At 60.9% G+C, this 104,342-nt stretch carries 89 protein-coding genes; 48 read left to right on the forward strand and 41 right to left on the reverse strand.

Annotated features, from left to right (window positions below; translation table 11 throughout):
• Together AC0L3N_RS24335 and AC0L3N_RS24340 are read right to left on the reverse strand one after the other, a co-directional pair.
• The coding region (locus AC0L3N_RS24335; protein WP_473549910.1) for a glycosyltransferase at positions 1–1,498 on the reverse strand (1,498 nt) is incomplete at its 3' end.
• Between the two features lie 13 nt (positions 1,499–1,511).
• The gene (locus AC0L3N_RS24340) at positions 1,512–2,759 is read right to left on the reverse strand and encodes a glycosyltransferase (RefSeq protein WP_473549911.1); all 1,248 of its coding nucleotides are present in this window, start codon (positions 2,757–2,759) and stop codon (positions 1,512–1,514) included.
• 521 nt (positions 2,760–3,280) lie between these two features.
• Here AC0L3N_RS24340 and AC0L3N_RS24345 point away from each other — a divergent pair.
• From AC0L3N_RS24345 to AC0L3N_RS24365, 5 genes are all read left to right on the forward strand, one after another.
• Positions 3,281–5,866 carry an SGNH/GDSL hydrolase family protein gene (locus AC0L3N_RS24345; protein ID WP_473549913.1) on the forward strand — a complete coding sequence of 862 codons (2,586 nt, stop codon included), beginning with the start codon at positions 3,281–3,283 and terminating at the stop codon, positions 5,864–5,866.
• Entirely contained in the window at positions 5,863–6,123 is a 261-nt protein-coding gene (locus tag AC0L3N_RS24350; protein WP_473549914.1) for an acyl carrier protein, read from the forward strand. Before AC0L3N_RS24345 ends, AC0L3N_RS24350 begins: the two co-directional genes overlap by 4 nt.
• Positions 6,124–6,131: 8 nt before the next feature.
• On the forward strand, positions 6,132–7,694 hold the full coding sequence (locus AC0L3N_RS24355; protein WP_473549915.1) for an amino acid adenylation domain-containing protein: 1,563 nt from the start codon (positions 6,132–6,134) through the stop codon (positions 7,692–7,694).
• The gene (locus AC0L3N_RS24360) at positions 7,694–8,842 is read left to right on the forward strand and encodes an acyl-CoA dehydrogenase family protein (RefSeq protein ID WP_473549917.1); all 1,149 of its coding nucleotides are present in this window, start codon (positions 7,694–7,696) and stop codon (positions 8,840–8,842) included. Before AC0L3N_RS24355 ends, AC0L3N_RS24360 begins: the two co-directional genes overlap by 1 nt.
• A 257-nt stretch (positions 8,843–9,099) precedes the next feature.
• On the forward strand, positions 9,100–10,251 hold the full coding sequence (locus AC0L3N_RS24365) for a glycosyltransferase (RefSeq protein ID WP_473549918.1): 1,152 nt from the start codon (positions 9,100–9,102) through the stop codon (positions 10,249–10,251).
• A gap of 379 nt (positions 10,252–10,630) precedes the next feature.
• Here the strand turns inward: AC0L3N_RS24365 and AC0L3N_RS24370 are convergent, their stop codons facing one another.
• Positions 10,631–12,109, reverse strand: a complete 1,479-nt coding sequence (locus tag AC0L3N_RS24370) for an exopolysaccharide biosynthesis polyprenyl glycosylphosphotransferase (protein ID WP_473549920.1) — start codon at positions 12,107–12,109, stop codon at positions 10,631–10,633.
• A 280-nt stretch (positions 12,110–12,389) separates the two neighbouring features.
• Between AC0L3N_RS24370 and AC0L3N_RS24375 the strand changes: the two genes are divergently transcribed.
• From AC0L3N_RS24375 to AC0L3N_RS24385, 3 genes are all read left to right on the forward strand, one after another.
• Entirely contained in the window at positions 12,390–13,112 is a 723-nt protein-coding gene (locus AC0L3N_RS24375) for a Crp/Fnr family transcriptional regulator (RefSeq protein WP_133254732.1), read from the forward strand.
• A 312-nt stretch (positions 13,113–13,424) separates the two neighbouring features.
• On the forward strand, positions 13,425–13,718 hold the full coding sequence (locus AC0L3N_RS24380; RefSeq protein ID WP_123147295.1) for a hypothetical protein: 294 nt from the start codon (positions 13,425–13,427) through the stop codon (positions 13,716–13,718).
• A gap of 251 nt (positions 13,719–13,969) precedes the next feature.
• Positions 13,970–14,941 carry a Vgb family protein gene (locus AC0L3N_RS24385; protein WP_123147296.1) on the forward strand — a complete coding sequence of 324 codons (972 nt, stop codon included), beginning with the start codon at positions 13,970–13,972 and terminating at the stop codon, positions 14,939–14,941.
• A 94-nt stretch (positions 14,942–15,035) separates the two neighbouring features.
• Here AC0L3N_RS24385 and AC0L3N_RS24390 read toward each other — a convergent pair whose 3' ends face one another.
• Complete coding sequence (locus AC0L3N_RS24390) at positions 15,036–17,186, reverse strand: GDSL-type esterase/lipase family protein (RefSeq protein ID WP_473549922.1); 2,151 nt, start codon at positions 17,184–17,186, stop codon at positions 15,036–15,038.
• A 43-nt stretch (positions 17,187–17,229) separates the two neighbouring features.
• Complete coding sequence (locus AC0L3N_RS24395; protein ID WP_473549923.1) at positions 17,230–17,610, reverse strand: hypothetical protein; 381 nt, start codon at positions 17,608–17,610, stop codon at positions 17,230–17,232.
• A gap of 482 nt (positions 17,611–18,092) precedes the next feature.
• On the opposite strand from AC0L3N_RS24395, the gene AC0L3N_RS24400 reads away from it, so the two are divergent.
• Together AC0L3N_RS24400 and AC0L3N_RS24405 are read left to right on the forward strand one after the other, a co-directional pair.
• On the forward strand, positions 18,093–19,814 hold the full coding sequence (locus AC0L3N_RS24400) for a hypothetical protein (protein WP_473549924.1): 1,722 nt from the start codon (positions 18,093–18,095) through the stop codon (positions 19,812–19,814).
• Positions 19,815–20,005: 191 nt separating this feature from the next.
• Positions 20,006–21,349: an SGNH/GDSL hydrolase family protein gene (locus AC0L3N_RS24405; protein ID WP_473549926.1), complete on the forward strand. Its 1,344-nt coding sequence runs from the start codon at positions 20,006–20,008 to the stop codon at positions 21,347–21,349.
• Between the two features lie 59 nt (positions 21,350–21,408).
• Here the strand turns inward: AC0L3N_RS24405 and AC0L3N_RS24410 are convergent, their stop codons facing one another.
• Complete coding sequence (locus AC0L3N_RS24410; protein WP_473549927.1) at positions 21,409–22,449, reverse strand: EscU/YscU/HrcU family type III secretion system export apparatus switch protein; 1,041 nt, start codon at positions 22,447–22,449, stop codon at positions 21,409–21,411.
• A 120-nt stretch (positions 22,450–22,569) separates the two neighbouring features.
• On the opposite strand from AC0L3N_RS24410, the gene AC0L3N_RS24415 reads away from it, so the two are divergent.
• On the forward strand, positions 22,570–23,337 hold the full coding sequence (locus tag AC0L3N_RS24415) for a tetratricopeptide repeat protein (protein WP_473549928.1): 768 nt from the start codon (positions 22,570–22,572) through the stop codon (positions 23,335–23,337).
• 94 nt (positions 23,338–23,431) lie between these two features.
• Here the strand turns inward: AC0L3N_RS24415 and AC0L3N_RS24420 are convergent, their stop codons facing one another.
• From AC0L3N_RS24420 to AC0L3N_RS24450, 7 genes are all read right to left on the reverse strand, one after another.
• Entirely contained in the window at positions 23,432–23,878 is a 447-nt protein-coding gene (locus tag AC0L3N_RS24420) for a hypothetical protein (RefSeq protein ID WP_473549930.1), read from the reverse strand.
• Positions 23,879–23,891: 13 nt separating this feature from the next.
• A complete protein-coding gene (locus AC0L3N_RS24425; RefSeq protein ID WP_473549931.1) occupies positions 23,892–25,241 on the reverse strand; it encodes a type II and III secretion system protein family protein in 1,350 nt (449 codons plus the stop codon).
• Between the two features lie 57 nt (positions 25,242–25,298).
• Positions 25,299–27,458, reverse strand: coding sequence for a type III secretion system export apparatus subunit SctV (gene sctV, locus AC0L3N_RS24430; RefSeq protein ID WP_473549932.1), 2,160 nt, complete (start codon positions 27,456–27,458; stop codon positions 25,299–25,301).
• Positions 27,455–27,766, reverse strand: coding sequence for a tetratricopeptide repeat protein (locus tag AC0L3N_RS24435; protein WP_473549934.1), 312 nt, complete (start codon positions 27,764–27,766; stop codon positions 27,455–27,457). The genes sctV and AC0L3N_RS24435 overlap by 4 nt, the downstream gene beginning before the upstream one ends.
• Positions 27,767–27,783: 17 nt before the next feature.
• Positions 27,784–28,182, reverse strand: a complete 399-nt coding sequence (locus AC0L3N_RS24440; RefSeq protein WP_473549935.1) for a hypothetical protein — start codon at positions 28,180–28,182, stop codon at positions 27,784–27,786.
• Between the two features lie 38 nt (positions 28,183–28,220).
• A complete protein-coding gene (locus AC0L3N_RS24445; protein ID WP_473549936.1) occupies positions 28,221–29,213 on the reverse strand; it encodes a SctD/MshK family protein in 993 nt (330 codons plus the stop codon).
• Positions 29,214–29,331: 118 nt separating this feature from the next.
• The gene (locus AC0L3N_RS24450) at positions 29,332–29,514 is read right to left on the reverse strand and encodes a hypothetical protein (RefSeq protein ID WP_095491776.1); all 183 of its coding nucleotides are present in this window, start codon (positions 29,512–29,514) and stop codon (positions 29,332–29,334) included.
• A gap of 247 nt (positions 29,515–29,761) precedes the next feature.
• Between AC0L3N_RS24450 and AC0L3N_RS24455 the strand changes: the two genes are divergently transcribed.
• Entirely contained in the window at positions 29,762–30,592 is an 831-nt protein-coding gene (locus AC0L3N_RS24455; RefSeq protein WP_473550014.1) for a MurR/RpiR family transcriptional regulator, read from the forward strand.
• An 87-nt stretch (positions 30,593–30,679) separates the two neighbouring features.
• A complete protein-coding gene (locus AC0L3N_RS24460) occupies positions 30,680–42,340 on the forward strand; it encodes a LysM peptidoglycan-binding domain-containing protein (protein WP_473549937.1) in 11,661 nt (3,886 codons plus the stop codon).
• Here AC0L3N_RS24460 and AC0L3N_RS24465 read toward each other — a convergent pair.
• Both AC0L3N_RS24465 and AC0L3N_RS24470 read right to left on the reverse strand, forming a co-directional pair.
• Entirely contained in the window at positions 42,316–43,275 is a 960-nt protein-coding gene (locus AC0L3N_RS24465; RefSeq protein ID WP_123149000.1) for a LysR family transcriptional regulator, read from the reverse strand. The two genes, AC0L3N_RS24460 and AC0L3N_RS24465, sit on opposite strands and share 25 nt — an antisense overlap.
• Before the next feature lie 39 nt (positions 43,276–43,314).
• Positions 43,315–43,902 carry a L,D-transpeptidase gene (locus tag AC0L3N_RS24470; RefSeq protein WP_473549939.1) on the reverse strand — a complete coding sequence of 196 codons (588 nt, stop codon included), beginning with the start codon at positions 43,900–43,902 and terminating at the stop codon, positions 43,315–43,317.
• A gap of 534 nt (positions 43,903–44,436) precedes the next feature.
• Between AC0L3N_RS24470 and AC0L3N_RS24475 the strand changes: the two genes are divergently transcribed.
• From AC0L3N_RS24475 to AC0L3N_RS24560, 18 genes are all read left to right on the forward strand, one after another.
• Positions 44,437–44,913: a type III secretion protein gene (locus AC0L3N_RS24475; RefSeq protein WP_473549941.1), complete on the forward strand. Its 477-nt coding sequence runs from the start codon at positions 44,437–44,439 to the stop codon at positions 44,911–44,913.
• 20 nt (positions 44,914–44,933) lie between these two features.
• On the forward strand, positions 44,934–45,581 hold the full coding sequence (locus tag AC0L3N_RS24480) for a hypothetical protein (protein WP_473549942.1): 648 nt from the start codon (positions 44,934–44,936) through the stop codon (positions 45,579–45,581).
• Between the two features lie 9 nt (positions 45,582–45,590).
• Positions 45,591–46,430 (forward strand): type III secretion system inner membrane ring lipoprotein SctJ, encoded by an 840-nt coding sequence (gene sctJ, locus AC0L3N_RS24485; RefSeq protein WP_473549943.1) that lies wholly within the window; start codon positions 45,591–45,593, stop codon positions 46,428–46,430.
• Positions 46,427–47,050, forward strand: a complete 624-nt coding sequence (locus AC0L3N_RS24490) for a SctK family type III secretion system sorting platform protein (protein ID WP_473549944.1) — start codon at positions 46,427–46,429, stop codon at positions 47,048–47,050. Before sctJ ends, AC0L3N_RS24490 begins: the two co-directional genes overlap by 4 nt.
• Positions 47,051–47,055: 5 nt before the next feature.
• Complete coding sequence (gene sctL, locus AC0L3N_RS24495; protein WP_473549946.1) at positions 47,056–47,670, forward strand: type III secretion system stator protein SctL; 615 nt, start codon at positions 47,056–47,058, stop codon at positions 47,668–47,670.
• Positions 47,667–49,025 carry a FliI/YscN family ATPase gene (locus tag AC0L3N_RS24500; protein WP_473549947.1) on the forward strand — a complete coding sequence of 453 codons (1,359 nt, stop codon included), beginning with the start codon at positions 47,667–47,669 and terminating at the stop codon, positions 49,023–49,025. Before sctL ends, AC0L3N_RS24500 begins: the two co-directional genes overlap by 4 nt.
• On the forward strand, positions 49,012–49,500 hold the full coding sequence (locus tag AC0L3N_RS24505) for a hypothetical protein (RefSeq protein ID WP_133254788.1): 489 nt from the start codon (positions 49,012–49,014) through the stop codon (positions 49,498–49,500). The genes AC0L3N_RS24500 and AC0L3N_RS24505 overlap by 14 nt, the downstream gene beginning before the upstream one ends.
• A gap of 151 nt (positions 49,501–49,651) precedes the next feature.
• A complete protein-coding gene (gene sctQ / locus AC0L3N_RS24510) occupies positions 49,652–50,626 on the forward strand; it encodes a type III secretion system cytoplasmic ring protein SctQ (protein ID WP_473549949.1) in 975 nt (324 codons plus the stop codon).
• The gene (gene sctR, locus AC0L3N_RS24515) at positions 50,619–51,272 is read left to right on the forward strand and encodes a type III secretion system export apparatus subunit SctR (RefSeq protein ID WP_065006906.1); all 654 of its coding nucleotides are present in this window, start codon (positions 50,619–50,621) and stop codon (positions 51,270–51,272) included. Before sctQ ends, sctR begins: the two co-directional genes overlap by 8 nt.
• A gap of 18 nt (positions 51,273–51,290) precedes the next feature.
• Positions 51,291–51,560, forward strand: coding sequence for an EscS/YscS/HrcS family type III secretion system export apparatus protein (locus tag AC0L3N_RS24520; protein WP_473549951.1), 270 nt, complete (start codon positions 51,291–51,293; stop codon positions 51,558–51,560).
• Positions 51,561–51,568: 8 nt separating this feature from the next.
• The gene (sctT, locus tag AC0L3N_RS24525; RefSeq protein WP_123148992.1) at positions 51,569–52,381 is read left to right on the forward strand and encodes a type III secretion system export apparatus subunit SctT; all 813 of its coding nucleotides are present in this window, start codon (positions 51,569–51,571) and stop codon (positions 52,379–52,381) included.
• Between the two features lie 251 nt (positions 52,382–52,632).
• Positions 52,633–53,376, forward strand: coding sequence for a D-glutamate cyclase family protein (locus AC0L3N_RS24530; RefSeq protein ID WP_473549952.1), 744 nt, complete (start codon positions 52,633–52,635; stop codon positions 53,374–53,376).
• 267 nt (positions 53,377–53,643) lie between these two features.
• Positions 53,644–55,035, forward strand: coding sequence for an endo-1,3-1,4-beta-glycanase EglC (gene eglC, locus AC0L3N_RS24535; protein ID WP_473549953.1), 1,392 nt, complete (start codon positions 53,644–53,646; stop codon positions 55,033–55,035).
• A gap of 91 nt (positions 55,036–55,126) precedes the next feature.
• Positions 55,127–56,881 (forward strand): type I secretion system permease/ATPase, encoded by a 1,755-nt coding sequence (locus AC0L3N_RS24540; RefSeq protein ID WP_473549955.1) that lies wholly within the window; start codon positions 55,127–55,129, stop codon positions 56,879–56,881.
• Positions 56,881–58,191: an HlyD family type I secretion periplasmic adaptor subunit gene (locus tag AC0L3N_RS24545; RefSeq protein ID WP_123148988.1), complete on the forward strand. Its 1,311-nt coding sequence runs from the start codon at positions 56,881–56,883 to the stop codon at positions 58,189–58,191. The genes AC0L3N_RS24540 and AC0L3N_RS24545 overlap by 1 nt, the downstream gene beginning before the upstream one ends.
• Before the next feature lie 52 nt (positions 58,192–58,243).
• Complete coding sequence (locus AC0L3N_RS24550) at positions 58,244–58,573, forward strand: hypothetical protein (protein ID WP_473549956.1); 330 nt, start codon at positions 58,244–58,246, stop codon at positions 58,571–58,573.
• A 325-nt stretch (positions 58,574–58,898) separates the two neighbouring features.
• Positions 58,899–59,564: a dienelactone hydrolase family protein gene (locus AC0L3N_RS24555; RefSeq protein WP_473549958.1), complete on the forward strand. Its 666-nt coding sequence runs from the start codon at positions 58,899–58,901 to the stop codon at positions 59,562–59,564.
• Positions 59,565–59,692: 128 nt separating this feature from the next.
• Positions 59,693–62,236 (forward strand): NAD-dependent epimerase/dehydratase family protein, encoded by a 2,544-nt coding sequence (locus AC0L3N_RS24560; RefSeq protein WP_473549959.1) that lies wholly within the window; start codon positions 59,693–59,695, stop codon positions 62,234–62,236.
• Positions 62,237–62,344: 108 nt separating this feature from the next.
• On the opposite strand, the gene AC0L3N_RS24565 is transcribed toward AC0L3N_RS24560, so the two are convergent.
• Positions 62,345–62,506 (reverse strand): DUF982 domain-containing protein, encoded by a 162-nt coding sequence (locus tag AC0L3N_RS24565; RefSeq protein WP_473550015.1) that lies wholly within the window; start codon positions 62,504–62,506, stop codon positions 62,345–62,347.
• Between the two features lie 309 nt (positions 62,507–62,815).
• The gene (locus AC0L3N_RS24570) at positions 62,816–64,027 is read right to left on the reverse strand and encodes a serine hydrolase domain-containing protein (RefSeq protein WP_473549961.1); all 1,212 of its coding nucleotides are present in this window, start codon (positions 64,025–64,027) and stop codon (positions 62,816–62,818) included.
• Positions 64,028–64,645: 618 nt separating this feature from the next.
• Here AC0L3N_RS24570 and AC0L3N_RS24575 point away from each other — a divergent pair.
• Positions 64,646–65,170 (forward strand): metallophosphoesterase family protein, encoded by a 525-nt coding sequence (locus AC0L3N_RS24575; protein WP_473549962.1) that lies wholly within the window; start codon positions 64,646–64,648, stop codon positions 65,168–65,170.
• A gap of 44 nt (positions 65,171–65,214) precedes the next feature.
• On the opposite strand, the gene AC0L3N_RS24580 is transcribed toward AC0L3N_RS24575, so the two are convergent.
• Positions 65,215–66,228: a ribonuclease Z gene (locus AC0L3N_RS24580; RefSeq protein ID WP_473549964.1), complete on the reverse strand. Its 1,014-nt coding sequence runs from the start codon at positions 66,226–66,228 to the stop codon at positions 65,215–65,217.
• A 267-nt stretch (positions 66,229–66,495) separates the two neighbouring features.
• Between AC0L3N_RS24580 and AC0L3N_RS24585 the strand changes: the two genes are divergently transcribed.
• A complete protein-coding gene (locus AC0L3N_RS24585) occupies positions 66,496–67,650 on the forward strand; it encodes a DUF3182 family protein (protein WP_473549965.1) in 1,155 nt (384 codons plus the stop codon).
• A gap of 504 nt (positions 67,651–68,154) precedes the next feature.
• Here AC0L3N_RS24585 and AC0L3N_RS24590 read toward each other — a convergent pair.
• Positions 68,155–68,493: a hypothetical protein gene (locus AC0L3N_RS24590; protein WP_473549967.1), complete on the reverse strand. Its 339-nt coding sequence runs from the start codon at positions 68,491–68,493 to the stop codon at positions 68,155–68,157.
• A 270-nt stretch (positions 68,494–68,763) separates the two neighbouring features.
• Between AC0L3N_RS24590 and AC0L3N_RS24595 the strand changes: the two genes are divergently transcribed.
• Together AC0L3N_RS24595 and AC0L3N_RS24600 are read left to right on the forward strand one after the other, a co-directional pair.
• Entirely contained in the window at positions 68,764–69,291 is a 528-nt protein-coding gene (locus AC0L3N_RS24595) for a YciE/YciF ferroxidase family protein (protein ID WP_123148981.1), read from the forward strand.
• Positions 69,292–69,639: 348 nt separating this feature from the next.
• On the forward strand, positions 69,640–70,119 hold the full coding sequence (locus AC0L3N_RS24600) for a LysE family translocator (protein ID WP_473550017.1): 480 nt from the start codon (positions 69,640–69,642) through the stop codon (positions 70,117–70,119).
• A 104-nt stretch (positions 70,120–70,223) separates the two neighbouring features.
• On the opposite strand, the gene AC0L3N_RS24605 is transcribed toward AC0L3N_RS24600, so the two are convergent.
• On the reverse strand, positions 70,224–70,535 hold the full coding sequence (locus AC0L3N_RS24605; protein ID WP_473485012.1) for a hypothetical protein: 312 nt from the start codon (positions 70,533–70,535) through the stop codon (positions 70,224–70,226).
• A 323-nt stretch (positions 70,536–70,858) separates the two neighbouring features.
• Between AC0L3N_RS24605 and AC0L3N_RS24610 the strand changes: the two genes are divergently transcribed.
• The 7 genes from AC0L3N_RS24610 (at position 70,859) to AC0L3N_RS24640 (ending at position 75,498) form a co-directional block, all read left to right on the forward strand.
• Positions 70,859–72,157, forward strand: a complete 1,299-nt coding sequence (locus tag AC0L3N_RS24610; RefSeq protein WP_473549968.1) for an Nramp family divalent metal transporter — start codon at positions 70,859–70,861, stop codon at positions 72,155–72,157.
• 229 nt (positions 72,158–72,386) lie between these two features.
• Entirely contained in the window at positions 72,387–72,785 is a 399-nt protein-coding gene (locus AC0L3N_RS24615) for a hypothetical protein (RefSeq protein WP_473549969.1), read from the forward strand.
• Entirely contained in the window at positions 72,782–72,910 is a 129-nt protein-coding gene (locus AC0L3N_RS24620; RefSeq protein ID WP_473549971.1) for a hypothetical protein, read from the forward strand. Before AC0L3N_RS24615 ends, AC0L3N_RS24620 begins: the two co-directional genes overlap by 4 nt.
• A 119-nt stretch (positions 72,911–73,029) precedes the next feature.
• Positions 73,030–73,452: an alpha/beta fold hydrolase gene (locus AC0L3N_RS24625; protein WP_473549973.1), complete on the forward strand. Its 423-nt coding sequence runs from the start codon at positions 73,030–73,032 to the stop codon at positions 73,450–73,452.
• Positions 73,442–73,726, forward strand: a complete 285-nt coding sequence (locus AC0L3N_RS24630; RefSeq protein ID WP_473549974.1) for an alpha/beta fold hydrolase — start codon at positions 73,442–73,444, stop codon at positions 73,724–73,726. The genes AC0L3N_RS24625 and AC0L3N_RS24630 overlap by 11 nt, the downstream gene beginning before the upstream one ends.
• Positions 73,727–73,956: 230 nt before the next feature.
• Entirely contained in the window at positions 73,957–74,457 is a 501-nt protein-coding gene (locus AC0L3N_RS24635; RefSeq protein ID WP_473549976.1) for a hypothetical protein, read from the forward strand.
• 477 nt (positions 74,458–74,934) lie between these two features.
• Positions 74,935–75,498, forward strand: coding sequence for a sigma-70 family RNA polymerase sigma factor (locus AC0L3N_RS24640; protein WP_473549977.1), 564 nt, complete (start codon positions 74,935–74,937; stop codon positions 75,496–75,498).
• Here AC0L3N_RS24640 and AC0L3N_RS24645 read toward each other — a convergent pair whose 3' ends face one another.
• The 20 genes from AC0L3N_RS24645 to AC0L3N_RS24740 form a co-directional block, all read right to left on the reverse strand.
• Positions 75,499–75,741, reverse strand: coding sequence for a hypothetical protein (locus AC0L3N_RS24645; protein WP_473549979.1), 243 nt, complete (start codon positions 75,739–75,741; stop codon positions 75,499–75,501).
• A 431-nt stretch (positions 75,742–76,172) separates the two neighbouring features.
• Entirely contained in the window at positions 76,173–77,144 is a 972-nt protein-coding gene (locus AC0L3N_RS24650; protein WP_473549980.1) for a class I SAM-dependent methyltransferase, read from the reverse strand.
• A complete protein-coding gene (locus tag AC0L3N_RS24655) occupies positions 77,141–78,130 on the reverse strand; it encodes a GNAT family N-acetyltransferase (RefSeq protein ID WP_473549982.1) in 990 nt (329 codons plus the stop codon). The genes AC0L3N_RS24650 and AC0L3N_RS24655 overlap by 4 nt, the downstream gene beginning before the upstream one ends.
• A gap of 9 nt (positions 78,131–78,139) precedes the next feature.
• Positions 78,140–79,204 (reverse strand): glycosyltransferase family 4 protein, encoded by a 1,065-nt coding sequence (locus tag AC0L3N_RS24660; protein ID WP_473549983.1) that lies wholly within the window; start codon positions 79,202–79,204, stop codon positions 78,140–78,142.
• A complete protein-coding gene (locus tag AC0L3N_RS24665) occupies positions 79,201–80,052 on the reverse strand; it encodes a PIG-L deacetylase family protein (protein WP_473549985.1) in 852 nt (283 codons plus the stop codon). Before AC0L3N_RS24665 ends, AC0L3N_RS24660 begins: the two co-directional genes overlap by 4 nt.
• A gap of 7 nt (positions 80,053–80,059) precedes the next feature.
• A complete protein-coding gene (locus AC0L3N_RS24670; protein WP_473549986.1) occupies positions 80,060–80,992 on the reverse strand; it encodes a glycoside hydrolase 5 family protein in 933 nt (310 codons plus the stop codon).
• Positions 80,985–81,746, reverse strand: coding sequence for a TIGR04290 family methyltransferase (locus AC0L3N_RS24675; RefSeq protein ID WP_292205079.1), 762 nt, complete (start codon positions 81,744–81,746; stop codon positions 80,985–80,987). The genes AC0L3N_RS24670 and AC0L3N_RS24675 overlap by 8 nt, the downstream gene beginning before the upstream one ends.
• Before the next feature lie 2 nt (positions 81,747–81,748).
• A complete protein-coding gene (locus AC0L3N_RS24680; RefSeq protein WP_473549988.1) occupies positions 81,749–82,555 on the reverse strand; it encodes a nucleotidyltransferase family protein in 807 nt (268 codons plus the stop codon).
• On the reverse strand, positions 82,555–83,712 hold the full coding sequence (locus tag AC0L3N_RS24685; protein ID WP_473549989.1) for a CgeB family protein: 1,158 nt from the start codon (positions 83,710–83,712) through the stop codon (positions 82,555–82,557). Before AC0L3N_RS24685 ends, AC0L3N_RS24680 begins: the two co-directional genes overlap by 1 nt.
• 13 nt (positions 83,713–83,725) lie before the next feature.
• Positions 83,726–84,322, reverse strand: a complete 597-nt coding sequence (locus tag AC0L3N_RS24690; RefSeq protein WP_473549991.1) for a histidine phosphatase family protein — start codon at positions 84,320–84,322, stop codon at positions 83,726–83,728.
• The gene (locus tag AC0L3N_RS24695; protein WP_473550018.1) at positions 84,319–85,422 is read right to left on the reverse strand and encodes an inositol-3-phosphate synthase; all 1,104 of its coding nucleotides are present in this window, start codon (positions 85,420–85,422) and stop codon (positions 84,319–84,321) included. Before AC0L3N_RS24695 ends, AC0L3N_RS24690 begins: the two co-directional genes overlap by 4 nt.
• Positions 85,423–85,585: 163 nt before the next feature.
• Positions 85,586–85,786 carry a hypothetical protein gene (locus tag AC0L3N_RS24700; protein WP_473549992.1) on the reverse strand — a complete coding sequence of 67 codons (201 nt, stop codon included), beginning with the start codon at positions 85,784–85,786 and terminating at the stop codon, positions 85,586–85,588.
• 124 nt (positions 85,787–85,910) lie between these two features.
• Positions 85,911–86,957, reverse strand: coding sequence for a UDP-glucuronic acid decarboxylase family protein (locus tag AC0L3N_RS24705; protein ID WP_473549994.1), 1,047 nt, complete (start codon positions 86,955–86,957; stop codon positions 85,911–85,913).
• A gap of 23 nt (positions 86,958–86,980) precedes the next feature.
• Positions 86,981–88,090, reverse strand: a complete 1,110-nt coding sequence (locus AC0L3N_RS24710; protein WP_473549995.1) for a CgeB family protein — start codon at positions 88,088–88,090, stop codon at positions 86,981–86,983.
• A complete protein-coding gene (locus AC0L3N_RS24715) occupies positions 88,087–89,181 on the reverse strand; it encodes a CgeB family protein (RefSeq protein WP_473549996.1) in 1,095 nt (364 codons plus the stop codon). The genes AC0L3N_RS24710 and AC0L3N_RS24715 overlap by 4 nt, the downstream gene beginning before the upstream one ends.
• The gene (locus tag AC0L3N_RS24720) at positions 89,178–90,308 is read right to left on the reverse strand and encodes a CgeB family protein (RefSeq protein WP_473549998.1); all 1,131 of its coding nucleotides are present in this window, start codon (positions 90,306–90,308) and stop codon (positions 89,178–89,180) included. Before AC0L3N_RS24720 ends, AC0L3N_RS24715 begins: the two co-directional genes overlap by 4 nt.
• A 2-nt stretch (positions 90,309–90,310) precedes the next feature.
• Positions 90,311–91,411: a glycosyltransferase family 4 protein gene (locus tag AC0L3N_RS24725; protein WP_473549999.1), complete on the reverse strand. Its 1,101-nt coding sequence runs from the start codon at positions 91,409–91,411 to the stop codon at positions 90,311–90,313.
• Positions 91,396–92,688 (reverse strand): TIGR04295 family B12-binding domain-containing radical SAM protein, encoded by a 1,293-nt coding sequence (locus AC0L3N_RS24730; protein ID WP_473550001.1) that lies wholly within the window; start codon positions 92,686–92,688, stop codon positions 91,396–91,398. Before AC0L3N_RS24730 ends, AC0L3N_RS24725 begins: the two co-directional genes overlap by 16 nt.
• Entirely contained in the window at positions 92,685–93,752 is a 1,068-nt protein-coding gene (locus tag AC0L3N_RS24735) for an NAD-dependent epimerase/dehydratase family protein (RefSeq protein ID WP_473550002.1), read from the reverse strand. The genes AC0L3N_RS24730 and AC0L3N_RS24735 overlap by 4 nt, the downstream gene beginning before the upstream one ends.
• Positions 93,749–94,855 (reverse strand): NAD-dependent epimerase/dehydratase family protein, encoded by a 1,107-nt coding sequence (locus AC0L3N_RS24740; protein WP_473550004.1) that lies wholly within the window; start codon positions 94,853–94,855, stop codon positions 93,749–93,751. Before AC0L3N_RS24740 ends, AC0L3N_RS24735 begins: the two co-directional genes overlap by 4 nt.
• A gap of 292 nt (positions 94,856–95,147) precedes the next feature.
• Here AC0L3N_RS24740 and AC0L3N_RS24745 point away from each other — a divergent pair, with 292 nt between their 5' ends.
• A complete protein-coding gene (locus tag AC0L3N_RS24745; protein WP_473550005.1) occupies positions 95,148–95,420 on the forward strand; it encodes a hypothetical protein in 273 nt (90 codons plus the stop codon).
• A 190-nt stretch (positions 95,421–95,610) separates the two neighbouring features.
• On the opposite strand, the gene AC0L3N_RS24750 is transcribed toward AC0L3N_RS24745, so the two are convergent.
• Complete coding sequence (locus AC0L3N_RS24750; protein ID WP_473550007.1) at positions 95,611–96,207, reverse strand: response regulator; 597 nt, start codon at positions 96,205–96,207, stop codon at positions 95,611–95,613.
• A gap of 341 nt (positions 96,208–96,548) precedes the next feature.
• Between AC0L3N_RS24750 and AC0L3N_RS24755 the strand changes: the two genes are divergently transcribed.
• The 5 genes from AC0L3N_RS24755 to AC0L3N_RS24775 all read left to right on the forward strand — a co-directional run.
• Positions 96,549–99,659, forward strand: a complete 3,111-nt coding sequence (locus AC0L3N_RS24755; RefSeq protein WP_473550008.1) for a CheR family methyltransferase — start codon at positions 96,549–96,551, stop codon at positions 99,657–99,659.
• A complete protein-coding gene (locus tag AC0L3N_RS24760; RefSeq protein WP_473550010.1) occupies positions 99,656–100,015 on the forward strand; it encodes a response regulator in 360 nt (119 codons plus the stop codon). Before AC0L3N_RS24755 ends, AC0L3N_RS24760 begins: the two co-directional genes overlap by 4 nt.
• 20 nt (positions 100,016–100,035) lie before the next feature.
• Positions 100,036–100,386 carry a hypothetical protein gene (locus AC0L3N_RS24765; protein WP_473550019.1) on the forward strand — a complete coding sequence of 117 codons (351 nt, stop codon included), beginning with the start codon at positions 100,036–100,038 and terminating at the stop codon, positions 100,384–100,386.
• Positions 100,387–101,521: 1,135 nt separating this feature from the next.
• Positions 101,522–104,041: a caspase family protein gene (locus AC0L3N_RS24770; protein ID WP_473550011.1), complete on the forward strand. Its 2,520-nt coding sequence runs from the start codon at positions 101,522–101,524 to the stop codon at positions 104,039–104,041.
• Positions 104,042–104,055: 14 nt separating this feature from the next.
• A partial coding sequence (locus AC0L3N_RS24775) for a hypothetical protein (RefSeq protein WP_473550013.1) occupies positions 104,056–104,342 on the forward strand: 287 nt, incomplete at its 3' end.

Here is a 104,342-nt window from a genome sequence, read left to right on the forward strand (position 1 = left end):
CCCCCCCCCCCCCCCCCCCCCCCCCCCCCCCCCCCCCCCCCCCCCCCCCCCCCCCCCCCCGCCCCGCCCCCCCCCCCGCCCCCCCCCCCCCCCCCCCCCGGGGGGGGGGCCCGCCGCCCCCCCCCCCCCCCCCCCACCCCACAAAACCCCCCCACCCCCCCCCCCCCCGCCCCAAAAACCCCCCCCCCCCCAAACCCCCCCCGCCGCCCGGGCGCCCCCCCCCCCCCCCCCCCCCGCGAAGAAGGAGTCCGCAATACTCCGCATGCGAGCGAGCCAAAAAGCCGCTGCGCTCATGCTCCACAATGTCGGACGCACCGCTGACATCGGTTACAATCGGGACCACGCCGCAGCTCATGGCCTCGAGCAGGGCGTTTGACATGCCTTCCGACACCGAGGTGGAAAGATAGAAATCAGCCTCACACAGAAAGGGAAAGACATCTTCGACCGCGCCGGCGAATATGACCCTGCCGGAAAGGCCCAACCGGACCGCGTGTTCCTCGAGAGTGGCGCGGCACTGGCCATCGCCCAGGATAGTGAGTTGCGCCTTTGCCTGGGCGGGAAGTGCCGCGAATGCGTCGAGCATGTGCTCGACGCATTTTTCCGGATCGAGACGGCCAAGGCAGATAAAGCGTCGGCTGCCATCGGCGCTCGGCTCGCGGTGCGGCATGCGGGGCAGATCGATCCCATTCGGAATCATATGAATGCGATCCGCGTCGATGCCATGTCTCTTCAGATCACCAGCGATCTGGCGGCTATTGGCGATGAAGGCCGTGACGTGACGTTTGATCAGGGCGGACGCCCAGCGACCGATGATTTTCTTCTCGCGCACAACGTCGAGATCGAAACACCGTCCGCCCCGGCCCAATTTTGCGAGAACCGTTTTGCGCAGGAGGGCTCCTGCCAATGCCGCCGGAACGGCGTGAAGCCGGGCATGGATGATATGTACGACGTCGAATTCGTCGCGACGGCGCAGCATCCAGATCACAACCTGGACACACCACGACAGGAACGACAGCATATGCCGTCCGCCTAAATTCGGCGCCGCGCGCAAACGAAGGCGATGGATAGGCACTCCGTCGATGGCGGACCGTTTCGGCGTCGAGTGCGACAGTCTGGGCGCCAAAATGGTCGCGGAAACGCCGCTTTCAACCAGCACCCGAGCAAATCGCCGCGCCTGTTGTTCGCCGCCGCCATATGACTCAGGAAAATAGGTTGGGAGCACGAGCAGAACACGTAAGCTCGGAAGAGCTTCGGCTTGGGGGGGCTTCATCGGATGAGCAGAAACAATTTCTGTTACTATCATATCAATCCGCCGATAGCGTTCCTGGAGCCACTGGCGGCCACCCCCCGTCCCATGTGCAAGAGAAGATGACTTTTTTGGCATCTCACCACCTTTCAGCGCATCGATCCTCTTATCGTCCAGATCGACGCACCCGAAATCGGTAAAGCATGCATCGCTAACCAATCCGACAACCTGCCCGATCACTGTCAAACGCATAGGTCACACCCGTTCATCGCGGAAGCGCCACATTTCGGACAGGAGGCCTTGTTGACACTCCCCTGCTTGCCCGATGCTGGTCAAGAGCCTCGCGGTAAATGGCATCGATCCGCTTGCCCATCAGCTTGACGTCCCAGTTCGAAAGATCCGTCGCCGCGGCACCTTGGGCGAGGCAAGCCAGTCTTTCACGATCCTCCAGGACGGCGGCAATGGCGTCGGCCATGGCTGCCAAATCGTCCGCGGGTGTAATCACACCGTTGATACCAGGGCGGAGCACTTCGCGAAGACCTGGCAGATCGCAAGCGACGCATGGCTTGCCGCCGGCGAGATATTGCATGACCACGCGGGGCAACCCCTCCCGCATGGAACAGAGCAGGCAGAGATCCGCGAGTGCGATCAGCCGCTCGGGGTCGTCCCGATAACCGGTAAAGACCACTTGGCGCTCGAGCCCAAGCCACTTGGCGCGCGATTCGACGATCGAGTGAAGCGGCCCGTCGCCCGCGAGCACAAGCACCGCGTCGGGTAAGCGGACGGCGACTTTCTTGAAAACGTCCAGAAATTCCGCGTGTCGCTTGCGTGACTCGAATGCCGCGATCATCAAGAGCACAGGCGGGCGCGGCGCGCCCGGCGTCAAGCGCAACAAATCGCGCCAATCGTCGGGCGGACCGGCGTTGCGAAAACGATCGAGATCGAATCCGGAACGGACGACATAATGGTTGTCTGGATGTCCCACTCCTGCGCTCAAGCATAAGTCGCGGATGCCCTCGCTCACGCTGATGAACGCACTGGTGACTGGCGCTGCCAGCTTTTCCAAGGCGAGATAAGCAAACCGCTCGGCGACGCCGACATTGACAAAAGGCACGATATGCACGCCATGAACGATCGCTGGAACTCCCGCCGCCCATGCGGCGAGCCGCCCGAGAATGCCTGCCTTGCTGGTGTGCGTATGCACGATGTCGGCATTCAAGGTGCGGAATCTCCGGGTGAGCGCCAACAATGCCCGTATGTCGGAGACGGGCGAAATGGACCGAGTCAGGCCCGGGACGCCAATGAGTTCCACCCGCGGGTCCACTTTAGCTATGATTTCCGGCTGGACCGTCTCGCCATATAGCAGGACAACTTCATGCCCCCCTTGCGCGGCCCAATTGCAGGAATAGACGGTATTCTCATCAGCACCGCCATTGATGAGACGGGTAATGACATGGGCGATACGCAGTCGATGCCCCAAGTCAATCTTGCCTTCCGCATCCTGTGCTTTCATATCGCCGCACCGATCGCGCCGAATCCATCCGGTGGCTGCGTTCCCACGCCGAGCCGCGCTTTCGGTCTCATGCGTCCCGATATCGGTGCTACTGCATTGGGGTGACATGCCACACCTCGGTGGGTGCCGTATGGAGACGAACCCCGAATCCTGGGATACCTCTTGTCCTTTTGGGTCGTGGCACGTGCCGTCCATAGGAGGGGTTATCCCAACGGCTTCCAGTCGGTCAGATCAGATTTATCTTGTTGGATTTAAACGTCTCAGAGACGTGTCGCTGTTACCCCGGGCACAGCGGAGCGATTATTCTGTGATATGTTATGTGCTAATACTTCTGCCTTAACGCGCGAATCGGACCCGTTGAAAGAAGTAGTCAAGGCAACGCTTTAAGGGACCGGGCAGTTTAACTATCAGGGGGACAAGAGCCATGGCAGAGAGCCCTTCACCAGCAGCTCGCGGAACTTTCGCGTGCCCCAAAGTCGCTTATTGTCGATATGCGCCGGCAGCCGGTTGAGGTGCGGGACGTGCATTCGATCAAGACATTGTCCCTTCCCTGGTCGGCGGGTTCGACGGAGTCAACGGAGACTGAACCGAGAAGCATCCTGGCTTGGTTCGCCATAGCCGGCGAACTGGCCCTCTTCATTGCGCTGGTCTATCTCCTCAGGCTCGAGACTAATGCGCTTCTCCGCGTCCTGCTCGTTGCCCTCGCCGGCTGGTGCGTGCACTACTTCCTGCCACAGCGTTACCGGCTGCCGTTTTTCGTGCTGCTCTCGTTCGCGGCTATCGCCGCAGTCTTCGCGAACCTTGGGCCCAACTGGCACGGCTGGAGATTTGAGGGCCTCATCGATGCCGCCTGGATCGTCGCCATTGGGCTCGTACTGATCGGAATTGTCCACCTACCCATCGCTTTTGGATGGAGAGTGCTGGCGCTGGTTGGCGCCGGCTGCGGGCTCGCCGCCGCACGAATGGACTGGATTGCGACCCCGTGGACGCGCGCCGTCTGGCCCGTGCTCGCTTCCATGTTCATGTTCCGTCTGATCGTCTATGCGTACGAAATGCGGCGTGAACAGAGGATGGCGACGGTTTCGGAACGGCTCGCGTATTTTTTCATGTTGCCGAATGTGTGCTTCCCGCTCTTTCCGGTCGTAGATTTTAGAACTTTCCGTAGCAGCTACTACAATGCTGACCGGCATTATATCTATCAAACGGGTGTTCAGTGGATGTTTCGCGGCGCTATCCATTTAATATGCTACCGTCTCGTGTACCAGCGGTTTGTGATCGATGCTGCGGACGTAAAGAATCAGATTGAGCTTTTGCAATTCATCTTATGGCCATTTTTACTTTATTTGAAGGTTTCAGGAACTTTTCACATAATTACCGGGATTCTGCATTTATTTGGATTCAACCTTCCAGAAACCCACAATCTGTACTTTCTTTCCTCAAGCTTCACAGATTTCTGGCGTCGAATAAATATATACTGGAAGGACTTCATAATGAAAATTGTATACTATCCCCTTTATTTTCGTTTTCGACGCTGGGGAGAGAGCGTAGCGCTCGTCAGCGCGACCCTCCTGGCGTTCCTCGCGACTTGGCTGCTGCACAATTATCAGTGGTTCTGGTTGCGTGGCACCTGGGTATTCACCTGGAACGACTTCCTCTTCTGGATGATCCTGGCCGTGCTTGTGACGATCAACGCCCACTATGAAATGCGGCACGGTCGCACGCGGCGCCTGCGTGGCGGGGCACTCAGCTGGAACGGTGCGCTGCAAACTGCGGGCCGGACCATTGGCGTATTCGTCGTCATCTCGCTCCTTTGGTCATTTTGGAGCGCGAGCTCGGTCCCGCAATGGTTCTCGGTCTTTGACACGGTGGGCGTGGAAGTCCCTGGCAAAATGACGCCCGCCCTCGTACTGGTCGCGGTGGCAGCTGTCATTGGCATTCCTGCCGCTGCGCTCGCGCGTGGCGCCGCCGACCGCCAGTTCAGTTTCCAGCGGTCGGTTGCGTTGGTCGGTGTCTGCGGGTTGGTAGCGGTTTGCATCTCGCTCCCCGGGGTTCGCGATCGCCTCGGCGAGTCGGTCGGTACCGCAATGGCCGACATTAGAATGCCCAACCTCAATAGCCGCGACAACGCGAACCTGGAGCGCGGCTACTACGAGAACCTCGTCAATGTCGGCGCATTTAACCCAGAACTGTGGATTGTCTACGGCCAACAACGACACGAAGGATGGGAGGATTTAGACAAAACGCCGCTGAGTGAATTCACGGGTGCCCTTCCCACGACCTATCTGCGTCCACTTTCCGAAGCAGACTTCAAGGGAGCCCGGGTCCACATCAATCGCTGGGGCATGCGAGATCAGGACTACGAAAAGCTTCCCTCTCCCGACACTTTACGAATTGCAATCGTCGGCTCTTCGCACGTCTTCGGCGCGGGTGTCGCGGATGACGAGACTTTCGAGGGCGTGTTGGAGCGGCGGCTGAATGAGCAGGCGGCCGACAGCGGGTATCGAGATTACGAGGTGCTGAACTTCGCCGTGGGGGGGTATTCTAGTCTGGACATACTGGCCATCATCGAGGATCGGGTGCTTTCATTCCAACCAAATTACATTTTTTACTTTGAGAACAGCGGGCTTGTTCCGCGAATGCTACAGAAGCTGTCGAAAGCAATCCAGAATGGCTCTGCATATCGCTACGATTTCGTGCGCGACATCGTACGCGAGAGCGGGACAGATGACAGGGCCGACCCCGAGGTGCTTACAAGAAAGCTCAAGCCCTACGAAGAGAGACTTCTGCGTGCGATCTATTCTCGAATCATCGAAACCGCGAAGCGAGAAGATGTCCGGGTCTTTTGGATCTATCTTCCTAGGCCAGACGAGAGGACCAGTCCCGAGCTGGAGAGGCGCCTCGCTGCCGAGATTGGATTCAACGTTCTCGATCTTTCCGATGTGTATGACGGGTATGACTGGCGGACCCTTGTTGTGGCGCCTTGGGACAAACACCCAAACGCCGCCGGCCATCGGCTCGTCGCCGACAAGCTTTACGAGGTGCTGCGGCAACACCGGGATCTAATTCCCCTGAACCTTGCGGTTGCTCCGCCAAAGGAGGAACAATGAACGCGATCCAGATCAGGACGATGACCAGGGATTTCATATTGAAGGAGTTCCTGCCTGGCGAAAGGCCGGAGAATCTGACGGATTCAACGGAGCTGATAACTGACGGCATTCTCGACTCGTTGGCGACGCTTAAGCTCGTTGCCTACCTGGAAAAATCCTGCGGTATCGAAATCGCCCCCGACGAACTCGTGCCGGAGAACCTGAACTCCATCGCCCAAATTGCCAATTTCGTCCAGTCGAAGCAGGCGTCCACATAGAGCTCGCCATGACGGTCGCTGCCTTACACGAGTATCTGGAACAGAGCGCGAGGCGGTATCCCCAGACGTGCGCCGCAGTCGAGGCGAGCTCTGGGCGGCAGATCACCTACGGCGAGCTCGACGCGCTGTCGGACCAAGTCCGCGACCATCTGCGTCGGATCGGCGTCCGGCCGGCGGACCGCGTCGGCATTTGCCTTCCAAAATCGATCGCCTCGCTCGCTGTTCTGTTCGGCATCTTAAAGGTGGGCGCGGCCTATGTGCCCGTCGACTCTCTGGCACCGCCTGCGCGTAACGCGTTCATATTTAACGACTGCGGCGTGCGCGCGATTTTCGTGGAGGCTTCCCGAGCCGAAACTTTGCGCTGTGAGTTGGCGCGCTTGGCTGCGGAACCTTGTCTCTTACCGCTCGACTGGTCCGACGGTCCCTCGCCGCTCGCGACGTACCTGGCTCGCGTAGAGGCCGGCAGCTTGGCGGTGGGGGACGAATCGGCGCGGCCGGCGCCGGACAACCTCGCTTACGTGCTTTACACTTCGGGCTCGACCGGCCAGCCGAAGGGCGTGATGCTGACGCATCGTAATGGCTCGAGCTACGTGGATTGGTGCTCCGAGATCCTCGCCCCTGACGAGAATGACCGCTTCTCCTCCCATGCGCCTTTCCACTTCGACCTGTCTATCCTCGACATCTTCGTACCGCTGAAGCACGGCGCGACCGTATTCCTCATCGGTGAGGAGCTCGGCAAGAATCCGACCCGGATGGCGTCGGTCATCGCCGAGCGGCGGTTGACCGTCTGGTATTCCACGCCCTCCGTACTCACGCTTCTGGTCGAGCACGGCGGCCTTGATGCTCGCGACGACCACGCTCTTCGGTTCATTCTATTTGCCGGCGAGGTTTTTCCGGTCAAGCATCTGCGGAGGCTAAAGGCTGTGGTCCCACGCGCACGTTACCTGAATCTCTATGGCCCAACCGAAACTAACGTCTGTACCTACTACGAAATCCCGCAGACGATCGCCGAAGACCGCTCGGCGCCGTTTCCGATCGGGCGCGCCTGCTCGCATGTTAAGGCTCGCGTGATTGATGCGAATGGTCGCAACGTGCCGCGAGGCCAGGAAGGCGAGCTCGCAATCAGCGGTGCTCCCGTGATGCTGGGCTATTGGAACATGCCTGAGCGAACAAGCGCCGCTTTTCATGTCGATTCAAGCGGTCGCTGGTACCGTACCGGCGATGTAGTGATCGAAGGCGATGGCGGAGTCTACACCTTCTGCGGTCGACGCGACCGGATGGTGAAGAAACGGGGATATCGGATCGAACTCGGCGAGATCGAGACGGCGCTCTATCGCCATCCAGCGATCTCCGAGGTGGCGGCGATCGCTCGCTCGGAGGAGTCGGGCGTCTCCATAAAGGTGTTCTATGCCTCGCGCGACGGCCATGCGCTGTCGCTCATCGAGCTGAAGCGGTTCTGCGCCCACAACTTGCCGGCCTACATGGCCCCGGACTGGTTCTCGCATCAGCAGTTACTTCCTAAGACATCGACAGATAAAATCGACTACCAGCATCTGATGAGGATGGAGTAGTGGATTTCGCGCTGAACGAGGAGCAGCGTATCCTGCGTGGCCAGATCCTTCGCTTCGCGCAAGATAAGCTCAATAAAGATGTCAGGCAGCGCGACCGAGACCAAGTATTCCAACGCGAGTTGTGGGGGGCTTGCGCGCAGATGGGCCTGACCGGCCTGCCAGTCCCCGAGGCCTACGGGGGATCCGGTCTCGATTCCCTGTCCACGGCCATTGCGATCGATGCGCTTGGTTACGGCTGCGAGGATTCCGGCTTGGTCTTCTCGATCTGCGCCCACCTTCTGGCCTGCGTGGTGCCGATTTGGAAGTTCGGCACTGAAGACCAGAAGAATCGATATCTTCCGGGGCTCTGTGATGGCACTTTGATCGCAGCCAATGCGATGAGCGAACCGGAGTCGGGCTCCGATGCATTTGCGATGCAAACCAGGGCGGAGCCTCATGGCGACGGCTTTCTAATCAACGGCACGAAGACCTTCGTGAGCAACGGGCCGGTGGCAGATGTTGCCGTCGTCTTTGCTGTCACTGACCGCGCCAAGGGGTATTTCGGCGGCATCACGAGCTTCCTCGTGGACCGCGCGCTGCCCGGCTATCGGGTCGCGCAAAAGTTCGAAAAAATGGGACTGCGGACGTCTCCGATCGGGGAACTTGTCTTCGAGGACGTATTTGTTTCGAAGGACGCTGTTCTCGGTGGAGTGGGCGGCGGCTCCAGGCTGTTCGCTCATAGCATGGACTGGGAGCGGGCGTGCCTATTCGCCAGTCATATAGGCACCATGGAGCGGCTTCTGGAAAAGGCAGTGGCCTATACGCGCACCCGACGTCAGTCCGGCCAGGCCATCTCCAAGCACCAGGCGGTCGCCCATAAGATTGCCGACATGAAGATGCAGATGGAGGCGGCCCGACTGCTCGTCTACAAGGCGGCGTGGGGCCTTGAGCGCTCCCAGTCCGTATCCCTGGACGCCGCCGTTTCGAAGCTCTTTGTGAGCGAATCGCTAGTTCGCACCACGCTCGATGTCGTCCAGGTCTTCGGCGGCTATGGTTTCTTGAGCGAATTCGACGTCGAACGTGCCGTGCGTGATGCCATCGGCAGCAAACTCTATTCCGGAACTTCTGAAATACAGCGCAACATTATTGCTGGCTGGCTGGGGCTTTGATGACGGCTGTGGTCAGAACCTGTCCGTGAAGGGCGGCGTGTGCTGTCGCCGGGCCTGCCCTCAGTTCGCGAAAAGGGCGACGCTCGATTTTTGGTAAGGCAACCGGAGAGTGGTACTATCGCAACCCATGGAGCCACCGGGGCGGAGGGCGCTTTTGTCGTTCGACTTGGGTGCGTCTGCCCAGCCCGTGGTCTCCGAACTTGCGGCTCAGAGGCGAAGAACCAGACAGCCGCGACGCGTGAAAGATAGGCTTGTGGATGCGGCTTCTCTATATACATTCTGCGCACGTCCCGGCGCCGGCCGCCAATGCGGTACAAGTCGCAAAGATGTGCCATGCATTTCGGGTTGCCGGAGCGGAGGTCCTACTAGCGCTTCCACGCGCCTCCATGAATACACGGGATCATTATGAGAAGATCGCGCGCGAATACGGATTCGGTACCGAGTTCCCATTCCGCGTTCTCCCTGTACCCTTTTGGCCTGTGCCCGGCCGGGAGCTTTTTTTTGCTGTGTTGGCGCTTCTTGCTGCGCTCTGGCTGCGGCCGCATGTCGTCTTTACACGCTCGGCTACTGTTGCGCTTGTTTCTGCCGGACTTTTCGGGTTCACGACCGTTTTTGAGCTTCACGACCCGATTGGCAGTTTGAGCAGACGTCAGCGTCAGCGCATTGCCAAACTGATAGGCCTAGAGGCATTCCGTATGCTGGTCGTCACGTCGCAACGTCTGCGGGACGACAGCATCCGCCTCTTTCCTCAACATGCGGGAAAATTTCTCATCGCGCCCAATGGCGCGGATCCCGTTCCGCCGAACGTCGAGCCATGCAGCCTCAGCGGCACGTTCAAGGTTGGTTATGTCGGACATCTGTATAAGGGAAAAGGCATGGAGATAATAAGCGCTATTGCGCCTCGATGCGGCTGGGCGACTTTTCACATCGTCGGGGGAACACCAGGCGATATAGAGTATTGGACATCGAAGCTGGCCAAATGCCCGAACACAGTGTTTCACGGCTACGTTCCTCACGCCGCGACATCTGCCTACTTGGCCGAAATGGACGTTGTACTCGCGCCCTATCTTAGAGATGTAGAGGGCCAGGGCGGCGGTCGAAATATCGCTGAGGGAATGTCGCCGCTCAAGCTCTTCGAATATATGGCGCATGGCAAACCCATAGTGTCCTCCGACCTGTCAGTTATACGAGAAGTTTTGAGGGATAGCGTCAACAGCGTTCTGGTGTCGCCAGACAACCCAACCGACTGGGTCAAAGCCCTTCAGCGCCTGCGCGAAAACAAGGCGCTTCGGGATCAGATTGGTCAGCAGGCGAAGGCAGACTTTCTGGCCAGGTACAGCCGCATCGCACGCGCAACCAACATTCTAGCGGAAATCAAGAGCCGGATGCCGTCGAGCGGAAGCTCATAGGACTGCACAATTTCTCTTGTTGAAGGCGGCTGCGTCGCCAAGCAAGCCTGCTTTCCGTTCGCCGCAAATGAGCCCGTGGTCCGTCCTGAACCGTTGAATGGCAAGATCCGACTGACTGCCCCCGGCTTTTTGCTGAGGTTCCGTCATGCGTTGCTCCGACCATCTCCCCGCGTCGCGTTGATTTTCGCATTTGTGCTAACTTTAGCCTGCGAGATGCGCCACTGTCCGGCGACTGAACCGGCGCGAACCCGATTGTGAGGCTCGATGTACTCGCTGGCGGCGGGATCGCCCGAAGCATCAGAATCAAAATTATCCGTTCAATCGGTCGGAAGATGGACTACATATATCCATTTAGCTTCCTGAGAAGCTGCTATATACATCAATAGACATTACGATCCGAAAAGATCAGTAGAGCAGTTTTCCAAATTATCTTAATGTCGAGAAGCATGCTCCAGGATTTTATATACCAGAGGTCGTGCTCAACGCGTTTTTCCATCCTCCAGAGTTCCTTCGTTTCCCCTCGAAAGCCATTGATCTGAGCCCAGCCTGTCAAACCGGGTTTTACATGATGACGATAAGCATAGCTCGCAATGATCACACTATAGGTATCGTCGTGAGCGATGGCGTGAGGTCGGGGCCCAACCAGGGACATTTCCCCCCGAAGCACGTTGAATAATTGCGGCAGTTCGTCGATGTTTGACCGGCGCAATATTCGGCCAAGTCGGGTAACCCGCGCATCATTACGCTGAGCCTGGCGAATTTGTGTACCGTTCTCCTGCACCGTCATAGATCGGAATTTGTAAATATTGAACGGCTTACCACCAAAACCTCGTCGCATCTGCCGGAACACCACAGGGCGACCGTTCTCGAGCGCTATGGCACATGCGACCAAGGCCATCAACGGACACAGGAACAGCAGGAGCAGGGATGCAACAGCAATGTCGAACAACCGCTTGAGCAGGCGTTCGGCGGGCCTCAAAGGCATACGCTGGACTTCGAAGGCTTGCTGCCAGCCGGTGTGCAGCGGGCTTCCAGCCAGAATTCTATCTATGTAGGCGTCGGCGAAAAGATAGATCGGCAGCGGGAGGCGGGACATTTCCTCCAGGATGCGTTCGATCAACTTCCGCTGGTCCCAAGAGCAAAAGAGATAAACTGCCCCATACGAGCCACTACGGAACCCAGCCTGTGCAGCTGCGACGGCGGCATGCACCGATCGTGCTGCGATCGTGTCATCATGGTTATCGATGTTCGAAACACCACAAACCGCGATACCCTGTTGCCCAAGCTTGGCAATTATCCCCTGTTCCTTTCCAGGAACGCCAGAGTAAAACAGATAAACTGTGCGCAACACGAGTTTCTCAGCCGCCAGAAGCCGTTTCAGCCCACGCGCTAGAACCGCGTGGCCAGGCAGCAGGATTGGGAATCCGACCGCAAACGCCAGCGTCAAGGAGCCGCGCGAGAACGTCGACGTCGTCTTCGTGAGAAAGGCGAGCCAGAGAATTGAAAAGAAAACAAACAGCCAGCCGCTGAAGAGTGTTTTGATCCTGCAGTGATCGTCCAGGATGCCACTAACCGTGTAGGCGCCCCTGGCGGTCATGAATGCGACCAGCAACAGACCGGCGGTAACACTTAGGCAGATCGAATCCCAGATATCTGGCGGCCTCACGCCGAAGGCCCTATGGTAGAGCTCAATTGACGCAAGAAATATTGTCTGTCCAAGGAGGAAATCAGCAGTTGCGAGAAACACGCAAACTGCTCCCACAGGAAGCCGTAGCGGCTCTACGCTTCGCTTCCAGAGCGCACGCGACGCCTCGGTTGGTGCATGCCGCATAGAGACGACCCCCGAATCCTGTTGCATCCCTTCTCCTTCTTGGCTCATGGCAGACGGCCATCCCATAAGGAGGGGGGTTATCCCAACGGCTTCCAGTCGGTTAGATTTGATTTAAATGTCTCAGAGACATGCCGCTGTTACCCCGGGCACAGACGAGTCGCTATTTTATCGTATCCTAATGTGTTAATATTTTCTGCCTTGACGCGTTTGCGCGAGAACGGACTGGAGGTCGTTCGTTCAAAGAGGTGGTCAAGGCAACGCTTGAGGGGACCGGGGCGCTTACCCTATCAGGGAGGGAGAGGGAGCCATGGCAGAAAATGGCGCTGAAGTTCGGGTCAAACAGCTGAACAAAATACGCTTATTTCGGCAATTTGGGCAAGATACTCTTAGTGAAATGGCGAAAGCAGCCATCCTAAGGAGGGTTCCAAAGAATAAAGTCTTAACTCACCTTGGGGACATACCGCGTTATATTTACTACATAATTCACGGAAAAGTTCGTCTTAGTGTTCCCCTCTCAGACGGCCGAGAATTCATCTTTTCCGATCTCGGTCCCGGTGACACTTTCGACTTGACTAGATTGTTCATCGCGCGACACAGTAACATGAACGCTGCGTCAGTCGTGGACAGCGACTTGCTCCAAATCGAAGCGGCTTTCATGGCTAGTGTCTTCGACAAGCACCCAGATCTCGCACTGAAGGTGATCCCGTATTTATGCCAAGCAACGCACGACGCCCAAGAGCGAGTGATCCACAGTGCGTCCAATGCCCTATCCATTCGATTGGCGAGCACGCTCTTGCGATTGACTGAGACCCCGCACAGCACGGCTACCGTGAATGGAGCTCTGAGCATCCACATTTCGCAGACCGACCTCGCGGCAATGATCCCGGCGTCTCGAGCGAAAGTGAATCGTTGCCTGAGAGAATGGGAACGGCGGGATCTGACCCAATACGACCACGGCTCGCTGACAATTCTCAATCGCACCGCATTAGAGTCTGTTGCTCTTGGCTACTCGCGTTTGATCGTTCAATGATGCCTTTCCCGTGTGCTCGGGCATCTCCACGCCATGCTCCGGGAAGATAATGAACCGGAAGTGGTGCCGGTCGTGCTCGGATCGCTCGGTAGAGTCTTTACGCCGGCGTCGTAGGTCGCCGCACCGGACATGTGCGCCTTCGTAGGTAACAAGACACCGCTCACTGCCGTGCAGACTGCGTCGACTGCGCCCGAGATTGGACGATGGCACCAGGGCACCGCCTCTTTGCTGTGCTCGGCGCGACTTTGCTGTTGGAGAATCCGGGACTACACTATCATCGGCTCCGCCCAATTACCTCACGTCGGGGGAAGAATGGATCTGCAAGCCTTCAGAGATTCGATCGCGAAATCACAGCCGCCCGCCGGCTTGAGTCCTGCCCTGGAGGCGCTGTGGTGGGATGCGAAGGGCGATTGGGATAAGGCGCACGAGCGCGCACAGGTGCGCGACGATACGGCGGGTATGCGCGTGCATGCCTACCTGCATCGCAAGGAAGGCGATCAGTCGAATGCGGAATATTGGTATCGTCGCTGCGACGCCGCGCCGTCGACCTTGACGCTTGAAGAGGAATGGCAAGAGTTGGCGCGTTCACTTTTGCGGCAAAGCTGACGCTTTCCGCATGCCAGGTCTGGTTTTGGCCGCGATCCGTCGTCGCATCCACGTTTTCCCACGACGCTACCGCCTATCGACGATTCTGGGTTTGCAGGCCTGGGCGAGGGCAGGGGCTACACTAGCTCCTGACTTTGATCAGCAAGCGGCACGGCGAGCTCGGCATCTGCGGCTCGGCCGCCGCAGCGGCGCGAAAAGGATCGTGGACCGCTCGCTGTGCAAATTGAAACTCGCGATGTGAGGAGTTCGCCATGTTTCGTACGATTGCGTCGGCGCTGTTCGCCGCGCTGCTCTGCTCGGTGGCCTCGCGTGCCGCCCCGGAGGAGGTCCGCTATTATCCCGTTCCGGAGGGCGCCGGCCCGCACGATGTCGCTCCGGCGCCGGATGGGTCCGTATGGTACACCGCCCAGGGACAAGGCGCGCTTGGGCGGCTCGATCCTGATACAGGCGCGGTCAAGCACATCACCCTTGGCGACGGCTCGGCGCCGCACGGGGTGATCGTTGGTCCCGACGGCGCCGCCTGGGTGACCGACAGCGGCCTCAACGCCATCGTGCGCGTCCATCCTGAGACGGAAGCGGTGAAGGCCTTTCCGCTCCCCGAAGGGCACGGCTACGCGAACCTCAATACCGGTTCCTTCGACAAGGACGGGAGGCTCTGGTTCACTGGGCAGGAGGGCATTTACGGCAGGCTCGATCCGGCGAGCGGCAAGGTCGACGTTTGGAACGCCCCGCGCGGTCGTGGCCCCTACGGGATTACGACCACGCCGTCCGGTGAGGTCTACTACGCCTCGCTCGCCGGCAACCATATCGCCAGGATCGATCTTTCGACCAGCGAGGCTTCCCCGATCAACCCGCCGACCGCGGATCAGGGCGCCCGCCGCGTCTGGTCGGATTCCAAAGGCCGCATCTGGGTCAGCGAATGGAATGCCGGCCAGGTCAGCGTCTTCGATCCGGCAGCGAATGATTGGCGCAGCTGGAAGCTGCCCGGAGACGAGCCACAGGCCTATGCCGTCTATGTCGATGAGCGCGACAAGGTCTGGCTCACCGATTTCAGCGCGAACGCCATCGTCCGCTTCGACCCGGAAACGCAGACCTTCGCGAGGTTCCCGTCCGACCGCGACAACGCCAACGTGCGCCAGCTCAACGGGCGCTCCGGCGAGGTATGGGGTGCGGAGTCCGGTACCGACCGCCTTGTCGTGATCGAGACCGAAACGGGCAAATAAAGCAAAAGAGGGTCGAGGCAACGACGAACGGCAATTGCGCGAAGAGACCGCACGTCAGCGACTGTCTTTTGACATCGCGTAGCGAGATGCCGCTCTACACGAAGAGAAAATCGCTGTTCGAGATACTTGCAACGAGGACACCGTTTAGTGAAAGCATGTCACTGGCGGAGAAGACGACCAGCGTGTCGCTCCCGACCTGCCGGAGCTCGCTGTAGTTTTGGTATCCTGAAATCTCCAGGAGATCGTCGCCGGAAAGGTCGAAGTCGGTGACGGTGTCGTGGCCATGGCCGGCGGCGAAGACGAAGCTGTCGTTTCCCGTTCCACCGGTGAGGATATCGGTGCCAAGACCACCGACGAGCCGGTCCGACCCGCCTCGGCCGTCCAGCCGATCTGCGCCGCCGAGGCCTTCGAGCGTGTTCGCTGCGCCGTTGCCCACCATGGTGTTGGCGAGCCCGTTGCCTTTTCCCGCCAGATTGGCAGCCGACCTCAGGAAGAGGTTTTCGACGTTGTCGGCCAGGGTCCAGTTTAGATAGGCGTGCGTCTCGTCGAAGCCGCCATTGGTCTCTTCGATGGTTTTGTCACCGGCGTTGTCGACATAGTAGACGTCATCACCCGCGCCGCCGACATGCGTGTCGGCGCCCGCTTTTCCGTTCAAGATGTCGCTGCCGTCCATTCCATAAATGACGTCCGCACCGGAGCCGCCGGTAAGCGTATTGTTGCCGTCGTCCCCCACGATTGACCCCGGCGGCGGCTCATCGAGTGGATCGATCCAGACGAAATCCGAACTGCTCAAGGAGGCGCTGGTTACGCCTTTCAGGAGAACAGTGTCACTGTCGGAGAAGACGACCAGCGTGTCGCTCCCGACCTGCCGGAGCTCGCTGTAGTTTTGGTATCCTGAAATCTCCAGGAGATCGTCGCCGGAAAGGTCGAAGTCGGTGACGGTGTCGTGGCCATGGCCGGCGGCGAAGACGAAGCTGTCGTTTCCCGTTCCACCGGTGAGGATATCGGTGCCAAGACCACCGACGAGCCGGTCCGACCCGCCTCGGCCGTCCAGCCGATCTGCGCCGCCGAGGCCTTCGAGCGTGTTCGCTGCGCCGTTGCCCACCATGGTGTTGGCGAGCCCGTTGCCTTTTCCCGCCAGATTGGCAGCCGACCTCAGGAAGAGGTTTTCGACGTTGTCGGCCAGGGTCCAGTTTGTATAGGCATGCGTCTCGTCAATGCCGCCATTGATCGCCTCGATGGTTTTGTCACCGGCGTTATCGACGTAGTAGACGTCGTTACCCGTGCCGCCGACAAGCGTGTCGGCGCCGATCCCGCCGATGAGCTGGTCGGAGCCGCCGCGGCCCTCCAGCAAATCATCGCCTGCCAGCCCATCCAGCACGTTGGCTCCCTCGCTTCCGCCGACTTGGTCGGCAAAGGAAGACCCTGTAAGATTTTCAATGCTGGTGAAGGTATCGCGGTCGCTTCCGATGCCGGTCCCGTCCAGACCGAAGTGTTGTTCCAGGGCATCTATCCAGTGCGCGGCGATTTTCGCATAGCCATCGGCAGTCGGATGCAGTCCGCTGTCAAGCGGCGGTGCTGTGATGTCATCTGGCGTCAGATCACGCATGTCGACAAAGATGACCTTATGCCCTTGGGCGGCCAGTTCAGAGATCAGGCCGGGCATTGCATCGTTGTAGGCATCGACACGGTCTGCACGCGCTTGTGACTGTTGGCCGACGCGAACGGGAGGCAAGGATCCGACGAAGACGGTCAAGGCGGGATCGCTGGAGGTCAGGCTGAGCAAAAGCGTGCGCAGATCCTGCAACATCGTTGGCACGCTATCGGTCGAGCTGTCATTTGTTCCGGCGATCAGCAGCACGGCGTCGGGTTTCGTAGCTGCCACAACATCGTTGTCGATGTCGTTCAGTTGATTGAGCGTCCAGTTGCGATGGCCTTCGTGATCCCGATCGCCCATGGTGGCGGGGCCGTTGGACGAGGAACCGACGAAGTCGATCTTCACATTGAGTGCGCCCAACTGTTCCAGCATAAACTTCCGATATCCGCCGCTTTCGGTATCGGAAGAGCTCGCGATCACTCCATATGTAATGGAATCGCCCAGCGGCAGTATCGACAGCAACTTGTAAGCATGACCGGAAGCCAAATCGGCGATGACTCCACTGGACGAAGCGCCGTAAGTGACTGCGTCCGAACCGGCACCGCCGGCGAAAGCGTCTGGACGGCTGCTATCATAGAACACCGTCATAGTATTTTCTCCACCTGGCAAGGCTTCTCGCGGGCATCACCGCCTAGGCCGCGCAGCAGAAAGGCTCGAGATCGTCATAGCTGATCGGCCGGTCGAGACCGATGCCGCAGAGGCCTTTCAGCCTGAAGTCGTTAGTATGGAATGGCGGCGCCTGCCCGAACCCGCAGTTGGTTCCGCCGACCAGGCCGATCGTGTAATTCCACGGTCTGCCGGAGTAGGTGTCCTCGTCTCGGATATTGCTGTTTGCGCCGCGTTCGAGCTGCCAATCATGCGTGTGGTGGCGCCCCCATTCGATGACGGGAACGCGAGCTTTCCTCCGTCCGACGAGCTGCTGCAGGAAAAACGCTGAATCGAAGCCAGCGCCGATCACGACGATATCATAATGCTCGTCGGCGACCTGTTTGCCTCGGATATCGAGTACCATTGTTTATGGCCTCTGCAGCCACTGATACCTGCACCTGACGCCGATTCGATCGGTTTCCTGCAGGTCAGCGAGACAAATTCAAATGTTGCATCGCACTCTTGGGCACTGCAACATAATATTTGCCACTACTTTGGGTAGTTGTGCAACATTTTTTTGAGCCTGCAATACCCTGGCGCGACACCGGGCACGGATGCGGGCTGGACGATCCCTGTTGCTGTTATTGGACCCAAATTAGGAGAGATCGGCAAATTAACGCGGGCATTTATCGATAATTGGTGGAATTGCGCGCGCGCATTGAGCCAGGGCATCTTGAACTTTCGTCGTTGCCTGTGCGTTTAGGTTGTAGTACGCATCCTGTTGCAGTGCAGCAATATCCCGACCGCAATGTGCGGCCGCGTGAGGGCTCATCCCGTCACCGGAAAGGTGAGCACCGAAATCCGAATAGGTGAGGCGAAAATTCCGGAAGACGGGAGAAGCATGGTATGAGCATCGGAGCGGGCAGCGCCCGGCGTTGGCCGTCAGTCGGCATCGAGCGTTCACCCGTTGAGCGTTATGTCCTTGCAGCCTTTCTTTTTTTCCCGTTCCTGTGCGGGGTCGTTCCGATCCTGTTGTACGAGAAGGCAGCATCCCGCGTGGCGTGGCACGATCCTGCCCTCGCCACGGTAAGCGCCATCGGATTGGCTCTACTTTGCTGCCTTTTTGCATTCGTGCGCTATCCCGCCGAGGCGCGGGCTGCGCGAATTATCGTCGTCGGCCTGGCGATAACGCTGGGCCTCTTCAGCTTCGGGCTTGGAGACGAACTCGGCATCGCCGACGCAGCTCGCGCCGACGCGTTGGGCAATGTACTCATCTATTCTCGCCTGATCGCGCTAGCGGCGGCCTGTTTTTCGATCCTGCGGCCATCCTTCGCCATTTTCCCGATGATCTATTTCGCCTTCCACAAGGATGTCACACGGGCAGTTTCCGGTGCTGAGGAACTGGGCCGCAACGACTATGCGCCGTTGATTGAGACCGGTCTCTTCCTGGCCTGTGGCCTGTTGGCCCTTAGCCTGCTGCAGAGTTTGAGCCGGCTGAAGCTCTTCACCAGGAACCTGCCCAGCCTCAACGAACTCGGAACCAGGGATTTCGCGGCCCAAGCTGCCGGCATACTGCTGCTTGCCGGGATCGGCGCCCATTTTGGCAACTACTTCATGTCCGGGATGGCGAAGGTCACGCTTGACGGAGGGCCGATGAGCTGGATCCTGGAGAACCCGACCAGTTCCATCATGCTGGCTGGGTACGGGTTAGGCGCGGCCCCGTTGGGCTTTTCCGAATCCCTGCTCGCTCTTGCTTATGAAGCAGTCAGGGCGGTCCAGATTCCAATGAATGTAGTTATCCTTGCTGCGCAGCTTCTATGCTTTCTCGCGTTTTTGCGCCGGCGATGGCTCATCGGCCTGACCGCGTTCTTCGATCTCATGCATATCGGGATATTCCTTCTGAGCGGCGCTCTTTTTCTGCACTGGATCATCTTGAACGGTCTGATCGTTGCGGCTCTGACGAGAATGAAGGAAAAATCGTTTTCTACAAGTGCCGTCGTAACCGGGATTGTTGTCACCATATTCGGTCACGCGGTCTTTTATAACGCGCGGCTCGGCTGGTACGATTCAAGGCAAATCCGGCAAGCACATTTCGAGGCGCTGACGAAAGAAGGTGACTGGGTGCGGGTCGCACCGAGCTTTTTCCGCGACGCCTCCTATCTGCTCTATGGCCGTCACTTCGGCTATCAGGAATATCGTCATGAATCCGGCCACGTTCCGACCTCAGCTTGGGGCCAGATCGGGATAAGGCAGGTGAAGCCAAAGTCTTCGGAAGTTGCCTCGTCCAACTATGAGGTCATGAAGCTTACCAAAGAGTGCGCCTATCCAGTCGAACTGCCAATCACGCCGCCTGACTACGATGCGACCCGCCCGGCGCCGTTTATTCTTGGCCAGCACAATCGCGCCGCGGACTTGGCGAACTCGGCTATTCCGGTTGATTACAACCTCTATCCCCACCATCATTATTCCATGCCGTTCCTGTACCGCGCTTTTGAGGCGTTGGAGCCTCGCGACATCGTGGCGTATCGATACCTGGTCGATACCGTCTGCCTCGATGTCGCAGACGGCAAGGTTGTGCGGCGGCTCATGGCCCAGACATTGGGGCCCAGAATCGATGTCCGCCAGTGAATCCAGCGAGGGCGCAGCGGACGTTTCAGCACGCGAGTTTTGACCATAAGGCAGCACAGTTTCCACGCTCGCAATCCTTGCCCCTGACGCTGGTCCAAAATTGCCACGGAAGTTGAATTTCATTCCCTAGGCAGCCCGTCATAATAAGGCCGGCGGCGGCATTACCAGCATGTCTCGAGGAGGAGATAAAAATGCGGCTCAACAGGCCTTTTGCTTTTACGGATAAGGTTTCATCAGTGCTTTCTGCCGCAGCAGAGAGGAAACGGCGTCGACGTCAGACTATCCTGATATGTGCAGCTGTGGCGGCCGGTTCCGCCATCGCAGGTTTTTCGGCACAAGGCGCGGAAACGGGAGACTGGATCACCACTTGGGCTGCCACGCCTGCTCCGCGCTGGTCGGATGATCTTCCTGCGCCTTTCGGAGTGCCGGAGGTGCTGGAGAATCAGACCGTCCGCCAGGTCGCCCGCATCAGCGTTGGCGGCAATAGCGTCCGGGTCGTGCTGTCGAATGCCTTTGGCGACAAGCCGCTGACCATCGGCGCCGGCAGCGTAGCAATAGCAGGCAAGGACGGCGACGTCGATCAGGCGACGCTGAAGCCCATCACCTGGGGCGGCAAGAGTTCTGTGGTCATTCCGCCGGGAGCCCCGATCCTCAGCGACCCCGTCGCCCTCCCGGCAGAAGCGCTTTCCGAAATCTCGGTCAGCATCTTCCTGCCGAAGAAGACGGCGCTCTCGTCGGTGCATTGGGATGGTGTGCAGACCGCCTACATCTCCGGCCCGGGCAATTTCACAAACGACGCGGCGTTCAAGGCTGACAGCACGCTCAAATCGCGCCTTTTTCTGAGCGATATATGGGTCGACGCCACACCGGAATCCCAGGCGATCGTGTTTTTCGGGGATTCCATCACGGATGGAAATTGCTCGACCCCCGACGCCAATAACCGCTGGCCAGACCATATCGCCAAGCGATTGCAGGAGGCCAACCGCAAGGTCGCGGTGGTTAACGAAGCCTTTTCGGGCAATCGGGTGTTGACCGACGGTATGGGTGTCAATGCTCTGGCACGTTTCGATTCTGACATCCTGAGCCATCCCAAAGTCTCGACCGTCGTCGTAATGATGGGCATCAACGATATCGGCTGGCCCGGCGAAAATGCAATCACGCCGGACGACAAGGAACCGACCGCCGAAGAGATTATCACCGGATACAAACAGCTCATCGACCGCGCGCATGCCCATGGCGTACGCATTGTCGGCGCGACGTTGACTCCTTTCGCCGACACCTTCAAAGGGCTTCCTACCGAGGGTTACTACACACCCGAGAAGGAAAAGATACGCGTCGCTGTGAACGAATGGATCCGCACCGGCGGTGGCTTCGATGGCGTGATCGACTTCGACAAGGTGATGGAAGACCCGGCCAAGCCTGGATACCTGCGCGACGACTACGACTGCGGCGATAACCTCCATCCCAACGACGCTGGATACAAGGCGATGGCGGACGCGGTCGATCTCGACGTCCTTTTGGGACCAGCCAAATAGACCGCTGCTGACCTTGCCGCCCTGCTCAGGCATTGCGGCAAGGTCGGTTCGCGCATGGCTCAAGTGAGCCCGAGCCGGACAAGATGGCGTACGACCGGTGAGAACATCTCCTGACCGATGTAAGCTCCGGTGTTCGTATTTTCGAAGAGTGGGCCGGCGACTGCCGCATCCTCGATCACGGGAATACCTGCCTGGCGTGCTTGAGCCGTCATCTCGTCAGCCGCTCGGCCCTGGCCCTTGCCGACGACCGTCGGCACCGGCGTTTCACCCTTGACGTAACGCAATGCCACTGCGCGGTCACCAGCCACGAAGACGATGACCGCGTTTTTCACGCCCAGCTTCGCAGGTTGCATCACGGCCTCACGCCGCTGTCGCTGCTGTTCATGCCGAATCAACGGATCGCCTTCGAGGTCCTTGTGTTCGCGCTTGTATTCAGTTGTCGTCATGCGCATGTCGCGCAGGAACAGCCAGCGCTGAATAGGAACATCGATCACGCCGATGACGACAAAGGCCAGGGCGGCGGCAATCCCAAGCGGTGTCAGCACCGCCTTGATGATCGGCTCCAGGCATGACGGAGCGCATCCCGGAGCATCGAAGAGCGGCTGCAGCCATGCGATCAAAAGGAATGCGAAGAGGCCGGCCAGCAACACCACCTTGGCCAGGCCTTTGGTGAACTCGATGACGTTGCGCAACGACAAGATCTTCTGAAGACCCTTCGCCGGGTTTATGTGATCGAATTGCGGCTTGAGCGGCTCAAACGAGAAGACCGGCCCGAACGTTCCCAGCATGCCGAAGGCCACGGCGAGAACGACAACGATTCCGACGAGCGGTAATGTGGCAAGCATCAGCAATGACAACGAATGGCGGATGGCCAGCAGGCTGACTTCAACGAACGAATCGCCCGGGGCGGTCACGGTCTGCACGAGTTCCGAAAGGTGCTCGACGAGCATCGGCCAGGCAAAATAAAGATAGCCAAGCGCTGCGAAAAGCGTGAAGCCGGAGCCCAGGTCGCGGCTTTGCGAAACCTGGCCTTTCCGGCGAGCGTCGCGAAGCTTCTTGTCGGACGCCGGTAGTTTCTTTTCCTCAGCTTCTTCGGCCATGTTGCAATCTTATCGCACTGTTGTGGTTCCAGTCGGCCAAGGCCGTGTGTAAGGTGCGGCGGGCTTGAATACGGAGAGGTGGATATGCGGCTGCACGTCGTGTTCTTGCCCGTCGTCGCCATGCTGGCGGCGGCCGGTTGTCAGACGACCAAAACCGACGCCGAGCAGGCAAAGGCGCAAGGCCCGTCGTCGCAATCGGAGCGTCTGATCAAGCTTGCGGACGATATACATGCGCAGGGAGACAGTGGCACCGCAATCGCGCTCTACCAGCGCGCGGCAGCGATGCCGGATGCCAAGCCGAGCGCCTTCGTCAAGGCGGGCGAGGCCTATATGCGAGCCGGCTATCCCGCCGAGGCGGCCAGAGCCTATCAGGCCGCGCTCGCAAAAGCGCCCAATGACGGAGGGGCAATGCTCGGGCTTGGCTCGGCGATGATGGAAACGGGCGATATCGATGCCGGCATGCGCGCGCTCGCGCAGGCCGCGCCGCTGGTCAATACAAGCAGCGCCTATAATCGGTTGGGCGTGGCGCAGACATTCGCCGGTCAGACGGGGGAGGCGCAGACCACTTTTGCTCAGGCGTTGAAACTTGCGCCGGGGGATCTCGACGTCGAGAGCAACATGGCGTTGGCCGCGGCGCTCGAAGGCAATTCCACCACAGCACTCCCGCTGGTCCAGAAGATCTCCGCCGCACCCAATGCGCAGTTGCATCACAAGCGCAACGTCGTGGTGGTCTACGGACTTCTTGGCCAGGCCGATCAGGTCAGGGCCTCGCCGCCGATCGGCCTGACGACCAAGGAGGTGAATACCTTGCTTGCGCGTGCCAGAACCATCCGGTCGAAGGGCAGCACACAGGCCAGGGCGAAAGCGCTCGGCTCTATCCTCGGCTAGCGCAGCGAACCGGAACGCGCGAAGCCGATTTGGGTCGAGCCCGACGCCAAAACAACCGGATAAAGTAGTGCACCGCGGGCAAGGCCGCATCGGCTCACTCGACCGGGAGCGTTGTTTGCGGCGTCAGCGGCCCGCTATTGGCTCCACCCATGGGAGCCTCTTCGCCATTGAGGTAGCGCCGGGCGGCATTTGCAGTCGGTGCGGCCGCCGCCGCCCCCATGCGCCGGCCCTCGACGAGGTCACGCTGGCTTTCGGCCATGCGTTGAAGGTTGTAGGCGTTGGCGCAACCGGACGGCAGGTGGGAGCCGACGCCGGAGACGATCGTCAGATCGGTCGCAGCGGCAGAACGGTCGTCATCGGCCGGTTCGCTCAGACATGCATTGGGAGCAAGGACGGAGCCGCTGACGCCCTTCTCTGAGCCGCCGGTGTCGGTTGAAACATAGCTGTAGCCGGGAGAATAGTCCTGCGGCTGTTGCGGGTTCGCGCAGCCGGCCAGAAGCAGCACTGGAAGAACACAGCACAAAGCGATGCGAAATGTCATGTTCCGTTCCCCACTACTTGATGATCAGGCCCGTCGCCGATGCGTCATTGGCGCGCTTCCTGTGCCGCTTGGCTGCCGGACGATCGAGCGGCGTGGCGAGACTGTCGCGCACCGGCTCGACCAGATAAGGCGTGATCAGGATCACCAGTTCCGTCTCTTCGCGCTGGAAACGCTGTGACTGGAAAAGCGGGCCAAGGACCGGCACATCGCCGAGAACCGGAAACTTTTCCAGATTACGCGAGGTCCGCTGCTGGAAAAGACCGGCGATCGCAAAGGTCTGGCCGCTCGCCACTTCGACCGTGGTGTCGGCCCTGCGCACGACGAAACTCGGCATGGCGAAGCCATTGGCGCTTACTGAGCCTGCTTCCGACAAGGAACTGACTTCCGGCTGGACATGGAGCGCAATACGATTGCGGCCGATCAGCGTAGGGGTGAACCCAAGGGAAACGCCGAAGGGCTTGTATTGAACGGTCACGACGTCAGTTCCTTGCGGAATCGGAACCGGAATTTCGCCGCCGGCAAGAAAGCTTGCGGTCTGACCGGTCATCGCCGTCAGGTTCGGTTCGGCCAGTATCTTGACGATGCCGTTGCGTTGCAGCGCTTCGATGAGAATGTCGAAGTTGATGCCATGCGTCTGGTCCATGTTCAAACCGAAATTACCGGTGTCGGAGGGCACACCATTGTCCTGGAACATGTTGAATTCGAAACCGCCGCTCCTGTACCCGACAGACCAATCGACGCCGTACGACTGCAGTTCAGTGCGTGAGACTTCGGCGAAGCGGACCCGGATGTTGACCTGCTGCGACCCCTGCACGGTCATGTCGTTCAGCGGCGGCTGATCCGGCGGCGAGAACGTACGGGCGATGTTGTCGACATCCGTTGCCTCTTCGACGCCTCGTGCCTCGCCGGTCGCAACAATGCGGGTTCCGAAAATGGAGAGATTTGTCGCCGAGTTCGGCTGCATTGCGTCTTTCGCTTCGTTGGCAGGCGTGACATCGGGGGTGACGCGGAACTGGGCCGTTGCCTCGACCCGCTCATCGGCTGTGATTGCAATGAGGTTGGTCAGGCCGGGCTTTAGGCCGAAGACATAGACCATTCCCGGCGACACCACCTGAAGGTCCGCGATCGTGGTGTCCGCGATCAGGACGGATTCGACGGGTTCATTGAAGCGCAGCAGGCGTCCTTGCCCGACCGGCAGGTCGACCGTTGGCTTGCTCGGCAATGGCGACATGTCCTGTGCCATCGTGTCGGTAAGTGTGAACAAAAACGCCAGCAAGACGCCAACCGTCGCGATAGCGAGCCAGCGCATCCGCCCGGCGAAACTGGCGGATCGAACGCCTGCTGCGGTATCGTGGATTGTCATGCCGTTCCCCTCTTGAGCATGTAGTTCCCCCAACTGTCCCTATCCGTCCGGCCGGCGTCATGAGGCTGCCTCTTGTCCGGCTTTCGCCGCAGCCGATGGCAGCGACTGCGAGGCATTGCGCGCTATGCCCGAGCCCCCGGCTATCGTGGCCAATGGCTGGACGTTGAATTCCTGTGCGAGTTCCTGGAAGGACAGAACCGGGAGTTCAATGGCATTGTGCGTGAGCAGGCTTCGCATGTGACGGCGTACATCCATCGCCGCAAGGACGATCGGTGAGACATCGGTGGCGTGCTGCGACAAGGCGCGTTCGATTTCGGTGACCAAAGCCTGCGCAGCGTCATCCGAAAGGTTCAGGAACGTGCCGGTCGATGTGCTTTGCACCGCGTTTCGCAGGATATCCTCGGCCGAGCGCTGCAGAACATAGGCTGCTATGATGTTGCTGCGGCCAGCGAAGCGGAAGCTGATCTGGCGTTTCAAGGACGTGCGGATGCATTCCGTAAGCAGGACGACGTCCTGTTCGCGTTGACCCCATTCGATCAGCGCTTCGAGGATCAGGCGCAGGTTGCGGATCGGCACGTTTTCGCCGACGAGTCGCCGAAGCACCTCAGCGATTTTCTGCAGCGGCACGATCTCCTGCGCCTGTCTGACCAGATCCGCATAGTCCGGCTCCATGTCCGACAGGAGCCTGCGGGTCTCCTGGATCCCGACGAAATGGCCGGCATAGAGCCGAAGTGCATTTCCGGTCCATTTGGCCGCTGTATGCGCCGGTGTGGAGAAGACGAAGCCGGCTTCCTTCAATGCCGAAATATGGCGATCATCGACCCACATGAATTTGCGCTGACCGGCAATCGAAGAACCCTTTTCGTAAGTCACATCGAGCAGATCGAGATGCGTTGGGTCGGCTTCGACAAGAACACGGTCGGCGGGGATTTCAGCATCCAGGATCGGTGCCCCCTCCAGATCGATGCGCATGCTCCTCGCTGAAAGCTTCTCGTCGACCTGCAGGCCGATAGCGGGAACGTCGACACCGAGATCACCGAAGAGTTCGCGGCGCACGCCGTCGGCGAGCGCGGCGAATTCGGGTTCCGGGATTGAGCGTCCGAGTTCGGTTCCGAAGCGTACGACGATGCGGTACGAAGAAGGCAGTGTTCCGATGGGGTTTGCTGAAAGCGCCGGACTTCCCGGTTGTTCGGCCATGCCTGCCTGGCCGATGTCTTTGATCTCGGACTCCCGGGCGGTGCGGCGATTGATTGCATAGGCGCCCGCGCCGAAGCAGAAGCCAAGGATCAGGAATACAATGGACGGAAACCCCGGCACTATGGCAAGGCCGACCATGATAACTGCCGCGAGCGCGAGCGCGCGGGAGTCCCGCAGCAGCTGGCTGGTTATTTGCCTGCCTAGATCGCTCGTGCCGTCGGCGCTGCCGACGCGCGTCACCATCGTGCCGGCGGCCACAGCGACGAGCAGCGCCGGTATCTGCGCGACCAGCCCGTCACCCACGGTGAGCAGCGAGTAGGTCGCGGCGGCGTCTCCCAGCGACATATCGTGCTGCAGCGTTCCGATCGCGAAACCACCAATCAGATTGACCAGAATGATGATAATGCCGGCTATGACGTCGCCTTTGACGAATTTCATGGCGCCGTCCATCGCGCCGAACAGCTGGCTCTCGCGCTCAAGCTGCTGGCGCAGACGGCGTGCCTCCGCCTGGTCGATGTCTCCGTTGCGCAACTCCGCATCGATGCTCATCTGCTTGCCCGGAAGCGCATCAAGGGTGAAGCGCGCGGCAACCTCGGCAACGCGTTCCGCACCCCGCGCAACCACGATGAACTGCGCGACGGTGATGATCAGGAAGACGACGAGGCCCACCGCAATACTGCCGCCGACGACGAAAGTACCGAAGGCGGAAACGATCTCGCCTGCGTCGGCCTGAAGCAGGATCAGTCGCGTGGTCGTGATCGTGATCGCCAGCCGAAACAGGGTAGCGATGAGGATGACCGATGGCAGCGACGAGAACTGGAGCGGATGAGAAACGTAAAACGAAGCCAGCAGGATAAGCACGCTGACGGCGATATTGGCAGTGATGAGAATGTCGACGAGGAAGGTCGGCAAGGGGATGAGCATCATCACCACTGCGACGAGCATCAGGACGGCAATGACCAGATCGCTGCGGCGGGACAGCTTGGCAAGGAAGTGCAGAAGTCGCTCCGACACCGTCATTCGGTGGCTCGATGCGATAGGAAGCTTCGCAAGGCATTGTGCGCCTCGGCCCTGCGGCCGGCCACAAGCAACGCGCGGCTCTTCAGCAGCGCTAGCGTCGGGTGGTCCATTCCCTCCAGCGTCTCCAGCCTGGCAATTGTGGCAAGCGCTTTGTCCGCTTCGCCATCGAGTATGAGCAGATGCGCCAGTGTCCGCAGGACGCCGGCATTTCCCGGCGACAGCTGTGCGGCGATAAGCAGGTATGCCGCGCCCCGCTTTGCCTGCCCGTGACAGCCGTAGAGATAGCCCAGGACATGCAGCAGATGCACTGTGTCACGCGGATCGGTCAGGTTTCGATTCCTTCCTGTATCCGGGCAAGCAGATCGCGATGACGCTCGATTTCATCCTCTATCAGCGTTCTGGCAAGTGTCTTGAGTTGCTCGCCACCCTCAAGACCGGGAACCAGATGCGTTACAAAATGCTGGAGAATAGATACGGAGCGACGCAGGATGGCTGGCTCGGGAATACCCGGCATGACGAAATTGATGAGTGCCTCATCGAGCGATTCGCTATTTGTGCCTCGAGAGGGCTGGAATTCGGCGTTTTGTGGCTTTTCCGTACCAGCGGCCGATGTCGTCCCCTGAGCACGGCTTGCGGCTTTGTCGACGCCATTCATCCGCCGCCGGTTGATCGCCTGACCGCGCACACCTTCCGCCTGCCGCACCTCGCGGCCGGCCGTGTCCATTCTTGCCGTATCGAATCGCGGCCCTTCAAGCCGGCGGTTCACGGATATTTCAGCGCGACCGTAGCGCCGCCCTTCGTCAGGAGAAGTTCCGTCTCGCCAATGTGCTTGATGGTCCAGCCGTCATTCGTGAATGCACCTTCATGATAGCGTGCTCCGTCGGCGGCGATGACGTAGGGCCGCTCGCCATACCAGATCGCCTGCAGCCTCAGGCGCGGAGCCTGCTCGGCGTTGCCGATCATAACATTGGAGACGAGGGGAATGTGCGCGCCGAACGTCTGGTCGAACCAGGATTGCGTTTCGGTCCAGGCACCATCCTTGTCATTGGGGATCATACCCGAGACCACGAGCCGTCCAGGTGATCGCTGAACAGCCAATGTGCTGATGCCAGATTGATCGAGGCGCAGCCTGAGTTGGCTTTCCGCTTCGGCGGCACTGGGTATTTGCGTTGGCGATGAATCGTTCAGCCCGGCCTCGCCAGCAAAGGCCACTCTGATCGGTTCACGGTCTTGAGCGGATATGTTTTTGCCAATGTCGGGCTTGGCGAGAGAGAACCCATTCGCAGCGACGGAGACAGCGAACACGGCAAAGAGAACGCTGCCTGCAACCAGGAGGGGGCGATCAGAAACGGACCAGCGATTCGGCGGGCGTTCTGGGTTGATCAGCCGGATATGGGCATCGCCGATACCTATCGTGAGCGGCAGCTTGCAGCGGCTGCCCTGGCCCTCATGGATGATCTCGCCCGTGGCGAGTGTGACGTCGCCGCCGACGGCTTCGATTTCAATTTGGCTGCCCTTGCGCCGCAACCTTGCGTGGACCGGCGCGATGCCGGCATCCCTGAGGACAATGTCGGACTCCGTGCTGGAGCCGACAGTATACAGAGGCTCGACCAGACTAAGTTGGGCGCCCGCGTGAAATCCACGAGTTACGCTGAGCGCAATGGAATGTCCGGATCCCGGGGCGTGGGCGATAATCGAACGGAGCCGGCGCGCGGGCGCTGCATCCCAATATTTGCCGATAGAATTAGCGGTCATGCCACTTCATCTCCCGCCGATGACAACTCAGACGCAGCCTGACAGCGGCGTCGAAATATTCCTGCCGTGCAAAGTACGCCGCCGGTTGCTAGCGGCGGCGCAGGGTTCGAGAATCCCCTTAGGCCTTTTCAGCCGACTGGCCGAGCGTCCTTGCGGTGCTCATCAGCATGTCATGTTGGGATTTTGCGATCTCTTTTGTGATCTCGAGGCTGAACATGCGTTCCTGATGCTTGATCATCTTGTCCAGGTTCTGTTCCGGCGACCCGGCAGAGCCGGATGTAACGGGAGGGGTAGGCGCCATGATTGTCTCCTTGAGGGACCATTCAAGTTACAAACCCCGGAATCACGACGATGCGATCCGGCAGGTTGCGAAAGCAGCTTAAGGCAGCATGATCGAAAATGAAAGTCCACTTGGAATATATGGACCACTTCAGTTCCAACTGTTGCATTGCCGCCATTCGGGGAGTAATCTGCCATAGGGGTGAATGGGGTATTTTAGAATGGAACAAGGTCCTTTGGCGGAGCTGTTGGTCGAACGCTTCGAGAATATGCCGCCGCAGTTGCGGGTCGCCGCGCGTTTCGTGCTGGATCATCCTAAGGATGTCGCGCTGATGTCGATGCGCGAGCAGGCGCACCAGGCCGGCGTTTCGCACAGCACGATGATGCGCTTGGCGCGATGGCTTGGCCTTGAAGGCTACGAGGATATGCGCAGCCTTTATGCGCGCGCGCTGCGTGAGACAGGCGCCGGTGAGCCGGCGCGACAGGGTATGGGGCAGGACGACGGCGATCCGGGATATTCGACTGCAGGGGTCGTCGCCGACACGCTCGCGGCGCAGATTTCAAGTCTGGGTGAGTACGGCAATGCCTCGCAATTCGTCGCCGCCGCCGAGCTCCTTGCACGATCACGCAATCTGTTCGGTCTCGGCTCGCGATCCGGTTATCCGGTTGCGAACCACTTCGTTCACATCATGTCGTTTCTGGCTGGCGGTGACCGCAAGGTGACGCTTGTCGGCGAGATGGGCGGACATGGTCTGGATGCCTTGCAGGGTGCGGGACGGGACGACGTCCTCCTTGCTGTGGGCATGTCGCCTTATGAACGCACGACGATCGACGTGGCGCGCCAGTCGGCCAGGCAGGGTGTCGGCGTGGTGGCAATCACCGATAGCAGCGTGTCGCCGCTGGCCCGGATCGCGCGGGAGACCATCATCGTTACGGCAAATTCGCAGTCGTTCTTCCGCAGCATGGCGCCGGCGTTCGCCGCCGTCGAGATTCTGGCGGCACTGACGGCCGCGCAGTTTGAAGTGAATGCTGCAGAACGAGTAAGACAGTCGGAAGAGCAACTCGCTGCTTTCGGCATTTATTGGAAGCCGCCCCGGTAGGCACAGGGCTTCCACTGTCGGGCGCGGGGGCGTTGACGGCAGGCAGACTGCCTGAACCAGGACTGGACCGGCTCCGGAGGTTGTTTGATGATCCGCCCGATTAATACCGTCAAGCCGCCGCCGCCCAGGGTCGATCCAAAGGCCAATGCCGAGCAGACTACGCGGCTGCAGGCGGAAGCCACGAAATTGCAAAATGAAATCCGGCTCGCCAACAAGATGGGTGAGGCCGACGCGGCCGCGGGCGCCCGCCAGCGGCTGACGCAGGTCAATGCGGAACTGACGACGGCACAGCCGACTGCCCCGGCGGCGCAGCCAGGACCGGTGGCGCCTGCCGCAGTCACCGCAGCAAACGGCAACGGCGGCACCACCGCCGCGCCTGCGCTTTTCACGACGCAGAATTTCGGCGGTACGCCAAACCTCCTGCTGACCAGTGGTGAGCCCGACGGCGGCGGTGTTTCACCGGAAGTCACCACGGCGCAGGACATTCTCAAGGCGATCGAAAGCGGCAAAAGCATCGACAACATCGCCGACGAGCAGGGCATGTCTCCCGAGGAGGTGGTGGCGGCTCTGAATGCCGGCGACATGACGGCGATAGCGAATGAACATGCCAACGGCGACACCCGTACGGTGGTGATCACCGGCGGCAGCGGCCGCACGATCACCGAAAACCAGGATTATCACCACGGCGGCTATTACACCGAAGTGACGGGTCCCAACGGACAGGCGACATCCTCGCCGATCCGTGACGATCTCGGCCGCAAGGAAACCACCAGTGTCGACGCGCAGACAGGCGCGATCACAACCACGTTCGTGGACGACCTCGGCGACGGCTCAGTCACCGAACGCACGACGAATCCCCAAACCCGTATAACCACAACCACCGAAACCAACGGAGACGGTTCCGTCACTGTCACCAAGAGCCTGCCGAATGGGTCGACCGTGGAGACGGTGACGCCCGCCGGCGGCCCCGCATTGCCGGTAACCACGGTCACGGGTCCGGACGGCGAGGAGACCATCCTGGCGCATTCGCAGGCAGCGGACGGCTCTGACGCGCCGTCGATCCAGGAACAGCTTGCCGAAGGCAAGAGCTTCGAAGAAATCGCCGAGGCGAGCGATCTTACGCCCGAGCAGGTGATCGCCGAACTGAATGCCGCCGGCCTCGAGGTGACGCAGGGCGGCGACGAAGGCGAGACCCTGCAGATTGTCGTCACCGATCCGACTACCGGCAAGACGATCACCTACAACAACGACTACCATCACGGTTCGCGCTCGGTGACGACCACCGAGGGGAATACCGAGACGACCGACATGGTCAACGGTAACGGCGTGACCACCCACATCGAGCACAACACCGAAACCGGCGAACAGACCACCACCATCGTCGACCCCAGGAACAACACCGAGACGTCGATCGTCTTCGACAAGGACGGCCGACGCACCGAGACCATCGTCGAGACGCTGGGGGATGGCGAGCCGATCGACTACGAAGTCAAACCAGGCGACAATCTGAGCGACATCGCCGAGGCGCATGGTGTGACACTGGAGGATCTCGCCGAGAGCAATCCGGAACTGTTCACCTCTCCGCGCGACCCCGACCTTATTCACCCGGGAGAGACGGTGGTGATCGAGGGTGCCACCAAGACCACCCTCAATGTGACGTTTAACGGCTACACGCTGACCACGTCGCCAGACGGCAAGATCACGCTGACCAACGATACGACCGGCGCCGTCACGGATATCGCGGCCGGCACCGCGCAGGAAGCGTTGGCCGAGTTGTTGCTGGACATCAACCCAAACAGCAATGACCCGGAACAGGCCAAGGAAGACCAGATACTCAAGACGACGCTGGACGGCATATTCGGCGGAGCGACGCCAGAGCTGACCACGGAGGCGCTTGAAAAGCAGCAGGCCGTGGTCGCTGCAATGGAATTGTATGGTCGGGGACAAGACGCAACCGGCGCGACTCTCGACGGTGGCCCCACGTCGGTTGGTCCCTACGGGAACCCACCATCACCCACGGCTCCTTCGGGCGGGAAGTGGGTGCCATTGCTGGTCGACGGGAGCTGGAAATGGTTCGACCCGGAGGTGGCCAAGGCGATCGCAGCCGAGAACGTGGCGATTGCGAACTTCGGTGAGGCAGAAGCAAAGGCTGCGCAGAGCGCGGCACAGCTCGACGTCTATGCGCTGGACCCTGAATTCAAGAACGCCATGGAGGGTGCCGAGTCGACGCTCGACGAGGCGTTGGCGCCTTATGGACTGGAGTGGAAGCCGCCCGAGCCGAAGGGCACCCTGGCAGATGCGCAAAGCCGGTTGACCCTCGCCAACAACGCGCTTGAAAGCGCCAGCACTGCCCGGGCCGAATACGAGCAGGGCCAGACGTCACTTCTCGAAGCGATCGACAAACAGGTAGACCTGCCGACGCTCAGCGATCCCAACCAGACGGCTGTCAGCAGCCCGGATGGCCCCAGTGCCGAGGAAACCAACCAGCAAGGAAAGGCCGCGCACGCGGAGGTCGCCGAGCTCTTTACAAACGTTTCGCTACACACCGCCAACGGCAACAGGGCCACGATCGATCAAATGATCAGCTCGACCGAGCTGGAGCTGAAGCTTACCGATGCCAAGCCTGGAAGCCCAGAATACACGGCCATCGAAGAGCGGCTTGAAGGTCTGCAAACGCTCCAGGGGGCCGCGGCCAATCAGGTGATCCTGGCCGAGGCATATCAGGAGTATGGGGTTGCACAGGCAGAGGCGGCGGATCTTGCCGTAACCATGGAGCCTCTCAAGCAGCAACTGCTTGCGCATGCGCAGGAAAGAAGCCCGCACCATTTCGATTGGGAAGGGTATACCAATGGACATGGTGACTTTACTGGCAAGATAAAATCGCAGGACATAGTCGAGGAGAACGGTCAGCTCTATGTCGTTACCGTCTATGAGAACGCCACTTTCACCGACGAGAACGGGGATGACACGAACGTACATAAATCTGCCCTGACATACGACCTCAACGACGAGGGTATCAGGGAAGATTTCCGCAACGATCCGCTCAACAAGCAGTGGCAGGAGATGCTGGCCTCGACGCAAGACATATCGTCGGCGCCGGTATGCACAGCCAACGGAATGGGATCGCAATCGGCGCTGGACGCGGCCAAGTCGAAGATTGTCGGCGTGCAGGTCGACCAGCTTGATGCCGGGCTGAGAGATGCGAAGACGGCGCTCGTCGATGCTACGACGGCACGCGACCAGGCGATCACCGACTACGGGCCAGGAACCGTAGAGGCGCCCGCTGGCACGCTCAAGCCGGGCGAGACGGCGGTGAAGATCACGGTGAACGGCCGCGACCTGTGGGTCGCGCCGGAAGTTGCCGCGGCCTACGAAGAGCAGGGGCCGGGCGCGATCGGCGACAGCGGCAAGTGGGTCCAGATCGAGATGGACGGCCAGAAGCTGTGGGTGCACCCCGAAGTTGCGGCCGCGGAAATCGATCGAGGCCAGGCGGAGACCGAAAAGAACCAATTGGAGGACTGGGAAGAAAACGTGCGGCCGGCGATGGTGGCTGGGCGCGACTGGTACGCTTTTTCCGCAAGCCACCCCAAGCTTCTCGAATACGGTTCCGCCGAGCATGAGGCGAAACTCAAGTACGAGTATTTTGAAGAACACAAGGACCAGGCGCTGGCTGGATATCAGGTCCAGTTCGAGAACCTCTACGAGGCCGGCTTCACCGGCGAATACGAGACATATACGCCGGACCAACTCAGCACTGCCGTTGGTCAGACCCTCGGGCTCGACGCGCCGAGTGAAGACGTCCAAAAGGTCACTGAAGAAATCACCGACCGCGCCGGCGACGACGCCGAGGTCAAGATCGTGCCGGTTTTCTCCCTCGACGGCGGGAAGGAATCGACGACGGCTTTGTTCGCGATCAAGAGCGGCGGCGACGAAATCGGCTATGTCGACAGCTCGGGCAAATATTACAGCAGCTTTGACGAATTCCAGCACGAGAACCGCATCTTCAGCGAGAAGGGCAATCTGGTCATGGCCAAGGGCGGCGACATGTCGCTCGGCGAGGATGGTTTTTCGCTCGACGAACTGGAAGTGGCCGACGCGCGCAAGGTGGGTTTCTGGGACAAGGCTACCGACATTGGCCTTGGCATCGTCGCCGGTGTCTCCACCATCGTCTCGTTCGTGCCAGGCGGCCAATGGGCGATTCCCATCGCGATCGGCTCCGGATCAATCCTTGGCGGCAAAGCTCTGATCAAAGAGGGTGATCACCTCCTGCAGGGCGGTGACTTCGACAGCCAGTCGGCCTGGAATGTCGCGACCGGCGTAACTGCATTCCTGCCAGTGGGCGCGGGTGCCCTGCGCACATTCGGCTTGGCAAAGACCAGCTTGTCCAGATCCCAGGCTTTCGCGGGCGGCTTCGGGATGACCCGCATGAAGGATGCCAACTGGGGCATCGGCCGATTCCAGGTGAACGTAGAGGAGGCCTCTTATGCTGGTAGGGTCACCGAATTTATGCAAAACGGCAACAAGCTGACCAACGCTGCGTGGAGCCTCGATGCCGGCGCTGTGGTTACCGGCCTTCCGTTGCTCGGCAAATCGGTGGAAGATCTGGCGGCGCATGGCGGCGAGATGTCCCTGCTCGAGCTCGCGAACGCAGTCATGGGCATAGGCGTCGGCAGTGTCGGCACAGGCCTGGGCGGCCGCTCGCTGTTGTCCAACATGCCTGGAACGGGCGGTACTCGGAGCGGAACTTTTCCGGATTCGGGGCCGCAACCGCGGGCCGTCTACGAGATGGGCCCTGACGGTGTCTACAGGCCCACCGGCGAACAGGTCATGCCGGACCCAGATGAGATCATCATCGATGGCGACGTGGTCGGCGAAACGTCCGGCCAGCAGGGGCCTGGTTTCGGTGCCCGGAACGGTTTTGACAACACGGGAGGGGCTAACCGTCCAACCGGTCCACGGGCGCTGCCGGCCGGCGAGTCCGACGGCCCGAACCCGCCGCCACCCACGGGCGGCAAAGGTGATCCATCAGGCGGCGGACAATCGTCGCGGCCGATGGTCGTGCATGAGCAAGGCACCGACGGCGTCTATCGCCCGACCGACAAGCTGGTCTTCCACGATCCCAGCCACCCGGTGATCGAGGGGACGGTCGTCAACGTCCACGATGAAGGGCCGAGCGCCCCGGGCGAGCGCGACCATCCCGAGAATGTCAGCGACCGAGGCGCCCAGGAAGCGCGCGAGCAGAATGTGCGCCCCCCCGCCGACGGCGATCCGATCGTGGTCCCGCCGGTCCGCGGCGACGGAACGACGCGCCCGGCCGAGAGCGGCTTCCGGCTCGTCTGGGACCCGGCGACCAAGACGTTCACCGGCATGCCGCGGCCCAATCCCGCGGAATACGTCTACACCAGCGGCAAGGATCCGCAGCAGACGGGCTATCTCGACGGCGCACGCCCTTCCGACCCGGCCGTGCTGGCCACCCCGGACGAGGTCCTGCTCCAGTCGGAAACGGAAACACGCGGGGCGGAAGGCACCCGCCCGCTGATGCGCTACACTCTCGGCAACCGCCATACCGGCGAGATGCTCGTCGATTTCAACCTGCCGGAAGGGCAGAGGGTTGTCGCCATACCCGAACCCAAGGCGATCACGGCCGCGTCGGAGCCGGTGCCGGCTGCTGTCGAGCTCGACCCTTCCTTGCCGGTGCTTTATCTCGGCGCCGACGGCCGCTGGACGGCCGATCCGAATGCCCGCACCGAGCCACCGGCCGTGACGGACACCGGGCACCCCAGCCCGGCTCGGCCCGACGGCACGCCGATCATCAATCGTTTCTCGTCAAACCCGTACAGCTTCGGCCAGACGTTCAATGCCGCCAAGGCCGGCCTGCGGCGCATCGGCACGCGTTACGCGAATACCGAACCCCGCTATGACTATCCGAAGCTCGGCGAGCTGGTCGACAGCATCTATCACCGGCCGGTTGCGCAGGACGGCGTCACCGCCGGACAGGACATCTATGTCGAGGCCGGCGGCAAATACCTGCCGGCCAAGGTCGTCGTCGCCGGCCCGCAGGCGAGCATGACCCGCGACATCGTCCCGCCGGGCGAGCATGCGACGGATGCCGGCTACCTGGGTTCGGGCCAGACCGTCGAACGCGCCAAGCGCGGATCGATAACCACGCCGAACGGCCAGAACAGGGTCAACACCCCGGCACGGGAAGTCCATACGTTCGATCCTGCCAAGAATCCGGAAGTCAGCCATCGCTCGGCGCTCGGCGAGACCCTGGCCACCACCTTGCCGGCGCTTCCCGACGATGCGGCGACGCCCGCGCCGACATGGACGCCCGAGCAGCTGCAACTCGTCGGCGACTACCTCAATTCCCTCGAACGTTCCAGCGATCCTGTCGTCCGCGATGCGGTGACCATGACCAGAGTGCAGCTCGGCGGCAGGAGCCTGCCTCAGTCCGGCACGGAGATGACGCCGGCTCAGCATCATGCGCTTGGCGAAATGCTCAACGCCGACCGCAACAGCCCGTTCACCGGCTCCAAGCCGGCCGGCCAGCTTTCGATGAACGGCCTGACGACCCTCCAGGTGTTCAGCGCACAGGGCAAGCTGCCGCATCTGTCGCCGGGAGAAGTGATCGACCAACTCGGCCTGTCGTCCGACGCCAGGCTGTCGCGCGGCGAGCAGTTCCTTACCGCCGGGGCGCTGCCGGGAGAAGCCGGCTGGACCGACGCCGGCCGCGGCATCGTCGGCGATTACCTCAAAACTGCGTCACGCTCCACCGACCCGGACCTTGCCGCCGCGGCAAATGCCGCCTCGCCGTTTTTCAAGGGGCGCGCCACCAAGCCCGGCAAGGCGGTGACCGCCGCGCAGCAGGATGCGCTCATGCAGGTCGTGCAGGCCGACCGTGGCAGCACGTGGGTCTACGGTCCGAAGCTTCAGCCGGGCTCTTCGTTCAAACCCGCCGGCAAGCTTTCGCCGGAGGGCCGCTACAATGAGAAGGTTCTGTCCGGCCACGACACCTGGACACCGTATCTGTGGCGACAGATGCGCGGTTACGCCGCCAACCAGCAGAAATCCGCGGACCCCGCTGTCCAGTCGCTCGCGCACGCGCTGGAGAACGCGCTGCCCGCAAGCAAGCCCAGGGCCGGGACCGAGATCAACAGCGAGGTGCCCGTCCTGCTGGAGCGGTTGCTGGGTGCCGACGAGGCGAGTTCTTGGCGCGCCCCGACATTCTTCACCGACGCACAAGGGGTCTGGCGGTCCGACCGCGCCACCGTTTCCTGGTTCCTGCAGGAACACGAAGCCAATGTCCTGGGCGGCCCCGTGCTGAACGACATGGCGACCAACGGCGCCCTCCTGGCTGCCGGGTGGATCCTCGGCCCCGATGGCCGCACGATCACTCTCGGCGGATCGATGCTCGGCATCGGCCTCAAAGTGCCGCTGCCCAGCCGGCAGGTCTATGGCGAACTCAGCCTGAAGAACAACGGCCCGGACGGCGGCACCGGCTTCCTGCTCCCGGTCCATCCCAACGACGCGAAGGGCCAGAAACTTTTCGTCAACGGATACCGGCCGAATTTCGCTTATGACGAGGCGGCTGCTCCCTCCGCCCAGTGGGTCGCATCGGCGCCGATGCTGTCGAAGAACACGTTCCAGAACGAAAAAGCCGCTGGCGTTTCAGTATCCATCTTTGGCTTCTCTCTGAGCGGGGCCTACGTCAATCGCACGCTGCGCTATCTCGGCGGCGAAGGCGGCCGGCCGGGATATACGCACAGGGAGCCTGGCCCGCTCAGCCAACGGGCAGCCTCTTTCTGGGAGGAGGCCGCGAGAGGTGGCGCCAGCCACTATAGCTCCGAAGGCAAGGTGCCTGGTTTCGAGGATCGTCTCCTCTATCGCAACTACAACGTCATGGCGCCCTTCGGAGGCGGCAAGGAACCCTGGCGCGGCAGCCCCGCCTTCGAGGGCGTTCCGCGCGAGGCGGGCACCGGGCCGCTCAACCGCCTGGACCGCAAGGACCACGGCGCCGGTCTCGCCCTGAACTTTAGCCAATGGCCGATAACGACGGTGGAACTCGGCTCGGTGAGGAAGGACCTTGTCCCGCATGCCCGTACCGCCCGCGCCCATCCGGGATCGTCCGAAGGCGCGCAAAAGGTTTTCTCCGCGCTGGACACCTCGGGGGGGCAACTGACGCCGGACGTTCTGCAGCATCTCGACGCCTATCTCACCGAGGTTGCGGCATCGCCGCACGGCGATTTAAGGTTCGCTGGTCAGCGCGTGTCGGATGTGTTCCCGGAACTGGGCGTGGCGCCATATCCGGACCAACTCGCCTCCGCCGGCGGGCGACCAGACGGCATGAGCCGGCCAGCATGGAAAGCGTTGCGGCAACAGCTGGACCAGCAGGCCCGCAGCGAGCTGACGCCCACGCAGGCGCATTACCTCAACCGGCTGCTCGAGCAGGACGTGCTGCACAATTCGCCGCCGACCCCGCCGGCGCTGGGCTCGGGACCGCCGGATGGCACCCCGCCGCCATTGGGCCCGGGGCCGTCGACCCCGCCGGCACTGGGCTCGGGGCCGTCGGATGGCACCCAGCCGGCATTGGGCTCGGCGCGGTCGGAAAAAACGCTGCAGATCGTCGACGAGAATGGCGAAACGGCCACCGTGAGGTATCTCGGGACGCCGCCCAAGAGCGCGGAGAATGTCTATGTGCCGCCGGCCGATGCGCCGAGCGCGCGCGGCGACGAACCGGAGTTGATGCATAAATCGCATATCCTGTTCCGGGATCCCGAAACCGGAGAGCCCTATGTCCTGCCATGGACGCGTGGTGCTTCCGATGACCATGTGCCGGGCAGCCTTGGGCATCCCGAGGACGGCAATCTGCCCGTCGACGGCGCCGGCGACCCTGCAAGACCCTTGCGCGGCAATGTCGGCCCCTATGTTTTCCGCGCCGATACACGCGCGCCGAGCGAGATCAGGGACGTAGGCGGCTTCTCGCCGCCGCCGCCGACAGGAATCTGGGTGGACAACCCGCAAGGCATCGTCCTGAGCAACTATGTGCTCGGCAATACCCATGGCCGTTTCGTCGGCACCAGCCAGTCGATCTCGGGCGCCAAGGCTTTCGTCTCGGAAGAGTCACGGGCCGCACGGCAGCAAGGCTATACCTATCTCTATACGCTCAGTCCGAGCAGACCGCGCCTCCACGTCCCGACCGAGTTCGAGGCGATGGGCCGGCCCATCGGCGACAGGATGGCCCGCGTCGACGAGACTGCAATCGACGGCAGCATACCATGGAGCGAGGTCCATGGCTGGCGGATGATGGATCCGGACGGCAACTTCGTCGGTGAGTTCACGCGCAATGAGGATGCCGTCGCGCCTGGCGGATCGACGCAGAAACGCCCGCAGGTGATCTTGCGGCCGGCCGACGAGTTCTGGGATGCGCCAGCGCAGGCCGATGCGCCGCCGCCGGTGGTCGAGGTGGTCGTCAACGAAACCCCGGCCGTGACTGGCGAAACGCCGCCGACAGAGAATAGTGCTGCCGAAACGCCGGCCGCGACATGGCCGCCGGCGCCTGACCGGGGCAGGGTGGTCTTTGACCCTGCCAGCGGAAGGATCATCAGCCTTGAGCTTCCGGTGAGTTCCGCCGCGGAGCCGGGATTTGCCGCGCCCGTGCGGGCGCCGACCGGGCCGGAGGTCAGGGCGCTTGCAGCCGATCAGACTTCCGAATTGACCGGCACGCAATTGCACGCCATCAAGCCGGAGCACATCGCCAAGCTGGCGCCTGAGCAGGTGGCAGCACTCAGCCCCGAACAGGTCAGGCAGCTGACGTTCGATCAACTTGCCGCGCTTCGGCCGACGCAGTTGCGGGCGCTGGGTGGCGAACAGCTCCAGGCGATCAGGCCAAGCAAATTGCAGGCTGTTGCCCCTGGCCGGATCACCGGCTTGCGGCCGGATCAGGTCGCGGCCTTCTCGCAAGAGCAACTCGCCGCCTTGACCGTCGAGCAGGTGCGAAAGCTGACGCCCGACCAGATCGCCAAGCTCAGTGATGAGCAGCGCAATGCCCTTACGCCGGAACAAGTCGCCGCCATGCGGCCCGCCCAGTTCGGCCATCTCAACGCCACCCAGTTCGCGGCGCTGGACCCAGGTCTCGTCGCGGCACGCGATCCCGCGACAATGGCAAAGATGTCGCCAGGCCACATCGCAGCACTGACGCGGGAGCAGCTTGGCGCTCTGACCATTCATCAGATCGAGGCGCTGACGAAACAACAGATATCGGCGTTGACGCCGAAGCAGCTTGGCGAATTGAGCCCCGGCCAGTTGCGCAAGTTCACGCCCAAGCAGTTTGCCTGGATGTCGACGGAGCAAACGAATGCGCTTTCCGTGTTGCAGATGACGACTTATCGGGCGACCCACAAGAAGGCCATGACGCCGGATCAGACTGCGGCCGTTGACCAGGCGTTGAGCCATGCCCGCTTCAATGAGAATGCACAGTTGATCGCGACCTTCGGTCCAATGGCCGGCTCCTCCTACACGGTATGGCAGATCTTGCCACCGCATTGGGCCGCGACAGCTGCAGGCGTTGCGTTCGGCGTGCGCGGCGTCGTCTTCAGCGCGCAGTCGGTCTTTCCGAACGCCACGGCAAATCACAAGCCGCTGGGACGCGCCCTCAACGCCGCGAGCGGGGCGTCGTTCATCTTCTCGTCTCCAGGCTCGGCCGCCGGGCTGCTGCGCGGCGACAATGTCTGGGTGAACGGCTCCTTCTCACTGGGCAATGTGGTCTACGGCACGAAATCCGCGCTGCAGTCGATCGCCGGACGGCCGGTGTTGCGGAACGTGGCCGAGCATCTGGCCGGTCCCGGTTATGTGTTTGGTTCCCTTCTCTACACGGCACAGAACCTGCACTCGCCGCTGGCCGCGACGGCGGGCGCCTTGTTCACCGTCGGCAGCGCCGAGTTCTGGGTGTCGGCCGCGCGCACGGATCTGCTCAATCGCCGGGCCGTGCCGAGGACGGCAGAGCAGATCGACGCCCGCGCAAAGTCCGACGCGCGGTGGGGGATCGCCGATCGCATCGCGCTTGGCGTGACCTTCGGCGTCGGCATGCTGCTGTTTGCCTGGGACGCGCTGGACGACCAGCCATGGAACAACACCGGCAAGACGCCGGCAACCGACCCGACCGCGCCGGGCGACACACCTTCCGGCGTCGATGGCGCGCCTCCGGACGAACAGACCGCGCCGGGTAACGATCCTTCCGGCGTCGATGGCGCGCCGCCGGACGAACAGACCGAGCAGCCTGATCCCGGGACGCAAACCCCGCCGCAGGACTTCCCGCAGCTCGCCGTGCTGGCCGATGACGGCCTGAACATGCGGACCCAGCCTGACGGGGATTCGACCGTGGTGACGGTTCTGCAACCCGGCACTTTCGTCGAGCAGACCGCCGGACCCTCGACAGACCAGTCAGGAGACGCCTGGATACCGGTCGAGGGTTTCGGGCCGGATGGCGAAATGCATAGCGGCTGGGTTTCCGGCGATCATGTCGAGGCGCATGCCGACGGCAGCAGCAACCCTGCGGGCCGCACCAATCCAACGCTGGAGAAAGACGGCTACCAGTGGGTCGAGGTCAAGAACGGCGACAGCATTCGCCTGATTGCCAGGACCCATTCTGCGGATGTGGCCGAGACGGTGGTGCTCAACATGGATCATATCCTGAGCCCGGATGTGATCTTCTCAGGCGACCGCATCTACCTGCCGGCCACCTTGGGTTGAGAAACCGCGGGCCTAAGCTTGTCGGTTCTCGCAGCATAGGCATGCGCAACGCAGCCGGCCAGCTTTGCCGCCCGCTCCGCTATCGGATTGGAGGGTTCGGAAGAGTAGGAGGCGGTAAACTGCAGGTCTGACGGGTGCCATTCGCATTCGACGATGCGCAGTTTTCCGCTTGCGAGATAGTCCTGGACGACTCCCTCGGGCAGCGAGGCTATGCCGATTCCGTTGAGTGTCATGGTGATGGAAGCGGCCAGCGAATTGGCCGGAAAGATGCGCGGCGTCTCTTCGAATTCGCCGGTGAGCTTGCGGTAGAGTTCGCTATAGGGTCGCGTGGTGCGCGCGTAGCTGATGATTGGAAACTGCATCAGGTCGTTCAGCGTCACCTTGCGCCGGTGAGGCAATTCCAGCAGCGGCGAGCAGACCCAGACAAGCGGAAAGGACGGCATCTCGATATTCTCGATGCTGTACTCCAGGACAGGGCCCATCAGTACCGCAAGATCGAGCCGGTGTGACATCAGTTCGTTGCGAAGGGTCGTCGTCGCATCGACGACGATGTCGGTATCGACAAGCGGAAAGTTTGCCTTCAGCGCCGTGAGGAAATCCGGCAGCCAAGTGTGCACGATCGTTTCGGCGACCCCAAGCCGCAGCACCCTCGTCGTCTCTGAAGTCTCTGAAAGAGAGCTGGCCATCAGTTGCAGCCGCTCCGCTACCCGCAGAACCCGTTGGGCAGGTGGTAAGAGCCGCTGTCCCTCGGCGGTCAGCCTGACCGTGCTGCTCTGCCGCTCGAACAGCTTGGCGCCAAGCGCTTCCTCCAGCCCAGCAATTCGGGTGGACACCGCCGGCTGTGTGGTGTTCAGGCGTTCCGCCGCCCTGCGAAAGCTTCCGAAGGTCGCCACCAGGAGAAAGGTTTCGAGCTGCTTGATGTTGAAAGGTATCACGATTGGGAATCACTCATTTGCGGCTTTCGGGAACGGCCATCAATGCCGCACAATGATCTGGCTGCCGATCTTCACTCGTTCATAAAGATCGATAACATCCTCGTTGGTCATGCGAATGCAACCGGAGGAATTGGCCTGTCCGACGGTCCATGGCTGGTTGGTGCCGTGGACGCGATAAAGCGTGTCGCCGATATACAATGCGCGCGCGCCCAATGGATTGTTCGGTCCTCCCTCGACATGCGCGGGCAGGAAGCGGCCTTTTGATGCTTCTCTGGATCGCATTTCGGCCGGCGGCCGCCAATCTGGCCAGTTCTTTTTGCTTGAAATCGTGTCGCGGCCGGACCACTCCAATCCCTCCTTTCCAACGCCTACCGCATATCGCAGCGCCCTGCCGCCCCCCAAGATGTAGTAAAGCCGCCGCTCCGGGGTGTTGATGACGATCGATCCCTTCGGTTGAGCCTCGCTGAAATGCACGATCTCCCTAGGAATTGGTGACCACTCGGGCCGGATTTCTTCGTCCGAAGTCTGGTCGGGAGCGGAAGGGGAGACCAGCACATTTCTTGCCGGATCGTAAGTCCAGCTTCGTGGGTCATAACCGCTATTCGATTGGGCCTGCGCCGGCGCCATGGCGGCAACCAGAACTGATGCACACAATCTCCGGATAAGGCGCGGGCTCTGGATAAGAAGCGGGGTGACCCGGACTTTGCGTCCCGCAACCTTGACGGGAACAGGCAAGTTTGCATGCCGGATCAAGATTGCCGCCACCAAGAACGATCCTTCTGCATCCAGGCGTTCAGCCGGCGATCACCTGATTCCAGCGCGCACCATATCGCTTTGCTGGCGGTTCGCAACATTTGGCACCAAATGCTAATGCGCAATCCAATTGGACTTCCAATTCTGCGGTGTGCACGATAGAGTGAATCGGCGGGTAAACCATGAAACAAGCGACGCGGGCCATCGCTCGTGCGTCCCTTTTCGATAGGACCGATGTTGACGGGACGCGATAGCTGCCATGCGGATCGGTGCTCGGGAGCCAGGGCTGCTTTCGTCGCCTGCGGTCTTGCGACGATCCTGGCGTTCGGTCTTGCCTCGTCGCGGGCCAACGCCGCCGAACCGCGCTGGCCTGCCGGCCCGTACAGATACATCACCGTCGATCAGTCGGTGGCCGACGCGCTGGTCGAGCTAGGCCGCAACATGCAGGCGCCCATGCGTGTCAGCAAACTCATAAAGGGACGTTTAAGCGCCGGCATGCCGGTTGGAACGGCCCGCGAGTTTCTGCAAGAGATCTGCAATCGATACGGGTTGGTCTGGCATTTCGACGGCATCGTCATGAACGTCGCGACCGAAGCTGAAGTCCGGACGGAAATGATCCCGCTTGATGCCAATACCGCTGCCAGTGCGGAAGATCGGCTTTCGCGGCTGGGGGTCATCGATCCGAGGTTTCCGACAAAGGTTTCCAAGCAGGACGAGGTTGTCTCGGTATCGGGGCCACCATCCTATGTTGAACTTGTCAGGAAAACACTGGGGGTTCCTGCGGCGCCGAGCACCAAGCCGGATCCTGGCAAAGTCGTTCCGGTCCGCGTTTTCCGCGGAAGGCAGGCGGAGGCGCAGAATGTCCCCTCCGGCAAATCGAACTAAGCAAGCAGGAGGGCAGGTTCATGCAAATCGCGCCGATTGGAGCCCTGGAAGCTACACTGGCAAACTTGACCACCAGCATAGCTTCGCAGCAGCAAATCACCACCGGCACGGCAACGCAGCCGGGTAACCGGATGGTGGGTGCCAATCAGGAAAAACATGATGCCGCGAAGGTTACTATGCCTGAGCGCGGTGATGTCGCCACGCGGGCAGGCCAGCAGGTGGCGCAGGCATCTTCGGAAGCCAATCCGGCAATGGCCGGACAATCCTCCAAACTGGAAAAGACCGCGCCGGTCGCCGAGCACAAGCTCTTCGACTATCTGGCCGAGGTGGAGAAGGCTGGGGGCGGGGCGCTCACGGATCCGTCTGCATTGTTCGGTTCTGCGGTTCAGTCGCTGGAAGGGACCATGCAGCAGGTGCAGAAGGCGCTTGGCCAGGCAAATGCCCCCCAGGCAAATGCCTCTGTGAATGCTGAAACAGCCACCATGCAGGATGGCGCCGGCAAGACCGCCCCGACAGGCAAGGAAGACGAAAACGCCACCGCAAAAAATGCCGAGCAACTGCTCGAACGATCCATTTCGGTGATGTGGGCCGCCGCCAATCTCGAAGTGGTCACGAGCAGCGTAACGGCCGTTACGTCGTCCACCAGCACGCTGATCAAGCAACAGTAAGCCTACGGAGTGTTCGTGCACACGATATCCTTGCCGCGGCGGTCAACGCTATTGAATCGATGCGGCGTCCGGTGCCGCGTCGCGCTCGTCGTGGTGAGCATGCTTGTGCTCCAGGCGTGCTCGGTTGAGTTGTATTCCAACCTCAACCAGCGGCAGGCCAACGAGATCGTGGCCACGCTGATGCGTCACGGCATCCCGGCCCAGCGCGAGGCGGGCAAGGACGGCAAAATGACGGTTTTCGTACAGAAGGACCGTTTCGCCGAAGCCATGGCGATTCTCGACGAAAGCGGGTTGCCCAAACAGGAATTCCAGACGCTCGGCGACGTGTTCAAGCGAGACGGGCTTGTATCCTCGCCGGTCGAAGAGCGTGCGACGATGATTTATGGCCTGAGCCAGGAGCTGTCGCAGACGATTTCGGACATCGACGGCGTGCTTTCTGCGCGCGTTCATCTCGTCCTGCCCGAAAACGATCCGCTGAGACAGCGGCTGGTCCCATCGTCCGCCTCCGTCTTCATCCGGCACCGCGCATCCGTTCCGATGAATGAGCTGATCCCGCAGGTCAAGATGCTGGTGGCCAAAGGCATCGCCGGGCTGACTTATGACAATGTATCCGTCACGCTCATTCCGGTGACCGCGGCAGTTCCCGAGCACCCAACCGGCGAGTCAGGTTTCACAACGTTCCTCGGCCTCTGGCTGCATCCCGACAGCGTCGTCGCCGCGATGTGGCTGTTTTACAGCATGACGGCGGCACTATTGGCGCTGGCTGCCCGCCTGGCTTACGTCCAGTGGTATCGACGACCCGGCGTTTATGCGCTCGACGCGTCGGCCATGCCGGTGAAGAAGACATGATCCAGACCGGCTCGAAGCAAACTGCCAGCCCGGAATGGCAGGCATTCATGGCCAATCCCGCTGGCTATGCGGATGCGGCCCGGCTGGCGCAATGCTTTGACGGCACGATCGGCGAGGCTGCCTGCGAGCGTATGTTGCGGTCGCAGCGCCTGCAGGAGCGATTGTCGGAGCTTCTGCTCGATCGTTACGGCCTCAGCGGCGCCGTCTCCAACGAACCAGCCGATGAGATAGACCGGGCGATTGCTTTGTCGTCGGGAGAGGAGGTGGAGGACCTTGCGCTTCGCGCCGGCGCGATCTACTGGGCCGGCAGTCTGGCCGCCGTCATCGATGGACGCCAGGCCGCCGCGTTGCAGGCAGCACTCGGTGCGGAAATCTGCGCTTTCGCAGTCGCCAACCGCGATCTGGCCGGTCCTATGCAGCCGTTGGAGCCCCTGGACGATATCCAAGGCCGTGTCCATGCCGACGGCCTGCGTTGCCTTGGCGCCTGGTGTCAGGCGATGCCGGGCGAAACGAGCATGCGGGTCCGCCTCAAGCTGATGCCGCATGCGCTTGTTGACCAGCCGACAGCCGAACCATTTGCCGAAGCTGGTCCGGCGATTGTTCGACGGGCGATGGGTTAGGCGAGATGGTCGAACCAGGCAAAGCGACCACTACCGTGCCGAGGCGCCCCGTCGCCCGCATCCTGCGCGCTGCCGAGGCACGCGCCTGGCAGGATGGGCACGCTTTTCTCGACGAAGCCAGGCGTGATGCGCAGCAGTTGCGTGACGCCGCTCGGCGAGCCTATGCGGCCGAATATGCGCAGGGTTATGAAGATGGCAAGGCGCAAGGCGCCGCGGATGCCGCGCGTTTGGTTGGCGAGACCGCGGTCAAGGTCGATCGCTATCTCGGCGGACTGGAAGCCGAAATCGTCAATCTAGCTCTCGATGTCGTCAGGCGCGTGCTGGGAGAATTCGACGCGAGCATGCTGGTCGCCAAGGCGGCCGCGCAGGCCGTCACTGAAATTCGCCGCGCCAAATATCTGAAGGTCCGAGTTCATCCTGTTTCCGTCAACAGGGTTCGCGACGAACTGAACGCGGCCCTGCGCGAGAGTGACTTGGGCATGACGGTCGAGATCGACGCGGACGATACGCTGGCGACGGGCGCCTGCATCCTCTTGACCGACATTGCCGTCATCGACGCCAGCATCGAGGCACAGCTCGACGCCATTGCCGCTGCGATTTCATCAAAGGCGGCGGCATGACAAGTCCAGCCACCAAGCTCGAGAGCCGCCTCGCATCGATCGTTCCGAACCTGCGTTCCGGCCTGCGTGAGGATGCCAGCCGGCCCAGGAAAGGGCGTGTACGGCGGGTCACCGGCACGGTCATTCACGCGACGGTGGAGGAGGTTCGGATCGGCGAGATCTGCGAACTCGTCGATCCCAGGACCGGCACGGCGACCAAGGCGGAAGTCGTCGGGCTCATGGACGAGATGGCGATCCTTGTTCCGCTTGGCGATCTCACCGGCCTTTCAAGCCTCACCGAGGTCATTGCGACCGGAAAGACCCCAACGGTGCCCGTCGGGCCCGGCCTGCTTGGTCGGGTGATCAGCGCGTTCGGCGAGCCATTGGATGGCAAACCGCTTTCGCCGGATGGCATTGCCGGCAGCTATCCGGTCAACGCCTATCCGCCGTCGCCGCTGGAGCGCAGTTTGATTTCCGAGCCTATCCAGCTCGGAATCCGCGCCCTCGATGGGCTTCTCACCTGCGCGCGTGGGCAGCGCGTCGGTATCTTCGGCGAGCCTGGCGTCGGCAAGTCGATCCTGCTTTCGGATATCGTCAGCGGCACCGACGCAGATGTTGCCGTGGTTGCGCTTGTCGGCGAACGCGGACGTGAGGTGCGCGAATTCATCGAGCATCAGCTCGGGCCGGAAGGGCTGGCGCGGGCAATCATCGTCGTCGCGACGTCCGACCGGCCGGCGATCGAGCGCGTCAAGGCCGCTTATGTGGCAACCAGCATTGCCGAATATTTTCGCGACCAGGGCAAGCATGTGTTGCTGGCAATGGACAACATCACGCGGTTTGCCCGTGCGCAGCGCGAGATTGGCCTCGCTTCAGGCGAGCCGCCGACGCGTCGCGGTTTTCCGTCTTCGCTTTTTGCAGTTCTGCCCCGATTGCTCGAGCGCTCAGGGCCTGGCCGCGTCGGCTCCATTACAAGCCTCTACAGCGTTCTTCTGGAGGGCGATGGCACGCTGGATCCGGTTGCCGAAGAAATCCAGGCGCTTCTCGACGGCCACGTCTTTCTGTCGAACGAGCTTGCGCAGCGCAATCATTTCCCGGCCATCGACGTGCTGCGCAGCCGCAGTCGCCTCATGGACACGGTGGTGCCGGCTGAGCATCGGTCGGACGCCGGCCGCTTACGGGAGTTGCTCGCCCGCTACGCCGACGTCGAATTGCTGCTGCGCGTCGGCGAATACGAAAAGGGCAGCGATGCGGTGGCGGACGAGGCGGTGGCGAAGATCGACACCATCAACGCCTTCCTGCGACAGCCGTCCGCCACCCACGAAACAATCGAGCAGACACGCGAACGCATGCGGGGGATCGTCAATGAAAGATCGTGACATGATCGCACGATTGCGCGACCTCAGGCGCCACGGTGAACAGCGCGCAAACGAAGCGGTCTTAAGGAGATACGCCGCTGCGCAGCGGGCCGCCGGGGCGGTTCGGGAGGCAGCCGCCGCGGTCAGCGAACACCTCCAGCACACAGCCGACGCTGAGGATGCAGCATTCGGTTCGCTTGTTGGACAACCGGTGAAGGCCGCCAGCCTTTACCGGCTTCAGGGACAGTTCGAGAACGCCGCCAGGCAAACCGAGCAGCTCCGGGAAAACCAGAAGATGGCCGGCGTCACCGAGCAACGACGCAAAACGGAGTTATCGGCCGCCCGCAACGATCATCGCGCCAGCATGAAGGCGGTGACGAAGCTGGACGGGCTGTTGCAGCATCTGACCAAACGCACTGCGCGTCGCAGCCTGGCGCTTGCCGAGCTTTCCGAGGAAGACGAGCGCAGTCCACTGCGCTTGCCCACAGAACGATAGTCCAATCCGTGATCGTGAATATGGAAGTGTGATGCCTCAGGCCTTGGCGTCGGCAAAAAAGAAAGCGCGCGCAGAACCGGTCAGACGCACACGCTCGAGCGTTGGCGAGCCGCTGACATTGGAATCTGTTGCGGCTGGGGAGGTTGAGGCATTGAACGCCTTCTACCGCCGTCGTGCTCCCGCGCAGATCACGATTGCCGGGAAAACCATGGCGCTCGCGGCCGTCTGGCCGGCGCCGAACCCTGTGGACCAGCCGTTGTGCACGATTGCGTTCACAGTCGCAGACATGGCGGGCAAATTGCGCTTGCCGCTATCTGTTGTCGAACGGGGTCTTGCCAAGGCTGACGAGCTGATCGACGTGAAACGACTGGCACCCGCTCACGCCGCACTGCTGCTGGAGTCCGAATTCGAAAAAGATCTCGAATGGCTCGAGAGCAAGCTGGGCGAGACGGTCACTATTACGTCCGTCGAACAACAAGACAGCGTTCTGGACGAAACCGCGCTGGCTTTCGCCCTGACCGGCAAGGATGAAACCATAGGTTGCGCCTTGCACACCGATAGCGTCGGTCTGGCGGTGCGGGCCGGGGGCTTTCTCGACGCGATCGGCAAAGCGAGAGCCCCGCTTCCTGCGGAATTCCCGTTGCCGGTCTGCCTCTGGCGTCACGCGCTTACAATCAGCCACGGTGATCTCAAAAGCCTGCAACCTGGAGATGTAGTGCTTTTCGATGACGAAGAGGAAGAGGTGGCATTGGTCATTGCCGAGCGCCTTTATGCCCCGGCCGTGCTGACTGACAGCGGGCCGCAACTGCTTGCCGCCCCGACTGCAATCGCTGGATCGAAATGGGAGTGGACCATGAATCAGAACCCGCCGCCGCACGCCGACCAGACACTGGAAGAGGCAACTCTGGACCAACTGCCGGTTGCGCTTGCCTTCGAGCTCGGCCGCACGGCAATGCCTCTCGGCGAGGTAAGGCAGCTTGCGCCCGGTGCTATCGTTCCGCTCGCCAATGTGACGAAGGAGACGGTCGACATCATCGCCAATGGTAAACGCGTCGGCCGTGGCGAGATCGTGCGGATTGGGGAGAGCCTGGGCGTGCGGGTCGCCCGCATGTTCGACAATGCTTGACAATTCGCCCAACCTGCTTGGGATCCTGATTGCCGTCGGCTTCGTCGGTTTGCTGCCGCTGGCAGTCGTCACCATGACCGGGTTCCTGAAAATCTCGGTCGTGCTGTTCCTCATCCGCAATGCGCTCGGCGTCCAGCAGATGCCGCCCAATCTGGTCCTCTACGGCATAGCGCTCGTGCTCACGGTCTATGTCACGACGCCATTGCTGAGCGAAATGACGGGGCGGCTTCAGGAAGGGCAGGTTCAGTTCCAGACTACGGACGACCTCGCCAGGGCGGCGCAACTGGTCAGGGAACCATTGCAGCAGCACCTCATCAAATTCACGCAACCGGAAGAGCGGCAGTTCTTCCTTGACGGGACGAACCGCCTGTGGCCGGAACAGGCACGCCAGAATCTGAAGGACGACGATCTTTCGATACTTGTTCCTGCCTTTGTCGCGTCCGAGCTTACGCGCGCGTTTGAAATCGGCTTTCTGCTTTATCTTCCCTTTCTCATCATCGACATCGTTGTTGCGAACATCCTGATGACGCTCGGCATGATCATGGTCTCGCCGGTCCTCATTTCGATCCCGCTGAAACTGTTCCTTTTCGTCGCCATAGATGGTTGGTCGCGGCTGATGCACGGCCTCATCCTGAGTTACGTCTGACGCCGCTAGGAGGTTTGCATGAGCAATGACTTCATCCTGGCGAAGGTCCAAAGCGCGCTTCTGACAGTGCTGTTCGCGTCGAGCCCAGCGATCATCGCGGCGATGGCCGTCGGCATCCTTGTCGGGCTTGCCCAGGCGCTGACGCAAATTCAGGACCAGTCCCTGCCGCAGACGATTAAGCTCGTCGTGATCCTGCTGGTCGTCATCGTCTTCGGCCCGCTGCTTGGCCAGCAGATCGCCGAGCAGGCCTCAACGGCGCTGGACGAATTCCCCGTCGTCACGCGTTGAGGACGCAGATGCCGGTCGAACCATTCTTCGCGTCGGTCAAAGAGCTTCAGTTCTATCTTTTGGCCGGAGCTTTCGCACTCGCACGCATGACCGGATTCATGCTCCTGATGCCGCTCTTTTCGCGTGTGCCGCTATCGGGCCTTTTGCGCAACGGCGTTGCTCTGGCGCTGGCGGTTCCGGTCTTTCCGATGATCGTGAACAAGCTGACGAACACTGACATCGCGACGACGATGATCGTCGTGTACATGCTCAAGGAGGTCGTGGTCGGGGTAACGCTCGGGCTGGCGATGGGCATACCGTTCTGGGCGGCCGAGGCTGCCGGCGATATCCTGGACCTGCAGCGCGGCTCCACCATGGGGACTCTGATCGATCCGATGATGACCCATGAGACGAGTGCCACCGGCACCTTGCTCGCCGTCATCATGGTCACGATCTACCTGGCTGCCGGCGGCCTCGAACTTTCCTTGACCAGTCTCTACGACAGCTATGGCCTGTGGCCGATCGACCAACTTCTGCCTGTGTTCAGCAAGGATGCAGCCGGCATCTTTCTCGATCTGCTGAACCGCATTCTGATGATGGCATTGACCCTCGTTTTTCCGCTCATCATCAGCATGCTCTTGTCCGACATTGTGCTGGCCTTCTTGGCGCGCGCCTCACCGCACCTGAATGTTTTTGCGCTTTCACTGATCGTGAAGACGCTGGTGTTTAGCCTCGTCTTTGTACTCTATGCCGCTTTCCTGCTCTTCTACATGAACCGAGACCTTGGCTTCCTCCACGAGGCAGGCCGACAGATAGAAGCGATCGGCTGCCGCAGCTGTTAATGACACTAGGAAGATTTGCGCAAGCGTCGGTCCTAAATGAAGCAATCGTTGGCCGGCCAATAAATACAATTTATCGTTGAGGAAAGATTCTGACGATTTGACAAGCAGCCGAGCCGCCAACGATCTTACGCCCTCCCGACTTGTCTCTGAAACGCGCATATCCCTCGGAAGCCATGGCTCGCCTGACCACTTCACCGATCTTCGAGGACCTGCGACTGGTCGATGTGGATAGGCTGCGCAGGCTTGTCAGAATGGGCGCCTATGAGGGGCATACAGGGGGGCTGGCCCGCGGCAAGCTTCAGGCCAATGTCGTGATTGTGCCCCGCAGCTTTGCCGGCGATTTCCACCAGTTTTGCATCCGCAACCCGAAATCCTGTCCATTGGTCGGCGTGAATCGCGCCGGCAGTCCATTGATCCCAGCGCTGGGCGATATCGACATCCGCACCGATGCCCCCCAGTACAACATCTATCACTTCGGGGAGTTGACGCGTCAGAGGACGGACATAATCGACCTGTGGCAGGATGATTTTGCCGCTTTCGCGCTCGGCAGTTCGCTGACCGTCGAAGCTGCACTTGCCGAAAAGAAACTGAGCCGCATCGGCTGCGGCAACACCTCACCCAAGTTCCGAACCAGGATCCAGACGTGTCGCGTCGGACCGTTTGGTGGCGAAATGGTCGTCTCGATGCGTCCGATAAGCCGTTGCGATGTCGACAGGGTTCGCGCCGTCACCGCACGCTTCCCGCATGCCCATGGCTCTCCTATCCATGTCGGAGATCCCGCGGTCATCGGAGTTGCCGACTTGATGGCTCCCGACTGGGGCGATGCGGTCAAAATCATTGACGGGGAGGTCCCTGTATTCTGGGCCAGCAGCATCACCGCGCAGGATGCACTTGCTCGTGCCGAACTCGCGACCTCGATCACGGTATCGCCGGGGCACATGCTGATCACCGATGTGGATGCACGAGCCGATGCGGGCGCTTTCAAAGTCTACTAGCAGTTCTTTATCACCGGTCAGCGGTAATGCTATTCGAGATGCGAAATGCGGTGAGGGTCAGTCTCGATCTGCCTCACCACATCTTCGATCATGTTGCAGTGGCCCAACCTTATGCACTCGAGGCAGTGAAGCTCCCCGGCAAGTGCTCCCACAACGTGATAACCATTTGGTAACCTTCCGAACTGGAAAGTGAAAAAGTACTGGCTCCTTTTGCCCTTGATAGATGTTAGGGCTGCTATCCAGCGAGACAAAGGAGAAAACACCGCGATGGCCACGGTTCTGAACGCCAAGGGCGTTCCACTTCCCTACAGCGGGTCCTCCGTGAAGTGGTACTCGGCGACGAGTTCCAGCTCAACACTTTATGGCAGCACATACAACGACTCGATGTATGGGGACGGCAACGTCACCGTCACAATGCGTGGCGGCAAGGGCGATGACATTTATTATCTGTATTCCTCGAAAAACAAAGCGGTCGAGCTGTCCGGCGAAGGGGTGGACACCATCTCGACCTGGATGAGCTACAAGCTCCCAGCCAATTTCGAGAATCTGACGGTCACCGGCGACAAACGCTATGCTTTCGGAAACGAGCTGAACAACATCGTTAGCGGCGGCTCCGGCCAACAGACGCTCGACGGCTTAAAGGGCGATGACGTGCTCAAGGGCGGATCCGGTGCGGACATTTTCGTCGTCAACCCCGGCAACGGCAGTGATCTGATCCTGGACCTTGGCGCGACGGATACCGTTCGCGTCGGGAGCTACGGCTTCACCTCCTTCGAGGAGGTGCGCGCCAACATGGTCCAGTCGGGAGCCAACGTCCGACTTAATCTGTCCGATAGCGAGTTTCTCGTCTTCGCCAACAAGACCATCGGCGATTTCACCGCAAGCCAGTTCAAGCTGGGCGTGGACAGGTCGGCTCTGGAACTCACCTTTTCGGACGAGTTCGACACGCTGGACCTGTGGAACGGCTCGAGCGGCACCTGGGATTCGAACTACTGGTGGGGGGCCGCGAACGGCAGCACGCTCACGACCACAAACGATCTTCAATGGTACATCGATACCGACTACGCCCCGACACGGTCCGTCAATCCGTTCAGCATTGAGGACGGTGTTCTCACGATTACCGCCGCCCGGGCTCCTGAGGCGATCCGGCCCTATATAAATAATTACCAATACACGTCAGGTTTGCTTACGACCTACGAATCCTTCGCGCAGACCTACGGCTATTTTGAGATTCGGGCCGATATGCCCGAAAAACAAGGTGCATGGCCGGCCTTCTGGCTTCTCCCGGAGGACGGCTCCTGGCCACCGGAACTGGACGTCATAGAGATGTTCGGTCAGGATCCAAACAAGCTCATTCTGACAGGCCACTCGAACGCGACGGGAACTCATACAACAGTGGGCTCGACTGCCTATACCTCGGATACCGGAGGGTTCCACACATACGGCGTGCTTTGGACAGAAGACGAACTCGTCTGGTATTTCGACGACGTCGAAGTCGCTCGTGCCGCAACGCCTGCCGACATGCATGACCCGATGTATATGCTGGTGAATATGGGGATTGGTGGCCAAGCGGGAGCGCCCGCCGACGGGCTTGCGACGCCTGCGGAAATGCAGATCGACTACATCCATGCCTATGCGTTGCAAGATTGGATTATCTAACAATTGACAGATGGGCTCGGCACCGACACGTTCGTCATCAGGCCTGATTTCGGGCGCGGTCATTGCTGCCTGAGACCGAACTGGAACTGATTTGAAGCCGACGTCGCATCCCATTCCACCTGAACCGCCGCGGACGACACTCGCGGCGGTTCTGGCCGCGTTTCGGCGAGCGTTGGCAGGAATTGCATTGATGAGCGGCGTCGTCAATGTTCTGGCGCTGACCGGCTCGTTCTTCATGCTGCAGGTCTACGATCGCGTCATACCCGGCCGCAGCGTGCCGACGCTCGTCGGGCTTGCCGTGTTTGCCGGCACGCTTTTCGTCTTTCAGGGCGTTCTCGAACTCATCCGGTCGCGTTTGCTGGTGCGCATCGGCATGGCGCTGGACGCGCGCTTGAGCGGACAGGTCTATGCCGCCCTCATGCGTTTGCCGCTGCGCACCAAGCTCGCAGGCGACGGCCTTCAATCCTTGCGTGATCTTGACCAGGTGCGATCGTTCATGTCGAGCGCCGGTCCGACCGCGCTTTTCGACCTGCCATGGATGCCGCTCTATCTCGCAATCTGCTTCCTGTTCCATTTCTGGATCGGCATGACGGCGCTGGCCGGCGTGGTCATTCTCTTCAGCCTGGCATTGCTTGCCGAAATTCGCACGAGAGAGCCCGCCAGAAAGGCAAACAGTCAAGCGGCAGCGCGCAATACACTTGCCGAAGCGACGCGCCGCAATGTCGAGGTTCTGCAGGCCATGGGCTTTGGCTCGCGCATCGCCGAGCGCTGGGCAGGGATCAATGCTGACTATCTCGACACCAATGCAACAGCGAGCGACCTTGCCGGGACACTCGGAACGATCTCGAAAATCCTGCGAATGATGCTGCAATCGGGTATCCTGGCGATCGGCGCGTATCTCGTCATCCATCAGGAAGCGACCGGCGGCATCATGATCGCCAGTTCGATCATGATGAGCAGGGCACTCGCACCAATCGAACTGGCTATCGCGCACTGGAGGGGTTTCGTCACCGCCCGCCAGGCCTGGGCCCGCTTGACCCAGCTTTTGGTCCTGCTTCCCGAAACTGCGACAAGTGTCTCGCTGCCTGCGCCGAAATCTGCTCTTTCGGTCGAAAGTATCAGTGTCACGCCGCCGGGGGAGCGTCGTATGGTCGTGCAAGACGCCACCTTTGCATTGGAAAAGGGCGTCGGCCTCGGCATTGTCGGGCCGAGCGCTTCCGGCAAGTCATCGCTCGTGCGCGCGATTGCCGGCATATGGCTCCCAGTTCGTGGAACGGTCAGGCTGGATGGCGCAACGCTCGACCAGTGGTCGCCGGAAGAGCTGGGCAAGCATGTCGGCTATCTCCCGCAGGATGTGCAATTGTTCGACGGCACTATTGCCGAGAATATCGCGCGCTTCGAACCGCAAGCGCCCTCGGACAACATACTGGCGGCCGCGCGCGCGGCCGGCGTTCATGATCTCGTCATCCATCTGCCGGAAGGCTACGAGACGCGGGTCGGCGAGGCCGGGTCGGCACTTTCGGCCGGCCAGAGGCAGCGGGTTGCACTTGCACGGGCGCTCTATGGCGATCCGTTCCTCGTCATTCTCGACGAGCCCAATTCCAATCTCGATTCGGAGGGTGAGGCTGCACTGACGGTGGCGATCCAAGGCGTGCGCGCGCGAGGCGGTGTTGCCATTGTGGTCGCACACCGGCCGAGCGCGCTGGCAAGCCTGGATCAGGTTCTTGTGATGGCGAACGGCCGGATCCAGGCCTTTGGCCCGAAGAATGAGATATTGAACAAGATAACTCGCCCAGCAGGCGTTCCTCTGAAGGTCGTCTCTGGCCCTGAGGAACCTGCATCCTGATGGCAGAACGCACTGCATCCGCGCTTGACCGGACCATTCGGCGCTATCTGCTTGGTGGGGTCGCAGCTTGCATACTTCTGATTGGTGGGGCCGGAAGCTTGGCCGCCGTCACCGAGATTTCCGGGGCCGTGATTGCTTCAGGAAAGCTGGTCGTCGATTCCAGCGTTAAGAAGGTGCAGCATCCGACGGGTGGCGTTGTCGGTCAAATCTTCGTCCGGGAAGGCGATGCCGTGAAGGCGGGCCAGGTTTTGATCCGCCTCGATGAGACGATCACCCGGGCCAATTTGGCGATCGTCACGAAGAGCCTGGACGAATTCGAGGCGCGCCTGGCTCGCCTTGAGGCCGAGCGCGACGGCAAAGGAAGCATCATCTTTCCAGCTTCGCTTGTGTCACGGCAGGATGCCCCTGAGATTGGTCGGGCGATGGCCGGCGAGCAATCTCTGTTCGAATTTCGCCGACAGGCACGCGCTGGTCAGAAGGCTCAGTTGGAAGAGCGTATTGCGCAGCTTGCCGAAGAAGTTTCCGGCTTGACCGAGCAAAGAGATGCCAAGAGCCAGGAAATCAAGTTGATCGGCTTTGAGCTCGAAGGCATGCGCAGCCTTTGGCAACGCAAGCTGGTTTCAATCGACCGCATAACTGCGCTTGAACGCGATGCCGTGCGGCTCAAAGGTGAGCACGGGCAACTGACCGCGGCGATGGCGCAATCGAAGGGGCGTACGTCGGAAATCCGTTTGCAGATCATTCAGATCGACCAGGATTTGCGCAGCGAGGTGGCGACCGAACTGCGTGACGTCCAGGCAAAGATCTCTGAATCAGTCGAGCGCAAGGTCTCGGCCGAAGATCAGCTCAAGCGGATCGATATACGCAGTCCGCAGACCGGCGTCGTTCATCAGCTTGGCGTGCACACGGTCGGTGGCGTTATTTCTCCGGGCGAGCTCATCATGCTGATAGTCCCTGTGACAGACGACCTGACCGTCGAGGCGCGCGTGGCACCCCAAGACATCGATCAATTGACGTCAGGGCAAAGCGCGACGCTGCGGCTGTCGGCATTCAATCAGCAAACAACGCCGGAACTGAATGGTGCCGTCAGCAAGATTTCCGCCGACCTCAATGTCGATGAGAAAACAGGCGCTGGCTTTTACACCGTGCATGTTGTTTTACCGCGCACAGAGCTTACCAGGGTCAAGGGCCTGGCCCTGGCGCCTGGAATGCCTGTCGAGGTGTTCTTTTCGACCGGCAGCCGCACCATGCTGTCCTATCTCGTGAAACCTTTGGCGAACCAAATCCAACGGGCATTCAGGGAAGAATAGGCCGCGTCTCCGGGCGAGCCGACGAGCTGGACTCCGGAACAACGACGCGATTTTGCCGTTTCGCCTGAAACTGGAAGCGATCCACATGTCCCAGTTGCCGAATGAAGAGATCGAGGGGCGGCTGAACGCCCAGCGAGAGACTCTGGCGCTGGTCGTCGCGCTGCTTGCCGGCCGCGACGCGACTTCCGAGCGAATATGGGCCGAACTGGAGGCCCGTTTTCAATTCCAGAATAATCAGGAAGACCCCGGCGCCGTGCCAAGCAGTGCGTTCGCCATTGAGAGTGCGATGATGCGGGAGTTCAAGCTGATCTTCGAGGAAGCGCGGGCACGCAAGGCGGAATGGAACGACACAGACAAGCCACCCACAAGAGGCGCTAGCTGAAAATCGCGAGCCCGGCTATGCGACGCTGCACCAAGTTCGCTTCATAGCGGAGTGGCCAATCGAACGCTGCATCGTGCTTGGCGACAATGGCTCTAGACCAATTGATGCCAAACAAATCTTGAGCCTCGGCCGCGGAGAGCGTTGCAGCGAGGGAGCCCACAATTCTGAATAGGCGGGCGGAACAGATCTGTCGCTCCCGATGGGATAGCCACATTTTTCTGGCCTGACTCGGAAACATTTCCGGCATGCCAGTGTTTAACGCACTGAGTGGGCGCGAGGCGCAGTTCCTCTGCCTGTGAGGCGATCCTCCCTTTGGAGTGTAAAGATGCCGGCAACCGCCATGACAGAGGTCGAGGAGGTCAGGATCGAGCCCGACGGGCTCATTGGGCTGCTGGGCGTTCCGCACGGTGCGCAAGGCATCGTCATCTTCGCTCATGGCAGCGGAAGTGGACGGCTCAGTCCGCGCAACAATCACGTGGCCGCAGCACTTCGGCAGGCTGGACTGGCGACCCTTCTCGTCGACCTTTTGACATCGATCGAGGAACGCGACAGGCGAAACGTCTTCGACATCGACCTGCTTGCATCGCGGCTCGTGCTGGCGACGCATTGGGCTTCTGCGGAAGCACGGACCAGAAGGCTTGTCCCACTTTATTTCGGGGCAAGCACTGGCGCGGCAGCCGCGCTGGTGGCCGCCTCACGCCCGGATGCAGGTATCGCGGCTGTCGTCTCGCGCGGCGGCCGGCCCGATCTGGCGATGGACGCGTTGCCGGCCGTGCGTGCCCCGACACTGCTTCTGGTCGGCGGCCTGGACGGGCCGGTGATCGGGATGAACGAGCGTGCCCTTGCCGCGCTGAAAGGCGAGAAACAGTTGATCATTATCGACGGTGCCGGCCACCTCTTCGAGGAGCCGGGCACAATGGACGAAGTGGTCAGACACGCCACGCGATGGTTCCTCGAGCATCTCGCGCCTCCGGAAGGGCCGAGGCAATGATCCTGGGCAGTCTAAAACTCGATGCATACAAGGAAAACGAATCCAGTTCGAAGGTGCTGAGCGAGCCGAGGAAGGCCGAAGCGCACCACGCCATCGGGCCTCTCTTCCAACGCGAACGGGCCTGACTTATGGCAAATCACGGCGCGCCCCTTCCGACGGTCCTTATCACCGGAAGCAGCGGCTTCCTGGGGCAGGCGATTGCGCGAGGTTTGATTGACCGCTACCGGGTTATCGGCCTCGATGTTGCAAAACCGAAGCATCCCCCCGCCGGCATGGAGACGATCGAGATCGATCTCACCTCCGATGAGAGCGTGAGTAGGGCTGTGAAAACAGCGCGGGAGCGCGGCGGTCGCATCGCCTCGGTCATCCACCTCGCCGCTTATTATGACACGACCGGCGAGGACAACCCAAAATATGACGCCGTCACCGTGCAGGGCACGCGCCGGCTCCTGCATTCGCTGACGGCGATCAAGACCGAGCAGTTCGTGTTCTCCAGCACGCTTCTCGTCCATGCCCCAAGCCCGGGGAGGGGCACGAAAATCAATGAGGACTCGCCGCTCGACCCGGCCTGGGCCTACCCAAGATCGAAAGCCGAAACCGAGGCGCTGATTTCGAGGGAGCGCGGCGAAATCAAGACGGTGATCCTGCGGCTCGCCGGCGTCTATGACGAAGACTGCCGGGCGGCCTTTATTGCCCAGCAGATCGCTCGCATCTTCGAGCGCTTGCCGACCGCCTATTTGTTCGCCGGCGATATCACCGCCGGCCAGCCCTATCTGCACAAGGACGATCTCGTCGACGCGGTGGTGCGCACCGTCGACCGGCGCGCCGAACTTCCGGCCGAGACCGTGCTTCTGATCGGCGAAGAAGACACACCGTCATACGAGGAGATGCAGAAGCGCATCGGCCGGCTCATCCATGGCGAGGACTGGCGTACCTTAGCGCTGCCGAAGCAGCTGACGAAGCTGGGCGCGTGGGTGCAGACGGAGGTACTCGATCAGGACACCGATATCAAACCGTGGATGATCGAGAACTCGGACGATCATTACGAGATCGACATCTCGCGAGCCAAAACTCTGCTGGGTTGGGCGCCTAGCCACAGCCTGCTGGACACATTGCCGGAGATGATCCGCCGGCTGAAACGGGACCCCACAGACTGGTACGCGGCCAACAAGCTTGATCCGCCCGTTGTCGCGGCTTCGGACCCCGAGATCGAACAGGCCGAAAGGCGCCTCAAGGGACCGCTCGAACGAAGCAAGGAAGACGTCGAAGCGGCGATGAAACGGCATCGGTCCAGGACGCTCTGGGCGCCGATGACCAACGCTGCGCTTGGGCTGTGGCTGGTCACCTCGCCGATGACAATTGGCCTGTTCGATCCCGTCACAGCCGCGATGCCACCCGCTCTGGGGCACGCTGTCGCGGAGCCGCAATTGCGCAACGCAAGCCTCGGCGTCAGCGAGATCGTTTCCGGCCTGCTGGTGACAGTCTTTGCGTTGATGGGCATGTCCCGACGTTGGCGCTGGGTGCAGTGGATCACGGCGTCGCTCGGAGTTTGGGTGATGCTGGCGCCGTTGCTGTTTTGGACGACCAGCGCCGCCGCCTATGCCATCGACACGCTCGTCGGCATGCTGATCGTCGCCTTTGCGGTGATGATCCCGCCGACCCCTGGCATCAGCCGCCGCGCGCTGGCGGCCGACGACGACATTCCGCTGGGCTGGACCTATTCGCCATCGACCTTCACGCAGCGGATTCCGATCGTGGCGCTGGCCTTCGTCGGCCTATTCGTGTCGCGCTATCTCGCCGCCTTCCAGATGGGCCACGCGGATGGGCTGTGGGATCCGTTCTTCGGCCCCGGCGGCGCGCCGGTGCGCAACGGCAGCGAGGCGGTGGTGACGTCATGGGTCTCGAAGGGCTTTCCAATCGCCGATGCCGGGCTCGGCGCCTTCGCCTATTGCCTCGATATCCTCGCCGGCGCGATCGGCGACCGCCGGCGCTGGCGCACCATGCCGTGGATGGTGCTCCTCTTCGGCTTGCTGATCATTCCGCTTGGCGTGGTCAGTGTGTCCTTCATCATCATACAGCCACCGCTGATTGGCGCGCTGTGCACGCTCTGCATTCTCCAGGCCGCCGTCACGGTGGCGCTGATCCCTTACTCCGTCGATGAGGTGCTGGCGACGATCCAGTATCTCTGGGGCGCCACGAGGGCGGGTGAGCCGTTCTGGCGTACCTTCTGGATGGGCGGACCGGCGCTGTCGGAGAACCAGACGCCTGGGGCCGACCTCGACCGTCCGGTTTTCGAGGTGCTGAAGGAATTTGTCACCGGCGGCGTGAACTTCCCATGGACGCTGGTAGCGAGCACGCTGCTCGGCGCCTTGCTGATGACGACGCCATTGATCATTGGCACGCAACCACCGCTCTACTTCAGCGATCATGTCGTCGGCTGTCTCATTATCATGGTCGCAGTCACGGCCATGGCCGAAATTGTCCGGCCGGTGCGCTTCCTCAATGTCGTGCTCGGTGCGTGGATCGCGGTCTCACCTTTTGTGCTCGCCGGCGGTGAAACCACGGCGATCGCGGCGGACGTTACGATCGGTCTGGCGCTGATCGTGCTCAGCCTCCCGCGCGGCACGCGCAGCGACCAACATTATGGCGGTTGGGATCGAGCGATTGTCTGAGCAACTCGACGGCATCTGGCGAGGCGAAGCGCGCGCGTGACGATCTGCAACAGCAGGTCAAGGAAGAGATCGAATGGCCTGAACGAGGCTCTGCCTGACGGCGCCGGTCTAGATTTGTTCGCCGAGCAGGATCCTCGCATCCTTGGCCGCGACGATGAACGCTTGGCGCGCGACCTTTGGCGGCTTTTCGCCGCGGATAACAGCAAGGCAGGCTTCAATTGGGGCGAGTCGCGTCTTGGACGCTGGCGTCGGCAAGTCCCTCAGCCGCACTTCAGCCGCGTCGGAGACAGACAAACAACCTGTCGCAATCGATCCGGCCGGGTTGAACGACTATCGGCTTTCTGAAACGCCTCGTACGCACGACACTCTCCAAAGCGAGGATATGCTAGCCGTGTCTGATCGTTTTCGCCACCTCAAATGCACTCGTGCCCGGCTCGAAGCACGTGGTCAACACCGACGGCGGTCACGAGATCCACAAGGATCAACCGCAGCTCGTCCTCGACTCGACCCGCGAAGTCGTCGACGCCATGCGCGCCGGCAAGACAAGTCTGGAGCCCTGACAAACTTCCACCAGGGTCGTTATTTCGCCTTTTGAAGCGGTGACACCGTGTAGATCTGATCCAGTGTCTTCACCATTAGGGTATTTGCGGTTGCCTTGCCATCGGGCGACAGCGTCAGGTTGGTCCATACGATCAGCGTGACATCGTTGGCCGGGTCATGGCCCATGAAGGAGTTGTAGCCGGGCATCTCGCCACCATGGAAATAGATCTTGTTCGGCCCGAAGGTGATCACAGTGATGCCATATCCGTACTTCTGGCCTTCAGGCTTGCTTGGGTCCTCTGGCTCGGGACTGTCCAGCCACTGGCGCTGATAGTCGGCATTGAGAACCTTGCCGCCGACGAGCGAGCGCATCCAGATCGCGAGGTCGTCCGCGGTCGAGACGACGCCGCCGGCCGCAAAATACGGCGAAGGGTTCTGCCACGTGACATCGTTCGGCTTGAGCGTTCCCGCCCTGGCCGCCGCCTGGAGATCGTCCGGATAGGGCGCATCAACCAGAGCGTATGAGGTGCCGCCGTAGAGGTAGCCGTGCGCATAGGGCTCGGGGATGGCCTTCGACGTGCTCACCGGCAGCGCCGTATTCTTCATGCCGAGCGGCCCGAACAAGCGATCCTGGAAGATGCTGGCCAAAGGCTGACCTTCGATCTTCTCGGCGACGAGGCCGAGCAAGTAGTAGTTCGTATTGTTATATTCGAATTGGGCGCCTGGTTCGAAATGCGTCGGCCGATCGAAGGCCAGGGCGAGTACCTCCTCCGTCGTCCACACCTTGTCCGGATCATGGTCTAGGCTTTCGGCAAGTTCCGGCGCATTGGTGAAGTTATAGAGGCCACTCCGCATCTTAATGAGCTGGCGAATGGTGATCTTGTCACCGTTCGGGACGCCCTGAACGTATTTCGAGATCAGATCGTCGAAGCCCAGCTTCCCTTCCTGGACCAGTTGCACGATCACGGCGGCCGTCATCGTCTTGGTGTTCGATGCGGGCCGGAAATGGGTATCGGCGCGCGGCGGGTTCGTGACCCCTAGCTCGGTCGTTCCGTAGCCGAAGACAAAATTGCCCTGCGGAGTCTGCAGAAGAACCATGGCACCTGGCAGCAGGAGTTCCTTAGCCGCACCTTCCACCATTGCCTGAAGCGCGACCGGGTCGATCGGCTTGAGAGCCGGCGTAGACGCGCCCATGGCGCTGCCCGTTGCACACACCGCAATAACCACCGCACCCAGTGTTCTCGCTATCATTGTCTCACTCCCTGGTCAGGTCGACGAGATGAACCCCTGTCGGAAACCCCACGCCTCTGTCTGTGACCGGAAATATCAGCAACGGAGGGATGTCGCCGATGACCGGCTCTTATGAGCTGAAATCGGCGAGGGGATGGCGAACCCATTGCCGGCCGGCGTGATTGCGTGTCAGTTGCCTCTGGACTGCTGATCACCTCGTAGTGAGACCCTATCCGGTCGACGGCGGGATAGCCATGGCGAGGGGCGTTACTCGGCGCACTCGTCACGGACGCTCGGGCGGCGCCTCTCCGGAGTTTCTGCTTCTGGCGCGTTCCGGAGGTGGCTCCGACCCCAAACCGACTTGCGGAGTTCAACCAAAGCGGACTCCGTCAGCCACCGCTCAACGTGTCGATGAGCTCACCGCCTAGGTTCTTGCGATCTCACCCACTCCGCGCAGTTTGGCGTAATGCAAGGTGATGCCGTGAAGGTCCTTGATGGAAGCCACCGACCTCTGCCAACACAAGCAGAGGTGGCCAGAGCGCGATGGCGCGCTATCTCATCCCGCTCGACGGGCTCGACGACTGCATGCCGAGGTTCGGGCTCGTTGGTCTATATCGTCCGCAAAGGCTGTGAACGACCATGATCTATTTCACGGCCGACACACATTTCAGCGATCCCCGCATCCTGCGTATCGATCGTCGCCCGTTCGGCTCGCTGGCAGAACACGATCGAACGCTGATTTCGCTCTGGAACGAAACCGTCAGACCGGACGACGAGATCTGGCATCTCGGCGATTTTGCGAGGGGATCGGCCGAATTCGTTTCATCGCTCCTGTCGTCTCTTCATGGCCAGAAGCATTTGATTATCGGCAACAACGACGGCGCAGTAACTATCGGCGCCGCTGGTTGGGCCAGCAGACAGCATTATAAGGAGCTGACGATAGACGGCAGGTTGCTGATCCTTTGCCACTATCCTTTTCGCACCTGGAATCAGATCGGCAAGAAATCGATCAATCTGCATGGCCATTCCCACGGCAGACTGAGCCCGGTTACGCGCCAGTACGACACGGGCGTCGACAGCTGGGATTTTCGCCCGGTCACCCTTTGCGCCATCCTTGCACGCCGACGTCGACGGACCGCCCGCCGGGATCTTCAACGCAAGTGATCGAAAAGCGCGGGTGATCCCGGCTGTCGCTTACATGTCGGTATTCATTGTCCCGTTTGAGGACCGCATCCCGCGACCAGATGTGCCGCGAACTCTGCATGCAGTTTGTCCTCGTGTCCGAGATAGCGGGGCGAAAAGTGCATCGGCACGGCATGTTCAACATCGGCAAGCCTGGCGATCGTGCCAGCTTCGGCTGCCGTGAGATGGCGCTTCGCGGCGGCCAGCTCGCGATCTTCCTGCAGGAAGCCCGCTTCGATAAACAGCTGGTTAGCGCCGTGCGCAAGCGCAACGACACGCGCAAGATTTGCCTCGCTGAATGCGAGATCGGTCGCATAGACGATCTTCTGTCCGGGGCCGGTTCTCAGGGCTCCGCCACCGAGCAGCTCGCCGACCGAGATATGTCGATCCGCGGTTGGGGCGAGCGTCGTTTCCGGATCAGCTCCGCGCCGGACCGCACGCTTGGCTTCGCTCAACCACGGTCCGACAGGCAAACCCAATGCTTCCAGCTGCGATTTTTGCACGTTGACCCGGATCTTTTCCTGAAACGCGAATGCAAGGCATGGAACGCCGTGGTCGAGCATTGCTGCTTCGATACGGAAATCGGGATCGTCGAGCAGGATATTTCCCTCGGCTGTATTTGATGCCGTATCCTGCCGAGCGAAGCCCGATCGCGCCCGAAAGAGGCGGGAATGACGAAATCCGGCCGGCGTCCAGTCGCAGGCGGCTATCATGAAGTCGTGGGACTGTTCGTCGAGGAGATTCCATGTGTATGGGTTGAGCTTGGCTTGCACGGCCTCGGTCAACCCAGGCGGGCCGAAGAAATGCACTGTTTTATTCCTGTATAGAAATAACCGCAGCAGCCGATCGAAGCCGGCGAAATGGTCCATGTGCATATGTGATACGAATACGTGGCTGACGCGCAGGATTTCGCGCGGCGAAAGTGGCGACAGATCACCAATGTCGAAGAGCACCGCCCGGTTGCCGAATCGGAAATCCAGAAGAAGCCCCGCATCCGAGAAGGGGTCGTTGACCAGGCGCGGCTGAACCAGCAACGTCACCGAATCCACCCGATACTGTTTTCGAATTTCGCCACTATGCGGTCACCTTCAGACACGACCTGGACCTCACGTCTACCCCTCTAATCGCGCGCTCCGGGTACCGGTTCCCGTCGTATATCGTTCGAAAGGACGCAGAAAACGGCGAGCCGGCCAAGCCAGGCTGAACGTTTCTGCCATCTTGCGCGTTCTCTTGGGTCGGAGCGAACCGCCGGCCGAAACATCGGCAACCCGCGGCCATAATGAGGTAGCACCCCAAGAACGAGCAACATGACCGAGCACAGAGGCAGTCAGCCGAGCGAAGCAAAAGGGACCGTGATCGCATTCTCCGCGCCGGGCTGCGAGCCTCTCTACGCACACGAACGGGAAGCTATGGCTGCCGTTGCCCGCACGATTGCGAGCCTCAAGGGATTTGCCTTCCAGCAGGGTCTAGTCAACAGCAGCGGCAACGGCGAGGGCTTGTATTTCGTGCCGGACGACAGCTTGCTTGCCACTGATGCGGCACGGCTGGGTATCAACGGGCCACAAGACCTCTTCGGCGGCGTGGTGCCTTGGCGCTTCGCAATGACCAAGGCCATAACCCATGAACTGGTCGACGGCTTGGCCAAGCGACCGAAAGAATGGTCAACCGGCTTCGGCAGAACTGTCAGCGCAGCAGTATTGCCTGGCTACACCGTATTTTCGCGATCCGATGCGCTGCGAGCAGCGGAACGTCTGCTGAGGCTCGGGCTGGCCCGGCTTAAGCCGCCGCTTTCCTCGCGAGGCCAAGACCAGCACGTCGTTCGCACGGTTGCTGACGTCGAGAGACTGCTCGAGCAATACCGCTCCCCCGACCTGGACGAGTGCGGTCTTGTGCTCGAAGCGGACCTTCGTGACATCGTCACGCTGAGCGTAGGCAGAACGGAGATCGATGAAATCATGATCGCCTACTACGGCACTCAAAGGACGACGACCGATAATGCGGGACAATCCGTTTATGGCGGATCCGATCTCATTGTAATGCGCGGCGGATGGGAAGCTCTCGAAGACCTTCGGCTTCCTCGCGCATTAGCTTTGGCAACGGTGCAGGCGAGGGCCTATGACGCGGCGATGGCTGAGTATCCTGGATTTTTCGCTTCGCGGTGCAATTACGATATCGGCCAGGGCGTCGATTCGTCGGGTATCTGGCGATCCGGTGTGCTCGAAGCCAGCTGGCGCATTGGCGGCAGCAGTACTGCCGAGCTTGCGGCAATAAAAATTATGAAGCAGGACCCCGACATCCAACTCGTCCGTGCGTCCGCAGTTAAGGAGTTCGGCAATGCCAGCCGGCTACCGGTGAACGCGGACGTTCACTTTCAAGGAGAAGACCCCGATGAGGGTCCGATTACGCGCTATACCGTCGTCACGCATGCGACCCGGGAGCCGCCAAAGAAAGCGGCCGATTAACCTCTTAGGCTGATGCGATCGTCTTGCACTGTCGGATTTGTCCCGCGCTATCCTGTGCCATTTGCGCCGGCTCATGAGCGTCAAATTAAGATCGCAAAACGCTTATGACCACGGAACATCCGTGGGCGGCTTTCCGGGCTGGATGAGATCGAAGCCGACGAAGCCATCAGAAAACTCAAGCGGGGAGAGTTGATATCCGACAACATTCCCCCAACGGCTCAGTCTGGTTGGCCTCCGACCAAAGACGGCATATAATGGGTCAAGCTGCCTTGCCCCTTCGTCTTCGAACCGAGAGCGGAGTGGTTCAGTGTTGCAAGATCGGGAACCGCGTAAGCCGTTGTCCAGAACCGCACTGGCAGCAATTGCAATTATCTGCGCGCTAATTCTTGCTGCGTTTTTCATCGGCTTTGAATATTCGGCCCCTGACGAAGGCGCGCTCGTTATTCCCGGATCGCAACAATCGCCGTGATGCCCCCTATCGCTGTACGTTTCTGACCGAGCTCGTCAGACCAGCGCGAGCGAGGTTGCAGGGGCCATATTTCCAGTGCATTCTCGCCATCGTCCATGACCAAGCAGTATCTCAACCACCAGTTGGAGTGCCCTTATTGCCTGACAATAAGGCTGAGGATTCCGGCCGACGCCGGTCCTGACGACCGGATCTTTTGCGACGACTGCGGCGAATTCCTGGGTACATGGGACGATCTGCTTACCGATTTTGAGAAGCAGGGCGGGCAGGATGGAGTGTTCCGTCTCGAAAAGGGCCGTATCAGGCGGATCGATTGAGCCGATGGCTGCGACATCCGAAGCGATGCGAACAGTTCCCTCGTCGGTGATTTTGCTCAAGCGCATGGTCTGCCGAAAAGGAGCTCGCGCTCCTGAGCGCGGGCCGACCGGGCACGGGCCCGAAAGGCGAGCGAGCGAAGCTCGTGCGATATCGACCATTTCCTCGCGCCTCCGCTCACCAGAGTAAGCCTTGCAGCACCTGTGCGACCCAAAGCTTCGGAAAAATTTCCCAGCGGCCCGGATCGTCAGGGAACTTGTTGCCGACCGGCGGGGTTATCGGACGCCTTCATATTTTAAGGAGGCTAGCTCCAACCCCAGCGGGAGACGACCATGGCAACTACGAAGAAAGCCGCAAAAGCGGCAACCAAGGGTCTCGAGGACCTGTTCCTCGACGGACTCAAAGACCTCTACTACGCCGAAAAGAAGATACTGAGGGCGCTGCCGAAAATGGCCAAAAGCGCGGAGTCGGAAAAAGTGACTGCTGCCTTCGAAAAACATCGTATGGAAACGGAAGGTCACGTCGATCGCCTCGAGGAAGTGTTCGAGAAATTCGGCAAGGCAGCACGCGGCAAGACCTGTCCGGCGATCGACGGCATCATTGAAGAGGGCTCTGAGATACTTGAAGACTATGAAGGTGCTCCTGCGCTCGATGCCGGACTGGTAGCAGCGGCGCAAGCCGTCGAGCATTACGAGATCGCCCGGTACGGAACTCTTATCGCCTGGGCAGAGCAGATGGGAAAGGCCGATGTTGCTGCCCTTCTCAAAGAGACGCTCAAGGAAGAGGTCGCGACGGACGAAGCGCTGACGGGTCTAGGCGAGGGTGGTGTCAACCAACGTGCTCTTCAAGCGGCCGCGTAATTCCCTATGCCGCCGGCTTGCGGAGCCCCGGCGAGGGATTGCCAGGGGCTCCGCTCTGAAGATGCAGGTATCGGGCTTGCCATCCGAGAGTCTTGAGCCGGCCTGACTGACCGGCAGTTGCAGGGATTCGCCTGCAACTGCCAAGCTAAGTTAGCTGACAATTCAAGGACACTAATGGGTTCAAGGGCACTGCGCAGATATTAGGTGAAAGAGCAGGATGATGGATCCCGTGTTGTGGATAGCTTTCCTAGGGACAGTTATCTTGATGCAGGCTCCGCCCGGCCCGGACAGCATGACGGCACGCGGGATCTCCCACGGGCGCAGCACGGCGTTTTCACGGTACTGGGCATGACTGTTGGTGCGGGGCTTGTTCAATTGCCTCTCCTCGCGTTAGGTGTGTCTTCATTGGTCGGGGCGTCGCCCCTTGCATTCAGTCTGCTCCGATTGTCTGGCGCCGCTTATCTGTGTTGGCTCGGACTAAGCCTGTTGCGATCGTCATCCACGGAAGTTGCCGTCCAAGAGCATCGAAATCTTCGTCCGCTGGCTGCCGCACGAGAAGGAATGATCGCCAATCTCATAAATCCCTGGCCCATCACGTTCATGGTTGCGTTCCTTCCACAATTCGTTGACCCGGCTCGAGGATCGGTGATCCTGCAATTGCTGTTGCTGGGTGGCACGCAAAAAATCACCGGCGTATTGGTGCTAGGCGCATATGCGCTCGCCCCCGGTGCGGTTGGCGAGTGGATCCTGAAACAACCGAAGATGCGGCTCTGGCAGCAGCGCATCGCCGGCTGTTTATCATTGGCCTGGGCATTCGCATGGCCGTAAGTGGCGGGGCGGCCCGTTAAGATAGCCGATCCACGCGGCTATCCTCCCTCCTGCCTCACCACCGTCGCTAATCAAAAGGCGGGCCGTTGCCCGCCTTCCATGGTTCAGTTACTCCCGCCGCCGAGCTTTTTGACACTGCTGCAGAATTCAGGGTGGGTGTTGGCGGCGTTGGCGTTTGCCGCCTCCTCATCGCAGACTTTTGTCATTGCCATGCGGTCCTCGTCCGTCAGCGCTTTCCAAGCTGCCGTGAACTCGTCGTCGGACCGCAGAGTCGTCATGCTGGAGTCCGTGTAGAACGGCTCCATCTTTGCGGGGTCATCCAAGGCAGACGTGCCTGTTTCGGTGCCTGCCGCAAGAGAAACGCCGCTTACCATAGAAAGCGCCATCGCGCCTAAACAGATCATCTTGTAGCTCATGACAAGACCCTTCCGTTGTTTACTGGTCGCTAATGCAACGACCTACTGGCAAACGGCGTGTTTCAGAAAAGGTTCCTTTCTCACTTGCTGGCAGGCCGCCCGATCGGCGCTTTCTACAATCCGCGTGGCCGTGCATCAGGCTCTACCCGTAGTCATTAGTGCGGCATGGCCTGCCGACGGAACAAAGCGCCTGCTTGGCTGTTCGATTCCAAACACGAGAACTGTCCGATGATCGCCTGCTGCAGCTTGTTGCCATAGAGGATGATTGTTCCGATGCATGTCTCCATTGGCCACCATGTCACGCCAGCGGCAGTGCGTGTTCAATGAGCGAACCGGCTCGCAAGGACCCCGGCCGAAAAAACGCCCGACAGGAGGGTAGCGGCATCGGCCGGGCTCTTGGGCTCGGCCTGATCACCGGCGCGGCCGATGACGACTGCTCGGCCATCGGAACCTACGCCAGCGCCGGGGCCAGGTTCGGCCCCGACCTGCTTTGGACCGCGCCACTTACGCTGCCGATGATGTACACTGTCGTGTATCTCTCATCGAAGCTGGGTCAGGTCTCCGGACGCGGGCTCTTCCAGGTCATTTCCGATTTTTACCCGCGATGGCTTTTGTGGTCGGTGTTGGTGGGCGTGCTGATCGGCAACACCATTGAGGCTGCCGCGGATCTTGGAGCGATGTCCGCGGCTCTCAACTTGTTCGTCCCGCTGCCGGTTCCGTTGATAGTGGTTGGCGTCGCGGCCATTATTTTCGCTCTGCAGGTTTTCGGCTCCTACAAATTGATCCGAAACGCATTCCGATGGCTGGCGCTGACGCTGCTTGCCTATGTGGTTTCCGCCGTCCTCGCAAAACCGGACGCATTGTCTGTTCTGTACGGCACTCTGATCCCAAAAATCGAGTTCAGTCGCGAGTGCCTGTCTATCCTCGTGGCCATCATCGGCACGACGCTCTCGGCATATCTCTATACCTGGCAGTCCAACCAGGAGGTCGAGGAAGAGATTGCAGAGGGCAGGACGACTCTCAAAGAGCGAAAGGGAGCGACGGAAGGCGAACTCCGCCGGTCCCGCCGCGACATCTTGATCGGTATGACGTTTTCCAATTTGATTATGTATTTCATCATTCTTTCGACGGGATCAACCCTCTACGAGGCAGGTCAGACCCAGATTGAGACAGCCGCCCAGGCAGCCGAAGCGCTGCGGCCACTTGCCGGTGATGCGGCAGGAATTGTCTTCGCAGCCGGCGTGATCGGCGTCGGCTTTCTGGCCGTTCCAGTCATGACGACCGGCGCTGCCTTTGATCTTGCGCAGGTGATGGGTTGGAAGCACGGCATGAACGACAAACCTCGCCAGGCTCCCAAATTCTACATCGCGACTGGAGTGATCACATTGGTGGCGGTGGGGCTCAATTTCATGGGGTTCAATCCGATGAAGGCCCTGGTCTGGTCCGGTATTGTACAGGGCTTCTCCACTCCGCCTCTGCTGCTCCTGATCCTCATTATGACTAACAACCGCAAGATCATGGGCGACAAGGTGAACAGCCCCGGCACAAATGTTCTTGGCGGCGTGACGACATTGGCGATCTTTGCTGCGTCAGTCGGCCTAGTGGCGACCTGGTTCATCTAGCGATACGCCGGCATCGCTTGATCCGTTTAAGAAGCGCTCGACCATGTCTCGCGATCGGTAAACGCAACGGCTGAAGCAGATCGGCTGGGCGCAGCGGAACTCGCGCTGATCTCGCCCGTTAGCTTTTTTCAGTCGACATCCTCCGTATAGGAGTCCGCCATGCTTATCGAGCACCAGAGCAAGCGGCCGAACATCGATCCAACCGCCTATGTGGCCCCGACAGCGGTGATTGGCGATCGGTCCACGCACGCACGTCTCGTTCGGGGCGGTGATCGAGGCGCACGGCGCGCCGGTACGGATCGGCGCCCAGTGCGTCGTCCGCGAGAACTTCAACATCCGCAGCACTAGCCGGAACGCCGTCGAGATCGGCGATCATGTCCTGATCGGGCCGCTCTGTTCGCTCAAGGGCTGCATCGTTAAGGACGAGTGCTTCCTGGCAACGGGCGTCAAAATCTATCAGGGCGCGGTCATTGGGCGATGCACAGAGGTTCGTATCGACGGCGTGGTCCACGTGCGCAGCGTCCTGCCGCCGAACTCGCTCGTCCCGATCAAATGGGTGGCGGTTGGCGGTCCCGCTGAGATGTTCCCGACAAGCACGAGGAGATCGACGCCGTCCTCGCCAAGATGAACTTTGCCGAAGAGGTCTACGGGCTGCAGCGCCAGTCCGGCATCGGCGTCGACATGGACATGAAGGAGGTCACCCAGCGCGAGGCGAGTGGGCTCGCCGATCATCGCGACGACCGCCAGCTATAGCCAGGAGCAAGGATCACGACGGAGCTTTCCGCCGTTCCTTCCCCCTCGGCTACGCCGCCCTGGCAGCAACGGCAACAGCCGCGCTAACGCCGACCCAGACGAAGCAAAGGAGTCTGAATATGCGCCCAGCGACCCTGCCGGCGCCCTCGTTTCCCGCCTTTGGCCAGGCCATCTCGGAGCTGCTAGACCGGCTCGCGGTCGGGCCGCGTTACCTCTACCTTCATGATTTCGGCGCGCCGGCGGGGTTTCACATCGCCATGCAGGCGCCGGAACAAGTCTTAGGCCTCATCGTTCAGAACGCCAACGCTCATCGAACCGGGCTCGGGTCGCAATGGGCCCCGGTGATGGCCTACTGGTCGCATCCAAACCCGGAAAACGAGGCGGCTGCGACCGCGCATCTGACATTCGAGGGGCGTGCGCAACGGGTATCTCGGCGGGATGCCACCGGATGTGGCGGCGCGAATTCCAGCCGAAAGCTGGGAGGAGGACTGGCGAGTGATGCAGTTACCGGGCCGGATGGAGACACAGCGGATGCTCGTTAGGGACTATCGGAATTACGTCGCTGGGTTCGACGACATCGCTGCTTATTTCGCGCGCCGGCAGCCGCCTGCCCTGATGGTCTGGGGACGCCACGACCCCTTCTTCGATCTCGCTGAGATCCTGTCATGGATGCAGGCGCTGCCGAGGATGGAAGCCCATGTTCTCGATGCCGGCCACAAGCTGCTCGAGACGCACGCGGCCGCGGCCGCGCCGCTCATGCTTGACTTCATCAGGCATACCCAACGGGAAAGCGAAAGAGCAGGCGAGCGTGAGTGACGCCGCTGCCCTTGATCTTTGTCATGTCGAAGTGAACGGCGTCGTCTCGCCTGCGAAGACCTGGGCGAAGGCCCGGCGATATTGTTCGTCCATGGCTTCATGTTCGACCGCACGATGTGGCTCCGGCGATAGGCGGCGGTTCGCTGAGCGAGAGCGATGGATCGGTGCCGGTGAATGGAACATCTGCCGACAATTGCCGTTGATATGCTCATCAGGCGAAAGGGCTGCATATGTCAAAACTTCAGGCGGCAACTCCAGAGGATTTGCAACGGCTCAAGCTCGAAGCGTCGGCTTACTTTGGCCCGAAAATGCTCAAACAAGCATTATTGCGGCTTTGCCAGGCTTGCGGAGCCGACAGCCTTGACCGGTTCGAGAAAACCATGGTCGATCAGATCGAGGCAATGCATGATGATGATAATAGAGCCAACTTCGAAACACTGAAGGAATTTGCCATCGAACAGCTTTATGCCTGTGTTCGAGAGGTTAGTTCTTCACCTAACATGAAACAGCCGCTGGAGGAAACTGAAGCCCGAAGGACACCTGGTCGGTCGCAGAAGCCGGAAACCTTGGAAGACCAGTTGCAGGCCGGCCTTGAGGATTCCTTCCCCGCAAGCGACCCGCCTGCCGTGGTGTCCACAGCGATCCCCGGCGGGTCGAAAAAGCTGGTCGGGACTGACGAAGTCCTAAAAAAGAAGCGAGAGGAGGAGGCTAAGAATACGAGCCGGTCATAAATAGCCTGTCCGAGCGAAAGGGATGTCCGCCCACTTTGTTGCCGCGGCTCCGGTCACCATGCGAACAGATGGCCAGCATGCACCGGCGTCAGAGCTTGACGGCCGCCTCTCGCGCCCGCAGCCGCAATTTCCGGCAAGCCTGGACAAATTCTTCAGCCGCTTTTTTTGACTGCAGCTTTATCAGTCCTTCATCCGTATCGGCACCTGCCTTGCCCAGAAGTGACTCGGCTTCCGACGTGAAACCGATGAATAGGGCGGGACATTTCCCTTGGCTGCTTCCGATCAAGCGGGCGGGATTCGCCGCAACGGGAACTCAGCCGCAAAACGCACGGCCTGCGCGTATTTCGCCCGATCCGAGATTTTCTAGCGACTTATATCGACGTCCGGAACGATCCAAACCTTCATGCATTTAGCTAGGTCTGCGTTCATCGACTCATTCTTGCTGGAGTTGGACCATTGTCCTCGAGGGGCTACGCCTTGGCCAACCAGGAAACGGATGAAGTTTCCATCGTTGACCTGATACCTGCTTTGCGAGCCTTCGCCCGCAGTTTCTGCCGTGTTCCTGACGATGCCGATGACCTGGTCCAGGAGACCTTGACCAAAGGGCTCGCCAACATCGATAAGTTCGAGCCCGGAACACGTATGAAGTCATGGCTCTTCACCATCATGCGCAACACCTATCATACGCGCATCAAGGCCGCCGACAGGGAAAAACCCGGCCTGCTTGACTGTGCCTCTCTGATCCCGATTTCGGAAGCTACGCAGGAGTGGTCCGTTCAGAGCAAGGAAGTCTATAGCGCGGTCCAGATGCTGCCGGAACATCAGCGCGAGGTCCTGATGCTGATCGGGGTTCTTGGTGTCAGCTACGAAGAAACTGCCGAAGTATGCGGTTGCGCGGTAGGAACGGTAAAAAGCCGGCTTAACCGAGCGCGCGCCAGCGTGCTGGAATACCTCGGCGAAAGTTCGCTGCAGACACTGGTAGAAAGACGCAATCACCTGTCCGAAGCACAGGGAAACTTCGCAGTCGACAGGCGTCGATAGCTAGTCCTCTTTCTTTGCTTTGCATCGACGCTTCTCGACAAGCGCGTCTTGCAATTGAACCGCAAGGTTGGTCAACCGGTCGGGGACCTTTTCCTGCTCGATGGCAATCAGCAGAGATGCAATCTTCCGGTCTATTGCCAGCCGGAGTTGCGGGCTGATGGTATCGTCACTCGAGCGAGACATCGTGTTCTCTTGACGAATTAATCCCTTCACCAGTGTGGTGACAGCAATCCGTGTTTGCAAGGATTCTCGCGCCGTCCTCACGGTCAGCGCCGTCCCATGCACAGCATTGTTCGAAGCCGCTGGTATCGTCGGGGGAGCTTATGCCTTTCCCTCCGCTCCTCCCCGGCAATATTCCGGGCGCGCTCGACAATTCGACTCTCGCGACCTCAGCTGGCCACTGGTCATGATTCGCGTCTGCGGTTGCAGCAGTCACTCTTAAGAGAGCCGATCTGCGGCATGATCCTGGTATTGATCGGAGTTGATCCGATTGCCATCGAGCCTGCGTTACTCGGTGTGCTGCTCCCAGGCTCTGTTGGACAAAGCCGCGTTTCCTCGACCTTGTCCTTGGCCAAATCGGTCATCGCGCCGGTGCCGGAGCCTTTGCCCTGGCGCCGAGGCGATGTGTTTCTTGCCGACGGACGCCATCTAGTCCTCCTTCGGATTGAGGGCACTCACAGGTGCCTTTTCTGTTTGACGCCCGAACGATTATTGGACCGTAATGTTCCGTCGGATGCAGTAAGAAGAAAGGCATTGCCATCCCACAGCCGGAACGGCTTCTCGCCGTCAACCACGACCTGCATGCGGTGGGCTTCGGCGAGGCGGTGAACATCGGCACGATCCAGCGCCGGCGATCCGCGATAGGAGTAATTCAGAAGTGCTGCCATGCCTGACGTCTTCAGAACACGCGCAATTCCCTTGAAATACCGCTCCGCCAGGCCAGCCAGCACCAGGTAGGGGAAGCTGTCGACAGCCAGCACGCAATCGAAGCTTGCGTTGCCGAAATCGGCAAGTTCGAGACCAGAGGTCGGCCGCAGTTCCACATTGTGCAACCCGGTACATCGCTGACGAGCGATCGAAATCATCTTTGAGGATATGTCGATGCCGACGATCCGGTGCGCCGCGCTGGAGAGCGCGCTTTCGAAACGCCCGATGCCGCAACCAATGTCCAGAATGTCACGGTCGGCGCCGGTGAAGCCTTGCCTTTCCAGCCAAGCGACGATCTCGTCGGTGGCGGCGGCGAGTTTCTCCTCGTCTCCCAACGAAGACAGCTGAACGCTCGCCGCCAGGGAAATCGTCGCCGCGGCATCAAAGCCGGCGGCCAGCCGCCTGACGACCGCGGCGTCAGTTTCCCATTCATCGCGTTCGTGGCGAACGGCCGCACCTGTTTCGCGCAGAGTGGCAAATATGTCAGGCCTGTGATGGAGCAGCTCAGCGATCCGCTCCAGCCTGTCTCGTTTTCGAACGTCGGCTGAATGCATATCCAGCGCCACATCGGCCAATTCTGCGGCATCGATCCCCGTCTCGACGCGAAGCGCCAGTCTGGCGATGATGGCTTCGACGCTAGCCCCGTCGGCCATACACTCGTCGAGCACCATTCTTGCTGCCGACGCCTGTGGCGACGGTTTTCGTCCAGTCGTGCTCATTGAGCGATGCTCCGCGTCCAGACCTTTCGCATTGTCCATCGATCGACGGCGCCCCAGCCGTATTTGTAGGTTTCCTGGCCGCGCAGGAAGTCGAACTCCCGCGCCCCTTCACGAGCCGCCTCCGCAATCGCGTGACCGATCAGGATTGCGCCAGGACTTTCCTCGGCATAGGCCGGATCAAAACCGCCAAGGTAAGCATAGGCGCGGAGGCGATGATGAAATCCGTAGTAGGCGCCGACGACCGCATCATCGATAGCGACAAGCCAACATCGGCTAAGGCCCTGTGCGGCAAGCAGCGGAAGCGCCTGCCGATGGAATTCTTCTGCAGCCGGATCGGCCAGCACGCCGTCGCCATGCCCGGCCCAACGCGCGCCGTGAAGGCGGATCAGGTGATCGAAGAATGTTTTGGGATCGGCTTGCGCCGACATAATGGAAACGCAGCCGCGCCTGCATGCGGCTTTATGTGCGCGGCGCAACTGGCGTCTTCGCCGCGCCGGAACGCAGACCGCCAGCGCGTCGTCCCCGGCAATCGAGAGCACGGGACAAGCGGCGTGGTCGGCAAGTTGACCTGTTTCCAACGCAGGGTGCGTAATAGCGAGACCCGCAGCACCCGCCGGTAGGTCCGGTAAAATCCACTGCGACCAATTGATCGCAAGAACCCGGTCGGCGATGACGGCGGCTACAGCCGCTTCGATGCAGGGGAAACACAGGACATCCAGATAGTCGCTCAATGAAATCCCGACCGGAAGCAGTCGCAGACCGGAAGGCGTATCTTCCAGGTAAAGTGGCGCCAACCCCACCAGATCGTCGCCACGCCAGACGGCGATCGTCGCCAGATCTCCGGGCGCGAATGCGCGCCACCACGGCACCAGCCAGGCGGGGCATTGGAACGGCGTCGCTGTTCGGCTGTGCGCCCACAGCTCCCACCAGCGCGGCGTCAGGGCTTCAAGGGCGGCTGGATCGTCGATGATCTCGGAGCGAAGCATGAAAACCGCTCACTGCGCCGCCGCCATGCCCCTGCGGCTGGCACCAAGCCCTGCCAGCGCATGGTAGGCGTCCATGTAAGACGAAATCATCCGGTCGAGCGAAAAGCGGCGCCGCGTCTCGGCCCGGCATATCTCGGGATCCAGGCGGGAGGCTGCGACGATGGCTTCCGCCATCTCGTCGACGTCGTTCACCAGAAAGCCCGTCCTGCCGTGTTCGACCACGTCCGGCAGCGCGCCGTTTGGAAAGGCGACAACCGGCGTGCCGCAGGCGAGGGCCTCCATCGCGACAAGCGAGCTGGTTTCTGCGGCAAGGCTGGGAATGACCAGGCAGCGGGCGGCGTTGAGAAAGCGCCGTTTGGCCGTGAAGCCGAGCGGACCGAGGAAGCGGCGCCGCTTGTCGAGGCGCGGCTTGACTTCGTCACGGAAGTACAGCGTGTGGGTTTGGTAGGGATAGACCTTGCCGCCGATGACCAGCGGCACACCAGCCTGTTTGGCCGCATCCAGCGCCAGATGGATGCCCTTTTCGGGACAGATGCGGCTGAGCACCAGCGCGAAGTTGCGCTTGGACTTCCGACCGCTCAGCGCATCGATATCGACGCCGTTTGGAATGGGTGCCAGCAGCCTGGCACCCGGCGGCGCGGTCCTCTGTTGGGCCATCGAGACGGCGTGAAGCCATAGATCGTCGCGGACCGTGCGCAAGGCATCGGCCGGGTACCAGTCGAGCGGCAGGTGCAGGCTTACAAGGGTCGGGCCATCATCAGGCAGATAGGCATCAAAATCGATGCCGTGCAGATGAACCACGTCGATCGGCCAACGGGCACGTGCGAAGTCTATCGCGACGCGGTGGGAGCGCTGTGCCCGTTTTTTCGCCGCATCGTCCAGCACACCTGGTTCAGCAGGTGTCTCGATGAGGACGCCCGCCGCTTTGGAGCCCTGGCAACCGATCACGATGGAACCGTGTCCGGCGCGCACGAGTGCCTGGTCGAGCATCGACAGCACCTGCTCGGCACCGCCAACCGCATCCGGGCCGACTGGGGCGAGAGGGTAGGCGACGTTCAGGACGGTGAGGGTCATGGCCGGTCGAGCCCAAGCTCCTCATGCGCAGCGGCCGCGGCGTGAAGCCAAACCGCCGCCTCGAAGCCGAGCGGCAGCGCCTCGTAATAAAGCTTGCCGTTGTTCGGCAGCGCCAGGAAATCATAAGCAGGCGCCACCCGGAAACGTTCGACGCGCGCCGCAAACGGCGCCAGCGTCCGTTGCTGTGTCCGGTGGCAGGCCAGCATGCACTGCTTCCGTTCGAAAGCCGCTTCCGTAAGGTGCAGTTCGATGCAGTCACTGCCGGAATGATTGTTGAAGTCCTGGAGGATCGCGCCTTCAGTCCCGACCGAATAGAACGCCATTTCGACGATCGCCGGGGCATGGCGTCCGTCGCGGCGCAGCAAATGGCAAGCCGCATGGACGGCAAAGGCGGTCGCGTCATGATCAGGGTGACCGCCTTCATAAGGATGCGTGCAGACGAAGCTGACGTCGCGATCGGCCAAAAGGCCGGTCAGTTCCCGTGCGAGCGAGCTAAGATTTCCGGCGGCTTGCTTATCTGGATAACCGAGGCTGATCAGGGCCGTCGACGGCAAACCCGCTGCCGCCAGCGCCGTCTCCAACTCCCTATGGCGGGCCTCGGCGTAGTCCTGCCAAGTCTCGAAGCCGTGCGCTCGCGCGTCGTCAAGGTCTCGCGGCGCGCCGTCGGTGACATGCACGATGCGAGATCCGCGCAATCCGGCGAGATGTCCGCCGATGCCGATGGTCTCGTCATCCGGATGCGCGACAACGATCATGATTTCAGCATCGTCAGAGCCGTGCGGGGCAGCGCCTGTCAACAGGGCGGCGAATTCGGCAAGCGTTCCGGACCTGTCGGGTGCGTGTTGCATTGCTCACTCATGCTGCCGAAGCCCGCACCGCTCTGACCGGCGAGGCAGCCATGGCGGGAGCGTAGCGGCGGGTCATTGTCGCGCAAAACTCCGCGAATTCCTCCGGCACTAGCGGCGGACTGGTGTGGTGCGGCATCACTCCGCGGTGCTCAGGAGTGAAGCAGAAGGTGATGGTCACGTCGAATTCGGCGAGCGCTTCCATCTGCCGGTCGTACCAGTCCAGCGCATTCGGCCTGAAACTATCGGCCCAGGAAAGCCCGGTGCGCAGATTAGTGACGCCCAGCCGCTTCATCCAGGCGACGGCATCATCCAGCCGGGGATCTTCGAAGTGGAACCATTGCACCAGTCCCATTTCGGGCGCGTAACGCAGGAATTCCTCGAGCGCCGGTTTGGGCGTACCGTCTTCGCGTAGCAGGCCCATGTAGAAGTGGCGATAGTAGGAGGAGCCTTCCGCCTCGCGATGGCGCGTCGTTGCCCCCCATTCGCGCGGAAGATCGTAGAGGCTGTACCATTGGATGCGCGAGGCATTGCCGAGCAGCAGTTCGGCGGTCCGGCGCAGGCCCCATAGCTGTACCTCCTCGGCACCGAAGCTCGACACACCAACTTCGCTGACCCATACAGGAAGATCGGTGACGGTCGAAATCTCACCGATCTTTTGGGGCCATTCCTGAATCTGCCAGAGGTTCCAGTCGAGCGGGAAGCCATGCACGGCGACGGCATCGATATGATCCAGCGCGCCGTACTGCTTCATGAGTGCCATGAAATCGGCGTCGATCGGTGAAATGCCGCCCAGGATCTTGGTCACGGCGGGGTTTTCCGATGCGATCGCATCGGCGGCCAGTATTGCCATATTGGCGAAGCGGCTCCAGTCGGGGTCGAGTTCGGGATCCCAATGGGACTTGTTGTTCGGCTCGTTCCAGATCATCGCGGCTTCAATCATGAAGTTGTCCTTTCGACGGGTATACGGCGCCGCCGCCGGCCGGTTCGTCGGCGGCGCGGCAGAAATAAACCTCTTGTTCCGGGTGCAGCACGATCTCGAAGCCGGCGCTGCGCAGCATAGCTTCGGTGCAGGCGCTATTGGGAATCCACCAGTTGGTTGGGTCGTCGGCATAACGATGCTCGACGAAATGCAGCTTCGGAAACTCCGGCCGGTCGAACAGATCGTGTGTCCAGAAAGGATAATTCTCATCGAGTGCAGGCAGTTCGGTGCTGCCGCGCTGCATGGACTGGAAGATCATAAGATCGCCGGCGACGTGCTCCCGGATCAGATCGAGAGCGAGCAGCGGGTGGCGCAGGTGATACAGCACACCCATGAACAGGACGATGTCGAATTTCTCCCGCAGCGCGCCGACGTCGTAGACCGACAGTTGCTGGAATTCGATGTCGCAGTCCGCGATCTCGGCGGCGAAGCGCGCCTGCGCCAGATAGGCTTCATCGAAATCGATGCCGAGGACACGGCCGGCGCCGCGTCGTTTCATCTCGATCGAGTAGAAGCCGGCGTTGCAGCCTATGTCGAGCACGGCCTTGCCGGACAGATCGGCAGGAATGGCGTCGGCGAACTTGCGCCATTTGATCAGCGGGTAGTTGCCGAGGAAATGGTCGGGGGCGGTTTCGACGCCTGCCAGCTCCATATTGTGGAACCACGGGCCAAGGGCATCGATGCGGCGACGGATTTCGGCGTTCGAATGCAGCATGGCTAGCCTCCTTCGCCTGGATGGCTTGGTATCTGCGACTGCCCTGGCAGCACGAACATGGGGTTTTTCGAGTCCTCCAACGTAGGGTCGTTGTTCTCAAGCAGCCGAAGTGCCGTGCGGTAGCCGTTGAAAGTGCCGACGTCGACATAGGCGGTGCCTGCCTTGACGCCGTAAGCCTCACCGCCGGCCGCCAGATAGGCGTTGATCAGTGTGCCGACGTATTCGTCGCTTTGATCCCGCTCGCGCCAAAGCGCGGCAAGGTGGTGAAGTATGCGGCCCGGCATCTTGAACGCGCCCCAAATCCAGTTCGATGCGGCGCCTTGTTGCTTGACCTGGATCTCCGTCACCCGGTCATCCCCGTCGAGAACGACGGCATCGAAGAGTTCCGGCTGATCCACCGGGAAGAGCAAAAACGACAGCCGGTCGTCCGGCAGGCAGCAAAAGCCGTCTTCCGGAAACCAGATCGTGTCGGGCAGGCCGACCAGAACCGTCTCGTCCGTCGCGACCAGCGGCGCGGCACGGAAGATCGCGTCGCAAAGACCGACGGGGTTGGGCTGCACGACAAACAATGCGGCGGCGTCGCTGTAGCCGGCGGCGTAGTATTCGAGAATGTCCGATTTTCCCGATCCGATGACGAAGCAGATTTTGTCGACGCCGTTGCGCACCATGCGACGCACCAGATATTCGCTCACCGCGCAAGGACGCTCGGTCTGGCCGTCGATGCGGCTCCCGACCGGCAGGAGCTCCTTCGAGAAGCCGAGCGGTTGAATGCGGCTGCCGCGGCCGGCGGCGGGCACGATGCCCAACATCAGATTGCTTCCTTCAACGGCTCGCCCGCCGTCAAGCCCTGCCCCGCCGTCAAGCCCTGCCCCGCCGTCAAGCCCTGCCCCCTCGTCAAGCCCTGCAATGAATCGGACAGGAGTCGGTCCAGTTCCCTGGCGCGCTGCGCAGAGGTGTGTTCGTCCAACACCCGCTCGCGCGCCCGGCGCCGGATTGCGTCGACTTCGCTGTCGGGCAAGCCGACTGCCGCGACCACGTCGTCGGTGGTGTTCGCCAGGATGATCTCGCTGCCCGGCTGGAAAAAACTGCTCAGCCCGGGCCAGGTGTCGCTCACGATCGCCGCGCCGCAGGCTGCCGCCTCGAAAAGCCTGCCCGAAGGACACCAGCCCCTCTTGGCCATCGCCTCGCGGGTCACGTTCAGCGTCAGACGCGATGAGCAGAAGAAGGCTGGATGATCGGCAGGCGGAAGGTGCCTGACAAAGAAGATGTTTTCGCCCCACGGGAATTCGTGCGGATATTGGGCGCCGCCGATGACGAAGCGGTGGTCCGGCAGGCGCGCTGCCGTGCGGACCAGCAGCTTTTCGACGCCGGCCTGGCGATCGGCCGCATAGGTTCCGAGATAGGATAAATCCCCGGCGAATTCAGCTAGGGCCTCTGCCGGCCGGTGTCGCTCGGGATCGACATGACCGTACAGAGGCAAGACACGTCGGGCGCCCAGCAGCGTTTTCAGCGCATCGATTGCGGTTCCCCCCGTATAACTCAAGGCGAGGTCGAAATCGCGCAGCCCTTCGGGCCCGTAATACGCCGGTCGTAGACCTTGTTCGATCCGGGCGAGTGTGACGGGGGTGTCGAGATCGTAGAAAACCTTCAGCCCGCGACAGACCTGCTGCGCCAGGTGCGATGCTTCCACGGCGTCGGGACAATAGGACGTGACGATCACCACGTCGGATTGCCCGATCGCCTGTTCCGCGACATGGCGAATGTCCTCCCACTCCGGATAGAGAACGACATTGCCGCCATCGAGATGATCAAGGTCGCGTGCGCCGGCATAGTATGGGGTGTTGCGTTCGAAAAAGCTGACCGACCAGCCCAGCCGGCCGAGCGCACGGATCAGCCCGCGCCACAGCGTGGCATGTCCGTTTCCCCACGAGGAGGTGACGGTGAGACCGAAAATGACCATACGCATCCGGCAGTCCTCGTCAGGCGGCTTCGTTTAGTCGGATCAGCTTGGAGCCCCAGTCACCCGACACGACCGTGGTGATCGAAGCGGGGTCGATGTCAAAGCGAAAACAGTCTCCCAGCGGCAAGCCGAGCACCTTGCAGACGGCGGCTTTGATCACGTCGGCATGGCTGACCAGTGCCACGGACCGGTTTTGATAGCGTTTAAGAAGCTGCTGCATCAGCGAGATGACACGTTGCTGGACGTCCAGCATTGTCTCGCCGCCGGGCGTCCTCGCCTGCTGACGTTGACTGTTCCACATCCGCCAGTCGGCGTCCTGGCTCAACGCTTCGAAGGTCTTGCCCGACCACGCGCCGAAGTCGATCTCATCGAGTTCTTGGCAGATTGTGATCTTCTCGGCACTGCAGGCGATTGCGATCGGTTTTGCGGTTTCCATGGTTCGTTCGCGCGGGCTGCAACAGATTGCCGCCAGCGGTCGCGGCGCCATGTGGCTGGCCAGGCGCAAGGCGTGTGCCTTGCCGGTTTCGCCGAGGCAGACTCCAGCCATGCGTCCGGCAAGATAGTCGCCGACATTGTCGTGCGCCGCATGGCGGATCAAAAGGAACGTCGTCGTCATTCCGCGGCATCAAGCATCGGCTCGTCCCTCCCGGCGATGAAAGACAGCGTGCGCAGGCGTGCCTCGGCATCGGTGAACTGCTCGGGCGGCGACTTCATGAAATAGCTGCAAGGGCCGGTCAGCGCTCCTGCGATGCCGCGGTCAAGCGCCAGTTTGGCGCAGCGGACAGCGTCGATCACGACTCCGGCCGAGTTGGGCGAATCCCATACTTCCAGTTTGAGCTCTGCATTCAGCGGCACACCGCCGAACGTCGTGCCTTCGACGCGGATGTAGGCCCATTTTCGGTCGGTAAGCCAAGGCACATGGTCGCTGGGGCCGACATGGATGTTGCCGGCCTCCAGGGGAACGTCGAACTGGCTGGCTACGGATTGTGTCTTGGAGATTTTCTTCGATTCGAGCCGCTCGCGCTCCAGCATGTTGAGGAAATCGGTGTTGCCGCCGAAATTCAGCTGATAGGTGCGGTCGATGCGGACGCCGCGCTCGCGGAACAGATTGGCGAGCAACCGGTGCACGATCGTCGCGCCGACCTGGCTTTTGATATCGTCGCCGACCAGCGGCAGACCGCGCTGTTCAAAGCGCCGGCGCCATTCCGGCCGCGATGCGATAAAGACTGGTATGCAGTTGACGAAGGCGCAACCGGCCTCGAGCGCGCACTCGGCATAAAAACGCGTAGCTTCTTCCGAGCCGACCGGCAGATATGAGACCAGTACGTCTGCGCCGCTTTCCCGAAGCAGCGCACTGACATTCGCGACCGGCTCTTCTGCCTCCTCGATCTCATCGCGCAGATATTTGCCGATGCCGTCAAGTGTCGGTCCGCGCTCGACGCGAACGCCGGTTGCCGCAACATCGGCAAAGCGGAATGTATTGTTGGGCGCATTGTATATGGCTTCGGCCACATCGCGCCCAACTTTGCCCTTGGCGACGTCGAAAGCACAAACCACCTCGATGTCACCGACGTGATAGCCGCCGAGATCAGCGTGCATCAGGCCCGGTATCGGCTCATTGCCTCTGGCATCCCGATAATATGAGAGGCCCTGGACAAGGGAAGATGCGCAATTGCCGACGCCGGCTATTCCAATCCGTACCTTTTTTGATCCCACGAAACTGCCGCCATCGCTGTTGAAGGTAAGTTCCTCGCGCCGAACTGTCATCTGCCGGGAATGTTCCTTGCGACCTGGAAAAATCACGAACCTCTATTCGGATCAAAGCTGCGCCCTGTGTTTTGCGTTGCCTGGGCCGATCGACGCCTGAGCGCCGCGAGCCTCAGTCGAGCGTTCGCAGCATATCCGCTTCTTTTTCCAGGATGGTGGCCACTTCCTCGGGCTCCAGATGCGTCATCATCAGGCTCACACAGCATTCGAGGTAGGTGATCGAGGCGCGTCTCAGAAAGGCAGCCGTCTCCCGTTCGGCCATTTGCTCGATGTCCTTGGCGGATCTTTTTCGATGCACGGGTCCGTTCTCCATGCCGATATCCACGCCCAACGGCGAGCTCGACCGGATGTTCCCACAATGAAAAAAAGTGAAAGCGCCTGTCGGGACGGTCACGGACCTCACCACGACCATGCCGAGGGCGCAGCGATCCCCGACTTCAGGCCGGCAGGTTTTGCAGTCGGCCTGAAGCGGACCTCACGCTTGTCGCAATTGGGGAAATTCGGTCGTCGTCACGGCTGGCCTCGATCTCCGTAAAATAGCTGATCGTCTGCATCAGGCCTTGCTTGAGCGGCACCTTTGGCGACCAGTCGAGAAGGGCTTTTGCACGGGAAATGTCCGGTTGCCGCCGGCGAGGGTCGTCTTGCGGCAGTGGCAGGAATTTGAAGACCGAGTTGCTATGTGTCAAATCTCTCACCAATCCGGCCAGTTGAAGAACGGTGAATTCCCCAGGATTGCCCAAATTGACCGGTTGGCGCGGATTGGGATCGACATCCATGAGGCGGACCAGACCGTCGACCAGATCGGAGACGTAGCAGAACGACCTGGTCTGCAGCCCGTCGCCGAAAATCGTCAGTGGCCTCTTTTCGAGCGCCTGCATCACCAGGTTCGAGACGATCCGGCCGTCGGCGGGATCCATCCTCGGCCCATAGGTGTTGAAGATGCGCGCGACCCGGATGTCGGCCATTTCGGTCCTCAAATAGTCGAAGCACAAGGTTTCGGCGGTTCGCTTGCCCTCGTCATAGCAGGCACGAGGACCGGTGCAGTTCACGTGACCGGCATAGTCTTCCCTTTGCGGGTGCTGTTCCGGATCGCCATACACTTCGCTTGTCGATGCCTGCAGGAAGCGCGCATTGTTTCGGGCGGCGAGCTCAAGCAGATTGAGGGTTCCGATCACGCAGGTTCGCGTGGTGTGGATCGGATCAGCCTGGTAGCGCGGCGGCGATGCGGCGCACGCCAGGTTGAAAATGCGGTCGACCGGCTCAGCAAGGTCCAAAGGTCGACAAATATCCTGCTCGATCAGCCGGAAACGAGGACGGTCCATCATCGAGACGATGTTTTCCATCCGACCGGTAAGAAAATTGTCGACACAGATCACCCGGTACCCGGTCTGAAGCAGCGTTTCGCAAAGATGCGAACCGAGGAAACCCGCGCCGCCGGCGACGAGCGCCGTCTTGGTCCGTTGCGTCCTTCTTGATCGCCGCATCTCTATTTTCTCCTGTCTGCCAGTCATGCTGCACTTTCGATGCCCAGATCGAGAGCTGGACGTGCCGATCTTGGCCGCGCCAGCAGCGAAACCAATTCGCGGGCTCTCGCGGCGCTGGTATGTGCCGCCAGGATCGTTGCACGCGCTCGCTTGGCCATAGCCAGCCTGACGCGGTCGGATTGGCTGGACAGGATATCGATCACGTCTTCGGCATGGCCGGCCGTGTTGATCGTGGTCGTCGGAAAGAAGCTGTCCAGACCGGTCCAGCGATCGCTGATGATTGCCGTGCCACAGGCAGCCGCCTCGAAGAGGCGTACGCTGGGAGACCACCCAGCCGCTATCATGGAGCTGCGCGTGACGTTCAACGTATAGCGCTGGCGGCTGTAGAACGAGGCGTGGTCCGCCGGCGGCAAGTGCTCGATGCGATCGACGTTGCTTGGCCAGACGGTCTCGGACGGGAATTGCGAGCCGGCCACGACGAAGCGACGGTCCGGCATGCGTCTTGCCGGTTCAAGCAGGAGAGCATCCAGTGTCGCCTGCCGGTCCGAGCTGTAGGTGCCGAGGTAGCCAAGGTCCCAGCAGATCGGATCGGCCGTCCGGCGATGCCGCTCGGGGTCGACCGAGCAGTAGAGCGGCTCGGCGCGCCGTGCACCGAAATCCGCCGCCAAACGGGCGAGCGTTGGCCCGCCGGTGAATGAGAAATAGACGTCGAAATACGGAATCTGCCGTCGGCATAGGTAGTCGCAATCATCCGCGGCGAGCTTTGCCAGCGTGACCGGCGTGTCGATGTCGTAGAAGCAGAACTGGCCCGTGCACAGGGAGGCGACGATGTCGGTGACGGCTCGCCCCTCCGGAACGAACGACCCGACCACCACGACATCGGCCTGCTGCAGGCAGCAGGCATAGGTCCGACGAAGATCGTTCGTCGTTTCGTAGTAGCGCAACGTGCAGAAATCCGGGTCACGCAGATCGCGATGGTTCGCGTACCATGGCACGTCGCGCTCCAGGAAGGTGATGCGATGGCCGAGCTGGTGAAGGCCCTTGAGCAACCCACGAAAGGTCGTGGCGTGGCCGTTTCCCCACGAAGAGGACAAAGACAGGCCAAGAAAGACGATATCGAGCCGCTTGGTCATTCGGCTGCCTCCACGGTGGGGCGCTCGAAATGACGCCTGAAGACAGCGTCGGCCACAGCGGCCCTTAACGCGTAGGTATGCTCGGCGAGAACACGCCGAAGCGCAGATGCGCCGATCGCCCTTGCCCGCTGGGGTGTGAGGGTGCGCATGATCTCAGTGACATCGTTGCCATCGCGCGCCACCAGGATCTCTTCCCCGGGGGCCAGGAACAATTCGACGCCGAGCCAGGCATCGGTGATGAGGCATGCGCCGGCACCGGCAGCCTCGAAGACGCGCGTGGCAGGCGAAAAGCCGTTGGCGGCCATGCTGTCGCGGCTGATGTTCAGCACCGCCTTGGGGGTGACATTGAACGCATTGTGGTCCCGCGTCCCGACGTGGCCGAGCCATGCGACATTTGCCGGAAGCTGCTTGTCACCCCAACCCGATCCGCCGAGCAGGAAACGCTGATCGCCCGAACGGCTGGCCGGATCGAGGAAGAAAGCTTCGACGCGTGCTTCACGGTCCGGCAGGCGGTTGCCGAGAAAGGCAAGGTCGCAGGCGAAACGCTTATCCTTCGCGACCGGATGGTGCGTTTCGGGATCGAGCGCATTGTAGATCGGCACGCATTCGGCAGCCCCCAGCGCACGATAGGCCCAGACGACCGGATCGCCGCCGCCATAGGTGAGGACAAGGTCGATCTCCCGCAACGCGCGGTGCAGGGGGTGATCCGGCTCGTCGCGCAATTGGCCCAGAGTGGCCGGTGCGTCGACATCCCAGAACACTGTCAGCGCATCCGCACGGGCGTGGTCGAGCACGGCGCGCAGCAGCGCCTCGTCTTCGAAGCCTACTCCGCTCGCCTTGACGACGATGTCGGCTTCGCCTGCGCTTGCTGCAACCTGCATCAACGCATGCGGGGTCGCCTCGTAGATGACGACGTTGCACCAGTCTGGTGCCTCGATATCGCGGTTCTTCTGCCTGTCGTAGACGTCCGGTTCATAGAAAGTGATCTCGTAGCCGAGCTGAGAAAGAGCCTTGAGCAATCCGCGGTAATAGGTCGCCGCGCCATTCCAATAGGACGACAGCAGGCTCGACCCATAAAATGCAATTTTCATGCGACTGTCTCCTCTATGGCGATAGGATCGATGGCTTGGCGGTTGCCGCATTCGGCGAGCACGTCGAACAACTCGTCGGCCCGGTGCCGGCAAGTGTGTCGCGTCCGGATGGTTTCGAGGCCGGATTTCACCAGCGAGGCGGCCAGGTCAGCATCGTCCAGCACGTCGCCAAGATGACGGCACATCTCGGATCCGTCGCGTGCGAAAAGAAAGTCGATGCCTGGCCTGAAGAGTTGTTCGACATCGGCCCAAGGCGCCGACACGAGCGGGATGCCACAGGCGAGCGCCTCGAACATGCGGATCGTCGGGATGCCGGGTAGGTTCTCCCGATACGGGCGCCGCGGGATGTGGACGGTAACGCGGTGGGCCGAGAATGCCTTGGGCACATCGGCATTGGCAATCCAGCCTTCGTAACCCAGGCCGGCGGCAGCAAGATCGGCGAGCGCTTCGCGTGGATAGCGCACGCCATGAACAGTGCCAGCCAGGGCCAGTTCTTCCACTGGATTGATCAGGAATTCCTTGATTTCGGCACTGCGCTCGTCATCACCCCAGTTGCCGATCCAGATCAGGTCTGCTGTAGGGTCGATCTCCGGGTGCGGCTTGAACAGGCGCTCATCCGCCGCCTCGTGCCAGGTGAAAGCACGTTTGCCCCAGCCGGCGCGAAGATAGCTTTCCCGCAACGCCTCGCCGAAGGCGAGCACGCCGTCATAATACTCCAGCCGCAGAGCCGAGATCGCCTGCGTCGCCGAGACGGCGCGATGGTGGGTGTCATGGAACAGAAGCGTAAAGCCGCCTCCATTCGCCCTGGCCCTGCCGATGCGCTCGACAAGGCCGGGGTCAGTCCATTCGTGGACGATCACCACATCGGCGTCTGCAATCCAGCCTTCATGATCGAAGGAGGCATCGTAGGTCACCGGCATCAGCTCCGGAAAATCCTTTCTGAAGCGCTCGACCGCGTAGGGCCCTTTCTCTGCCAGCAGGTTCGAACGGCTCCAGCCGTCTGCTGGTTCCAGCGCGATCGCCTGGTGCCCGCGTGCAACAAGTTCCCGCATGATGCCGCGCAGGAAATGTGCGTTGCCGTGATTCCAGTCGGAGACGACCGAATGGCTATAGAACAGGAACCGCATTGTCAGCGTTCCGCAACGGCCAGGGCGGCCCGATCGTAGATGTCGTGCATGGCCGCCGCTTGCCCTGCCGGTGAAAACTTGCGCGCGCGGCGTGCGGCGGCTTCGCCGAGCCGGCGCCTATGTTGGGCGTCGTCGAAGAGACAATCGACACATCTGGCGAGATCGCGTGGATCATGGGCGTCGTAGAAAATAGCCGCGCCATTCCACAATTCGCGATAGGTCGGGATGTCGGCAAGCACCAGGGGTGTTGCGGACGTCGCTGCCTCCAGTGCGGCAAGGCCAAAGGGTTCATAGACGGACGGCGATACGAAGATGCCGGCCCGCGCCATCAACCGACGCACCTCATCGTGGCAGACAGAGCCCAGAGGAACGGCGTTGCTGAAACTGGCGCGTTGGCCATCGGCGGCCTCGAGCGGCCCGGCAGCAAAGACGGGCCATTTCGTCAGCGCTGCTGCCTTGTCCAGGGTGGCTGCGTTCTTTCCTTCGTCCCACCAGCGCGCGGCGGCGACAACCACTGGTTCCCGCCTCTCTGGTTTTGGACCCGGCCGTGTGCCGTTGCTGACAACGCTCAGCCGGGCGATCGGCCCGTAGCAGGCCTCGAGCATGTCGGCATGGCTGCGGCTGGGCGCGACTACCGCATTGGCCCAATCGAAACCGCGTCTGTTGCGGTCCTTCTGCCAGGCCCATTCGCCGTCCACAGCCTGTCCCCTGACGGCGTGGAGCCAGGTCACGACGCATGAGTGCGAGACCGTCACGACCGGGCAGGGCAGATCAAGTCCCACGGCCTGCGTCGGCGCATTGAGATGGACGAGGTCGATCGCGTGATCGCCAACGAGCGCGCGCAGTTCCTGCGGCAACATTTCCAGATCGCTCTCGTTGCGGGTCATCCAGTCCGGCGGTGTCTTGAGCCACGTCAAGGCCGCGAAAGCCTGTGCCTCCTTCGCCTGCTCCTCGGACGGGACCGGGCCTAGCCCGGCGAGCACGATGCTGTCGCCGCCATGAGCCAACTCCCGCGCCAGATCGAGCGCGTAGCGCCAGACGCCGCCGACGGCATCGACGGTCATCAGGACTCGCCGCGGGCGACGGATCAGTGTCTGCAACATGTCGCCTCCAACTCGGCCAGCGCTCGCGGGCGCTTCTCCTGGATGTCGCTGAACGTCCGGAACGAGGCCAAGTAATGCTCGTGGGCGCGCTCCCAGGCGAGATCGTCGGGCTCGCCCCAAAGCTCGCGATAGCTGGGCGAACTGGGGTAGGGATAGAGCGGCACCGGCTCGTTGGCCCACACGCCGCGATCAATGAGGTGCTTGCGCCAATGATCGACCAGAGCCGGATCGTCCTCGACGACGCCGATCAGATTGGCCTGGACGAACGGGACGTGACGTCGTGCATTGACCAGCAAAGCGGCCAGTTCCTCGGTGCCCAGCCGGCAGCGCTTTGCCAGCATGGCCCGGCCTTCCACCGTCAGGCTTTCAAGGCCGGCTTCGATCGAAACGCAGCCGGCGGCACCCAGCAGTTCCAAGAGCTCAGGTTTCCAAAGATCGATGCGGGTCTGCACTCCGAACTTGACGTCGCGGTCGACCAGTGCCTCCAGCAGCGCCTTCTGCGGCAGGAAGATCTCGTCGATAAAATAGATGTAGCCGACGCCTTGCCCGATGAGCCGATCGATTTCCGCGATGATCGCATCGTGGTTCCTGCGGCGGTAGGCATCGCGGAAATCGATCTTGGCGCAAAAGCTGCAATTGTAGGGGCAGCCGCGAGACGCCTCGACCTCCGCTCCGAAACCCACTTGATCGTCGTCGAACCGGTGGTGATGGTGCAAATGGGCGGCAATCCAATCGGACGGCCAGTTGAGCGGCGGATGATCGACAAACGAACTGGCGTGAACGCCGCCACTGCCGACAAGTGTTTCCTGGTCGAGATGAGCGGTGTGGGGCACGGCGCTCCAATCGTCACGGCGGGCGAGTTCGGCGACGACCTCTTCGCATTCGCCACGCACGACGACATCGACGCCCAGCTTGCGCAGCGTCGGCGCCGGCGTCGCCGAGCCGTGCGGCCCGACAGCCACTGTGCGGCCGCCGCGCCCGGCGAGGCGGTTGAGGAAGTCGGCAGGCACACGCAGCTCGGGCGGCGCGCAGCGCCAGAACAAATAGGTCGGCGCCGTGCTGACGACGGTCATGGCTGGTGCGAAGGCGGCGACGTGATCGGCAAGTGCTGCGTTGTCCAGCTTCTGGATTTGCCCGTCCAGCATCAGTACCTGATGGCCGTCGGCCTCCAACAAGGCTTTCGAGTAGCCCAGTTCCAGCGGCAGATGTGGCTGGCGACAGCCGAAATAGATGCTGTCCTCGTAAGTCCAGAACGGATTGACCACGGCGACTTTCATGCCACGTTCCTCGCTGGTTCAGGCTCGAGGCGGTGACGCTGCAGCCAGTCGGCGAGGTCGCGGACGCCGTCGCGCCAGCAGACATGCGCTTTCCAGCCGAGCGTTGCTTCTATCTTGCGGGTGTCGGCGACAAAGAAAGGTTGGTCGCCGGTGCGTTCCCGGTCGTAGCGGATCGAGAGGTTTCGCCCGGTCAGCTCGCCGATCTCCTTGAGCAGCATGCGCAGGCTGACGGCGTTGTCCGGTCCGCCACCGAGATTGAATGCTTGGCCCCGGATGTCGTCGATCCTGGCAAGTACCCCGCGATAGGCCGCAACGGCGTCGGAGACATGAAGGATATCGCGCACCTGCTTGCCGTTGCCGTAGATCGTGATCGGCCGACCGGAAAGCGCGCTGAGCAGAAAATGGGCGACCCAGCCCTGGTCCTCCGTGCCGAACTGGCGCGGCCCGTAGATGCAGCTCATGCGCAGGACCGCGGTCGGCAGATCGTACGACTTGGCATAATCGAGCACATATTGGTCGGCGGCGCCTTTGGAGCAGCCATAGGGCGTGCAGAAATCCAGACCGCAGGTCTCGTCTATGCCGTTGGCGCCGATGCCGGTATCGCACGGCACGCACCGATCGTCCTCTTCGCGCACTGTAACGTCGGGCAGGCCGCCATAGACCTTGTTCGTGCTGGCGAAGATGACGGGAATGCGTCGGCCGCTGCGGCGAGCCGCTTCCAGGACGTTGAAGGTTCCGCGAAGATTGATGTCGAAATCTTCGCTTGGCTGGACGAGGCTTGTGGTGACGGCGGTCTGCGCGGCGAGATGGAATATCGCCTTGGCATGCGCCAAAAGCGGCGCCAGCACGCCTTCGTCCCGGACATCCACGGTTTCCACGGCAAGTTGATTGCCGTGCTTCTGCGCCAGCCAGGCCAGGTTCTGATCGACGCCCGGGCGGCTGAGATTGTCGATGACCAGCACCGGCACCCCATCCGACAACAGGCTGTCGGCCAGGTTCGAGCCGATGAAGCCGCTGCCGCCGATGATGGCAACCGGCGCTTCACGAAAACCGTCCGGCCTCATGATACCAGTCCTCGCTCTTCGAGTTCCCGTTTCATGTCGGCGCCGCGGTCGATGACGACCGTGTTGCGCACCCATGCGACGAACTCGTCGAGTGAATCCTCCAGCCGGTGCTGCGGCTCGAAACCGAGCAGTTCGCGCGCCTTCGAGATGTCGGCGAAGCAATTGCGGATATCGCCGGCGCGCGCCTTGCCGAGGATATCAGGCCGATGGTCCGGCACGCCCATAGCGTCGGCGAGCAGCCGGGCGACCTCGCTGATCGCGTAGGCTCGTCCGCTGCCGATGTTGATGACGTGGCCGCGCGCCTGGCGTTGTTCCAGCGCCAGGCGGAAGGCGCGGGCGACGTCGCGCACATGCACAAAGTCGCGTTTCTGCTCGCCATCTTCGAAAATCATCGGCCGCTGTCCATTGGCGAGGCGGGAAGCGAAATTCGCCAGAACGCCGGTGTACGGGTTTGACAGCGCCTGTCCGGCGCCGAAGACGTTGAACAGGCGCAGCGCCACCGCGTCGACGCCATAGGCATCGCCGAAGATCAGCACGGCGCGCTCCTGGGCATATTTCGTCAGCGCATAGATCGAGGCGAGGTCGACCGGCTTTTCCTCGTCTGTCGGCAGCGGCGACAGGCTTTCATCCGCCGCCGACAGCGGATTCCATTGGCCGCTCTTGACGTCGTTGGCCTGCCGCCGTGCATTGTCGACACGCCGGCCGCCGGGCGTGGCATAGAGACCTTCGCCGTAGACGCTCATCGACGAAGCGACGACGATCCGCTCGACCGGATGTTTGATCAGTGCCTCGAGCAGGGTGGCGGTGCCGAGGTCGTTCGCGCCGACATAGCGGGCGATCTCGTACATGGACTGGCCGACGCCCACCTCGGCGGCGAGATGGATGGTGGCGTCGACGCCCTGGAGCGCCTCGGCGACGGCGTCGCGATCGCGAACGTCGCCTTTGATCAGGTCGGCTCCTGCCGGCAGGCTGATCGCCTCGCTGCCGTGCACCTGTTCTAGCAGCGCATCGAGAATGCAGACGGCATAACCATGTTCAACGAGTTCCTGGACGACGTGGCGGCCGATGAAACCGCACCCTCCTGTAACCAGTATGCGTTCCACGACAACTCCTTACGCAGTTGGCCTTGGCGCCCCGAACTGTTTGGCAAAAGGTTTGTTCCCTCTGCTTCAACAAAGATGGTTTTGGCGAGGCTGCAACCTGAGGTGAACGCATGGCGAACGAGCCTTGGGCCATGCGCTGGAACATTGCAGCTTCTTTGGGGTTAGGGCGCTCATCCGGCCCGTGGGCGGAAGAAGTGGACGGCAGCTGTCATCGAAGCGGTATCGCGTAGCAAGCCAGACCTGATCATGAGGTTCACACGCCTGCAAAGCCTGGATCAAAAAGGAGGTTTCAATGTCTGAATCGAAGACAACCACCAATCATGACGAGATCCGCCAATGGGCCGAAGATCGTGGTGGCCGACCTGCGGTTGTACGAACCAAGGGCGAGGGCGGCATTTTGCGGATCGATTTTGGCGAGCCCGAGGATAAGCTCGAACCCATTGAATGGGATGAGTTCTTCCGGATTTTCGACGAGAACGATCTGACCTTCCTTTACCAGGACGAAATCGGCGGCGGGAAAAACAGTCGATTCAACAAATTCATCGACCGCAAACAGAGCGGCTGAGGAGGGTGCTGTGTCTGTCGGGTAGCTCTTGGGGCGCTTTGCATTCTGGTAGAGAACTTCACTCTAGCCTACTATGTTTGCGCGCTTTTCGGAGTCATACAATCTGAAATCAGTCGGTTTCTCAATTACCCAGCTTTGCTGGAACAAATCCCGGGCTTGACGCTTTGGCGGTTGCCGAACGGTCGCAGCCTCAGTGCAACAGGGTCATTCCACTCGATCTGGCAACGTTTCGCATGATGCCGTTCAGCCAATCTTCGGTCGACACGCCGGCCCGCCTCTTGTCGATCTCGCCGATGGCTCGCTCGAGCGTTCGCTCGACCAGCCGGTCGGAAGCACCCACGTCGCCCAAAAGCAGACGCGCCGCGAGCCTGAGCTTGGGCAGAAGTGAAAAAACATTGTCGGACAAGTTCACGGCACGGCCACCCGCCAAGGCCGTTCTTTCCGGAGGGAACAAGGCATCGAAGACGGCATAGCTATCCGACGATTTTCGAAGATTGCTGGCGTGGCGCAGACGTTCGGGAATGACGATGTCCTCGTCACCGCTGAAAAAGACGAAAGGCACGCCGCGGCGCATCAGTTCGTCTGCGATCGGAAACACCCGCCGGCCGTTGAGATTGACGTCGAGGATCGCGGCCTCAGCCGTCTCGGTGTGCGTCGATGCCTGTTCGACTGTCGCCGCAGGGCCGAGGATCACCGCGCCCATATTGCCGAAGTATCTTGCAAGATCGCCGGCCAATACCCAATCGTCTTCCACGATCAGGATGTGCACCCCTCGCAGGTCGCGCACCTCATCGTCCTTCCTTCGAGCGAGATTTCCAATTCTCCGCGCGGGCTGGTTCAGAACGCTGCTGCAAGGCTCCCTGCAATCGTTTCGCCAAAACGAGCATGCGGGGCGGAACGGGTTCGTTTCCCAAAAAGTCCAGCAGATCCGAGGACTGCAACAACGCTTGTTTTGTCAGCTTTATGTCAGGTGTGCGTTTTGACATTGACGTTACCATCAGAGTGTCAAAGTCAAACGCCGGCTGCACTGACTTGTTCCAGCCTTCTTGAGCGTTATATGCTGGAATCGCATTCTACTCGGCGATTTGGCGGGCTTATGTCGTCGAGGCTGTTCAACCGGGGCTTGCGGTGATATCCCAGGTGAAGAGATTTCCCATTGTGGGCGTCGGCGCGTCAGCCGGCGGCATTCCTGCAATGGAGGGTCTGTTCAAAGGCATCACCGGCCAGCCCGGCATGGCGTTCGTCATCGTCACGCATCTCAGTCCCGGGCGCGAAAGCCTGCTTCACGAGGTCGTCGGACGTTATACGCAGATGCCGGTTGTCGTCGCCGAGGACGGCATCACCGTCCTAGCCGACCACGTCTATGTGATGCCGCAGAACGTCGTTATCACCATCGAGAAAGGAGTGCTGAACCTGCGGCAATCCAACGTGCTCAGCCGTGAGCGCAAACCGATCGATATCTTCTTTAGCGCGCTGGCCGAGGATCAGGGCGAATATGCGGTAGGGGTGATTTTGTCGGGCGGCGATTCCGACGGCACGCTGGGCGCAAAGGCAATCAAGGAGCGTGGCGGACTGACGGTCGCCCAGGCCCCCGATGGCTACGGTCCGCGCAATCCGGACATGCCGAAAAGTGCGATCTCCAGCGGGCTGATCGATATTGCGGCTCCGGCGGAGGACATCGGTGCGAAGCTCGAGGGGTTCGCCCGCAGCTTCGATATGCTGAACGGGGTTGCCGGAGGCGGCGAGCACGAGACGGCAGAACTGGGTCGGCTCCGCGACGAGATCTACGGCATTCTGCAGGGCCAATCCGGCCACGATTTCTCCGGCTACAAGACCAAGACATTCCTGCGTCGCATAAGGCGGCGCATGCAGATCGCACAGCTTGATTCCATTGAAGAGTATGTTGAATGGCTGAAGAAGGACCCTCGCGAGGTGGCGAACCTTTTTCGTGACCTTTTGATCAACGTCACCGATTTTTTCCGTGATCCCGACGCGTTCAAGCTGCTCGAGGAGAAGGTCGTACCGCAGCTGTTCGAGGGCAAGACCGCCAGCGACGCCGTCAGGATCTGGGTGCCTGGATGCGCCACCGGCGAGGAGGTGTTCTCCATCGGCATGCTGTTGCGCGAACACATGGAGACGCTTTCGGTTTTGCCACGCGTCCAGATATTTGCGACTGATATCGATGAGCCGGCACTTACGGTGGCGCGCGCGGCGCGTTACCCGGCGGCATTGCTGCAGGGGGTTTCGCCCGAGCGCAGGCAGCGTTTTTTCAGCAGCGACGGCGAGAGTTACGTGCTCACTAACGATGTAAGGGAGCTTTGCGTCTTTTCCCCTCACAGCGTCGTCCGCGACCCGCCTTTTTCACGCATGGACATGGTTTCATGCCGCAACCTGCTGATCTATTTCGGCACGGACATCCAGAACCGGGTCATTCCGATCTTCCACTACGCGTTGAAGCCGGGCGGTTATCTTTTCCTCGGCACGTCCGAAAGCGTTGGCCAGCACGACGAGCTCTTCGCCACCGTCGATAAGAAGCAGCGCATTTTTCAGGCGCGTGAACATGCCTCGCCACACATTAGGCTGCCGATGCTGATCGGCGATGGCCGTTCAGGCGCCTTCATGCCCGAAGGCACGGGGTCGAAGAAAGGGACTTCCAGCTATCCGCTTCGGCAGGCAGTCGAGGCGCAGGTGCTGGAGCGTTTCGCGCCTCCGCATGTTGTGGTGAATGGCGATGGTGACGTCGTCTACTTTTCGGCGCGGACCGGCAGATATCTCGAAGCGCCGCAAGGCATTCCGAGCCGGCAAGTGCTGACCTTGGCCCGGCGCGGGCTGAGGCTCGACCTGCGTGCAGCGTTGCGGGAAGCGGCTGCGACGCGCCGCAGCGTCGTGCGGGAAAATGTCGTTGTCGACGAGGACGACGAACAGGTCCAGTTGATCAAACTCACTGTCGAACCCTTGGCGGAACGCGGCAAGGGCGAACGGCTCTATCTTGTCCTGTTCGATCCATCGGGGCCGGTGCAGGCACGGTCGGATGGGCGTCGCGAAAACCGTGATGGCGAAGGCGCTGCCGACCTCGAACGAGAGCTGCGCGACACCCGCGAGCGGCTGCAATCGACGATTGAGGAGTACGAAACCGCGCTGGAAGAAGTGAAATCGTCGAACGAGGAACTGGTCTCCGTCAATGAGGAGGCGCAGTCGACCAACGAGGAGCTTGAGGCCTCGAAGGAGGAGATGCAGTCGCTCAATGAGGAGCTCAACACGATCAATTCGGAACTGACCAGCAAGATCGAAGAGCTCGATCGCGCCAACAGTGATTTGCGCAATCTGTTCGAGAGCACCCAGATCGCTACCATTTTCCTCGACCGCAATCTGGTGGTGCGGACCTTTACCCCGGCGGCCTCGTCTTTCTTCAGCCTGCGTCCGTCTGACGTCGGCCGGCCGCTGACCGAGCTTTCGGGCCAGCTCGACTATCCCGAGCTGAAACAGCACATCGATGCGGTGTTCGAAACCGGAGAGACCCTGAACCATCATCTGGCGCGCGACGACCAGGGCCGGTTTTATATGGTTCGCATCAATCCGTATCGCGACAAGGACAACAGGATCCAGGGCGTCGTGGTCACACTGGTCGACGTCACCACCTTGGCCGAGGCGGAAGAGCAAAACCAGGTGCTCATTTCGGAACTGAACCACCGCGTCAAGAACATGCTGGCGGTCGTCGCCAGCATCGCCAACCGCACCCGTGAAAGATCGGAATCGAAGGAAGAGTTCGCCGAAGCGCTGATCGGCCGCCTACACGCCATGTCGCGGGCTTACGGTCTGCTGTCGAAGGAACGCTGGAAAGAAGCTTCGATCAACGAACTACTGCATCAGGAATTCGAACCGTTCAGCATTGACCGGTTCGAACTTGACGGCGCTGAAGTGAAGCTTAACCCGCAACAGGGCCTTTCCCTTAGCATGGCCATTCATGAACTGGCGACCAACGCCGCCAAATATGGCGCGCTGTCGAAGCCGCAAGGCAGGGTGGCGCTGAAGTGGTCGGCAGATGGCGACGTTTTCAGGCTTGCCTGGCGCGAGAGAGGTGGGCCGCCGGTCAGAAAGCCCGAAATCAACGGCTTCGGGCTCTCGCTGTTGCAGGGCGAGATCGGCTACCGGCTGGGCGGAAACGTCGAGACCGCCTTCAATCGTGATGGTCTTGAGGTCCAGGTCACATTTCCGATGATGCGCAAGGAGACGCCGTGAGCGACCCGCTGCGCGTTCTGGTGGTCGAGGATGAATGGCTCATCGCCGAGGACATCGCTGCTTGTCTGCGCGCTTCGGGACATCAGGTGATCGGCCCCGCCCCTTCGGTGGCGGCGGCCCTTGGCCTTATCGGCGAAAATCTTGTCGACGTGGCTCTGCTGGACATTCAACTGAGTGGCGAAACAAGCCTGGCGATCGCAGAGGAATTACAAACCCGCCACATTCCGTTTGCGTGCCTGACCGGATTTGGGCCGAGCGATGTTCTACCTGCCTTCGCCAATTTCAAATTTGTTCGCAAGCCCGCAGATCAGGCTGCCATTGAGAATGCCTTGGATGAACTGGTCGGGGCGTCCTAGCTCGTTTCAGCAGCCTGGTCTTGGATCGGAAGACCGGATTAAAAGGCGTGCGGTCCAGGACGATGTGCTACCTCAATCACCAGTGGGACCGTTTCATCGGAAACGAACGCCGGCACTCGTTGATCGCCGGCCGACACCTCGCCTGCCGCGGGCATCAAGAAGAATCCCAAAGAGAATACCGAGATGCCGGATCAGCAATAGCAGCGATCCTTCGGGCAGAAATACAAACCGGGGAGCGCATCGGCGACGAGTTGGATAGCCTCATCCAACGCCGGGAACCAATCGCTGCTTCGGTTTTGCTGGTGATGTCGGACTTACGTTGGCTGCTGATCCCTGCCTGCCAACGCAACGGCCTCTTCGTCCGTCACTGAAATCTTCCCTGCGGGTATAAGCCATTTCTGACATTTGCGTATGGAAACCACGCCATGCTCAGGCTCCAGGGAGGATAACCGGCCGATCCAATTGCTCCTCACCGATGCATCTTGATTGGCTCTCGCTGCGAGCCACTCCGCCCGCTCCCGCGTCAAGCCGATAAGGCAAGTGCCAGCGAAGTCCGCAGGCACATCCATGGTGGTATCGAACACGGCCCATGTGTTAGTCGGTTCCTGAACGGGCAAAAACCTCATAACAGCATCTGCTAATACATAGAACGAACTTACGGACGGAGCATTGTTCCGGCATCAATCAAACGAAGGAGAATTTTTCGTTTTGCCACGCTGCGGCGCGCTGAGCCTCGCGAAGTGATCCACACCTTCTGCATCGCGGCTGCGACGTCGCCGAAATAGGGTGGCAGATCTCGACGAGCGAACGCATCCAGGAGCCCGCCAAGCGGCGGCGCTTTTGCGTGTCAGCTATCCGCCTTCAGTGCTCCATCTCGCGGACAGTGGGGCCTCAGTGTGTCCCTCAAGGAACTGTCAACCGGCCTTGGGAGCGCTGCTCGGAACAAGGAATCCACCCTTTAGCAACTCCAGGGCGTCGAGTGCCTCGTCATCCAGCAAATTTGTCAGAGCCACCCCGTCTGCGAAGACAACCCTATTGTCGTCTATGTCGTAGACCTCCCAAAACCCTTCCTTGATCCGTCGAATGGCGTGCCGATGCTCCATAAGCAGACGCTAATTGAGTCGCGGACATGGTGGGTAGAAAAAATCAGGGTTAGACCGACATTAGTAGTGGAAAACCTTAGGCGCTCTGACGCGTGATGCAGGTGCGCAAGTCAAGGGTATGCCGGCCGCGCGTGGCCCGAGGGGACCGTATCGACCGCGGGTCCAAATAGCCAGGTTGAGAAACCCTTCGACATCATTGCGGACACTCGGCCTCTGATGTAATTTAGGGTTTGATCAAGTGAGGAATATACCGCTGTCGCGACAGCTTTTCTCTCTTTTCTGTCTCGGCAGATAGCATGCTCTCTAACGGACCTTGATACCGCAGCTGTGTTCTTGTGGTCGCTAGGTAACAGCGGTTAAGGGATTTGCCATGCTCCGACATTGCGGATTCGTTGCAGCTTTGATGCTCGCAAGCTTCACGGCTTTCGATGCTTCTGCCGTCGAGCGAAGGGTCGCCTTTGTAATCGGCAACTCCGATTACCGGGAAATCTCGGCCCTGAAAAACCCGGCCAAAGATGTGGTGGACGTGTCCGACACGTTTCGAGCGGCTGGTTTCGATGTTTTTGTCGCCAGCAATCTTACAAAGCTGCAGTTTGAGGACCAGTTCCGCAACTATCTTGCCGCCGTGGACGGCGCGGATGTGGCTGTCGTCTACTATTCCGGTCACGGTTTTCAGATCGGCGGCGAAAATTTCCTGATCCCTGTCGATGCTTCGTTGAAAGATGCGGCGGACGTCGAGGTCCAGGCTATCAAGCTGAACGATGTGCTGCAGCAGATGCGTTCGAAATCGAAGATCCAGGTGATCATCCTCGACGCCTGCCGCAACAATCCATTCCCTCGCAAGGACTATTGGCTCAGGGACCAGCTTCTTACCGCCAGCGGCACCGGGCTTGCGCAAGTAAGAAGCTCGCTGAACACACTGATTGCTTTCGCCACCGAACCCGGCGCGGTTGCCTATGACGGCGCCGGCGACCTCAGTCCTTTTTCATTGGCGTTTTCTCGTCGCGCACTCGCCCCGAACCAGGAGATCCGCACGGTTATGTCGGCCGTCCGCCGGGATGTGGTTGAGGCTACCAAGGGCTTGCAGGTTCCCTGGGAGAACTCTTCGCTGATCGACGAAGTCGTTCTGATGCGTCGCAGCAGCCGCCCCTCTCTACCGCCCGTGTTGGAGAAAGTCGTGTTGTCGGGGGTCGGGCCTGTCGACCTGAACCTCCCGGAACCGGTGGAGGTCGACGGCGGATCAATCACCGTCAGCATCGAAAGACCGCCCGCCTTGGGACGCCTGATGCTGAATGGCAAGGTCGTCGAGGCGGGAGAACTGATCCAGGGCAAGGATCTGCCGCGTTTGCAGATGGATGTCCCCAAGGGAATTGGCGAGCCAGAAGAGATGGATATGCTGGCCTACGCCGCACGCGACAATTGGGGCGGCGAAGCCAAGGGCATGCTGGTGTTCCGGGTCAAGAGCGGCGAAGGAACCCAGGGCGAACAGGTGATGGCCTCGCTCGAAGCCGAGCAGAAGCAGCAGGTGCTGCAGCGCGGCATTCATGTCACCGGTGCCGCCGAGGCGATCGAGAGCCGCGAGATCGACGTTCCGGTCGGCATCGGCGCGGTTGCTCTGAACCTGGATCTCCCGACAGACGATTCGGCGGTCAGCCTGAAAGTTGCGAATTATCCGGCAACGGGAACGCTCTCCCTGCCGGATCGGCCCCTGACGCCCGAATCGAGCTTGACGGTCGGTGAAGTCGAGGTGCTGCGCTATGAACCCCAGATCGGAGCCAGCGCACCGGTCGAGGTCGCCTTCGAAATTCGGGCGGACAGCGGAGTATCCAAACCCGCCAAAATGAAACTGTCGCCAAGCGTCGATCCGTGCGATACGGCTGCCGGCGAACCTCTCGACCTACAAGGCGTGGTCCCCGGCCTGCTGCCAAATGAAATCGGCGCCGACGCGGTGAAGCTCTGCGAGACTGCGGTGAAGGCGTATCCCGATGTCGCCCGCTTCCGCTATGAACTGGGTCGCGCGCTGTTTGCAGCCGGCAAGGTGGACCAGGCCAGGAAAGCCATACAACAGGCCGCCGACAGGGGGCACGTGCGCGCTTTGTTCGAACTCGGCTATCTCTACGCGACGGGAGCCGGCATGGCTGTCGACCGCAAGCAGGCCAACACCTTCTACGCGGCTGCGGCCGACAAGGGCGATCCCTATGGGATGACGTCGTGGGGCCGTGCCCTGTTCCATGGCTACGGCGTCGAGCGCGACACCGGCAAGGGATTGGACCTGCTGCTCAAGGCGGCGGCGATGGGGCACACCTATGCCATGAACGATCTCGCGGCGATCTTCACCGAGGGCCGCAACGGCGTGCCCGCCGATCAGGCCCGCGCCGTTGCCTTCCTGGAGGCTGGCGTCCAGCGCCAGGACATGTACTCGATGAACTTGCTCGGTCGCAATTATCTCAGCGGCCGGGGCGTCGAGAAGGATTCGAAGGCTGCGCTGGCGCTTTTTCAGAAGGCCATTGACCTCGGCCAGCCCTATGCGCCGGGCAGTCTTGCGCGCATGTACCGTGATGGCGTTGGCGTGGAGCAGAACCTTGATGAAGCCCAACGTCTGTTTGAACTGGCAACCTCGCGCGGTGACCAGTCCGGCGCCTATGATCGCGCGGCTCTCGAGATGCAAAAGGGCGACAAGGCCAACCAGGCCGTCGCCGTGCGTTTCCTGGCATTCACAGTTGCGCTCGATCTTCGCAACGAACTGCCTGACGCCCGGGCGACGTTGGCGAAATTCGGGGCCAAGGCGAAAGCGGCGGCGTTGAAGCAACTGCGTGGGGAACTCAAATCGAAGATTCCGTTGAGCGGTTCTGTCGACAAGCAACTGGTCAACGTGGCTAGGGCGGTCTGGGAACAAGCCAATCCGCGTCGAGATTTGTTCTGATCAACAAGGAGGCAATGGTGGGCAGAAATCTGAAGCAGGCAACAATCGGGATAACCCTGTCCATCGCCTTGGCGGGGGTCATGGGCTGCACATCCTGGCCACCCCTTCAACCGACGCCGCTGGTGGCGACGCCCACGCTGGCGCCGAAGGTCGTTCGCAGAGCCGCGGCGCCGCGGAAGGTCGTCAACCCCGCTCCCAAACCGGTGGCCGCCAAGAAAGTGGTTAAACCGGTCGCGGACGAGCCTGCTGCCGCACCTCCCGTAATCATTCCTTCTTCGGGAGGTGGCGGGGGTGGCGGGAG

Source organism: Mesorhizobium sp. WSM4807, from assembly GCF_055811615.1.

Bases quoted from the DNA above. Each gene is read 5' to 3' on its own strand.
- AC0L3N_RS24600 (WP_473550017.1), top strand. From the start codon at position 69,640: ATGACTGTTGGTGCGGGGCTTGTTCAATTGCCTCTCCTCGCGTTAGGT.
- AC0L3N_RS24480 (WP_473549942.1), top strand. From the start codon at position 44,934: ATGCAAATCGCGCCGATTGGAGCCCTGGAAGCTACACTGGCAAACTTG.
- AC0L3N_RS24680 (WP_473549988.1), bottom strand. From the start codon at position 82,555: ATGTTGGGCATCGTGCCCGCCGCCGGCCGCGGCAGCCGCATTCAACCG.
- AC0L3N_RS24625 (WP_473549973.1), top strand. From the start codon at position 73,030: ATGCGCCCAGCGACCCTGCCGGCGCCCTCGTTTCCCGCCTTTGGCCAG.
- AC0L3N_RS24445 (WP_473549936.1), bottom strand. From the start codon at position 29,213: ATGACCGCTAATTCTATCGGCAAATATTGGGATGCAGCGCCCGCGCGC.
- AC0L3N_RS24630 (WP_473549974.1), top strand. From the start codon at position 73,442: ATGCTCGTTAGGGACTATCGGAATTACGTCGCTGGGTTCGACGACATC.
- AC0L3N_RS24665 (WP_473549985.1), bottom strand. From the start codon at position 80,052: ATGCAACACGCACCCGACAGGTCCGGAACGCTTGCCGAATTCGCCGCC.
- sctV (WP_473549932.1), bottom strand. From the start codon at position 27,458: ATGACGGTGTCGGAGCGACTTCTGCACTTCCTTGCCAAGCTGTCCCGC.
- AC0L3N_RS24620 (WP_473549971.1), top strand. From the start codon at position 72,782: ATGAACTTTGCCGAAGAGGTCTACGGGCTGCAGCGCCAGTCCGGCATC.
- AC0L3N_RS24670 (WP_473549986.1), bottom strand. From the start codon at position 80,992: ATGATTGAAGCCGCGATGATCTGGAACGAGCCGAACAACAAGTCCCAT.
- AC0L3N_RS24440 (WP_473549935.1), bottom strand. From the start codon at position 28,182: ATGGACACGGCCGGCCGCGAGGTGCGGCAGGCGGAAGGTGTGCGCGGT.
- AC0L3N_RS24605 (WP_473485012.1), bottom strand. From the start codon at position 70,535: ATGAGCTACAAGATGATCTGTTTAGGCGCGATGGCGCTTTCTATGGTA.
- AC0L3N_RS24710 (WP_473549995.1), bottom strand. From the start codon at position 88,090: ATGACCAAGCGGCTCGATATCGTCTTTCTTGGCCTGTCTTTGTCCTCT.
- AC0L3N_RS24395 (WP_473549923.1), bottom strand. From the start codon at position 17,610: ATGGTACTCGATATCCGAGGCAAACAGGTCGCCGACGAGCATTATGAT.
- AC0L3N_RS24700 (WP_473549992.1), bottom strand. From the start codon at position 85,786: ATGGAGAACGGACCCGTGCATCGAAAAAGATCCGCCAAGGACATCGAG.
- AC0L3N_RS24655 (WP_473549982.1), bottom strand. From the start codon at position 78,130: ATGCTTCGCTCCGAGATCATCGACGATCCAGCCGCCCTTGAAGCCCTG.
- AC0L3N_RS24370 (WP_473549920.1), bottom strand. From the start codon at position 12,109: ATGCAACAGGATTCGGGGGTCGTCTCTATGCGGCATGCACCAACCGAG.
- AC0L3N_RS24410 (WP_473549927.1), bottom strand. From the start codon at position 22,449: ATGGCCGAAGAAGCTGAGGAAAAGAAACTACCGGCGTCCGACAAGAAG.
- AC0L3N_RS24720 (WP_473549998.1), bottom strand. From the start codon at position 90,308: ATGCGGTTCCTGTTCTATAGCCATTCGGTCGTCTCCGACTGGAATCAC.
- AC0L3N_RS24500 (WP_473549947.1), top strand. From the start codon at position 47,667: ATGACAAGTCCAGCCACCAAGCTCGAGAGCCGCCTCGCATCGATCGTT.
- AC0L3N_RS24380 (WP_123147295.1), top strand. From the start codon at position 13,425: ATGGATCTGCAAGCCTTCAGAGATTCGATCGCGAAATCACAGCCGCCC.
- AC0L3N_RS24520 (WP_473549951.1), top strand. From the start codon at position 51,291: ATGAGCAATGACTTCATCCTGGCGAAGGTCCAAAGCGCGCTTCTGACA.
- AC0L3N_RS24405 (WP_473549926.1), top strand. From the start codon at position 20,006: ATGCGGCTCAACAGGCCTTTTGCTTTTACGGATAAGGTTTCATCAGTG.
- eglC (WP_473549953.1), top strand. From the start codon at position 53,644: ATGGCCACGGTTCTGAACGCCAAGGGCGTTCCACTTCCCTACAGCGGG.
- AC0L3N_RS24400 (WP_473549924.1), top strand. From the start codon at position 18,093: ATGAGCATCGGAGCGGGCAGCGCCCGGCGTTGGCCGTCAGTCGGCATC.
- AC0L3N_RS24690 (WP_473549991.1), bottom strand. From the start codon at position 84,322: ATGACGACGACGTTCCTTTTGATCCGCCATGCGGCGCACGACAATGTC.
- AC0L3N_RS24425 (WP_473549931.1), bottom strand. From the start codon at position 25,241: ATGACAATCCACGATACCGCAGCAGGCGTTCGATCCGCCAGTTTCGCC.
- sctL (WP_473549946.1), top strand. From the start codon at position 47,056: ATGGTCGAACCAGGCAAAGCGACCACTACCGTGCCGAGGCGCCCCGTC.
- AC0L3N_RS24730 (WP_473550001.1), bottom strand. From the start codon at position 92,688: ATGAAAGTCGCCGTGGTCAATCCGTTCTGGACTTACGAGGACAGCATC.
- sctT (WP_123148992.1), top strand. From the start codon at position 51,569: ATGCCGGTCGAACCATTCTTCGCGTCGGTCAAAGAGCTTCAGTTCTAT.
- AC0L3N_RS24770 (WP_473550011.1), top strand. From the start codon at position 101,522: ATGCTCGCAAGCTTCACGGCTTTCGATGCTTCTGCCGTCGAGCGAAGG.
- AC0L3N_RS24715 (WP_473549996.1), bottom strand. From the start codon at position 89,181: ATGAAAATTGCATTTTATGGGTCGAGCCTGCTGTCGTCCTATTGGAAT.
- AC0L3N_RS24390 (WP_473549922.1), bottom strand. From the start codon at position 17,186: ATGACGGTGTTCTATGATAGCAGCCGTCCAGACGCTTTCGCCGGCGGT.
- AC0L3N_RS24505 (WP_133254788.1), top strand. From the start codon at position 49,012: ATGAAAGATCGTGACATGATCGCACGATTGCGCGACCTCAGGCGCCAC.
- AC0L3N_RS24365 (WP_473549918.1), top strand. From the start codon at position 9,100: ATGCGGCTTCTCTATATACATTCTGCGCACGTCCCGGCGCCGGCCGCC.
- AC0L3N_RS24585 (WP_473549965.1), top strand. From the start codon at position 66,496: ATGACCGAGCACAGAGGCAGTCAGCCGAGCGAAGCAAAAGGGACCGTG.
- AC0L3N_RS24660 (WP_473549983.1), bottom strand. From the start codon at position 79,204: ATGACCCTCACCGTCCTGAACGTCGCCTACCCTCTCGCCCCAGTCGGC.
- AC0L3N_RS24610 (WP_473549968.1), top strand. From the start codon at position 70,859: ATGAGCGAACCGGCTCGCAAGGACCCCGGCCGAAAAAACGCCCGACAG.
- AC0L3N_RS24635 (WP_473549976.1), top strand. From the start codon at position 73,957: ATGTCAAAACTTCAGGCGGCAACTCCAGAGGATTTGCAACGGCTCAAG.
- AC0L3N_RS24490 (WP_473549944.1), top strand. From the start codon at position 46,427: ATGATCCAGACCGGCTCGAAGCAAACTGCCAGCCCGGAATGGCAGGCA.
- AC0L3N_RS24725 (WP_473549999.1), bottom strand. From the start codon at position 91,411: ATGTTGCAGACACTGATCCGTCGCCCGCGGCGAGTCCTGATGACCGTC.
- AC0L3N_RS24675 (WP_292205079.1), bottom strand. From the start codon at position 81,746: ATGCTGCATTCGAACGCCGAAATCCGTCGCCGCATCGATGCCCTTGGC.
- AC0L3N_RS24375 (WP_133254732.1), top strand. From the start codon at position 12,390: ATGGCAGAAAATGGCGCTGAAGTTCGGGTCAAACAGCTGAACAAAATA.
- AC0L3N_RS24545 (WP_123148988.1), top strand. From the start codon at position 56,881: ATGGCAGAACGCACTGCATCCGCGCTTGACCGGACCATTCGGCGCTAT.
- AC0L3N_RS24450 (WP_095491776.1), bottom strand. From the start codon at position 29,514: ATGGCGCCTACCCCTCCCGTTACATCCGGCTCTGCCGGGTCGCCGGAA.
- AC0L3N_RS24650 (WP_473549980.1), bottom strand. From the start codon at position 77,144: ATGAGCACGACTGGACGAAAACCGTCGCCACAGGCGTCGGCAGCAAGA.
- sctR (WP_065006906.1), top strand. From the start codon at position 50,619: ATGCTTGACAATTCGCCCAACCTGCTTGGGATCCTGATTGCCGTCGGC.
- AC0L3N_RS24455 (WP_473550014.1), top strand. From the start codon at position 29,762: ATGCCGCCGCAGTTGCGGGTCGCCGCGCGTTTCGTGCTGGATCATCCT.
- AC0L3N_RS24745 (WP_473550005.1), top strand. From the start codon at position 95,148: ATGTCTGAATCGAAGACAACCACCAATCATGACGAGATCCGCCAATGG.
- AC0L3N_RS24415 (WP_473549928.1), top strand. From the start codon at position 22,570: ATGCTGGCGGCGGCCGGTTGTCAGACGACCAAAACCGACGCCGAGCAG.
- AC0L3N_RS24355 (WP_473549915.1), top strand. From the start codon at position 6,132: ATGACGGTCGCTGCCTTACACGAGTATCTGGAACAGAGCGCGAGGCGG.
- AC0L3N_RS24470 (WP_473549939.1), bottom strand. From the start codon at position 43,902: ATGGCGCCGGCGCAGGCCCAATCGAATAGCGGTTATGACCCACGAAGC.
- AC0L3N_RS24350 (WP_473549914.1), top strand. From the start codon at position 5,863: ATGAACGCGATCCAGATCAGGACGATGACCAGGGATTTCATATTGAAG.
- AC0L3N_RS24595 (WP_123148981.1), top strand. From the start codon at position 68,764: ATGGCAACTACGAAGAAAGCCGCAAAAGCGGCAACCAAGGGTCTCGAG.
- AC0L3N_RS24705 (WP_473549994.1), bottom strand. From the start codon at position 86,957: ATGCGGCGATCAAGAAGGACGCAACGGACCAAGACGGCGCTCGTCGCC.
- AC0L3N_RS24420 (WP_473549930.1), bottom strand. From the start codon at position 23,878: ATGACATTTCGCATCGCTTTGTGCTGTGTTCTTCCAGTGCTGCTTCTG.
- AC0L3N_RS24575 (WP_473549962.1), top strand. From the start codon at position 64,646: ATGATCTATTTCACGGCCGACACACATTTCAGCGATCCCCGCATCCTG.
- AC0L3N_RS24530 (WP_473549952.1), top strand. From the start codon at position 52,633: ATGGGCGCCTATGAGGGGCATACAGGGGGGCTGGCCCGCGGCAAGCTT.
- AC0L3N_RS24340 (WP_473549911.1), bottom strand. From the start codon at position 2,759: ATGAAAGCACAGGATGCGGAAGGCAAGATTGACTTGGGGCATCGACTG.
- AC0L3N_RS24735 (WP_473550002.1), bottom strand. From the start codon at position 93,752: ATGAGGCCGGACGGTTTTCGTGAAGCGCCGGTTGCCATCATCGGCGGC.
- AC0L3N_RS24385 (WP_123147296.1), top strand. From the start codon at position 13,970: ATGTTTCGTACGATTGCGTCGGCGCTGTTCGCCGCGCTGCTCTGCTCG.
- AC0L3N_RS24460 (WP_473549937.1), top strand. From the start codon at position 30,680: ATGATCCGCCCGATTAATACCGTCAAGCCGCCGCCGCCCAGGGTCGAT.
- AC0L3N_RS24555 (WP_473549958.1), top strand. From the start codon at position 58,899: ATGCCGGCAACCGCCATGACAGAGGTCGAGGAGGTCAGGATCGAGCCC.
- AC0L3N_RS24560 (WP_473549959.1), top strand. From the start codon at position 59,693: ATGGCAAATCACGGCGCGCCCCTTCCGACGGTCCTTATCACCGGAAGC.
- AC0L3N_RS24570 (WP_473549961.1), bottom strand. From the start codon at position 64,027: ATGATAGCGAGAACACTGGGTGCGGTGGTTATTGCGGTGTGTGCAACG.
- AC0L3N_RS24685 (WP_473549989.1), bottom strand. From the start codon at position 83,712: ATGCGTATGGTCATTTTCGGTCTCACCGTCACCTCCTCGTGGGGAAAC.